The organism is Streptomyces sp. NPDC046831, assembly GCF_040645305.1.
In the GTDB taxonomy this organism is placed as follows: Bacteria; Actinomycetota; Actinomycetes; order Streptomycetales; family Streptomycetaceae; genus Streptomyces.
Genome location: NZ_JBEYXZ010000031.1, coordinates 1 through 87819, shown reverse-complemented (window position 1 = coordinate 87819; position 87819 = coordinate 1). Strand labels below are relative to the sequence as shown.

At 70.7% G+C, this 87819-nt stretch carries 87 protein-coding genes, 4 tRNA genes and 1 pseudogene; 78 read left to right on the top strand and 14 right to left on the bottom strand.

Annotation, left to right across the window (positions count from 1 at the left end):
• Window positions 1-454 precede the first annotated feature (454 nt).
• The 3 genes from ABZ920_RS23975 to ABZ920_RS23965 all read right to left on the bottom strand — a co-directional run bounded on the left by ABZ920_RS23975 (window position 455) and on the right by ABZ920_RS23965 (window position 4246).
• Window positions 455-1126 (bottom strand): response regulator transcription factor, encoded by a 672-nt coding sequence (locus ABZ920_RS23975; RefSeq protein WP_361508502.1) that lies wholly within the window; start codon window positions 1124-1126, stop codon window positions 455-457.
• 372 nt (window positions 1127-1498) lie between these two features.
• Entirely contained in the window at window positions 1499-2866 is a 1368-nt protein-coding gene (locus tag ABZ920_RS23970; RefSeq protein ID WP_361508492.1) for a sensor domain-containing protein, read from the bottom strand.
• A gap of 159 nt (window positions 2867-3025) precedes the next feature.
• Window positions 3026-4246, bottom strand: coding sequence for a sensor domain-containing protein (locus ABZ920_RS23965; protein ID WP_361508490.1), 1221 nt, complete (start codon window positions 4244-4246; stop codon window positions 3026-3028).
• A gap of 273 nt (window positions 4247-4519) precedes the next feature.
• On the opposite strand from ABZ920_RS23965, the gene ABZ920_RS23960 reads away from it, so the two are divergent.
• From ABZ920_RS23960 to htpX, 11 genes are all read left to right on the top strand, one after another.
• The gene (locus tag ABZ920_RS23960) at window positions 4520-4927 is read left to right on the top strand and encodes an NADH-quinone oxidoreductase subunit A (protein WP_361508487.1); all 408 of its coding nucleotides are present in this window, start codon (window positions 4520-4522) and stop codon (window positions 4925-4927) included.
• Complete coding sequence (locus ABZ920_RS23955) at window positions 4918-5622, top strand: NADH-quinone oxidoreductase subunit B family protein (protein ID WP_361508484.1); 705 nt, start codon at window positions 4918-4920, stop codon at window positions 5620-5622. The genes ABZ920_RS23960 and ABZ920_RS23955 overlap by 10 nt, the downstream gene beginning before the upstream one ends.
• Complete coding sequence (locus tag ABZ920_RS23950; RefSeq protein ID WP_361508482.1) at window positions 5619-7364, top strand: NADH-quinone oxidoreductase subunit C; 1746 nt, start codon at window positions 5619-5621, stop codon at window positions 7362-7364. The genes ABZ920_RS23955 and ABZ920_RS23950 overlap by 4 nt, the downstream gene beginning before the upstream one ends.
• Window positions 7361-8329, top strand: a complete 969-nt coding sequence (locus ABZ920_RS23945; protein WP_361508479.1) for a complex I subunit 1 family protein — start codon at window positions 7361-7363, stop codon at window positions 8327-8329. Before ABZ920_RS23950 ends, ABZ920_RS23945 begins: the two co-directional genes overlap by 4 nt.
• 113 nt (window positions 8330-8442) lie before the next feature.
• Complete coding sequence (locus ABZ920_RS23940; protein ID WP_361508499.1) at window positions 8443-9033, top strand: 4Fe-4S binding protein; 591 nt, start codon at window positions 8443-8445, stop codon at window positions 9031-9033.
• Window positions 9030-9686 carry an NADH-quinone oxidoreductase subunit J gene (locus tag ABZ920_RS23935; protein WP_361508476.1) on the top strand — a complete coding sequence of 219 codons (657 nt, stop codon included), beginning with the start codon at window positions 9030-9032 and terminating at the stop codon, window positions 9684-9686. The genes ABZ920_RS23940 and ABZ920_RS23935 overlap by 4 nt, the downstream gene beginning before the upstream one ends.
• Entirely contained in the window at window positions 9686-10075 is a 390-nt protein-coding gene (gene nuoK / locus ABZ920_RS23930) for an NADH-quinone oxidoreductase subunit NuoK (protein WP_361508473.1), read from the top strand. Before ABZ920_RS23935 ends, nuoK begins: the two co-directional genes overlap by 1 nt.
• Window positions 10072-12069: an NADH-quinone oxidoreductase subunit L gene (locus tag ABZ920_RS23925; protein WP_361508470.1), complete on the top strand. Its 1998-nt coding sequence runs from the start codon at window positions 10072-10074 to the stop codon at window positions 12067-12069. Before nuoK ends, ABZ920_RS23925 begins: the two co-directional genes overlap by 4 nt.
• A 6-nt stretch (window positions 12070-12075) precedes the next feature.
• Entirely contained in the window at window positions 12076-13674 is a 1599-nt protein-coding gene (locus tag ABZ920_RS23920) for an NADH-quinone oxidoreductase subunit M (RefSeq protein ID WP_361508467.1), read from the top strand.
• Window positions 13671-15194 carry an NADH-quinone oxidoreductase subunit N gene (locus ABZ920_RS23915; protein WP_361508464.1) on the top strand — a complete coding sequence of 508 codons (1524 nt, stop codon included), beginning with the start codon at window positions 13671-13673 and terminating at the stop codon, window positions 15192-15194. The genes ABZ920_RS23920 and ABZ920_RS23915 overlap by 4 nt, the downstream gene beginning before the upstream one ends.
• Before the next feature lie 381 nt (window positions 15195-15575).
• Entirely contained in the window at window positions 15576-16439 is an 864-nt protein-coding gene (htpX, locus tag ABZ920_RS23910) for a zinc metalloprotease HtpX (protein ID WP_361508461.1), read from the top strand.
• A 62-nt stretch (window positions 16440-16501) separates the two neighbouring features.
• On the opposite strand, the gene ABZ920_RS23905 is transcribed toward htpX, so the two are convergent.
• Window positions 16502-16912: a YccF domain-containing protein gene (locus ABZ920_RS23905; protein WP_361508458.1), complete on the bottom strand. Its 411-nt coding sequence runs from the start codon at window positions 16910-16912 to the stop codon at window positions 16502-16504.
• A gap of 140 nt (window positions 16913-17052) precedes the next feature.
• A complete protein-coding gene (locus ABZ920_RS23900) occupies window positions 17053-18387 on the bottom strand; it encodes a GAF domain-containing SpoIIE family protein phosphatase (RefSeq protein WP_361508456.1) in 1335 nt (444 codons plus the stop codon).
• 475 nt (window positions 18388-18862) lie between these two features.
• On the opposite strand from ABZ920_RS23900, the gene ABZ920_RS23895 reads away from it, so the two are divergent.
• Entirely contained in the window at window positions 18863-19129 is a 267-nt protein-coding gene (locus ABZ920_RS23895) for a GlsB/YeaQ/YmgE family stress response membrane protein (RefSeq protein ID WP_361508454.1), read from the top strand.
• A 308-nt stretch (window positions 19130-19437) separates the two neighbouring features.
• Here ABZ920_RS23895 and ABZ920_RS23890 read toward each other — a convergent pair whose 3' ends face one another.
• Window positions 19438-19926 (bottom strand): YajQ family cyclic di-GMP-binding protein, encoded by a 489-nt coding sequence (locus tag ABZ920_RS23890; protein ID WP_030174428.1) that lies wholly within the window; start codon window positions 19924-19926, stop codon window positions 19438-19440.
• 225 nt (window positions 19927-20151) lie between these two features.
• Here ABZ920_RS23890 and ABZ920_RS23885 point away from each other — a divergent pair.
• A tRNA-Tyr gene (locus ABZ920_RS23885) sits at window positions 20152-20233 on the top strand.
• A gap of 173 nt (window positions 20234-20406) precedes the next feature.
• On the opposite strand, the pseudogene ABZ920_RS23880 reads toward ABZ920_RS23885, so the two are convergent.
• Window positions 20407-20616, bottom strand: a pseudogene (locus ABZ920_RS23880) (site-specific integrase); the annotation flags it as partial.
• A gap of 183 nt (window positions 20617-20799) precedes the next feature.
• Here ABZ920_RS23880 and ABZ920_RS23875 point away from each other — a divergent pair.
• Window positions 20800-21747, top strand: coding sequence for a phosphotransferase (locus ABZ920_RS23875; RefSeq protein WP_361508451.1), 948 nt, complete (start codon window positions 20800-20802; stop codon window positions 21745-21747).
• 175 nt (window positions 21748-21922) lie between these two features.
• Here the strand turns inward: ABZ920_RS23875 and ABZ920_RS23870 are convergent, their stop codons facing one another.
• Window positions 21923-22303 carry an antibiotic biosynthesis monooxygenase gene (locus tag ABZ920_RS23870; protein ID WP_361508448.1) on the bottom strand — a complete coding sequence of 127 codons (381 nt, stop codon included), beginning with the start codon at window positions 22301-22303 and terminating at the stop codon, window positions 21923-21925.
• A gap of 88 nt (window positions 22304-22391) precedes the next feature.
• Between ABZ920_RS23870 and ABZ920_RS23865 the strand changes: the two genes are divergently transcribed.
• Window positions 22392-22616 carry a hypothetical protein gene (locus ABZ920_RS23865; protein ID WP_361508445.1) on the top strand — a complete coding sequence of 75 codons (225 nt, stop codon included), beginning with the start codon at window positions 22392-22394 and terminating at the stop codon, window positions 22614-22616.
• 333 nt (window positions 22617-22949) lie between these two features.
• On the opposite strand, the gene ABZ920_RS23860 is transcribed toward ABZ920_RS23865, so the two are convergent.
• Both ABZ920_RS23860 and ABZ920_RS23855 read right to left on the bottom strand, forming a co-directional pair.
• Entirely contained in the window at window positions 22950-23606 is a 657-nt protein-coding gene (locus ABZ920_RS23860) for an SDR family oxidoreductase (protein WP_361508443.1), read from the bottom strand.
• A 546-nt stretch (window positions 23607-24152) separates the two neighbouring features.
• The gene (locus ABZ920_RS23855; RefSeq protein ID WP_361508440.1) at window positions 24153-25571 is read right to left on the bottom strand and encodes an amidohydrolase family protein; all 1419 of its coding nucleotides are present in this window, start codon (window positions 25569-25571) and stop codon (window positions 24153-24155) included.
• A gap of 359 nt (window positions 25572-25930) precedes the next feature.
• Between ABZ920_RS23855 and ABZ920_RS23850 the strand changes: the two genes are divergently transcribed.
• The 6 genes from ABZ920_RS23850 (at window position 25931) to ABZ920_RS23825 (ending at window position 28609) form a co-directional block, all read left to right on the top strand.
• Window positions 25931-26003 (top strand) — tRNA-Thr (locus ABZ920_RS23850).
• A 46-nt stretch (window positions 26004-26049) separates the two neighbouring features.
• Window positions 26050-26122: transfer RNA gene (locus tag ABZ920_RS23845), tRNA-Met, on the top strand.
• A gap of 87 nt (window positions 26123-26209) precedes the next feature.
• Window positions 26210-26374 carry a 50S ribosomal protein L33 gene (gene rpmG / locus ABZ920_RS23840; protein WP_003948671.1) on the top strand — a complete coding sequence of 55 codons (165 nt, stop codon included), beginning with the start codon at window positions 26210-26212 and terminating at the stop codon, window positions 26372-26374.
• Between the two features lie 122 nt (window positions 26375-26496).
• Window positions 26497-26949: a MaoC family dehydratase N-terminal domain-containing protein gene (locus ABZ920_RS23835; RefSeq protein WP_361508437.1), complete on the top strand. Its 453-nt coding sequence runs from the start codon at window positions 26497-26499 to the stop codon at window positions 26947-26949.
• Between the two features lie 4 nt (window positions 26950-26953).
• The gene (locus tag ABZ920_RS23830; RefSeq protein ID WP_361508434.1) at window positions 26954-27382 is read left to right on the top strand and encodes a MaoC family dehydratase; all 429 of its coding nucleotides are present in this window, start codon (window positions 26954-26956) and stop codon (window positions 27380-27382) included.
• A gap of 171 nt (window positions 27383-27553) precedes the next feature.
• Window positions 27554-28609, top strand: a complete 1056-nt coding sequence (locus ABZ920_RS23825; RefSeq protein ID WP_361508431.1) for a UDP-N-acetylmuramate dehydrogenase — start codon at window positions 27554-27556, stop codon at window positions 28607-28609.
• Window positions 28610-28883: 274 nt separating this feature from the next.
• On the opposite strand, the gene ABZ920_RS23820 is transcribed toward ABZ920_RS23825, so the two are convergent.
• Window positions 28884-29924 (bottom strand): adenosine deaminase, encoded by a 1041-nt coding sequence (locus ABZ920_RS23820; protein ID WP_361508428.1) that lies wholly within the window; start codon window positions 29922-29924, stop codon window positions 28884-28886.
• 126 nt (window positions 29925-30050) lie between these two features.
• Window positions 30051-31277 carry a pyridoxal phosphate-dependent aminotransferase gene (locus ABZ920_RS23815; protein ID WP_361508426.1) on the bottom strand — a complete coding sequence of 409 codons (1227 nt, stop codon included), beginning with the start codon at window positions 31275-31277 and terminating at the stop codon, window positions 30051-30053.
• A gap of 262 nt (window positions 31278-31539) precedes the next feature.
• Here ABZ920_RS23815 and ABZ920_RS23810 point away from each other — a divergent pair.
• The 10 genes from ABZ920_RS23810 to ABZ920_RS23765 all read left to right on the top strand — a co-directional run bounded on the left by ABZ920_RS23810 (window position 31540) and on the right by ABZ920_RS23765 (window position 44883).
• Window positions 31540-31612, top strand: a tRNA-Trp gene (locus tag ABZ920_RS23810).
• Window positions 31613-31720: 108 nt separating this feature from the next.
• A complete protein-coding gene (gene secE / locus ABZ920_RS23805; protein WP_361508423.1) occupies window positions 31721-32008 on the top strand; it encodes a preprotein translocase subunit SecE in 288 nt (95 codons plus the stop codon).
• Between the two features lie 81 nt (window positions 32009-32089).
• Window positions 32090-32938, top strand: a complete 849-nt coding sequence (nusG, locus tag ABZ920_RS23800) for a transcription termination/antitermination protein NusG (RefSeq protein WP_361508420.1) — start codon at window positions 32090-32092, stop codon at window positions 32936-32938.
• A gap of 195 nt (window positions 32939-33133) precedes the next feature.
• Window positions 33134-33568, top strand: coding sequence for a 50S ribosomal protein L11 (gene rplK / locus ABZ920_RS23795; RefSeq protein ID WP_361508417.1), 435 nt, complete (start codon window positions 33134-33136; stop codon window positions 33566-33568).
• 100 nt (window positions 33569-33668) lie between these two features.
• A complete protein-coding gene (gene rplA, locus ABZ920_RS23790) occupies window positions 33669-34394 on the top strand; it encodes a 50S ribosomal protein L1 (protein WP_361508414.1) in 726 nt (241 codons plus the stop codon).
• 139 nt (window positions 34395-34533) lie between these two features.
• Entirely contained in the window at window positions 34534-35439 is a 906-nt protein-coding gene (locus ABZ920_RS23785; RefSeq protein ID WP_361508411.1) for a hypothetical protein, read from the top strand.
• Between the two features lie 295 nt (window positions 35440-35734).
• Window positions 35735-36265: a 50S ribosomal protein L10 gene (gene rplJ, locus ABZ920_RS23780; protein WP_361508408.1), complete on the top strand. Its 531-nt coding sequence runs from the start codon at window positions 35735-35737 to the stop codon at window positions 36263-36265.
• Between the two features lie 116 nt (window positions 36266-36381).
• Window positions 36382-36768: a 50S ribosomal protein L7/L12 gene (rplL, locus tag ABZ920_RS23775; RefSeq protein WP_361508405.1), complete on the top strand. Its 387-nt coding sequence runs from the start codon at window positions 36382-36384 to the stop codon at window positions 36766-36768.
• Window positions 36769-37385: 617 nt separating this feature from the next.
• Window positions 37386-40871 (top strand): DNA-directed RNA polymerase subunit beta, encoded by a 3486-nt coding sequence (gene rpoB / locus ABZ920_RS23770; RefSeq protein WP_361508402.1) that lies wholly within the window; start codon window positions 37386-37388, stop codon window positions 40869-40871.
• A gap of 97 nt (window positions 40872-40968) precedes the next feature.
• Window positions 40969-44883, top strand: coding sequence for a DNA-directed RNA polymerase subunit beta' (locus ABZ920_RS23765; protein ID WP_361508399.1), 3915 nt, complete (start codon window positions 40969-40971; stop codon window positions 44881-44883).
• Between the two features lie 340 nt (window positions 44884-45223).
• Here ABZ920_RS23765 and ABZ920_RS23760 read toward each other — a convergent pair whose 3' ends face one another.
• Window positions 45224-46498: a glycosyltransferase family 39 protein gene (locus ABZ920_RS23760; protein ID WP_361508396.1), complete on the bottom strand. Its 1275-nt coding sequence runs from the start codon at window positions 46496-46498 to the stop codon at window positions 45224-45226.
• 122 nt (window positions 46499-46620) lie between these two features.
• On the opposite strand from ABZ920_RS23760, the gene ABZ920_RS23755 reads away from it, so the two are divergent.
• From ABZ920_RS23755 to ABZ920_RS23540, 44 genes are all read left to right on the top strand, one after another.
• Window positions 46621-47706, top strand: a complete 1086-nt coding sequence (locus ABZ920_RS23755) for a glycosyltransferase family 2 protein (RefSeq protein WP_361508393.1) — start codon at window positions 46621-46623, stop codon at window positions 47704-47706.
• A gap of 670 nt (window positions 47707-48376) precedes the next feature.
• The gene (rpsL, locus tag ABZ920_RS23750; protein WP_003948652.1) at window positions 48377-48748 is read left to right on the top strand and encodes a 30S ribosomal protein S12; all 372 of its coding nucleotides are present in this window, start codon (window positions 48377-48379) and stop codon (window positions 48746-48748) included.
• 2 nt (window positions 48749-48750) lie between these two features.
• Window positions 48751-49221 (top strand): 30S ribosomal protein S7, encoded by a 471-nt coding sequence (gene rpsG / locus ABZ920_RS23745; RefSeq protein WP_009330725.1) that lies wholly within the window; start codon window positions 48751-48753, stop codon window positions 49219-49221.
• A gap of 39 nt (window positions 49222-49260) precedes the next feature.
• Window positions 49261-51387: an elongation factor G gene (fusA, locus tag ABZ920_RS23740; RefSeq protein ID WP_361508390.1), complete on the top strand. Its 2127-nt coding sequence runs from the start codon at window positions 49261-49263 to the stop codon at window positions 51385-51387.
• A 166-nt stretch (window positions 51388-51553) separates the two neighbouring features.
• Window positions 51554-52747 (top strand): elongation factor Tu, encoded by a 1194-nt coding sequence (gene tuf, locus ABZ920_RS23735; protein ID WP_361508387.1) that lies wholly within the window; start codon window positions 51554-51556, stop codon window positions 52745-52747.
• 320 nt (window positions 52748-53067) lie between these two features.
• A complete protein-coding gene (locus ABZ920_RS23730; RefSeq protein ID WP_361508384.1) occupies window positions 53068-53424 on the top strand; it encodes a hypothetical protein in 357 nt (118 codons plus the stop codon).
• Between the two features lie 261 nt (window positions 53425-53685).
• Window positions 53686-55731: a hypothetical protein gene (locus tag ABZ920_RS23725; protein WP_361508381.1), complete on the top strand. Its 2046-nt coding sequence runs from the start codon at window positions 53686-53688 to the stop codon at window positions 55729-55731.
• Between the two features lie 215 nt (window positions 55732-55946).
• Window positions 55947-56285 (top strand): hypothetical protein, encoded by a 339-nt coding sequence (locus tag ABZ920_RS23720; protein WP_361508378.1) that lies wholly within the window; start codon window positions 55947-55949, stop codon window positions 56283-56285.
• Window positions 56286-56615: 330 nt separating this feature from the next.
• On the top strand, window positions 56616-57161 hold the full coding sequence (locus tag ABZ920_RS23715) for a hypothetical protein (protein ID WP_361508375.1): 546 nt from the start codon (window positions 56616-56618) through the stop codon (window positions 57159-57161).
• Window positions 57162-58854: 1693 nt separating this feature from the next.
• Window positions 58855-60096, top strand: a complete 1242-nt coding sequence (gene mycP / locus ABZ920_RS23710) for a type VII secretion-associated serine protease mycosin (RefSeq protein ID WP_361508372.1) — start codon at window positions 58855-58857, stop codon at window positions 60094-60096.
• A 330-nt stretch (window positions 60097-60426) separates the two neighbouring features.
• The gene (locus ABZ920_RS23705; RefSeq protein ID WP_361508369.1) at window positions 60427-61596 is read left to right on the top strand and encodes a hypothetical protein; all 1170 of its coding nucleotides are present in this window, start codon (window positions 60427-60429) and stop codon (window positions 61594-61596) included.
• Window positions 61597-61974: 378 nt separating this feature from the next.
• Complete coding sequence (gdhA, locus tag ABZ920_RS23700; RefSeq protein WP_361508367.1) at window positions 61975-63336, top strand: NADP-specific glutamate dehydrogenase; 1362 nt, start codon at window positions 61975-61977, stop codon at window positions 63334-63336.
• A gap of 619 nt (window positions 63337-63955) precedes the next feature.
• Entirely contained in the window at window positions 63956-64264 is a 309-nt protein-coding gene (gene rpsJ / locus ABZ920_RS23695; protein ID WP_003948644.1) for a 30S ribosomal protein S10, read from the top strand.
• Between the two features lie 18 nt (window positions 64265-64282).
• Window positions 64283-64927 carry a 50S ribosomal protein L3 gene (gene rplC, locus ABZ920_RS23690; RefSeq protein WP_355741581.1) on the top strand — a complete coding sequence of 215 codons (645 nt, stop codon included), beginning with the start codon at window positions 64283-64285 and terminating at the stop codon, window positions 64925-64927.
• An 8-nt stretch (window positions 64928-64935) separates the two neighbouring features.
• Window positions 64936-65592: a 50S ribosomal protein L4 gene (gene rplD / locus ABZ920_RS23685; RefSeq protein ID WP_361508363.1), complete on the top strand. Its 657-nt coding sequence runs from the start codon at window positions 64936-64938 to the stop codon at window positions 65590-65592.
• Window positions 65592-66011 (top strand): 50S ribosomal protein L23, encoded by a 420-nt coding sequence (gene rplW, locus ABZ920_RS23680; protein WP_361508360.1) that lies wholly within the window; start codon window positions 65592-65594, stop codon window positions 66009-66011. The genes rplD and rplW overlap by 1 nt, the downstream gene beginning before the upstream one ends.
• Window positions 66012-66062: 51 nt before the next feature.
• Entirely contained in the window at window positions 66063-66899 is an 837-nt protein-coding gene (gene rplB / locus ABZ920_RS23675) for a 50S ribosomal protein L2 (protein ID WP_361508358.1), read from the top strand.
• A gap of 12 nt (window positions 66900-66911) precedes the next feature.
• The gene (gene rpsS, locus ABZ920_RS23670; RefSeq protein WP_041665437.1) at window positions 66912-67193 is read left to right on the top strand and encodes a 30S ribosomal protein S19; all 282 of its coding nucleotides are present in this window, start codon (window positions 66912-66914) and stop codon (window positions 67191-67193) included.
• Window positions 67194-67238: 45 nt separating this feature from the next.
• A complete protein-coding gene (rplV, locus tag ABZ920_RS23665) occupies window positions 67239-67586 on the top strand; it encodes a 50S ribosomal protein L22 (protein ID WP_361508356.1) in 348 nt (115 codons plus the stop codon).
• Complete coding sequence (gene rpsC / locus ABZ920_RS23660; RefSeq protein WP_361508353.1) at window positions 67586-68416, top strand: 30S ribosomal protein S3; 831 nt, start codon at window positions 67586-67588, stop codon at window positions 68414-68416. Before rplV ends, rpsC begins: the two co-directional genes overlap by 1 nt.
• A gap of 5 nt (window positions 68417-68421) precedes the next feature.
• The gene (gene rplP, locus ABZ920_RS23655; protein WP_361285559.1) at window positions 68422-68841 is read left to right on the top strand and encodes a 50S ribosomal protein L16; all 420 of its coding nucleotides are present in this window, start codon (window positions 68422-68424) and stop codon (window positions 68839-68841) included.
• The gene (gene rpmC / locus ABZ920_RS23650; protein WP_018564811.1) at window positions 68841-69065 is read left to right on the top strand and encodes a 50S ribosomal protein L29; all 225 of its coding nucleotides are present in this window, start codon (window positions 68841-68843) and stop codon (window positions 69063-69065) included. The genes rplP and rpmC overlap by 1 nt, the downstream gene beginning before the upstream one ends.
• On the top strand, window positions 69062-69346 hold the full coding sequence (gene rpsQ / locus ABZ920_RS23645) for a 30S ribosomal protein S17 (protein WP_361508351.1): 285 nt from the start codon (window positions 69062-69064) through the stop codon (window positions 69344-69346). The genes rpmC and rpsQ overlap by 4 nt, the downstream gene beginning before the upstream one ends.
• A 126-nt stretch (window positions 69347-69472) precedes the next feature.
• Entirely contained in the window at window positions 69473-69841 is a 369-nt protein-coding gene (gene rplN, locus ABZ920_RS23640; protein ID WP_003956455.1) for a 50S ribosomal protein L14, read from the top strand.
• A gap of 2 nt (window positions 69842-69843) precedes the next feature.
• On the top strand, window positions 69844-70167 hold the full coding sequence (gene rplX / locus ABZ920_RS23635) for a 50S ribosomal protein L24 (RefSeq protein WP_361508348.1): 324 nt from the start codon (window positions 69844-69846) through the stop codon (window positions 70165-70167).
• On the top strand, window positions 70167-70724 hold the full coding sequence (gene rplE, locus ABZ920_RS23630; RefSeq protein ID WP_361508345.1) for a 50S ribosomal protein L5: 558 nt from the start codon (window positions 70167-70169) through the stop codon (window positions 70722-70724). Before rplX ends, rplE begins: the two co-directional genes overlap by 1 nt.
• Before the next feature lie 5 nt (window positions 70725-70729).
• Complete coding sequence (locus ABZ920_RS23625) at window positions 70730-70915, top strand: type Z 30S ribosomal protein S14 (RefSeq protein WP_361508495.1); 186 nt, start codon at window positions 70730-70732, stop codon at window positions 70913-70915.
• Window positions 70916-71127: 212 nt separating this feature from the next.
• Window positions 71128-71526: a 30S ribosomal protein S8 gene (gene rpsH, locus ABZ920_RS23620; protein WP_276110731.1), complete on the top strand. Its 399-nt coding sequence runs from the start codon at window positions 71128-71130 to the stop codon at window positions 71524-71526.
• 24 nt (window positions 71527-71550) lie between these two features.
• Entirely contained in the window at window positions 71551-72090 is a 540-nt protein-coding gene (gene rplF / locus ABZ920_RS23615) for a 50S ribosomal protein L6 (RefSeq protein WP_361508341.1), read from the top strand.
• 3 nt (window positions 72091-72093) lie between these two features.
• On the top strand, window positions 72094-72477 hold the full coding sequence (gene rplR / locus ABZ920_RS23610) for a 50S ribosomal protein L18 (protein ID WP_361508338.1): 384 nt from the start codon (window positions 72094-72096) through the stop codon (window positions 72475-72477).
• Window positions 72478-72518: 41 nt separating this feature from the next.
• The gene (gene rpsE, locus ABZ920_RS23605) at window positions 72519-73124 is read left to right on the top strand and encodes a 30S ribosomal protein S5 (protein WP_009190144.1); all 606 of its coding nucleotides are present in this window, start codon (window positions 72519-72521) and stop codon (window positions 73122-73124) included.
• Between the two features lie 2 nt (window positions 73125-73126).
• Window positions 73127-73309, top strand: a complete 183-nt coding sequence (rpmD, locus tag ABZ920_RS23600) for a 50S ribosomal protein L30 (protein WP_361508336.1) — start codon at window positions 73127-73129, stop codon at window positions 73307-73309.
• A gap of 2 nt (window positions 73310-73311) precedes the next feature.
• Window positions 73312-73767: a 50S ribosomal protein L15 gene (gene rplO / locus ABZ920_RS23595; RefSeq protein ID WP_361508333.1), complete on the top strand. Its 456-nt coding sequence runs from the start codon at window positions 73312-73314 to the stop codon at window positions 73765-73767.
• Window positions 73768-74008: 241 nt separating this feature from the next.
• Window positions 74009-75322 carry a preprotein translocase subunit SecY gene (gene secY / locus ABZ920_RS23590; protein WP_361508330.1) on the top strand — a complete coding sequence of 438 codons (1314 nt, stop codon included), beginning with the start codon at window positions 74009-74011 and terminating at the stop codon, window positions 75320-75322.
• Window positions 75322-75984, top strand: coding sequence for an adenylate kinase (locus ABZ920_RS23585; protein ID WP_361508328.1), 663 nt, complete (start codon window positions 75322-75324; stop codon window positions 75982-75984). The genes secY and ABZ920_RS23585 overlap by 1 nt, the downstream gene beginning before the upstream one ends.
• A gap of 191 nt (window positions 75985-76175) precedes the next feature.
• A complete protein-coding gene (gene map, locus ABZ920_RS23580) occupies window positions 76176-77012 on the top strand; it encodes a type I methionyl aminopeptidase (RefSeq protein ID WP_361508325.1) in 837 nt (278 codons plus the stop codon).
• Window positions 77013-77289: 277 nt separating this feature from the next.
• Window positions 77290-77511 carry a translation initiation factor IF-1 gene (gene infA, locus ABZ920_RS23575; RefSeq protein WP_003948620.1) on the top strand — a complete coding sequence of 74 codons (222 nt, stop codon included), beginning with the start codon at window positions 77290-77292 and terminating at the stop codon, window positions 77509-77511.
• A 93-nt stretch (window positions 77512-77604) separates the two neighbouring features.
• Entirely contained in the window at window positions 77605-77718 is a 114-nt protein-coding gene (gene rpmJ, locus ABZ920_RS23570) for a 50S ribosomal protein L36 (RefSeq protein ID WP_003998809.1), read from the top strand.
• A 188-nt stretch (window positions 77719-77906) separates the two neighbouring features.
• Entirely contained in the window at window positions 77907-78287 is a 381-nt protein-coding gene (gene rpsM, locus ABZ920_RS23565) for a 30S ribosomal protein S13 (protein ID WP_030745266.1), read from the top strand.
• Window positions 78288-78352: 65 nt separating this feature from the next.
• Window positions 78353-78757 (top strand): 30S ribosomal protein S11, encoded by a 405-nt coding sequence (gene rpsK / locus ABZ920_RS23560; protein ID WP_003956432.1) that lies wholly within the window; start codon window positions 78353-78355, stop codon window positions 78755-78757.
• A gap of 143 nt (window positions 78758-78900) precedes the next feature.
• The gene (locus ABZ920_RS23555) at window positions 78901-79923 is read left to right on the top strand and encodes a DNA-directed RNA polymerase subunit alpha (protein ID WP_003966937.1); all 1023 of its coding nucleotides are present in this window, start codon (window positions 78901-78903) and stop codon (window positions 79921-79923) included.
• 211 nt (window positions 79924-80134) lie between these two features.
• Window positions 80135-80641, top strand: coding sequence for a 50S ribosomal protein L17 (gene rplQ, locus ABZ920_RS23550; protein WP_361508322.1), 507 nt, complete (start codon window positions 80135-80137; stop codon window positions 80639-80641).
• Between the two features lie 74 nt (window positions 80642-80715).
• Complete coding sequence (gene truA / locus ABZ920_RS23545; RefSeq protein WP_361508319.1) at window positions 80716-81573, top strand: tRNA pseudouridine(38-40) synthase TruA; 858 nt, start codon at window positions 80716-80718, stop codon at window positions 81571-81573.
• A 164-nt stretch (window positions 81574-81737) separates the two neighbouring features.
• Entirely contained in the window at window positions 81738-83060 is a 1323-nt protein-coding gene (locus ABZ920_RS23540; protein WP_361508316.1) for a UDP-glucose/GDP-mannose dehydrogenase family protein, read from the top strand.
• 725 nt (window positions 83061-83785) lie between these two features.
• Here ABZ920_RS23540 and ABZ920_RS23535 read toward each other — a convergent pair.
• On the bottom strand, window positions 83786-84661 hold the full coding sequence (locus tag ABZ920_RS23535; RefSeq protein ID WP_361508314.1) for a hypothetical protein: 876 nt from the start codon (window positions 84659-84661) through the stop codon (window positions 83786-83788).
• Between the two features lie 453 nt (window positions 84662-85114).
• Between ABZ920_RS23535 and rplM the strand changes: the two genes are divergently transcribed.
• The 3 genes from rplM (at window position 85115) to glmM (ending at window position 87730) form a co-directional block, all read left to right on the top strand.
• Window positions 85115-85558, top strand: a complete 444-nt coding sequence (rplM, locus tag ABZ920_RS23530) for a 50S ribosomal protein L13 (RefSeq protein WP_361508311.1) — start codon at window positions 85115-85117, stop codon at window positions 85556-85558.
• Between the two features lie 42 nt (window positions 85559-85600).
• Complete coding sequence (rpsI, locus tag ABZ920_RS23525; protein ID WP_030173946.1) at window positions 85601-86113, top strand: 30S ribosomal protein S9; 513 nt, start codon at window positions 85601-85603, stop codon at window positions 86111-86113.
• Between the two features lie 258 nt (window positions 86114-86371).
• On the top strand, window positions 86372-87730 hold the full coding sequence (gene glmM, locus ABZ920_RS23520; protein ID WP_361508307.1) for a phosphoglucosamine mutase: 1359 nt from the start codon (window positions 86372-86374) through the stop codon (window positions 87728-87730).
• The last annotated feature ends 89 nt before the right edge of the window (window positions 87731-87819 follow it).

Below are 87819 nucleotides of genomic sequence, written 5' to 3'. Positions count from 1 at the left end.
GTCTCCGACGTGAACCGGTCCCCCGTGAGCTGCATACCATCACCCGAGTCACCCGCGAACCGGATGATCACCCGGTCCAGACGACGGACGTCCTTCGTCCCGGCCGCCCTGCGCTGCTCTCCCACGACGGCTCCGTCGGCCTGCTCCGCTGGACTGCTGACCTGGCTGGTCACTGAACTGGACCTCCTTCGAGGCGGCTGTGTGGGAGCGGCCTTCCCGAAGACCTTTCCCAGGATCAACCCTACGACCGTCGGGGTCGCCTTCCTTGTGCCGTTCGCATCATGGACGCACGCATGAAACGCCGCGTTGCCCTCCTCCGGGCCGTTGCGTTCGCCACTGGAACCTCCTTCGAAGGCGGTGTGCGTCGCCGGCCGGTTCCGGTGTCCCGCCCATGCCTACCCGGTCGCGCTCGCGCACCGATCGATCGCGTCGTCCGTGCCCCAGTGTCGGCCCGTCAGGAGTTCAGATACGTGAGCACCGCGAGAACACGCCGGTGGTCCCCGTCGCTGGGGGACAGGCCCAGCTTGAGGAAGATGTTGCTGACGTGCTTCTCGACGGCCCCGTCGCTCACCACGAGCTGCCGCGCGATCGCGGAGTTGGTCCGTCCCTCGGCCATGAGGCCGAGGACCTCGCGCTCCCGCGGGGTCAGTCCGGCGAGCACGTCCTGCTTGCGGCTGCGCCCGAGGAGCTGCGCCACGACCTCGGGGTCGAGGGCCGTGCCGCCGCGCGCCACCCGCACCACCGCGTCCACGAACTCCCGCACCTCGGCCACGCGGTCCTTGAGCAGGTACCCGACGCCGCGACTCGACCCGGCCAGCAGCTCGGTGGCGTACCGCTCCTCCACGTACTGCGACAGCACGAGCACGCCGAGACCGGGATGCGCCCTGCGCAGCTGCACGGCCGCCCGCACACCCTCGTCGGTGTGCGTCGGCGGCATCCGGACGTCCGCCACGACCACGTCCGGCAACTCCTGCTCCGCGTGCAGCTCGGCGATGGTCTTGACCAGCGCCTCGGCGTCGCCGACACCCGCCACGACCTCATGCCCGCGGTCGGTCAGCAGCCGGGTCAGCCCCTCCCTCAGCAGCACCGAGTCCTCGGCGATGACCACCCGCACCCTGTCCTCCATGATCTTCGGTCCCCCCACAGCCTCGGCCACCTGCCGTCCGTACGACGGGTCCAGCATTCCAGCATCCGGACCCCGCCGCGCCCGGCCGGGGGAAGAGGGGGAGAGCGACGGGACGGAAGGATCCGGAAGACGGAACCCAGCCGGGGACAGGAGTGCCGGGCGCTCTGGGGAGGCGCACCCGCGGCGGCCGGCGCTCCACCCCGCACCCGCGCCGGCGCCCGGCACCGGTGGCTTCGGGCCCTGCGTGGCGTCCGGCCCCGGGCCCCGGGCGGTGCCCGGCACCGGGTGGCCTCGGGTTCCGAGCGGTGCCCGGCACCCGTCGCGCCGGTGCCGGGCACCCGCCCGGGCGCCCGGCATCGTTCGTCCGTGTGGTCAGCCGCGCCAGGGCAGCTCCGCGGTCACCCGGGTCGGACCGCCCGCCGGCGAGTCGACCAGCAGGATCCCGTCGACGGCGTCCAGCCGCTCGGTGAGGCCCGCCAGCCCCGAACCCTTCGTGACGTCGGCGCCCCCGGCCCCGTCGTCCACGACCTGGAGCATCAGCCGGTCGTCGGAGCGCCAGACGTCGACGGTGGCGGACGTCGCGCCGCTGTGCTTGCTGATGTTCTGGAGCAGCTCGGAGACCGTGAAGTAGGCGATGCCCTCGATCGCCGGGGCCGGCCGCTCCGCGAGGTCCACCTCCACCTGCACCGGCACGGTGCAGCGGGAGGCGACCGCGGACAGCGCGGCGTCCAGGCCGCGGTCCGTCAGCACCGCCGGGTGGATGCCCCGCGCCAGGTCACGCAGCTCCCGCAGCGCCGTCTTCACCTCGCCGTGCGCCTCGTCCACCATCCGTGCCGCGGCCCGCGGGTCCTCGGTGAGCTTCTCCTTGGCCAGGCCGAGTCCCATGGCCAGGTTGACCAGCCGGGCCTGCGCGCCGTCGTGCAGGTCACGCTCGATGCGCCGCAGGTCGGCGGCGGCCGTGTCGACCACGACCCCGCGGTCCGACTCCAGCTCCACCACGCGCGCCGACAGCCGGGACGGTCCGAGCAGTCCGTGGACCATCAGCCGGTCCACCGTCGTCAGCGCCCGCACGATCCACGGACTCGCCAGCGTGAACAGCAGCCCGACCAGCGCGGTCGTCGTGATCTCGAACGGGTTGTCGAGGTAGATCCGGTGGTGCTCGTCGCCGTAGAGCTGGATGCCGCCCTCGCCGGCGTACGCCGGGAAGACCCAGAACCACAGCGGATACGTCAGCAGCCCCCAGCCGAGCGTCCAGAAGGTCACGGCGACCGTGAAGGAGAACACCGCCCAGGGGAACTGCAGCACCGCGTACAGCAGGGCCCGCCACGAGGTGCCGCTCTTCAGGACCGCCCCCATCCAGGCCATCGGGCCCGGCTTGCGCATCCGCAGCGGCTGCGGTTCGGCCACCCGCAGGCCCAGCAGACCGCGCGCCCGCGCCCGCTCCAGCGCGCCCAGCCCGCGGCAGCCCGCCAGCGCCGCCGCCAGCACCGGCACGCCCAGGAACGTCACCAGCAGGCCGGCGCCCAGCGACACCATCGTGACGGCGTAGGTGAACAGCGCGATGCCGATCGGCAGGCCCAGCAGCACATAGCCGAACTCGCGCAGGCTGCGCGCCTCGAACGGCGCCCGCAGCCCGGCGGGCAGCCGGTGCCCTCCTCCCGCGGCCCCCGCGTCCCAGCCCGTGCCGCGGTGTCCGGCCCCGCTGTGGGGCCCGTAGCCCTGTCCGTACTCGGTGGCCATCGGCGTCGTCCCGTCCCTCGTCGCTCGTCCTGCGTCCTGCGTCCAGCGGCGGACGTCCGGTCGCCGCGCCGTACCCCCAGCCTGCTCGGCCGCAGGTCACCGGGCCATGGAGGCCGTCGGCGTCCCGGACGGGGGGTTTTCCCCACCCTCCGGGGCGGGTCAGCCCGCCCGGCAGTCGTCCGCCCGGTCCCGCCAGGGCAGCTCGGCCGTGACGGTGGTCGGGCCGCCTGGCGGCGACTCGACGACGAACAGTCCGTCCACGGCGTCCAGCCGTTCGGCCAGCCCGCGCAGGCCCGAGCCGCCGTCGAGGCGCGCGCCGCCGCGTCCGTCGTCCCACACCTGCAGGAGCAGCCGGTCGTCGGAGCGCCAGACCTCGACGGCGGCGGACGTCGCGCCGCTGTGCTTGCTGACGTTCTGGAGCAGTTCGGAGACGGTGAAGTAGGCGATGCCCTCGATGGCCGCCGCCGGCCGCGCGGCCAGGTCGGCCGTCACCTTCACCGGCACGGTGCAGCGGGAGGCCACGGCCGACAGCGCCGCGTCCAGGCCGCGGTCCGTCAGGACGGCCGGGTGGATGCCCCGGGCCAGGTCGCGCAGCTCCTGCAGCGCGAGCTTCACCTCGCCGTGCGCCTCCTCGACCATCGCCGCCACGTGCTCGTCCGCCCGGCCCTCCAGCAGCTTCTCCTTGGCCAGGCCGAGTCCCATGGCCAGGTTGACCAGCCGGGCCTGCGCGCCGTCGTGCAGGTCACGCTCGATGCGCCGCAGGTCGGCGGCGGCCGTGTCGACCACCACCCCGCGGTCCGACTCCAGCTCGGCGATCCGCCGCTCCAGCTCGTCGGAGGGCGACAGCAGCGCCCGCGCCATCGCCCGGTCCACGTTCGCCAGGCCCCGGGCCAGGTACGGCAGCACCGGCCACAGCACGAACAGCGAGACCAGTGTGAGGGTGAAGGTGAGGATGCCCCAGGGGAGCCGGACGAGGTCGTACAGGACCGTGCGCCAGGCCACCGGGTCCTTGAGCATCAGCCACAGCCGGTCGAACAGGCCCTTCGTCCGGCGCAGCGGCAGCGGGCTCGGCTCGTCGATCCGCAGCCCGAGCAGCGCCCGGGCGCGGGCCCGCTCCAGCCTGCCGAGCTGCCGCGAACCGGCCAGCCCGAGCGCGAGCACGGGGAAGCCGATCACGGTGAGCGTCAGCGCGGACCCGGTGAACAGCACCGCCATCACGTAGACGAAGCCGAGCAGGGCCATCGGCAGGTTCACCAGGAGATGCGTGATCTCCTTCCAGGTGGGCAGTTCGTAGGCGGGACGAGCCGGGGGCAGGCGGTCCTCGGATCCGGCCGCCGCCCGGCCGGCGGAGGTGACGAGTACGGTTTCAGGGGCGGTCATAGGGGTCAGCGTGCCGCGCCGCGTGCTGCGGCGCCATGAGGTCGGCCGCCCTGGCCCACGGGGGAAAACCCCACCACCGCGTCTCAAGGCGCGACGGGCCGCTTACCGTTTCTTTAGCAGGGCCTAGACTCCCGTGCGTACGAAGCGTCGAACACAGCATGCACGCTGGGCACGGGTGACCCGGCACCGCAGGGCCGCAGGACGGGCACCCGGTCCGCCCGCCCCGGCGGAACCGGGGCCCGTGAACACCAGGCCGAGGGAGAGGAACGGACGGTGCGGGAGACGTTGCCGGAGTCGACCGTCGTCGTCGCGGCGGACTACTTCCAGTCCTATTCCGTCGTCGGACTGCTCGCCGTCGTGGGTGTGCTCTTCGTCGCCGTGGCCTTCGGCGCGGGCCGCCTGCTGCGCCCCGTCGTCCCCACGCCCGAGAAACTCATGACGTACGAGTGCGGCGTCGACCCGGTCGGCGAGGGCTGGGCGCACACCCAGGTCCGCTACTACGTCTACGCGTTCCTCTACGTGATCTTCGCCGTCGACTCGATCTTCCTGTTCCCCTGGGCGACGGTCTTCGCCGCCCCCGGCTACGGGGCGGCGACGCTCGTGGAGATGTTCGTCTTCCTCGGCTTCCTGGCCGTGGGCCTGCTCTACGCATACAAGAAGGGCGTCCTGGCATGGACGTGAACCCCTCCACCCCCGAGACCGTCCAGGGCACGGTGCCGGCCCAGGTTCCGGGCCCGGTGGCGCTGCCGGAACCGAAGAGGCTCGGCGCGCTCGCGCGTCTCGCCCCCGAGCCGATGAAGGTCGTCCTGAACTGGGGCCGCCGCTACTCGCTCTGGGTGTTCAACTTCGGCCTCGCCTGCTGCGCGATCGAGTTCATCGCCGCGTCGATGGCCCGCCACGACTTCATCCGCTTGGGCGTGATCCCGTTCGCGCCGGGTCCGCGCCAGGCCGACCTGATGGTCGTCTCCGGCACGGTGACGGACAAGATGGCCCCGGCGGTGAAACGCCTGTACGAGCAGATGCCCGAGCCGAAGTACGTCATCTCCTTCGGCGCCTGCGCCAACTGCGGCGGCCCGTACTGGGACTCCTACGCCGTCACCAAGGGCGTCGACCAGGTCATCCCGGTGGACGTCTACGTCCCCGGCTGCCCGCCCCGGCCCGAGGCGCTGCTCCAGGGCATCCTCAAGCTCCAGGAGAAGATCGCCCGGGAGTCGCTGGGCGAGCGGTACGGCAGCGGCGCCGCGCGCCCCTCGGCCGCCGCGCTGCGGAGCGGGCTGGTGAAGCCGCCGGCGGCGGGTCCGCAGGGGAGCGGGCGTTCGGGTTCTGCCGGTGGTCCGGACGGGGCCGCGGACGGGGCCGCGGAGGAGGGGCGATGACCGCGGCCGGCTGGCTGCCCGCGCCCACCGAGGAGCTGTTCGGCGCGGAGGCCACGGCGCAGGAGTCGTACGAGGTCCTGACGGTGGACGTACCGGCCGCGGCCTGGCTCCCCGCCCTGCGGACCGCCCGCGACGAGCTGGGCTGCACCTACTTCGACTGGCTGAGCGCGGTCGACGAGCCGGGCACGGGCTTCCGCGTCTCGGCACACGTCGTCGCCCTGGCGCCGGTCCGGCGGCTGCTCGTGCGGACGACCGTCCCGCACGAGGCCCCGGCCCTGCCCAGTGCCGTGGACGTCTACGCGGGCGCCGCCTGGCACGAACGCGAGACGCACGAGATGTTCGGCGTGGTCTTCGAGGGCCACCCGGCCCTGGACCACCTGCTGCTCCCGGAGACCTTCGAGGGCCATCCGCTGCGCAAGGACTTCGTCCTCGCGGCCCGCGTGGCCAAGGCCTGGCCCGGCGCGAAGGAGCCGGGCGAGTCCGAGCACGGCGGCCCCAAGCGGCGCCAGATGCTGCCCCCGGGCGTGCCCGACCCCAACGAGTGGGGCCCGCTGAAGGGCCAGCTCCCGCCTGCCCCCGCCCGCCCCGCGCGGGCGGCCGGGCGTGCGGCGGCGGGAGGGACGGCCGGTGAGCGTCCGGTGCGCGCGGCGGGCGAGCGTCCGGTCCGCCGTACCCGTACGGCGGCGGAGGGCTCCGCCGGCCAGGCCACGCCTTCGGCTGCCTCCGCAGCGGCCGAGGGGGGCGCGGCGGTGTCGTCCGGCCCGGCGGCCCCGTCCGCCGGCGGTCCGGGCACGGGCCCCGCGGCCGGGCCGCCCCGCCGGACGCGCAGCGCGAGCGAGGGTTCGGCGAGCCAGGCCGCGGCCCGCCGCGAGGCGGCTGCGGCGAACGCCGCGGACGGCACGGCCACCGCGCCCGAACGGCAGGCGACGACCGGGGGGACGGCGCCCGAGGCATCGGCGCCCGAGGCACGAGCGGCCGAAGGAGCGGCGCCCGAGGCACGGGCCGCGACCGGGGGAGCGGCGCCCGAGGCATCGGCGGCCGAAGGAGCGGCGCCCGAGGTACAGGCGGCGGCCGAAGGGGCGGCCACGGAGAAGCAGGTGGCGTCCGAGGGTGTCAGCACGCCGATACCGCCGGTCGACGGCCCGGCCGGCGAGGCGTCGGTGGCCCATGAACCGGCCGGCCCGCCCGAGGGAGCGACCGGCAGGACGACCGCCCAGCCGGCGGCGTCCGGGGAACCGGCCGCGACGCACCCGGCGGACGCGGGCGCGGCGACCGCTCCGGCGAGGCCGGCCGGCCCGCGCCGCGCACGCAGCGCGTCCGAGGGCTCCGCCTCCCAGCGGCAGGAGCACCGGGACGAACAGCCGGAGCCGGCCGCCCCCGCCACCCCACCCGCCGGGCCGCGCCGCGCGCGCAGCGCGAGCGAGGGTTCGGCCTCCCAGCGTGTCCGCGCGTCGGCTGCCCGCTCTCCCAAGCCGCCCACGGCCCCGCGCAGCTCGGACGCCCCCTGGCACCACGCCCGGCCGGCCTTCGACGAACCCGAGTCCGACCAGCGGCGAGCGGAGCCGGACGAGAGGCGAGCGGAGCCGGACCAGCGGCGAGCGGAGCCGGACGAGAGGCGAGCGGAGCCGGACCAGCGGCGAGCGGAGCCGGACGAGAGGCCGTCCGGACCGGCCCCCGCACCCTCTCGCGACACCACCCCACCCCCGTCCCAGGACGACGACCCCGAAGGAGGCCCGCGGTGAACGACGTGGCAGACGTCGCTCTGCGACTCCTGATCGTCTTCGTCGTCTTCCTGACCTTCCCGCTGATCGTCGGCCAGACCGAGCACAAGGTGATGGCGCACATGCAGGGCCGTCTCGGCCCGATGTACGCCGGCGGCTTCCACGGCTGGGCCCAGCTCGTCGCGGACGGCGTGAAGTTCGCGCAGAAGGAGGACGTGGTGCCCGCGGGTGCGGACCGCCGTATCTTCCAGCTCGCGCCCGCCGTCGCCCTGCTGCCCTACCTGCTGGTGCTGCTCGCCATTCCGATCGGCCCCGGCGAGGGCGCGGTCGGCCAGGTGCTGGACGCGGGCGTGTTCTTCGTCCTCGCCGTCATGGGCGTCGGCGTCCTCGGCTCCCTCATGGCCGGCTGGGCCTCCGCGAACAAGTTCTCCCTCCTCGGCGGCCTGCGCACCGCCGCCCAGCTCCTCGCCTACGAACTGCCGATGCTGCTCGCCGCCGCCTCCGTGGCGATGGCGGCCGGCACCGTCTCGATCCCCGGCATCCTCGGCGCCTTCCACTGGTGGTGGGTGCCCTGGCAGATCGTCGGCGCGCTCGTCTTCTTCGTCGCCGGGCTCGCCGAGCTGCAGCGTCCGCCGTTCGACATGCCCGTCGCCGACTCGGAGATCATCTTCGGCGCGTACACCGAGTACACCGGTCTGCGCTTCGCCCTGTTCCTCCTCGCCGAGTACGCCGGGATCATCGTCCTGTGCGGCCTGACCACCGTCCTCTTCCTCGGCGGCTGGCACGGCCCGTGGGGCGCCGACGGCCTCGGCTGGGTGTGGACCCTGCTGAAGACCGCGATCCTCGCCTTCGTCGTGATCTGGCTGCGCGTGACCTACCCCCGGCTGCGCGAGGACCAGCTCCAGAAGCTCTCCTGGACCCTTCTCGTCCCCCTCTCCCTCGCCCAGATCGCCCTCACCGGCATCGTCAAGGTGGTGATCCGGTAGCCATGTCCAGCCCGTCCCCCGACCAGCGCGCCTCGACGGCGCCCTCCGGGCGGCCCCGCCGGTCCCTTCCCGGCAGCGGCCTCGCCAAGGGGCTGGCCGTCACCCTGCGCACGATGACGAGGAAGACCGTCACCGAGCAGTACCCCGACGTCCAGCCCGAGCTCCCGCCCCGCACCCGAGGCGTCATCGGCCTGTTCGAGGAGAACTGCACGGTCTGCATGCTGTGCGCCCGCGAGTGCCCGGACTGGTGCATCTACATCGACTCCCACAAGGAGACGGTCCCGGCGGCCGCCCCCGGCGGCCGTGAGCGCAGCCGCAACGTCCTCGACCGCTTCGCCATCGACTTCTCGCTGTGCATGTACTGCGGCATCTGCATCGAGGTCTGCCCGTTCGACGCGCTGTTCTGGTCCCCGGAGTTCGAGTACGCCGAGACCGACATCCGCGACCTCACCCACGAGCGGGACAAGCTCCGCGAGTGGATGTGGACGGTGCCGGCCCCGCCCGCGCTCGACCCCGGCGCGGAGGAACCGAAGGAGGTCGCCGCCGCCCGCAAGACCGCCGACAAGCTGGCGGCCGCACAGGCCACGGAGGCCACGGAGACGGCGCAGGCCACGGCGGCCACGGAGACCGCGCAGGCCGCACCGCCGACGCGGGCGCCGCACGCCACGCCCGCGGAGACGCCGGAGCAGGAGGGGAACGCGTGAGCCCCGCCGCCACCGCAGCGCACACCGCGACCGCCGCCGCGACGCCCGGCTTCCTCTCCCCGACCGGCGTGGAGATCGCCTTCCTCCTCGTCGGCCTGGTGACCTTCGGCGCCGCGCTCGTCACCGTCACCACCCGGCAGCTGGTGCACGCCGCCCTGTGGCTGGTGGTGACCCTCGGCGGCCTCGCCGTGGAGTACCTCCTGCTCACCGCCGAGTTCATCGCCTGGGTGCAGGTCCTCATCTACGTCGGGTCCGTCGTCGTGCTCCTCCTGTTCGGTCTGATGCTCACCAGGGCGCCCATCGGCCGCTCCCCGGACGCCGACTCCGGCAACCGCTGGGCCGCCGTCACCGTCGCCGTGGCCGCGGCGGCCGCCCTCGTCTGGGTCGTCGCCGACGCCTTCCGCACGACCTGGATCGACCTGGACGGACCCGCGGCCGGCTCGACCCGGGTCACCGGTGAGAGCCTCTTCCAGAACTGGGTCCTCCCCTTCGAGGCCCTCTCCGTCCTTCTCCTGGCCGCCCTGGTCGGCGCGATCGTCCTGTCCCGCAGGGTGCAGGCGGACGCCGCCGCCCCGGGCGCCCGGAGCGAACACGCCACCCGCAGCGGACAGGCCGCCCCGGGCGAGCAGGCCGCCGAGGAAGGTGTCCGCTGATGCACCTCGCCTATCCCGCCGTGCTCTCCGCCCTGCTGTTCTGCACGGGCCTGTACGGCGTCCTCGCCCGCCGCAACGCCATCCTGGTCCTGATGTCGGTCGAGCTGATGCTCAACGCCGTCAACCTCAACCTGGTCGCCTTCGACGTCTGGCTGAGCAAGGCCGCGCGGGAGACCCTGCACTCCGGCCAGGCCCTGACCCTGTTCACCATCGCCATCGCCGCCGCCGAGATCGGCATCGGCCTGGCGATCGTCCTCGCCGTCCACCGCAACCGCGGCACCTCGGACATCGACCGCCTCCGCGACGCCGCCGAGGGCCGCGACGACGGCACCGGCAGCGACGCCTCCGCGACCGCGACGGCCGCCGAGAAGGCTGAGGCCACCGCGTGACCACGACCACCCTCGCCGCCCTCGTCCCCCTCCTGCCGTTCCTGGGGGCCGCGGCCGGCCTGCTGCTCGGCCGCACGGCCCCCGGCTTCGTCCGCCCGCTCGCGATCCTGCCGACCCTCGTCTCCTTCCTGCTCGCCGTGCTCGTCGCCGCGCGCCAGGGCGGCGGCCGACCGATCGACGCGGCCACCGAGCTGGCGCCCACCGGCTCGGTCCCCGTCGACCTCGCCCTGCACATCGACGGCTTCGCCGCCCTCGTCGCCGTACTGGTCACCGTCGTCGCGACCTGCGTGCAGCTGTACTCGACGGGCTACCTGCGCGACGACCCGCGCTACCCCTCGTACGCCGCTCTGGTCTCCCTGTTCACCGCCGCGATGCTGCTCGTCGTCTACGCGGGCGACCTGATGGTGCTGCTGGTCGGCTGGGAGGTCATGGGCATCTGCTCGTACTTCCTCGTCGGCCACTACTGGCAGACCCCGGAGGCCCGCTCCGCCTCCCTGAAGGCCTTCCTGGTCACCAAGCTCGGCGACGTCCCCTTCCTGATCGGCCTGTTCGCCCTCGCCGTCGACACCGGCTCCTTCCGCATCACGCGGATCCTCGGCGCGGTCGCCGGCGGCGGCCTGGACCATCCGACGGTGATCGCCCTGCTGCTGCTCGCGGGCGTCGCAGGCAAGAGCGCGCAGTTCCCGCTGCACACCTGGCTCCCCGACGCGATGGCGGGCCCCACGCCCGTCTCCGCGCTCATCCACGCCGCGACGATGGTCGCCGCCGGTGTCTACTTCGTCGCCCGGCTCCTCCCCGTCTTCCAGGCCTCCTCGGCCGCGATGGTCGTCCTCGCCGTCATGGCCGCCGTGACGATGGCCGGCTCCGCCGTCGCCGCGCTCGCCCAGGACGACATCAAGCGCGTCCTCGCCTACTCGACGATCGGGCAGCTCGGCTACATGACCGGTGCCCTCGCCGTCGGCGACCGCGGCGCCGCCGTCTTCCACCTCCTGTCCCACGGCGCCTTCAAGGCGCTGCTGTTCCTCGCGGCCGGCGTGGTCATCCACGCCGCCGGCACCAACTCGCTGGCCGCCATGTCCCGCATGAACCATCTGCGCGACCGCGTCCCCGACGCCTACTGGACGATGACCGTGGCGCTCCTCGCGCTCGCCGCGATTCCGCCGTTCAGCGGGTTCTTCTCCAAGGAGTCCGTCCTCGGCGCCGCCGAGCACGTCGCGACCGGCCACACGGAGCACGCGCCCGGCGCGGCGGGCTGGCTCGTCCTCGTCGCCGGCCTGCTCACGGCTCTGCTCACCGCCGCGTACGCCATGCGCCTGTGGCTGCTGGCCTTCCGCGGCCGGGGCATCGAGGCCCCCGACCACGGCAGGCAGCCCGCGGTGATGAACGCCGTGCTGTGGGTCCTCGCCGTGCCCTCCCTGGCGTTCGGCGCCTTCACCTTCCGGCTGCTGCCCGGCTGGTTCGACGGCCGCAGCCTCAGCCCGACCCTGACGACCTCCGTGCTCGGCACGGGCGTGGCCCTGGTCGGCGGCATCGTCACCTACGCCGCCTGGCGGCACACCACCGCGCTGGCCGCCCGCGTCCCCCTGGGCGCGGTCGCCGCCCACCCGGAGGCGGACGCCGGACTCGTCGAGGCCGAGGCCATCGCCAGCCACGAGCCCGCCTACGGCGACATCGCCTACGCGTCCGACCCCTCCGACCCGGGACGGCTGCTGCTCGGCCCGCTGCACCGGCACGCGGCCGCCGGCTTCCACCTCGACGCCCTGTACGAGACCCTCTTCGTCCGCCCGGTCCTGGCCGGAGCGAGCCTGGTCCGCTTCCTCGACCGCGAGGTCGTGGAGACGTACGTACGCGGCGCCGGCGCCCTACCCCGCTGGATCGGCGCCGCCGTACGGCGCGCCCAGACCGGCAACGTGCAGACCTATGTGAGCGCTCTGCTCGCCGGCACCGTCGTCCTGACGGTCGCCGTCGTCGTCCTCGTCGCCACGGGAGCGTGAGCAGGCGTGATCGATATCAACGAGTCCGTGATGCAGTTCCTTCTGGCGTTCGTCGTCGCCGGCCCGCTCATCGGCGCGCTCGCCGCCCTCCTGCCCGCCCCGCCGGGGCTGAGGGGGAAGTCACCCGAGCAGGCCGTGCTGCGGCACGGCGTCACCGTGACCGGCGCCGTCCTCGTCGCCGCGGTCGTCCTCGCGCTCGGCTTCGACCACGACCACCCGTCGAGGATGCAGGCCACGACGGACATCAGCTGGATCCCCGCACTCCACGTGCGCATCCACCTCGGCATCGACGGCATCTCCCTCCCCCTCGTCGTCCTGACCGCGCTGCTGACCTTCCTCTGCGCGCTGTACAGCTACTTCAGGCAGCAGCACGAGCGGCCGGCCGCGCAGGCCGCGGCTCCGAGCCCGAAGGCGTTCGTCGCGCTGCTGCTCGTCCTCGAGTCCGGCACGCTCGCGTCCTTCGCCGTCCTCGACCTGCTGCTGTTCTTCCTCGCGTTCGAGACGGTGCTCGTCCCGATGTACTTCCTCATCGCCCGCTGGGGCGGCGAGGACCGCCGGGCCGCCGCCTGGCGGTTCATCCTCTACACGCTGCTCGGTTCGGTCGTCATGCTGCTCGGCCTGCTCCTGATCGGCCTCAAGGCGGGCACGTTCGACATGGTGGCACTCGCCACTGACAACGGCCGGTCGCTGACCGCGTCCGTGCAGGTCGTCGCCGTACTGGCGGTCGGGATCGGACTCGCGGTCAAGACCCCGATGTGGCCCCTGCACAGCTGGCTGCCGGACGCCCACACCGCCGCGCCGACCGTCGGCTCGGTCCTGCTGGCCGGCGTGCTGCTGAAGATGGGCACGTACGGGTTCGTCCGCATCCTGCTGCCCGTCGCGCCCGACGGCTTCCGCACCTTCGCGCCCTACCTCGCCGCGTTCGCCGTCGTCGGGATCATCTACGGGTCCCTGGCCTGCCTGGCCCTGGCCAAGCAGGGCGCCAAGGGGGATCTCAAGCGGCTCATCGCCTACTCCTCCGTCGGCCACATGGGCTTCGTCCTGCTCGGCATCGCCACCATGACCCCGACCGGCGTGAACGGCGCGCTGTTCGCCAACGTCGCCCACGGCCTCATCACCGGCCTGCTGTTCTTCCTGGTCGGCGGGCTGAAGGACCGCACCGGCACCACCGACCTCGACACGCTGTCCCAGAAGACGGGGGCCGCCCTGTACGGCAGGGCCCCCCGCCTGGGCGGCCTGCTCGCCTTCGGCGCCGTCGCCTCCCTGGGCCTGCCGGGCCTGGCCGGCTTCTGGGGCGAGATGCTGGCCCTGTTCGGCGCGTTCCGGCCCGCCGCCGGCCTCGCCCGCCCCGCGTTCCTCACCTTCACGGCGATCGGGGCGTTCGGCACCCTGCTGACCGCCGCGTACCTGCTCGTCGTGGTCCGCCGCGTCTGCATGGGCGCCGTACCGCAGGACGCCCCGCACCTCCCCGACGTGCGCGGCTACGAGTTCGCGGCCTGGACCCCGCTCGTCGCCCTCACCGTCGTCGCCGGACTGTGGCCCAAGACCCTGCTCGGGCTGACCGACCCGGCCGTGCAGCAGCTCCTCGCAGGAGGCACCCGATGAGCTCCCCGGCCCAGCCCCTGGCCGCCTCGGTGATCCAGTCCGTCGACTGGGTCGCCGTCGCGCCGCCCCTGATCACGGCCGTGGCCGCGCTCGCCGTGCTCGTCGCCGACCTCTTCCTGCCCGACGCGCGCAAGCCGCTGCTCGGCCGGGTCTCGGTCGCCGGCCTCGCCGCCTCCGCGCTGGCCCTGCTGCCGCTCCTGGACGGCGACCGTTCCACCTTCTGCGTCACCGGGCAGGCCGGCGTCTGCAGCTACACGGCCGACCGCTTCACCCTCGTCGTCCAGTTCCTGGTCCTCGGCGCAGCCCTGCTGGCCGCCCTGCTGTCCGTCACCGCCCTGAAGGACGAGCGCCGGGCACTTCCCGAGGGCGAGTACTGGTTCCTGCTGCTGTCCTCCGCCGCGGGCGCCGCGCTGCTGCCGGCCTCCCGCGACCTGGCGACCCTCGTCGTCGCCCTGGAGGTCGCCTCCCTGCCCGCCTTCGCGCTCGTCGGCATCCGGCACGGCGACCGCCGCTCCTCCGACGCGGCCCTGAAGTTCTTCCTGTCGTCGGTCACCGCCACCGCGGTCAGCCTGCTGGGCATCAGCTTCGTCTACGCGTCCACCGGCACCCTGTACCTCACCCAGGTCGCCGGCCGCCTCCAGCACGTCGACGGGCAGCTGAACACCCTCGCCCAGACCGGTGTCGTCCTCACCCTCGTCGGCTTCGCCTTCAAGACGGCCGCCGTGCCGTTCCACTTCTGGGTGCCCGACACCTACGTGGGCGCGCCCCTGCCGATCGCCGCCTACCTCTCCGTCGTCGGCAAGGCGGTCGGCTTCACCGGCCTGATCCTCGTCACCGTCGTCGCCTTCCCCTCGTACGCCGGTGTCTGGGGCCCGGCGCTCGCGGCGCTGGCCGCGCTCACCATGACGGTCGGCAACGTCGGTGCCCTGCGCCAGCAGGCCACCCGCGCGCACAGCGCGGTCCGGCTGCTGGCCTGGTCGTCCGTGGGGCAGGCCGGCTACCTGCTCGTGCCGATCGCCGCGGCGGCCTACTCGAAGGACCCCGGCAAGTCGATCGGCTCCACGGTCGCGTACGCCCTCATGTACGCCGCCGTCAACCTCGGCGCCTTCGCGGTCGCCGCGCTGGTCGGCCGTACACGGCCCGGCAACCGCGTCAGCGACTACCGGGGCCTGTACGCCACGAACCCGCTCACCGCCCTGCTTCTGGCCTTCTTCCTGCTGTGCCTCGCCGGGCTGCCGCCGGGCGTCATCGGCCTGTTCGCCAAGGTCACCGTGTTCTCGGCGGCCGTGGAGGCCGGACTCGGCTGGCTCGCCGTCGTCATGGCCGTCAACGTCGTGATCGCGCTGTTCTACTACCTCCAGTGGACGGCCCTGCTCTTCCGGGCCCCCGAGGGCGAGCCGGCCGCGCACCGCGTCCCGGCCCCGCTCACCGTCGCGCTCACCCTGACGGCCGTCCTCGGCATCGCCCTGTCGGGCGCGCCGCAGCTGGTCCTGCGGTTCGCGGGCACGGCTCTGTTCTGACGGGGCCGCGCCCCCTTCTCTGACGGGCCGCGCCCCCTTCGCGGCCGGGGGACCGGACGCACCGCCGCGGCGGGGGCCGGGCCCCCCCCCTCGGCGGTACGCCGGCCCGCGGCGTCGCCCGGGGCCGCCCCGACACCTGCCCCGTTTCCCATGCACAGGCATCGACCCGCGCGCGAGGGGCACCCGGCCTCCAGCGCCCGAGCAGGCCGGCGTACCGCTCACCCGGACGGCCCGCGCGCCGTCGCACGCACCAGGGAACCAGGGGTCTCCGCCCGGCGTTGACCAAGTACGGAAGGGTCCACTGGACGTGACACCACGGACCAGTGGCGTGGACATCGGCAAGCGAAGGGTTCCCCTGCCGCACCACTTGGAGGGCGTACCGTGCACCGCCGGCACAACGGGCTCAGGACCGCAGTACTCCTCGGGGGACTGTCCGCACTCATCATCGTCATCGGCAGTTTCTTCGGCCGCACGGGACTGGTCGTCGCGGTCCTCGTCGCCCTCGGCACCAACGCGTACGCGTACTGGAACAGCGACAAACTGGCCCTCCGGGCGATGCGCGCGCGGCCCGTCAGCGAGTTCGAGGCCCCGGGTCTGTACCGCATGGTCCGCGAGCTCTCCACCCAGGCCCGCCAGCCCATGCCGCGCCTGTACATCTCCCCGACGGAGGCGCCCAACGCCTTCGCCACCGGCCGCAACCCGCGCAACGCCGCCGTGTGCTGCACGGACGGCATCCTGCGTCTCCTCGACGAGCGCGAGCTGCGCGGCGTCATCGGCCATGAGCTGAGCCACGTCTACAACCGCGACATCCTCATCTCGTCGGTCGCCGGCGCCCTCGCCTCAGTGATCATGTTCCTGGTGAACTTCGCCTGGCTGATCCCCGTCGGCCGCTCCGACGACGACGAGGGCCCCGGCCTCTTGGGCATGCTGCTGATCCTGATCCTGGGCCCGCTCGCGGCCAGCCTGATCCAGCTGGCCATCAGCCGCTCCAGGGAGTACGAGGCGGACGCGTCCGGAGCCCAGCTCACCGGCGACCCCCTCGCGCTCGCGGGCGCCCTGCGCAAGCTGGAGGCCGGCACCAGGCGGCTGCCGCTTCCCCCGGAGCCGCGCATCGAGACGGTGAGCCACATGATGATCGCGAACCCGTTCCGGCCGGGCCAGGGCCTGTCGAAGATGTTCTCCACGCACCCGCCGATGGCGGAGCGCATCGCCCGGCTCGAACAGATGGCGGGCCGGCGGCGGTGACGGCGGTCCTCAGCGGCGTCCGGCGCCTCTGAGCGGCCCCCGCCCGTTCCCCGCGTCCGCCGTCACCACGCCGGACGCCGGCCGAAGGCCTGCTCGGTGGACACCACCTCGCGCCCCAGGGGCATCAGCGAGATCGGGATGAGCTTGAGGTTGGCCCATCCGAACGGGATGCCGATGATCGACAGGAACAGCGGGATGCTCGTGATCAGGTGGCCCAGGGCCAGCCACCACCCGGCGAAGACCACCCAGATCACGTTCCCGACGAAGGACGGCGCACCGGCGTCGGGCCGATCCACCGTGGTCCGGCCGAACGGCCACAGCACGTACCCCGCGATGCGCAGCGCCGCGATGCCGAACGGGATGGTGACGATCAGCACGAAGCACACCAGCGCCGCGACCAGGTAGCCGAGCGCCATCCAGATGCCGCAGAAGACCAGCCACAGAACATTGAGCACCAGGTTGAACACCTTCATGATCGGCACCTCGTTCCACCGGCACTGCCTGCTGATCCAAGTATCGGCGGGTCACGCCCATGCGTCACCGTGGCGCCCGCGGCGCCCGATCGGCAACGCCTCCCGCCAGGGCGACGCCGGGGACGCCGGGCGGGCGGCCCTCAGCCGGTGACACGGACGGCGAGTACGGCGACGTCGTCGTCGAAGGAGCCGGCGCGGTGGGCGAGGAGCGCATCGCACAACTGGCCGAGCGGAGCCGTGGCGTGGGCCGCGGCGATGCGGCCGACCTCGCCCATGCCCTCGTCGAGCGACTGGCCCCGGCACTCGACCAGCCCGTCGGTGTGCAGGACCAGCGTCGCACCGGGGAGCAGGAGCAGCTCGTGCTCGGGCCGCATCAGGCCGGGATCCACGCCGAGGGGGTGGCCGACGGACTCGGTGCGCACGTACCGGGCCCGGTCGTCGGCGGTGACCAGCAGAGGGGGCAGATGTCCCGCACTGGCCCAGCGCAGCAGGCGGCTGCCGTCGCGGGCGGGGGACTCCAGACGGGCGACGAGGACCGTGGCCATCGGACCGCCGTACAGACCGTGCAGGACCTCGTCGAGACGGTGGAGGATCCGGCTGAGCGTCTCCCGCTCGCCGAAGGCGATGACGCGCAGGGCGTTGCTGATCTGACTCATGAGGGTGGCGGCTTCCAGACCGTGGCCCATCACGTCGCCGACCATCAGACAGGGTGCCCGCCCGGGCAGGTGGAAGAGGTCGTACCAGTCCCCGCCGATGCGCGGCGTGCGGGTGGAAGGCTGGTAGCGGGCCGCCAGCTCCAGACCGGGCAGGCGGGGCAGGTCGGGCAGGAGACGGAGCTGGAACTCCTTGGTGGCCCGGCGGACGCGCTCGTAGAGATGCGCGTTCTCGATGGCGACGCCGGCCGCGCCGGCCAGGGCGGTGACGATCTCCTCGTCCTCGTCGCTGAAGGGGCCGTCCTGCTTGTCGGCGAGGTACAGGTTGCCGTAGATGGTGCCGCGGACCCGGATCGGCACCCCGAGCAGGGTGGTCATGACCGGATGCCCCTCGGGGAAGCCCGCCGCTCGCGGGTGACCGGCGAGGTCGGCCACCCGCAGCGGCTTGGGATTGCGGACCAGTTCGCCGAGCAGCCCGGTGCCGTGGGGCAGCTCGTCACCCGACCCGTGCCGGAACTGGTCCGCGCCGAATCCGGACGGGATCAGCTCGGTGAAGTGCCCGGACTCGTCCAGGACGCCGATCGCGGCGTACCGGGCGTCGACGAGCTTCCGGGACGACTCCACGACGGCGTGCAGCACGGTGTCCAGCTCCAGGGCGCTGCCGATGCTCATCACGGCGTCCAGAAGTGCGCGCAGACGCCCGTGGACGTGCGCCAGGTGCCGCAGCCCGGCCTGCAGACGGTCGAGGTCCTCGCCGCCCGTGGGTGGCGGCACCCGCCGTGCGCCGGGCCCGTGCGTGCCGGTGCCCGAGGGCTGGCTCACGAGCTCCTCACCTCCGCCCGCGCCCCGACTGTTCCCCGGTCCGGCACGGGTACCCGCGCAGCGCGGTACCGACATGCTGTTTTCCCCCGCGCAGCGGTGCACCGCCACTGCCTCCTCCCCTTGCGGCCGCCCCTGCCGGCGGGAGCCGGGCCGCCGCGGGTGACGCCCCCGCCGACCGGCCGGAACGCATCCGGGCCGTCCCCGGGCGCCCCGCCCCGCGGTCGGGCCCACCGGTCCCCTGAGCGGAGCTCGTCACGGTGCGCACCCCACTGATCGGTGCAACCGTCGGACGTGGTCAGGACGTCTTCACCGGCGACACGGCACGAACACCCGTGGTGCGAGCATCACGACGAGGGCCGGGGAGCGGCCTCCGGCACGACGAGCGGGGACGCGCGGCCGGCGGGCACGACCCGTCCGGACCGCGGCCACAGCGCGGGGACAGTGCGGGCACAGGGTGGAAGGGCAGGATCAGGACATGGGCATCATCGGTTGGATCATCCTGGGGCTGTTGGCCGGTGCCATCGCCAAGTTCCTGCTGCCCGGCCGTGACCCGGGCGGCCTCCTCGGCACCACCCTCATCGGCATCGCGGGCGCGTTCGTCGGCGGCTGGATCTCGGCCCGCTGGCTGGACCACCCCATCAACAAGGCGTTCTACGACGGCGCCACCTGGGCGGCGGCGATCGGCGGCTCACTCGTGCTGCTGATCGCCTACCGCATCCTCTTCGGCAACTCGCGCGACTGAGCGCGCGGCCGGGGCCGGCGCCGGGCGGACGACAAAGGTGGGCACCGAACGGGTGCCCACCCTTTTCTCGTCGTACGCACGACACGCGACGGCCGGCCGTCCGCCGCATGCGACCGCCGGACATCAGCCCGCCGCATGCGATCGCCGTACGACCGGGCATCGGGTGCGACGGCGGGACGCCGGACCCGGCGGCGGTGGGCGGATGCCCGCCGACGCCCCACGCCCATGTCCATGCCCGGGGGCCGGTCGTCCGCCGGACACACCAGCGGTAGCCGCGGCCGGACGGGCCAGCGGCAGTCGCGGCCGGACTAGCGGTAGTTCACGAACTGCAGCGCGAAGTCGAAGTCCTTGCCCTTCAGGAGGGCGATCACGGCCTGCAGGTCGTCGCGGCTCTTGGAGCTGACGCGCAGCTCGTCGCCCTGGACCTGTGCCTTGACGCCCTTGGGGCCCTCGTCACGGATGATCTTCGCCACCTTCTTGGCGTTCTCCTGGGAGATGCCCTCCTCGATGGACGCGAAGATCTTGTACTCCTTGCCGGACAGCTGCGGCTCGCCCGCGTCCAGGGCCTTCAGCGAGATGCCGCGCTTGATCAGCTTGGACTGGAAGACGTCGAGGACCGCCTTCACCCGGTCCTCGGAGTTGGCCTCCATGAGGATCTTCTCGCCGGACCATGAGATCGAGGCACCCACGCCCTTGAAGTCGTAGCGCTGTGAGATCTCCTTGGCGGCCTGGTTGAGGGCGTTGTCGACCTCCTGCCGCTCGACCTTCGAGACGATGTCGAAACTGGAGTCGGCCATGTCCTGTGGCTCCTTGTATCAGGGTGCTTATCGGGTGCGTGTCGGCGGGCGTGGGGTTCCGCCGAGCCCGGCACGGAGTCCCGGGCCGCATCCGCTCCAGCCTAGTCACCCCTTGTCCGCGGCGACGCGGATCAATCGGGTGGCGAAGCACCCCTCCCCATCAGGTATCGTTTACGTCGTTGCCACGGAGCACCGCCGAAAGACGGAACGCCGTGCAGCATCCCCGGCGGTGTGCCCGAGCGGCCAAAGGGAGCAGACTGTAAATCTGCCGGCTCAGCCTTCCCAGGTTCGAATCCTGGCGCCGCCACGCTGAGGGAAACCCTCTCTGATCAGCTTACTTACCTGGTCAGAGGGGGTTTCTTGTTGCTTCCCCTTTTCGATTCGCCATGGACGGGGCGTGAACGTGTCTCACCTCGTTCCGCCCGTATCCCACCGTTGATCAGTGCGTGTCTCCCAGGTGTCCCCCGGGGGTGAGCATGGTCACTCCGGTTCGTTCCACTCCCACAGGGCTGCGTCGATCCGGTTGTTCGCGTGCTCCCGCGTCCGGTCAAGAACCTTGGCGTACACCTTGTGCAGCACCGCGACGCTGTGGCCGGCCCGCCGGGGGCACTCCATCGCGTCCACGCCGGAACTGAGCCAGAACGACACTCCAGCATGCCGAAGGTCGTAGCAGCGACGGGCCGGCAACGAGGCTGTGGTCCGACCTGCTGCGGGAGTACGGCATCGGCCCCACGCGCCGGGGAGCGGCACGGCGCCCGGCAGCGCTCCGTCACCGGGTGTCGCGCGGGCGAGGGGCCTACCGTGGGAGATGGTCCCGGCGTCGGCCCCGCCGACCGGCCGGTCGTTCCCGCCGGGGGCGGAAGGAGGCACGAGATGTCCGATGCGATACGGGACACCACGGCCCGGCGCGTACGACATTTCGTCGACGCCGGATATCCCGACGCCGGGCCCGTCGAGGCGGCGGTGGAGGGAGCCGTCTACCGACTCGGGGACGGAACGGTGGCCAAGGTGTGGGAGCGCCGACGGGGATCCGAACTGCGGCGGATGCAGCGTTTCTACGCCGATGCCGCGGCGCACCTGCCGTTCGGCGCCCCGGAGATCCTCGCCGTCGAGGACATCGACGGTGTCCCGATGACCGTGGAGCGGGAGCTGACCGGCGAGCCCTTGGCGGGCAGGATCCGCACCGACGACCCGGACGAGGTGCTGCCCGAAGCGGTCGACTGCCTGGTCGGCGTGCTGCGCGCCCTCGCGGACGCCCATGACGTCGACGAGGTCAAGCACCTTCCTGTGCTGGACGAGGAACGCCCGCTGTGGGAAGGCCACACCACTTTCGGATCCGCCCTGGCGGACCTGGTGGACCGGCGGGTCAGCCGGTGCGCGGACCGGCTCTCCACGCATGTCCGCGACTTCGACGACACGCGCGCCCAGGTGCTTCGGAAGCTGCGCTCGCTGCCCCGTACCGACGAGGCGGTCGTCCACGGTGACGTCTTCCCGGAGACCGTGCTGGTGGACGACGACCTGCGGCCGCTCGCCCTCGTGGACTACGGCTTCCTGTCCACGGGCGGGGACCCCCGGTTCGACGCCGCCGTGGCCGCGGCCATCTTCCCGGCGGGCACCGAGCACGCCCCGGAGATCACCCGGCAGCTCACCACGCGGTTCGCCGACGAGTTCGGCTACGCGGTCGACGACCTCCTGCTGTACCGGGCCGCCTATGCGATGGCCACGAGCGACGCCTTCGCGCCGGGCGGCGGTGACGAGCACTTCGCCTGGTGCGTCACCGTGCTCGAGGACCCGGCCGTCGCCGAGTCCCTGCACCGGTGACGCACCGCGGGCAGCCGGGAAGTTCCGGTGACGGTGTGCGTTCTCGTTTTCCCGTGCCCTCCCTGCCCGGCGCTCTTCCCGCTGGTACGTCTGTGGCAGGTCACGGAGACCTTGAGCACTGGGCGGTCGGTCCCTGGGCCGGCGGGTGCTCCCTCAGTGACCTCGGTTGGTCGGGTCAGCCTTCCGTCGGCCTCTGCAGGTCCTCCGCTCGTACGAACCCGTGGCTCCGCTCCACCTTCGCCACGTGCAGCGTGTAGCTCTGGTACCACTCGGCCCGCCCGCGCTTCTGCGCCGCGCGGTGCTCGGCGTTGCCCCGCCACTCCGTGAGGGCGTCGGCGTCGCGGAAGTACCCGACGGTGATGCCCAGCCCGCCGGGGGTCTGCGCGTGGTCCATCCCCAGGAATCCGGGGATGTCCTTCACCAGGTCCTCCATGCGTGCGTTGGTCTCGCGGTAGCCGCTCTGGTCCTGGGTCCGCACCGTGGTGAAGACAGCCACGTAGTAGGGGGGCTCATAGGCCTGGACGGGCGCGACAGTTGCCTCCGGGTGATCGCTCATGCCGCCACCGTAGGGCGGGGTGCGCCGCACGATCCAGAGTGCGTCGCGGGGGATGGGGACTGTCAGTCGCCGGGGGCACACTGGCCCCATGTCCTCGTCCTCGTCCTCGCGTCGCAGATCGTGCCCCGTGTGCCGTCGTGAGATCGCCGTCGTCGCCGGGCGGTTCGCGCGGCACGACCCGCCCGGTGCTCGGGACAGCGGCGAGCTGACGTCCTGTCCGGGATCGCGCCGGGCGGCACAACTCGGCGCCGTGCAGCCGTCGTTGGACGGGTACGAGGTTCCCGAGTTCCCGGGGCAGCTGCCGCTGTTCTAGTGCCGCGGCAGGCAGTGTTCGCCCGTCGGGGAGCGGCGTCCGGTGCGTGCTCTCGGCGTGTCGGCCGGACACCCTCGTACTGGATGTACTTGGGCTTTCGGGTCCGGTGAGGCGAGAGGGCCGAGGGCGGCACGGCCGCGAACTGCCGTGCCCGGTACGCCCGGATCTCTTCCCGGCCGTGCTGGCGGACGCCGTCCGGCACGTTCGGCCGGTCGACGCCGGGCGCCGGCTACCGACCGGCGACCGCGCCCCGCCCGTCGGTCGGGAAGAGCTCCTGCATGCGGCGCAGCAGGGACTCCCGCGCGGCCGGGACGCCCGCTGCCGACGCCGTCCTCAGTTCCCCGCCACCGACTTCACCGCGACCGACACCGGTGTGGAGTCGCTGATCACCTCCAGGGTCAGACCGGTGGTCGCCGGGGTGTCCACCAGTTCGGCCAGGACGGCGGCCACGTCGTCGCGGGGGATCGTTCCCGGGCCGGTGTGGGCCTCCAGGCGGACGAGGCCGGTACCGGCGTCGTTGGTGAGGGTGCCGGGGCGCAGGATCGTCCAGTCCAGGGCCTCCTGGGCGCGGACGTGGTCGTCCGCCTCGCCCTTGGCGCGCAGGTACACGTCGAAGACGTCGTCGCCCTGGTGCCGCGCGTCCGCGCCCATCGACGACACGACCACATGGCGTCGCACGCCCGCGCGGACGGCCGCGTCCGCGAACAGGATCGCCGCGCCCTTGTCCACCGTTTCCTTGCGGGCCGCGCCGCTGCCCGGGCCCGCGCCCGCCGCGAAGACCGCCGCGTCCGCGCCGCGCAGCCGCTCCGCGACCTCCTCGACCGACGCGGACTCCAGGTCCAGCACGATCGGTTCGGCGCCGGCCTCGCGCAGGTCGTCGGCCTGTTCGGCGCGGCGGATGATCCCCGCCACCTCGTCTCCGCGCGCGGCGAGCAGGCGCTCCAGCCGCAGCGCGATCTGACCATGACCACCAGCGATGACAATGCGCATGTTTCCGACCGTACGCCTGTTTGCCCACGGGTGCCCGTACACCCGGACGGCCGCACCAGCCAGGCGACTTCACCCCCGCACCGCAGGCACCGGCGGGCCCCGTGCCACAGCGACCCCGTACGGCAGGCACCGGACCTCACACTGCGCCAGGCGACGTCATGTCGCGGGCTGTGGATCTCGTGCCCGAGGCCGCGGCCTCGTAGCGCGGTCGCCGGCCCGCGCCGCGTCTGCGTCGCCTCGTAAGCGCGGTCACCGGCCGGCGCCGTGCCTGCGCGTCTCGTAGCGGGGTCGCCGACCCGCGCCGTGCCTGCGCGCCTCGTAGCGGGGTCACCGACCCGCCCCGTGCCTGGGCGTCTCGGGGCGCAGTCACCGACCCGCCCCGCGTCGGCGCGCCTCGCAGCGTGGTGACCACCCCGCGCCGCACCTCCGTGGCCTTCCGGGCCCCACGGCCCCGCCGCGCCTTCGGAGTCACCACGCCGGAAGGCAGAGGCGCGCCACCCCCGCCGGGTGCCGGGCGCCGGGTGCCGGGGGTGCCCCGGGCGCCCCTCAGGACGGCTCCCAGCGCCCCTGCCGCGGCAGGCCCGGGTCCGCCTCGGCCGTCGCGTCGCGGAAGTCCCGTACCGCGCTCGTCCGCGCCACCACCCGCCCCCGGTGCACCACGACCCGGCTGTACGCGAGCGACAGCGCCCCCGCAAGGCGGTCACCGCGCACCGCGAGCAGCTCCGCCGGGAAACCGGCCTCCACCCGCACCTCGGGCAACCCCAGCACCGCGCGGGCCCGCGCGCTCACCGCGTCGTAGGCGTCCTCGGGCCGCAGCCCGTGGCGCGAGGCCAGCAGGTACGCCGCCTCCAGCGGGTCCCCGCGCCCCACCGGGTTCGACACGTCCCGCAGGGCGCCGCTGCCCGCGGCCACGCGCACCCCGGCCGCCCGCAGCAGCCGCACCGGTGCGGTCCCGCGGTCCTCGGAGCTTCCGCAGCCGCCCTGCGGCAGGCACACCACCGTCACGCCGGCGGCGGCCAGCTGGTCCGCGGTCCGCGAAGCCACCTCGACGGGGAGCCGCGCCAGGCCGCCGCACGGGCCCAGCGTGACCCCGGGGCGCAGTCCGCCCGCCATCGCCGCGATGCGCGTCAGCCGGGCCGGGTCGGCGCCGTCGGTGTGCAGGTCCACGGGGCAGCCGTGTTCGGAGGCGACCTCGAGGACCGCCTCGACGTATCCCGTGGGGTCGGGGTCCACGTCCGGACAGCCGCCCACCACGCCGGCGCCCATCTTCACCGCGTCCCGCAGCATCGCGAGCCCGTCCGTCCCGGCCGCGCCGGTCAGCACCCGCGGCACCGCCACCGTCGTGAGCTCCGTGAGGCCGCGCAAGGCCCGCCCGGACTGCAGCACGGCGTCCAGGGCACCGAGCCCCTGGACGCCGCCCACGCGTACGTGTGCGCGCAGCGCGGTCGCCCCGTGCCCGAGCTGCAGCAGCGCCGCCTCCGTCGCCCGGCGCCGGATGTCCTCCGCGTCGTAGGGGGCCGGTCCGCGGCTGTCAGCGGTCAGGGCCGTGTCGCCGTGCGCGTGGGGTTCGGCGGGCGCAGGCAGCAGCAGGTAGCCGCTGAGGTCCAGCCGCGTCACCGTGCCGCCGGGCCCGCCGGCCCCCAGGCTGCCGGCCGTGCCGACCGCCTCGATGCGTCCGGCGCCCAGCCGCACGTCCACGGTCCGCCCGTCCGTGAGCCGCGCCCCGCACAGCAGCAGTCGGCCGGGGCCGGGCTGCCCCGGCGTCCCCGCGCCCTCCGACCCGCCCGGGGAACCCGCCGGGCCCGACGCGCCCGGAGAACCCGGACAGCCGGACGCCCCGGGGTCCGGCGCCTCGGACGCCCCGGGGTCCGGCGCCTCGGACGCACCCGGGGTCCCGGTCGGCCCCGAGGCGCCGGAGGCAGCCGACGAGGGCGAGGGGGGAGGCTGCGGCTGGCTGTCGGGCATCGCGCTCCAGGGACGACGGGTGCTCCAGGTGCACGGACACGGACATGGGCACGGGTACGGACACGGACTCGCGGCTGCGCGGGAGGGCGCAAGATCACGCAGAGTGAGTCGAGCCTAGGGCGGCGGCCCGTCCCGGAGGGGGAGGAGCGCAATAGTCGTACCGGCGTGGCCCGCCCACAGGACCGCCCCGGTCGCCGCCCAGCCCCATACCCGGGGCGCCGGAGGCGTACGAGGCTCCCGGGGTCCGGCGAGGGGTGGGGCGGAAGGCGGCGCCGAGGAGCCGGGTCACCGGGCCGGCGGAGGACCGGCGGAACGGATTTGGGCGAACGGCGGCGGACCGTGTAATGTCTTCATCGCTCGCCCCAATAGCTCAGTCGGCAGAGCGTCTCCATGGTAAGGAGAAGGTCAACGGTTCGATTCCGTTTTGGGGCTCTGGTGTGTGAGGCTCCCGCCGCGAGGCGGGGTCCGACCACATCAAAGCGGTGTAGCTCAGTCGGTAGAGCAAGCGGCTCATAATCGCTGTGTCACCGGTTCAAGTCCGGTCACCGCTACCTTGGTAGCCGATTGCGGGCTCGGTCCTTCGATCGGCTACTCTTCTTGCGTTAAATCAGTCCATCCGTTCGTCAAGGAGCACTCACGTGGCTGCCACCGACGTCCGCCCGAAGATCACGCTGGCCTGCGTGGAGTGCAAGGAGCGGAACTACATCACCAAGAAGAACCGGCGTAACAACCCGGACCGTCTTGAGATGAAGAAGCACTGCCCGCGTTGCAATGCGCACACCGCGCACCGCGAGACGCGATAAAAAAGGCTCAGACATGAGGCCGCCCCCGCAACCGGGGGGCGGCCTCATGTTGTTTGCTCATGTCGTTCCCTCGTGCGGTCCGGCCGCACGTCAGCGCATGTGACACCAGGAGGTGCCGAGCCATGGCGCTCGACCAGTCCTTCGTGGGGCGGTCCTACCCGCCCACCGCCCCCTACGAGGTGGGCAGGGAGAAGATCCGTGAGTTCGCGGAGGCTGTGGGGGACGCCAACCCGGCGTACACGGACCCGGAGGCCGCCAAGGCCCTCGGCCACTCCGACGTGATCGCACCGCCGACGTTCGTGTTCGCGATCACCTTCAAGGCCGCCGGGCAGGTCATCCAGGACCCCCGGCTCGGCCTCGACTACAGCCGCGTCGTGCACGGCGACCAGAGGTTCGTGTACCGGCGGCCCGTGCGCGCCGGTGACCGGCTGACGGTCACCTCGACGATCGAGGCGATCAGGTCCCTGGCTGGCAACGACATCCTGGACATCCGCGGCGAGGTGCACGACGAGGCGGGCGAGCACGTCGTGACCGCCTGGACCAAGCTCGTGGCCCGCGCGGCCGAGGAGGCGTGAGGCGATGACCGCGAAGATCGCGTACGACGACGTCGAGGTCGGCACCGAGCTGCCGGCGCAGACCTTCACCGTGACCCGTGCCACCCTGGTGCAGTACGCGGGCGCCTCCGGCGACTTCAACCCGATCCACTGGAACGAGAAGTTCGCCCGGGAGGTCGGGCTGCCGGACGTGATCGCGCACGGCATGTTCACCATGGCCGAGGCGATCCGCGTCGTCACCGACTGGCTGGGCGACCCCGGCGCCGTCGTCGAGTACGGCGTGCGCTTCACCAAGCCGGTCGTCGTCCCGAACGACGACGACGGCGCCACGATCGAGGTCAGCGGCAAGGTCGCGGCCAAGCTCGACGACAACGCCGTCCGGGTCGACCTCACGGCGACGAGCGGCGGCCAGAAGGTCCTGGGCCTGTCCCGGGCGGTCGTGCGCCTGGCATGAACCCGCCGGCGGCGAGCCGTACGGGCCGTCCCGGAAAGCAGCAGGGGTGAGGGGCGTTCGCATCGTGCGGGCGCCCCTGACCGGTCCCGGCGACGGCCGCTGCTCGGCGGCAGCCGCACCGGGCACGTCTTGAGGGCGGTGCCGTCCGTGCCGTCTCGTAGTCTTGGGCGCGTGCAGGAACTCCACGACGCGCCCCTGGCCCCGCTGACCACCTTCCGGCTCGGCGGCCCCGCGACCCGGCTGATCACCGCGACCACCGACGCCGAGGTGATCGACGCCGTCCGCGAGGCCGACGCCGCCGGCACGCCGCTGCTGGTCATCGGCGGCGGCTCGAACCTGGTGATCGGCGACAAGGGCTTCGACGGCACCGCCCTGCGCATCGCCACCCGCGGCTTCGCCCTCACCGGCACGACGCTGGAACTGGCCGCCGGCGAGGTGTGGACCGACGCCGTCGCCCGCACGGTCGAGGCGGGCCTCGCCGGTGTCGAGTGCCTGTCCGGCATCCCCGGCTCCGCGGGCGCCACGCCGATCCAGAACGTCGGCGCGTACGGCCAGGAGGTCTCCTCGACCATCACCGAGGTCGTCGCCTACGACCGCCGGGCCGGCCGGACGGTGACGCTCACCAACGAGGAGTGCGCGTTCTCCTACCGCCACAGCCGCTTCAAGGCCGACCCCGAGCGGTACGTGGTCCTGCGGGTCCGCTTCCTGCTGGAGGACGCGGACGGCCTCTCCGCGCCGATCAAGTACGCCGAGACGGCCCGGGTCCTCGGCGTGGAGGCGGGCGACCGCGTGCCGCTCGCCACCGCCCGGGACACCGTGCTGAAGCTGCGCGCCGGCAAGGGCATGGTCCTCGACCCCGAGGACCACGACACCTGGTCGGCGGGGTCCTTCTTCACCAACCCGATCCTCACGGACGGGGAGTTCACCGCGTTCCGCACACGCGTGCGGGAGCGGCTCGGGGCCGGCGTCGAGCCGCCCGCGTACCCGGCGGGGGAGGGGCACACCAAGACCTCGGCGGCCTGGCTGATCGACAAGGCCGGGTTCACCAAGGGCTACGGAACCGGCCCGGCCCGCATCTCCACCAAGCACACCCTCGCGCTGACCAACCGGGGCGAGGCGACCACGGAGGACCTGCTGGCGCTGGCCCGGGAGGTCGTGGCGGGGGTCCGCGAGGCCTTCGGCATCACGCTGGTGAACGAGCCGGTGACGGTCGGGGTGAGCCTCTGACCACCGGCGTTCCGCCTGCCGGTCCTCCCGGTCCGCCCTGTCCGCGGCGGCGCCCCCGCCCGGGCCGTCAGGCGACCGCCCTGCCCCCGGTAGCGTCCCCGCCCGGCCGGTCAGGCCCCGCCCGTGGCAGCGCTCCGCCCCGGCCGTCAGGCGACCGCCCTGTCCGCGGCAGCGTCCCCGCCCGGGCCGTCAGGCGACCGTCCTGCCCCCGCTAGCCGCCCCCGCCCGGCCGTCAGGCGACCGCCCCGCCCGCGGCAGCGCTCCGCCCCGGCCGTCAGGCGACCGGCCCGGCCAGCCAGTCGTCGACTCCCGACAGGAGCTTCGTGCGCACGTCCTCCGGGGCGGCCGAGGCGCGGATCGACTGGCGGGCCAGTTCGGCCAGCTCCTCGTCCGTGAAGCCGTGGTGGCGGCGGGCGATCTCGTACTGGGCCGCCAGCCGGGAGCCGAACAGCAGGGGGTCGTCCGCGCCCAGGGCCATCGGCACCCCCGCCTCGAACAGCGTCCGCAGCGGGACGTCCTCCGGCTTCTCGTACACGCCGAGCGCCACGTTCGACGCCGGGCAGACCTCGCAGGTGACCCCCCGGTCCGCGAGGCGGCGCATCAGCCGCTCGTCCTCCGCCGCACGCACCCCGTGACCGACCCTGGTGGCGCGCAGGTCGTCCAGGCAGTCGCGGACCGAGGCCGGGCCCGTCAGCTCGCCCCCGTGCGGAGCCGCGAGGAGCCCGCCCTCCCGGGCGATGGCGAAGGCCCGGTCGAAGTCGCGGGCCATGCCGCGGCGCTCGTCGTTGGAGAGGCCGAACCCGACCACGCCGCGGTCCCGGTAGCGCACGGCGAGGCGGGCCAGCGTGCGGGCGTCCAGGGGGTGCTTCATGCGGTTGGCGGCGACCAGGACCCGCATGCCGAGGCCCGTCTCCCACGAGGCCTCGTCGACCGCGTCGAGGATGACCTCCATCGCCGGGATCAGCCCGCCCAGCCGGGGTGCGTACGACGTCGGGTCCACCTGGATCTCCAGCCAGCCCGAGCCGTCCTTCAGATCCTCCTCGGCCGCCTCCCGCACCAGCCGCCGGATGTCCTCCGGCTCCCTCAGGCACGAGCGCGCGGCGTCGTACAGGCGCTGGAAGCGGAACCAGCCCCGCTCGTCCGTCGCCCGCAGCCGCGGGGGCTCGCCGCCGACCAGCGCCTCGGTCAGGGCCTCGGGCAGCCGCACGCCGTACTTGTCGGCCAGTTCCAGCAGGGTGGCGGGCCGCATCGACCCGGTGAAGTGCAGGTGGAGATGGGCTTTCGGCAGCTCAGAGAGATCACGTACACGCTCCATCCAAGGATCCTGCCGCACGTCCCGGGTGTCCCGGTAGCCGTTTCCCCTTTCGTGGTCTTGCTCGCACACAGGAACGGGCCGCCTCCCCACGGGGAGGCGGCCCGTTCCTGTGTGCGGCCGGGAAACTCAGTCCCGGGCCTCCGCCAGCAGCTTCTGGATCCGGCTCACGCCCTCGACCAGGTCCTCGTCGCCGAGGGCGTAGGACAGCCGCAGGTAGCCCGGGGTGCCGAACGCCTCACCGGGGACGACGGCGACCTCGGCCTCCTCCAGGATGAGCGCGGCCAGCTCCACGGAGTTCTGCGGCCGCCTGCCGCGGATCTCCTTGCCGATCAGCGCCTTCACCGACGGGTACGCGTAGAAGGCGCCCTCCGGCTCCGGGCAGACCACGCCGTCGATCTCGTTGAGCATCCGCACGATGGTCCTGCGCCGCCGGTCGAAGGCCTCGCGCATCGTCGCGACCGCCTCCAGACCGCCGGAGACCGCGGCCAGGGCGGCCACCTGTGCGACGTTCGACACGTTGGACGTGGCGTGGGACTGCAGGTTCGTCGCGGCCTTCACCACGTCCTTCGGGCCGATGACCCAGCCCACGCGCCAGCCGGTCATGGCGTACGTCTTGGCGACGCCGTTGACCACGATGCACTTGTCGCGCAGCTCGGGCAGGACGGCCGGCAGGGACACCGAGACGGCGTCGCCGTAGACGAGGTGCTCGTAGATCTCGTCGGTGAGCACCCACAGGCCGTGCTCCAGGGCCCAGCGGCCGATGGCCTCCGTCTCGGCCACGGAGTAGACCGCGCCGGTCGGGTTGGACGGCGAGACGAAGAGCACCACCTTCGTCTTCTCCGTGCGGGCGGCCTCCAGCTGCTCCACGCTGACGCGGTAGCCGGTGGTCTCGTCGGCGACGACCTCCACTGGCACACCGCCGGCCAGGCGGATCGACTCCGGGTAGGTCGTCCAGTACGGCGCCGGCACGATGACCTCGTCACCGGGGTCGAGGATGGCGGCGAAGGCCTCGTAGATGGCCTGCTTGCCGCCGTTGGTGACCAGGATCTGCGCGGTGTCGGGCTCCCAGCCGGAGTCGCGCAGCGTCTTCGCGGCGATCGCGGACTTCAGCTCGGGCAGGCCGCCGGCCGGCGTGTAGCGGTGGTACTTGGGGTTCCTGCAGGCCTCGACCGCGGCCTCGACGATGTAGTCCGGGGTCGGGAAGTCGGGCTCACCGGCGCCGAAGCCGATCACCGGACGCCCGGCGGCCTTGAGGGCCTTGGCCTTGGCGTCCACGGCGAGGGTGGCGGACTCGGAGATCGCGCCGACTCGGGCGGAGACCCGGCGCTCGGTGGGAGGGGTTGCAGCGCTCATGCCGTCCATCGTTTCAGACCGGAAACGCATGCGGCACACGGGTTTCACGGAATGAACAGGAAGGGGCAGAACGTGGAACACCCGTCCGGATCGGGGCTCCCGCCAGGACGATCCGCGCCTCGCACGGTCCCGACGGGCACTTTCTGTTCGACGCCCGGCGTCGGAGCACGTACACTCACACCTCGTTGGCCTTCAGCAGCCGCCGCCGCAGCAGGTGCACGCCGAGCACCCGGGCGGATGCGGTACGTTGGGGGACACACAAAGGGTCGTAGCTCAATTGGTAGAGCACTGGTCTCCAAAACCAGCGGTTGGGGGTTCAAGTCCCTCCGGCCCTGCTACACACACCTTCACCAGGATGTGTGCGCGTGTACGTACAGCAATGCACCGCCGTGCGGCTCCGACCGGGCGCGGCACGGCCACGACCCGGGACCAGGTGAGGACGAATGACGGACGCCGTGGGCTCCATCGACACGCCTGATGCCCAGGACGAGGTGCCGGAGTCCAAGAGGAAGGGCCGCAAGGGTGGTAAGCGCGCCAAGAAGGGCCCGCTGAAGCGCCTTGCCCTCTTCTACCGTCAGATCATCGCGGAACTCCGCAAGGTCGTCTGGCCGACGCGTCAGCAGATGACGTCGTACACCACCGTGGTGATCTTCTTCGTTGTCATCATGATCGCTCTGGTGACCGTGATTGACTATGGGCTCGACCACGCGGCCAAGTACGTTTTCGGCTGAGCCAAGAGCGAAGGGCGCCGTGGATCCCGGCGCCCCTTTTCGCATGTTCCACCCCTATGTATCCAGGAAGAAGCAGCCACCGTGTCTGACCCGAACCTGAACGACGCCATCGAGCCGACCGAGTCCGTGGATGACGAGCTCGACATCGTCGAGGGCGCGGACGAGGTCGACGAGGCCGAGGCTGTCGAAGCCGCCGCGGGCGAGCCGGCCGAGCAGGCCGCCGTCCACGTCGAGGACGAGGCCGGCGAGGACGAAGCCGGCGAGGACGAGGCCGGCGAGGGCGAGGGCGCCGAGAGCGAGCCGGAGGCCGAGGTGGACCCGGTCACCAAGCTCCGCGAGGAACTGCGCACCCTGCCCGGCGAGTGGTACGTGATCCACACCTACGCCGGTTACGAGAAGCGCGTGAAGGCCAACCTGGAGCAGCGCGCCGTCTCGCTGAACGTCGAGGACTTCATCTACCAGGCCGAGGTGCCCGAGGAAGAGATCGTCCAGATCAAGAACGGCGAGCGCAAGACCGTCCGGCAGAACAAGCTGCCCGGTTACGTGCTCGTCCGCATGGACCTGACGAACGAGTCCTGGGGCGTCGTCCGCAACACGCCCGGCGTGACCGGCTTCGTCGGCAACGCCTACGACCCCTACCCGCTGTCCCTGGACGAGATCGTCAAGATGCTCGCCCCGGAGGCGGAGGAGAAGGCCGCCCGCGAGGCCGCCGAGGCCGAGGGCAAGCCGGCGCCGCAGCGCAAGGTCGAGGTCCAGGTGCTGGACTTCGAGGTCGGCGACTCGGTCACCGTCACCGACGGCCCGTTCGCCACGCTGCAGGCGACCATCAACGAGATCAACCCCGACTCGAAGAAGGTCAAGGGCCTGGTGGAGATCTTCGGCCGCGAGACGCCGGTCGAGCTCTCCTTCGACCAGATCCAGAAGAACTGAGGTTCTTCTCCACCGACCAGTTCCGAGCAGGTCAGTCCGGTTGTCGAAGCCGGTCTGACCTGCTCGGTTTTTGGCCGCGCAGGGATACCCGTTATCGTTGTGCGGTATGCCTCCATCCGGATGTTCCGTTCGATTGCGGACGGTCTGGCAGGTGGATGGGGGCGGATCACTCTCACTAGGACCCGGAGAGAGCACATGCCTCCCAAGAAGAAGAAGGTCACGGGGCTCATCAAGCTCCAGATCCAGGCCGGCGCCGCCAACCCGGCTCCGCCGGTCGGCCCGGCGCTGGGTCAGCACGGCGTCAACATCATGGAGTTCTGCAAGGCCTACAACGCCGCGACCGAGTCGCAGCGTGGTTGGGTCATCCCGGTGGAGATCACGGTCTACGAGGACCGCTCCTTCACCTTCATCACGAAGACGCCGCCGGCCGCGAAGATGATCCTCAAGGCCGCGGGCATCGAGAAGGGCTCCGGCGAGCCGCACAAGACCAAGGTCGCCAAGATCACTGAGGCGCAGGTCCGCGAGATCGCCCAGACCAAGCTGGCCGACCTCAACGCCAACGACCTGGACGCCGCCGCGAAGATCATCGCCGGTACCGCCCGGTCCATGGGCGTCACCGTCGAGGGCTGAACCCCACCTCCGTAGAACATCGCGGCAGCCGACGCTGCCGCCCGTGGAAGGGCCTGCTCGGCCCGTACCACGACTCCTTTCAGAACACACAGGAGCAGTTGTGAGCAAGCGCAGCAAGGCTCTCCGCGCTGCGGACGCCAAGGTCGACCGGGAGAAGCTGTACGCCCCGCTCGAGGCCGTCCGTCTCGCCAAGGAGACCTCCACGACCAAGTTCGACGGCACCGTCGAGGTCGCCTTCCGTCTGGGTGTCGACCCGCGCAAGGCCGACCAGATGGTCCGCGGCACCGTGAACCTCCCGCACGGCACCGGCAAGACCGCCCGGGTCCTGGTCTTCGCGACCGGCGACCGTGCCGAGGCCGCGCGTGCCGCGGGCGCCGACATCGTCGGCGCCGACGAGCTGATCGACGAGGTGTCGAAGGGCCGTCTGGACTTCGACGCCGTCGTCGCCACCCCGGACCTCATGGGCAAGGTCGGCCGCCTCGGCCGCGTCCTCGGCCCGCGTGGTCTGATGCCGAACCCGAAGACCGGGACCGTCACCCCGGACGTCGCCAAGGCCGTCACCGACATCAAGGGCGGCAAGATCGAGTTCCGCGTCGACAAGCACTCGAACCTGCACTTCATCATCGGCAAGACGTCGTTCGAGGACGACAAGCTGGTGGAGAACTACGGCGCCGCGCTGGAGGAGATCCTCCGTCTGAAGCCGTCCGCCGCCAAGGGCCGCTACATCAAGAAGGCCGCCATCAGCACCACGATGGGCCCCGGCGTCCCGGTCGACCCGAACCGCACCCGCAACCTCCTCGTCGAGGAGGACCCGGCCGCGGTCTGAGCCTGACGGCTCGCCCAGTCGGCGACGGGCCCCGCACCTGCTCCAGGTGCGGGGCCCGTCCCCTTTCCGCACTTCCCCACCCGCTGTCGGTGCGCCGCGCTAGCGTGCGGAACACGGCCGTCGCACAGGGGGATTCTCGATGACGAGCACGACCGCGCGCCGCGTGACGGCGCCGATCGCGGTGGTTGCCGCGCTGACGGGCGCGGCCGCGTGCGGGCCCGCCGGGCCCGGCGCGCACGCCGGCGGGGCCTCAGGGGGCGCCCAGCGCGTCAGCCCCGCCGACCTGGCGGCCCTGCGCTCCGCCGACCGGTCCACGGACCGGGCCGACTCCGCCAGGGTCGAGCTGACGACCGGCATCGGCACGCTGGTGTCCATGACGGCGGGCGGGACCGTGTCCTGGGGCCGGGGCCTGACCGGCGCGCTCACCATCACGTACACCGGCGGCAGCATGGCGGACACCATGCGCCGGGTCGGCAGCACGTCGATGCGGGCGCGGTACCTGCCGGACGCCTACTACGCGCGCCTCGGCGAACCGTTCGCCCGGCGGGCCGGCGGCAAGCACTGGCTCCGGTACGGGTACGCCGACCTCGCCGGCCTCGGCGGGGGCTCCGGCGCCTACCTGCAGGACCAGCTGCGCAACGCCACTCCGAACCAGTCGGTGAAGCTGCTGCTGGCCTCCGGGGACGTCAGGAAGGCCGGCGAGGCCACGGTGCGGGGCGAGCACACCACGCACTACGCGGGCACGGTGAAGGTCGCCGACCTGGTCACCCGGACCTCCCACCTGCCCGCGGGCCAGCTGAAGCGGCTGAAGGCGCAGCTCACCCAGGCCGGGGTCACCACCGAGACGGTCGACATCTGGGTCGACGACCGGGACCTGCTGGTCAAGCAGACCTGCACGGCGCGGACGGCCCTGGGCGTGACGACCCAGACCGCCCACTACACCGACTACGGGGTGAAGGTCTCCGTGCCCGCGCCGCCGGCGGAGGACACCGCCGACTTCGGGGACCTGCTGGAACAGGGGGGCGGGGCCGGCCTGCTGCCCTGAGCGGACCCGGGCCGGAGCGGATTTGCCTGCCCGCGCCCCGTTCGCGTACTCTCCTACCGAAGCCAAAGACCGCTGGTCGTTGCCGTGCGCTCGAACGAGGGCGCGGTGGCCGAAGGATCCGCTGAACTGCGGACGACCCGCGCAGGTGACTGTGGAAGAACTCCCGGAATCACGCGCCACGCCGCGCGTGCGGCCGGTCGAGTCCGCCCCGTGCGCCTGCGCCGGGGCGTTTCGTTTCCCCAGTCCTCCTTCGGGTCCGCGCGGTCAGAATCACCCGGAAGGAGGCCGAGGCTCTATGGCGAGGCCCGACAAGGCTGCCGCGGTGGCCGAGTTGACGGAGCAGTTCCGCAACTCCAGCGCTGCCGTGCTGACCGAGTACCGCGGTCTCACCGTGGCGCAGCTCAAGACGCTGCGCCGGTCGCTCGGTGAGAACGCCCAGTACGCCGTGGTGAAGAACACGCTGACCAAGATTGCGGCCAACGAGGCCGGGATCACGACGCTGGACGACCTGTTCAACGGTCCGACGGCTGTCGCCTTCGTCACCGGTGACCCGGTGGAGTCGGCGAAGGGTCTCCGTGACTTCGCCAAGGACAACCCGAATCTCGTCATCAAGGGCGGTGTCCTTGACGGCAAGGCGCTGTCCGCCGACGAGATCAAGAAGCTTGCGGACCTCGAGTCCCGCGAGGTTCTGCTCTCCAAGCTGGCCGGTGCCTTCAAGGCGAAGCAGTCCCAGGCTGCCTCCGTCTTCCAGGCGCTGCCGTCGAAGCTCGTCCGCACCGTGGACGCGCTGCGCGCCAAGCACGAAGAGCAGGGCGGTGCCGAGTAACTCGGCTCGCTTTCTGACCCTCGCCGTCTGACGCGGCAAGGGTCGCAGCGGGCCGACGTACGCCCGCCTCACCCAGTACATCCGGCACCTGCCGATTGAATGGAAGGACCGCCATCATGGCGAAGCTCACCCAGGACGAGCTGCTTGCCCAGTTCGAGGAGATGACCCTCATCGAGCTCTCCGAGTTCGTGAAGGCCTTCGAGGACAAGTTCGACGTCACCGCCGCCGCGGCCGCCCCGGTCGTCGTCGCCGGTGCCGCCGGTGGCGCGGCCGCCGAGGCCCCCGAGGAGAAGGACGAGTTCGACGTCGTCCTCACCGGCGCCGGCGACAAGAAGATCCAGGTCATCAAGGTCGTGCGCGAGCTGACCTCCCTGGGCCTGAAGGAGGCCAAGGACCTGGTCGACGGTGCGCCGAAGCCGGTTCTCGAGAAGGTCAACAAGGAGGCCGCGGACAAGGCCAGGGAGTCCCTCGAGGGCGCCGGCGCCTCCGTCGAGGTCAAGTAAGACCTTGCTCCGGAGGGCGGAGCCCCGGTGGCTCCGGCCTCGAGCTGAGCGCAGTCCTGCGGGGCTGTAACGCGAACGCACCGAAGAGCGATCATCCATCCGGGTGGTCGCTCTTCGGCGTTCTGAGGGGTCGGCGGTGGCTGCCTTGCGCCGGCGGCGGCGGCAGGTATGGTGATCATCGTCGTGCCTCGACGCCTCCGGTGGCGGGCCGCGAGTGACGAGCGCAGCAGCCGGTTGGGCAAGGGGGCCTTGACGAACCGCACGCAGCGCGCAATTCTCAGGACGCGTCGTCACGACGATCCGAATCCGAGGCATGGATCGACGACGAAGAGGGCAGTATTTCCGTGCGTTGAGGGCAGGCATGCCGCAGGCGTTGACAACAACAGGGGTCTCGAAGAACCCGCACTGGACATCAGTGTGCCAACTGGCTACACTGACCCTTTGCGCTGCCTGTTAGCTGTCCCCTGCCCGTCACCAGGGGCATGCCCTCACTTCAGCACCGTCGACCGGATCGGCTCTGATCTGGCATCTGGCCAGGTCACACGCAGTCTGTCGCAGTGCGGCGGTGGGGGAACGGTACGCGCGTAGTGAGTCCGAGCCCTCGGAAGGACCCCCTCTTGGCCGCCTCGCGCACTGCCTCGACCGCGAATACGAACAACGGCGCCAGCACCGCCCCGCTGCGCATTTCCTTTGCAAAGATCAAGGAGCCCCTCGAGGTTCCGAACCTTCTCGCGCTGCAAACCGAGAGCTTCGACTGGCTGCTCGGCAACGACGCGTGGAAGGCTCGCGTCGAGGAGGCTCTCGAGAACGGTCAGGACGTTCCCACCAAGTCCGGCCTCGAGGAGATCTTCGAGGAGATCTCCCCGATCGAGGACTTCTCCGGGTCGATGTCGCTGACCTTCCGCGACCACCGCTTCGAGCCCCCGAAGAACTCCATCGACGAGTGCAAGGAGCGCGACTTCACGTACGCCGCCCCGCTCTTCGTCACGGCCGAGTTCACCAACAACGAGACCGGCGAGATCAAGTCCCAGACGGTCTTCATGGGCGACTTCCCGCTCATGACGAACAAGGGCACCTTCGTCATCAACGGCACCGAGCGTGTCGTGGTGTCGCAGCTGGTCCGTTCGCCGGGTGTGTACTTCGACTCCAGCATCGACAAGACGTCCGACAAGGACATCTTCTCGGCCAAGATCATCCCGTCCCGGGGTGCCTGGCTGGAGATGGAGATCGACAAGCGCGACATGGTCGGTGTCCGCATCGACCGCAAGCGCAAGCAGTCCGTCACCGTCCTGCTGAAGGCGCTCGGCTGGACCAACGAGCAGATCCTCGAGGAGTTCGGCGAGTACGAGTCGATGCGCGCCACCCTGGAGAAGGACCACACCCAGGGCCAGGACGACGCGCTGCTCGACATCTACCGCAAGCTGCGCCCGGGCGAGCCCCCCACGCGTGAGGCCGCGCAGACGCTGCTGGAGAACCTCTACTTCAACCCCAAGCGCTACGACCTCGCCAAGGTCGGCCGCTACAAGGTCAACAAGAAGCTGGGTACGGACACCCCGCTGGACGCGGGCATCCTGACCGTCGAGGACATCATCGCGACGATCAAGTACCTGGTGAAGCTGCACGCCGGCGAGACCGAGACGGTCGGCGACAACGGCGAGCCGGTCGTCGTCGAGACCGACGACATCGACCACTTCGGCAACCGCCGCCTGCGCAGCGTCGGCGAGCTCATCCAGAACCAGGTCCGCACGGGTCTGGCGCGGATGGAGCGCGTCGTGCGCGAGCGCATGACCACCCAGGACGTCGAGGCGATCACGCCGCAGACCCTGATCAACATCCGGCCGGTCGTCGCCTCCATCAAGGAGTTCTTCGGCACCAGCCAGCTGTCCCAGTTCATGGACCAGAACAACCCGCTCTCCGGGCTGACGCACAAGCGGCGTCTGTCCGCGCTGGGCCCGGGTGGTCTGTCCCGTGAGCGGGCCGGCTTCGAGGTCCGTGACGTCCACCCGTCGCACTACGGCCGCATGTGCCCGATCGAGACGCCGGAAGGCCCGAACATCGGTCTGATCGGTTCGCTCGCCTCCTACGGCCGCGTCAACGCGTTCGGTTTCGTGGAGACGCCGTACCGCAAGGTCGACAACGGCCAGGTCACCGACGAGGTCGACTACCTGACGGCCGACGAGGAGGACCGCTTCGTCATCGCGCAGGCCAACGCCACGCTCAATGACGAACTGCGGTTCGCCGAGGCGCGTGTCCTGGTCCGCCGCCGTGGCGGCGAGGTCGACTACGTCAGCCCCGAGGACGTCGACTACATGGACGTCTCGCCGCGCCAGATGGTGTCGGTCGCGACCGCCATGATCCCGTTCCTCGAGCACGACGACGCCAACCGCGCCCTGATGGGCGCGAACATGATGCGGCAGGCCGTGCCGCTGATCAAGTCCGAGGCCCCGCTCGTCGGCACCGGCATGGAGTACCGCTCCGCCGTCGACGCCGGCGACGTGGTCAAGGCCGAGAAGGACGGTGTGGTCCAGGAGGTCTCCGCGGACTACATCACCACCGCCAACGACGACGGCACGTACATCACGTACCGCCTGGCCAAGTTCTCCCGGTCCAACCAGGGCACCTCGGTCAACCAGAAGGTCATCGTCAACGAGGGCGACCGCGTCATCACGGGCCAGGTGCTCGCCGACGGCCCGGCCACCCAGAACGGCGAGATGGCGCTCGGCAAGAACCTGCTCGTGGCGTTCATGCCGTGGGAGGGCCACAACTACGAGGACGCGATCATCCTGTCGCAGCGCCTCGTGCAGGACGACGTCCTCTCCTCGATCCACATCGAGGAGCACGAGGTCGACGCCCGTGACACCAAGCTCGGCCCCGAGGAGATCACCCGGGACATCCCGAACGTCTCCGAGGAGGTCCTCGCCGACCTCGACGAGCGCGGCATCATCCGCATCGGCGCCGAGGTCATCGCCGGCGACATCCTCGTCGGCAAGGTGACCCCGAAGGGCGAGACGGAGCTGACCCCGGAGGAGCGGCTGCTGCGCGCGATCTTCGGTGAGAAGGCCCGTGAGGTCCGTGACACCTCGCTGAAGGTGCCGCACGGCGAGACCGGCAAGGTCATCGGCGTGCGCGTCTTCGACCGCGAGGAGGGCGACGAGCTGCCGCCGGGCGTGAACCAGCTGGTCCGCGTCTACGTGGCGCAGAAGCGCAAGATCACCGACGGTGACAAGCTCGCCGGCCGCCACGGCAACAAGGGTGTCATCTCGAAGATCCTGCCGATCGAGGACATGCCGTTCCTGGAGGACGGCACCCCGGTCGACATCATCCTCAACCCGCTGGGTGTTCCGTCCCGAATGAACCCGGGACAGGTCCTGGAGATCCACCTCGGCTGGCTCGCCAGCCAGGGCTGGGACGTCTCCGGCCTGGCCGACGAGTGGGCCCAGCGCCTGCAGGCCATCGGCGCCGACCGGGTCGACCCGCGTACCAACGTGGCGACCCCGGTCTTCGACGGTGCCCGCGAGGACGAGCTGGCCGGTCTGCTGGAGCACACGGTCCCGAACCGCGACGGCGAGCGCATGGTCCTGCCCTCCGGCAAGGCCCGGCTGTTCGACGGCCGCTCGGGTGAGCCGTTCCCGGAGCCGATCTCGGTCGGCTACATGTACATCCTGAAGCTGCACCACCTGGTCGACGACAAGCTGCACGCCCGCTCGACCGGTCCGTACTCGATGATCACCCAGCAGCCGCTGGGTGGTAAGGCGCAGTTCGGTGGCCAGCGGTTCGGCGAGATGGAGGTGTGGGCCCTGGAGGCCTACGGCGCCGCCTACGCCCTCCAGGAGCTGCTGACCATCAAGTCCGACGACGTCACCGGCCGCGTGAAGGTCTACGAGGCCATCGTCAAGGGCGAGAACATCCCCGAGCCCGGCATCCCCGAGTCCTTCAAGGTGCTCATCAAGGAGATGCAGTCCCTCTGCCTGAACGTGGAGGTGCTGTCCAGCGACGGTATGTCCATCGAGATGCGCGACACCGACGAGGACGTCTTCCGCGCGGCGGAGGAGCTCGGCATCGACCTGTCCCGGCGCGAGCCGAGCAGCGTCGAAGAGGTCTGACGGGAGTCCGGCGGGCCCCAGACCCTTAGGGCCCGCCGACCCCCAGGCCCCCGTTTCAGACCACAGACTTAACAACCCTGAGAGGGATTGACGCATAGTGCTCGACGTCAACTTCTTCGACGAGCTCCGGATCGGCCTGGCCACCGCTGACGACATCCGTCAGTGGAGCCACGGCGAGGTCAAGAAGCCCGAGACCATCAACTACCGCACCCTCAAGCCCGAGAAGGACGGACTCTTCTGCGAGAAGATCTTCGGTCCGACCCGGGACTGGGAGTGCTACTGCGGCAAGTACAAGCGCGTCCGCTTCAAGGGCATCATCTGCGAGCGCTGTGGCGTCGAGGTCACGCGCGCCAAGGTGCGCCGTGAGCGGATGGGCCACATCGAGCTGGCCGCGCCCGTCACCCACATCTGGTACTTCAAGGGCGTTCCGTCGCGGCTGGGCTACCTGCTCGACCTCGCCCCGAAGGACCTGGAGAAGGTCATCTACTTCGCGGCGTACATGATCACGTACGTCGACGAGGAGCGCCGCACCCGCGACCTGCCCTCGCTGGAGGCCCACGTCTCCGTCGAGCGCCAGCAGATCGAGCAGCGCCGTGACGCCGACCTGGAGGCCCGCGCCAAGAAGCTCGAGGCCGACCTGGCCGAGCTGGAGGCCGAGGGCGCCAAGGCCGACGTGCGCCGCAAGGTGCGCGAGGGTGCCGAGCGTGAGATGAAGCAGCTGCGCGACCGCGCGCAGCGCGAGATCGACCGCCTCGACGAGGTGTGGACCCGGTTCAAGAACCTCAAGGTCCAGGACCTCGAGGGCGACGAGCTGCTCTACCGCGAGCTGCGTGACCGCTTCGGCACGTACTTCGACGGCTCGATGGGTGCCGCGGCGCTGCAGAAGCGCCTGGAGTCCTTCGACCTCGAGGAGGAGGCCGAGAGGCTCCGCGAGATCATCCGCACCGGCAAGGGCCAGAAGAAGACCCGTGCCCTCAAGCGGCTGAAGGTCGTCTCCGCGTTCCTGCAGACGTCCAACAGCCCCAAGGGCATGGTCCTGGACTGCGTGCCGGTCATCCCGCCGGACCTGCGTCCGATGGTGCAGCTGGACGGTGGCCGCTTCGCGACCTCCGACCTGAACGACCTGTACCGCCGTGTGATCAACCGCAACAACCGTCTGAAGAGGCTCCTGGACCTCGGTGCCCCGGAGATCATCGTCAACAACGAGAAGCGCATGCTTCAGGAGGCTGTTGACGCCCTCTTCGACAACGGCCGTCGCGGCCGCCCGGTCACCGGTCCCGGCAACCGCCCGCTGAAGTCCCTGAGCGACATGCTCAAGGGCAAGCAGGGCCGCTTCCGCCAGAACCTGCTCGGCAAGCGAGTCGACTACTCGGCGCGTTCCGTCATCGTCGTCGGCCCGCAGCTGAAGCTGCACCAGTGCGGTCTGCCCAAGGCCATGGCGCTGGAGCTCTTCAAGCCGTTCGTGATGAAGCGCCTGGTCGACCTGAACCACGCGCAGAACATCAAGAGCGCCAAGCGCATGGTCGAGCGCGGCCGCACGGTCGTGTACGACGTGCTGGAAGAGGTCATCGCGGAGCACCCGGTTCTGCTGAACCGTGCGCCCACGCTGCACCGCCTCGGCATCCAGGCCTTCGAGCCGCAGCTGGTCGAGGGCAAGGCCATCCAGATCCACCCGCTCGTCTGCACCGCGTTCAACGCGGACTTCGACGGTGACCAGATGGCCGTGCACCTGCCGCTGTCCGCGGAGGCGCAGGCCGAGGCCCGCATCCTGATGCTGTCCTCGAACAACATCCTCAAGCCGGCCGACGGCCGTCCGGTGACGATGCCGACCCAGGACATGGTCCTCGGGACGTTCTTCCTCACCACCGACGCCGAGGGCCGCGACGTCAGGGGTGAGGGCCGCTCCTTCGCGTCCGTCGCCGAGGCGATCATGGCGTTCGACGCCGGCGACCTCTCGCTCCAGGCGCCGGTCGACATCCGCTTCCCGGTGGGCACCATCCCGCCGCGCGGGTGGACTCCGCCGGCCCACGAGGACGGGGACGACGGCGTCGGTGAGCGGGCGTGGCAGCAGGGTGACAGCTTCCGTCTGAAGACCACGCTCGGCCGTGCGCTCTTCAACGAGCTGCTGCCCGAGGACTACCCGTTCGTCGACTACGAGGTCGGCAAGAAGCAGCTCTCCGAGATCGTCAACGACCTCGCCGAGCGCTACCCGAAGGTCATCGTGGCGGCGACGCTCGACAACCTGAAGGCGGCCGGCTTCTACTGGGCCACCCGTTCCGGCGTCACCGTCGCCATCTCCGACGTCGTCGTTCCCGAGGCGAAGAAGGAGATCGTCCGCGGGTACGAGGCGCAGGACGAGAAGGTCCAGAAGCAGTACGAGCGCGGTCTGATCACGAAGGACGAGCGGACCCAGGAGCTCATCGCGATCTGGACCAAGGCGACCAACGAGGTCGCCGAGGCGATGAACGACAACTTCCCGAAGACCAACCCGATCTTCATGATGGTGAACTCGGGTGCACGAGGCAACATGATGCAGATGCGTCAGATCGCCGGTATGCGTGGTCTTGTGTCGAACGCGAAGAACGAGACGATCCCGCGGCCCATCAAGGCCTCGTTCCGTGAGGGTCTGTCCGTGCTGGAGTACTTCATCTCCACGCACGGCGCCCGCAAGGGTCTGGCGGACACCGCTCTGCGTACCGCCGACTCGGGTTACCTCACCCGTCGTCTGGTCGACGTCTCCCAGGACGTCATCATTCGCGAGGAGGACTGCGGCACCGACCGCGGCCTGCGTCTGCACATCGCCGAGCGCGGCGCGGACGGCGTGCTGCGCAAGGCGGACGACGTCGAGACGTCCGTGTACGCGCGCTGCCTCGCCGAGGACATCGTGGTCGACGGCAAGGTGCTGGCCCCGGCCGGCACCGACCTCGGCGACGTACTCATCCAGGAGCTCGTCAGGCACGGCGTCGAGGAGGTCAAGACCCGCTCGGTCCTGACCTGCGAGTCCGCCGTGGGCACCTGCGCCATGTGCTACGGCCGCTCGCTGGCCACCGGCAAGCTGGTCGACATCGGTGAGGCGGTCGGCATCATCGCCGCCCAGTCCATCGGTGAGCCCGGTACCCAGCTGACGATGCGTACCTTCCACACCGGTGGTGTGGCCGGTGACGACATCACCCAGGGTCTGCCCCGTGTCGTCGAGCTCTTCGAGGCCCGTACCCCGAAGGGTGTCGCCCCGATCTCCGAGGCCTCCGGCCGCGTGCGGATCGAGGAGACCGAGAAGACCAAGAAGATCGTCATCACGCCGGACGACGGCAGCGACGAGACGGCCTACCCGATCTCGAAGCGTGCCCGGCTCCTGGTCGGCGAGGGCGACCACGTCGAGGTGGGCCAGAAGCTCACCGTGGGTGCCACCAACCCGCACGACGTGCTGCGCATCCTGGGTCAGCGTGCCGTCCAGGTCCACCTGGTCGGCGAGGTCCAGAAGGTGTACAACTCGCAGGGCGTGTCGATCCACGACAAGCACATCGAGATCATCATCCGGCAGATGCTCCGCCGCGTGACGATCATCGAGTCCGGCGACGCCGAGCTGCTGCCCGGCGAGCTGGTCGAGCGCTCCCGCTTCGAGCAGGAGAACCGTCGTGTGGTCCAGGAGGGCGGTCACCCGGCCTCCGGTCGTCCGCAGCTCATGGGTATCACCAAGGCCTCGCTGGCGACCGAGTCGTGGCTGTCGGCGGCGTCCTTCCAGGAGACGACCAGGGTCCTCACGGACGCGGCGATCAACGCCAAGTCCGACTCCCTGATCGGCCTCAAGGAGAACGTCATCATCGGTAAGCTCATCCCGGCCGGTACGGGTCTGTCCCGCTACCGCAACATCCGGGTCGAGCCGACCGAGGAGGCCAAGGCCGCGATGTACTCGGCCGTGGGCTACGACGACATCGACTACTCGCCGTTCGGCACGGGCTCCGGCCAGGCCGTTCCGCTGGAGGACTACGACTACGGTCCGTACAACCAGTAAGCGGGCAGTTCGAGACGAAGGGCGGTCACCCCGGTGGGGGTGGCCGCCCTTCGGCGTGTTCGGTGCGGGGAGTTCTCGCCGGCGGCGGGTGCGGGGTGCCCCATGCCGGGTCCGTGCGCCGGGCCGTTGCCGGGCGCCGTGTGGTGCGGGGCCTGTGGGTGGGGGCTGCGCGCGGGGCGTTCGCGGTCCGTCCGGGGGAGCCGGCTCCGGGCCCGTCCCTGGGACCGTTCGCGGGGCCGGCCGGGGAGCGGTCCCCGGGCATGTCGCTGGGGCCGTCCTCGAGTCCGTCCGCCGGAGCTGTTCGCGGTGGCCGTCGGCCGGGGACCGTCCCCGGGCCCGTCTACGGGATGCCCAGCTCGAAGATGACGTAGTGCGCGTACCAGCCGGAGGCGATCGCCGCGGTGGTGAAGAACACGGTCAGGGCCGGCCACCGCAGCCGGCTCATCGCCGCCGCCGGCGCGAGCAGGAGGGGGAAGGCGGGAAGCAGGTAGCGGGCGGTGTTGCCGAACATCTGCTGGGTGCCGAGCACGGTGACGACGGTCGCCAGCGTGTAGGCGACCAGCACCAGCGGCGGCCGCTTCCGCAGCATCAGGGTGATCAGCATCGGCAGGGCCAGCACCAGCAGGACGGCGAGCAGGTCGGGGACGGTGAAGGCGAAGAGGTAGTCGCGGCGGCCCACGGCGGTGTTCAGCAGCACGTCCAGCGTGTAGGCGCCGAAGTCGAAGTAGTGCGCCCACCCCTCGCGCTGGAGCGTGAAGTACGCGGTGGGCTCGCCCGTGCTGAGGCCGACCCAGGCGACGTACGCGAGCAGCCCCAGCGGCGCGACGACCATGGCGTACACCGGGCCCGCCACACCGTGCTCACGCCGGCTGTCGCGGCGGGCCACGGTCACCAGGGCGGCGAGCCCCACCGCACCGATCAGCACGGCGGACGTCGGCCGGTTGAGGCCGGCGAGGAAGGCGAGCAGGCCCGCGAGCAGCCAGCGGCGCCTCATCACGCAGTAGCAGCACCAGGACGCGATCGCGACGAAGACGGACTCCGAGTACACGGCCCACTCGACGCCCGCGCCGGGCGCCACGGCCCACAGGCCGGCGGCGATCGTGCCCGCCCGGGCGCCGGCGATCAGGGAGATCACCGCGTAGATCCCGGCGGCGGCGACGAACGACGCGAGGACCGAGACCAGGATCCCGGAGCCGTACAGGCCGAGCCCGGTGGCTTCGGACACCAGCCGGATCAGGGCCGGGTAGAGCGGGAAGAAGGCGACCGAGTTCTGCTGCACGGTGAACAGGCCGCCCCCGTCCAGCCGCTCCAGACGCGGCTGGTACCCGTGCTCGGCGACCTGGAGGTACCACCAGCCGTCCCACGTTCCGAGCACGTCCCACCAGTGGGCGCCGCCGCCGAAGCGCGGCTCCTTCCTGTGGTAGTCCCCGGCGTACTCCAGCAGGCCGGCGAAGACGGTGAGCCCGACCAGCTTCAGGACGCCGTAGAGGGCCAGCGGGGGCAGGTAGGGTCGTACGCCGGGCGGCAGGGTGAGGCGGCCGGCCGGGCGGGGGCGCTCCTCGCGCTCCTCGGGCCCCGGTGCCTCCGTCGCCGCGTCCGTGGAAGCCGTGCTCATCTGCGGGGTCCCCCCTCGGCCGATCCCGGGCTCACGGCATCCCCACCGGCCCGGACGATCGCAAACTGTCCATCATAAGATCGCAACAGCGTCGCACAGACGCGGCACAGGGGGAGGGGCGGGTGGCTGCAGCAGGGGACGGGACGATCGTCCTGTCGGTCGTCATACCCATGTACAACGAGGAAGAGGCCCTGCCCGCCCTGGTCGCCAGGCTGCGGCCGGTCCTCGACGGCGTGGCGGCGCCCTACGAACTCGTCGCCGTCGACGACGGCAGCACCGACCGCACGGCCGAGCTGCTCGCCGCCTTCCGGCTCGGCTGGCCGGAACTGCGCGTGATCCGGCTGCGCCGCAACTCCGGCCACCAGGCCGCCCTCACCGCGGGCCTGGACCGGGCCGTCGGCGCGTACGTCGTGAGCATCGACGCGGACCTGCAGGACCCGCCCGAGAAGATCCCGGAGATGCTGGAGCTGGCCCGCGGCGAGGACCTCGACATCGTCTACGGCATCCGCGCCGACCGCGCCAGCGACACCGGGTTCAAGCGGTGGACCGCAGGCCTGTACTACCGGCTGGTGCGCCGGCTCGCCGGTCCGCAGGTGCCCGCGCAGGGCGGCGACTTCCGGCTGCTCAGCCGTGCCGCCGTGGACGCCCTCAAGGCACTGCCGGACCAGCAGCGGGTCTACCGCCTGCTCGTCCCCTGGCTGGGCTTCCCCAGCGGCCGGGTCACCTACGAGCGCGCCCCGCGTGTCGCGGGCCGGAGCAAGTACCCGCTGGGGCGCATGATCCGGCTCGCGGTCGACAGCGTCACCGGCTTCTCGGCGGCGCCGCTGCGCCTGGCCACGTGGCTGGGCGGCTTCGCCTTCCTCGTCTGCCTGGGGCTGATGGTCTACACACTGTGCGCGCACGCCCTGGAGCACACCGTGCCCGGCTGGACCTCGCTGTTCACCGGTGTGCTGTTCATCGGCGCGGTCCAGCTGATCTGCGTGGGCCTGCTCGGCGAGTACGTGGCGCGGATCTACACGGCCGTGCAGAACCGGCCGACGTACTTCGTGGGCCACGACACGGCCTGCCCGGCCGAGCCGGCCGCGCACGGCGGCCCGGCGGCGAGGGTCCCGGGGGCGCGGACGCAGGAGGAGGCTGAGGGGCCGGCCGGAGCCGGGCGGGCAGTCGGGCTCACCGGACGACGGGCAGGGCCGCAGAGCGGCGGCTAGGGCCGCGGCAGGCAACGTTCGGCCGCCGAGGAGCGGCGTCCGGCGGGTGCTCCCGGCGTGCCGGCCGGACGCCCTCGTACTGGATGTACTGGGGCGTCCGGCGGGTGCTCCCGGCGTGCCGGCCGGACGCCCTCGTACTGGATGTACTGGGGCTTCCGGCCGGTGCGGCGAAGGGGGTCCCCCCGTCCGAGCCGTGCGAAGCCGGTTCGAGGACGGGGACGCGTGCCGGGCGTCGCGACGGGCCGGACGTTGTCTGGCGCGGTACCAGGCGTACTCGGCGTGTCCTGGGGCCGCGGGGCCCGGCTGTCGTGGCCGCCCGTCGGGGGCCCGGGCGGACGGGGTGCGCCGCGGCGGAAGCAGGCGTACAGTCCCCCGACGCAGGACAAGCACACAACCGCAGGTGGGACCTGTCCGGGCGCCCGGCGTGTCGGGTGCCCTGCTTTGGTTTTGACCGGAGTCAATGCACTAGGTACGCTCAGACCTTGTGCCTGGGGTGTGCCCTGGCTCGCGTGCGTGCCTTCGACCGCACGGAGAGCCGCTATCGGCCACCGTGATCTGCGCCTCTTTCTGCCTGGCGGTGGGAGTCCGCGGGATTCGACACACCCGACCGCGTGGGTCGGTGACGTTCCAGGTTAGCTGTACCCATCGGCACACAGAAACCGGAGAAGTAGTGCCTACGATCCAGCAGCTGGTCCGCAAGGGCCGGCAGGACAAGGTCGAGAAGAACAAGACGCCCGCACTCGAGGGTTCCCCTCAGCGCCGCGGCGTCTGCACGCGTGTGTTCACGACCACCCCGAAGAAGCCGAACTCGGCCCTCCGTAAGGTTGCGCGTGTGCGCCTGACCAGCGGCATCGAGGTCACGGCCTACATTCCGGGTGAGGGACACAACCTGCAGGAGCACTCCATCGTGCTCGTGCGCGGCGGCCGTGTGAAGGACCTGCCGGGTGTTCGCTACAAGATCATCCGCGGCTCGCTCGACACCCAGGGTGTCAAGAACCGCAAGCAGGCTCGCAGCCGTTACGGCGCCAAGAAGGAGAAGTAAGAATGCCTCGTAAGGGCCCCGCCCCGAAGCGTCCGGTCATCATCGACCCGGTCTACGGCTCCCCTCTGGTGACCTCCCTGATCAACAAGGTGCTGCTGAACGGCAAGCGCTCCACCGCCGAGCGCATCGTCTACGGCGCCATGGAGGGTCTGCGCGACAAGACCGGCAACGACCCGGTCATCACGCTCAAGCGCGCTCTCGAGAACATCAAGCCGACCCTCGAGGTCAAGTCCCGCCGTGTCGGTGGCGCCACCTACCAGGTTCCGGTCGAGGTCAAGCCCGGCCGTGCCAACACCCTGGCGCTGCGCTGGCTCGTCGGCTACTCCCGCGCCCGTCGCGAGAAGACCATGACCGAGCGTCTGCTCAACGAGCTCCTCGACGCGTCCAACGGCCTCGGCGCCGCTGTGAAGAAGCGCGAGGACACGCACAAGATGGCCGAGTCCAACAAGGCCTTCGCGCACTACCGCTGGTAGTCGCTACCCCGACGAGAACCGAGAGAAGACTGAAGCCTTATGGCTACCACTTCGCTTGACCTGGCCAAGGTGCGCAACATCGGCATCATGGCCCACATCGACGCGGGCAAGACGACCACCACCGAGCGGATCCTGTTCTACACCGGTGTGTCCTACAAGATCGGTGAGGTCCACGACGGCGCTGCCACCATGGACTGGATGGAGCAGGAGCAGGAGCGTGGCATCACGATCACCTCTGCTGCCACCACCTGCCACTGGCCGCTGGAGAACGTCGACCACACCATCAACATCATCGACACGCCGGGTCACGTCGACTTCACCGTCGAGGTGGAGCGCTCCCTGCGTGTGCTCGACGGTGCCGTGACGGTGTTCGACGGCGTCGCCGGCGTCGAGCCCCAGTCCGAGACGGTGTGGCGTCAGGCGGACCGCTACGGCGTGCCGCGTATCTGCTTCGTGAACAAGCTCGACCGCACCGGTGCCGAGTTCCACCGCTGTGTCGACATGATCGTCGACCGTCTGGGCGCTCAGCCGCTGGTCATGCAGCTGCCGATCGGCGCCGAGGCGGACTTCAAGGGCGTCGTCGACCTGGTGAGGATGAAGGCCCTGGTGTGGTCCGCCGAGGCCACCAAGGGCGAGATGTACGACACCGTCGACATCCCGGCCACGCACACCGAGGCCGCCGAGGAGTGGCGCGGCAAGCTGCTCGAGGCCGTCGCGGAGAACGACGAGGAGATGATGGAGCTGTACCTGGAGGGCGAGGAGCCCTCCGAGGAGCAGCTGTACGCGGCGATCCGCCGCATCACCATCGCCTCCGGCAAGGGTGAGGGCACCACCGTCACCCCCGTGTTCTGCGGCACCGCGTTCAAGAACAAGGGTGTCCAGCCGCTGCTCGACGCGGTCGTGCGCTACCTGCCGTCCCCGGTCGACATCGAGGCCATCGAGGGCCACGACGTCAAGGACCCGGAGACGGTCGTCCGGCGCAAGCCGTCCGACGAGGAGCCGCTGTCGGCGCTGGCGTTCAAGATCATGAGCGACCCGCACCTCGGCAAGCTGACCTTCGTCCGCGTGTACTCCGGCCGCCTGGAGTCCGGCACCTCGGTGCTGAACTCCGTCAAGGGCCGCAAGGAGCGCATCGGCAAGATCTACCGCATGCACGCCAACAAGCGTGAGGAGATCGAGTCGGTGGGCGCCGGCGACATCGTCGCCGTGATGGGTCTGAAGCAGACCACGACCGGTGAGACGCTGTGCGACGAGAAGTCGCCGGTGATCCTGGAGTCCATGGACTTCCCGGCGCCGGTGATCCAGGTCGCCATCGAGCCGAAGTCGAAGGGCGACCAGGAGAAGCTGGGCGTCGCGATCCAGCGCCTCGCGGAGGAGGACCCCTCCTTCCAGGTCCACTCCGACGAGGAGACCGGCCAGACCATCATCGGCGGCATGGGCGAGCTGCACCTCGAGGTGCTGGTCGACCGTATGCGCCGTGAGTTCAAGGTCGAGGCCAACGTCGGCAAGCCGCAGGTCGCGTACCGTGAGACGATCCGCAAGGCCGTCGAGAAGGTCGAGTACACCCACAAGAAGCAGACGGGTGGCACCGGCCAGTTCGCTCGCGTCATCATCGCGATCGAGCCGCTCGAGGGCGGCGACGCCTCGTACGAGTTCGTCAACCAGGTCACCGGTGGCCGCGTGCCGAAGGAGTACATCCCCTCGGTCGACGCCGGTGCGCAGGAGGCCATGCAGTTCGGCATCCTCGCCGGTTACGAGATGACCGGTGTGCGCGTGACGCTGCTCGACGGCGCCTACCACGAGGTGGACTCCTCGGAGCTCGCCTTCAAGATCGCCGGCTCGCAGGCCTTCAAGGAGGCCGCGCGCAAGGCCAGCCCCGTGCTGCTCGAGCCGATGATGGCCGTCGAGGTCACCACGCCCGAGGACTACATGGGCGAGGTCATCGGTGACATCAACTCCCGCCGTGGCCAGATCCAGGCCATGGAGGAGCGGGCGGGTGCCCGTGTCGTGAAGGGTCTCGTGCCCCTTTCGGAGATGTTCGGCTACGTCGGAGACCTCCGCAGCAAGACGTCGGGTCGCGCGAGCTACTCGATGCAGTTCGACTCCTACGCCGAGGTTCCGCGGAACGTCGCCGAGGAGATCATCGCGAAGGCCAAGGGCGAGTAACTCACCCGCGTTCCAGCCCTTAGGCTTGACTCCGGAGCCTCGTGGGGCATTCCGCCGGATTCCGCAGTGAAGACGGAGAAATGCCCCGAGGATCCGGGCCATCCAGCAAAGATCACCTGGCGCCGATGAAGTAAGGCGTACAGAACCACTCCACAGGAGGACCCCAGTGGCGAAGGCGAAGTTCGAGCGGACTAAGCCGCACGTCAACATCGGCACCATCGGTCACATCGACCACGGTAAGACGACCCTCACGGCCGCCATTACCAAGGTGCTGCACGACAAGTACCCGGACCTGAACGAGGCCTCGGCCTTCGACCAGATCGACAAGGCTCCTGAGGAGCGCCAGCGCGGTATCACCATCTCCATCGCGCACGTCGAGTACCAGACCGAGGCGCGTCACTACGCCCACGTCGACTGCCCGGGTCACGCGGACTACATCAAGAACATGATCACCGGTGCCGCCCAGATGGACGGTGCCATCCTCGTGGTCGCCGCCACCGACGGCCCGATGCCGCAGACCAAGGAGCACGTGCTCCTGGCCCGCCAGGTCGGCGTCCCGTACATCGTCGTCGCCCTGAACAAGGCCGACATGGTGGACGACGAGGAGATCCTGGAGCTCGTCGAGCTCGAGGTGCGTGAGCTCCTCACCGAGTACGAGTTCCCCGGCGACGACGTCCCGGTCGTCAAGGTCTCGGCGCTCAAGGCGCTCGAGGGCGACAAGGAGTGGGGCCAGTCGGTCCTGGAGCTGATGGACGCCGTCGACAGCGCGATTCCGGAGCCGGAGCGCGACGTCGACAAGCCGTTCCTCATGCCGATCGAGGACGTCTTCACCATCACCGGCCGCGGTACGGTCGTCACCGGCCGTATCGAGCGTGGTGTCCTCAAGGTCAACGAGACCGTGGACATCATCGGCATCAAGCCGGAGAAGACCTCCACCACGGTCACCGGCATCGAGATGTTCCGCAAGCTGCTCGACGAGGGCCAGGCCGGTGAGAACGTCGGTCTGCTCCTCCGCGGCATCAAGCGCGAGGACGTCGAGCGCGGCCAGGTCATCATCAAGCCGGGCTCGGTCACCCCGCACACCGAGTTCGAGGCGCAGGCCTACATCCTCTCCAAGGACGAGGGTGGCCGCCACACGCCGTTCTTCAACAACTACCGCCCGCAGTTCTACTTCCGCACGACGGACGTGACCGGCGTGGTGACCCTCCCCGAGGGCACCGAGATGGTCATGCCGGGTGACAACACCGAGATGAAGGTGGACCTCATCCAGCCCGTCGCCATGGAGGAGGGCCTGAAGTTCGCCATCCGTGAGGGTGGCCGGACCGTCGGCGCCGGCCAGGTCACCAAGATCGTCAAGTAAGTTCCGCTTGCTTGAGGGTCGGTTGACCCGGTAGCTCCGACTGCGAGCACCTGAAGGGGCCCGTACGACTTCGTGTCGTACGGGCCCTTTCGCGTGCGCGGAGTACGGGCGGCGCCGGCTGGCTGCTGGGCACGGGGCAGCGGGTCCGGCGTCCCGGCGGGATGACCACTCGGCAGTCGGGTGCCCGACGCGGGGGGCGCCCGGACGCGCAACGCCGTCCCCGTCAACGCCACGACGGCACAGCACACCGTGACGAAGCCGGGCGTGTGTCGGTTGAGCTTCTGGAGCGCCGAGGGGTGCGGGGAAGTGAGGGGTGGCCGGTGGGCGGCAGCGCAGGACCCGGAACGAAGGATCTGACCTCGTCCCCCGCCGAGAAGCGGGCCGCGGCTGGGGCCATCGAGAACCATCTGGAGCCCGGCACGCGCGCGGCCGGCGGCTGGGCGGACGAGGAGACGGCGGCCGCGGTCAGGGCCCTCGGCGCGAAGGACGGCGACGGCTGGCTGACGTCGGCGGCCCTGAAGAAGGCGCACCGCACCTGGGGCGAGCAGGTGAAGAACCTGATGGACCGGCTCGGCGCGGAGAAGGACGCGCTGCGGCAGAGCAACCGGGTGCTGACGGGCACGGACCTGGCGACCGGGTCGGCGCTGCGGCGGGCGTCCGCGCTGGACCGCTACTGAGGCGGTCGACCGGCGGGCGGTCGGGGGCGGGGGCCGGCGGGCGACCGCTGGGGGAACCGGCGGGCGGTCGACGGCAGGACCGGCGGGCCGAGGCGGCGGCGATCGGGGGATCGGGGGGACCGGCTCGCGAGGGTGGTTGGCCGGACGGCCGCGGGGCGCAGGGCGCGGTTTTGCGGGGCGCGGGGCGCGGGGGCGCGGGGGCGCGGGCCCCTTGGGGACACGGAAAGACGGGACACGGGGATGCCGACCTACCACGAGATCATGAGCACCGACCTCTCCGCACTCACCTGCGCGGCCGACCGCTGGGACGGCATGGCGGGCGAGTTCGAGAAGCAGGAGACGGCGTACCGGCGGGACGTCCACCGTGTCTCGATGGGCTCGTCGTGGACGGGGCTGAGCGCCGGCGCCGCCCACGCCCGCTTCGACACGACGCTCAGTGAGTACCGCTCCGCCCGGACGGAGGCCAAGGCGATCGCGTCGCTGCTGCGTGACGCGCACAGCCAGTTCACCGAGCTGAAGGGCAGGCTGAAGACCGCGTGCGCGGAAGCGGTGGAGGCCGGCATAAGGGTGTCGGAGCGGGGGGTGGTCAGCCCGGACCCCGAGCGCACGAAGGGGCGGGAGGACGACGACCAGCACGCCGAGGCCGCCCGGGCGGCACAGCGCGTCCAGGCCTGGCAGGACCGCATCGACAGGGCGGTCCGGGACGTGACGGACGCGGACACCGGCGTGCGGATCGCCCTGACGGCGGCCACGGCGTCGGACCGGCTCGCCGGCGGGGGCAGGGGCTTCAACGGCGAAGCGGTGGGGGACGTCGAGACGTACGAGGCGCGCCAGGCGGAGGGGGCGCTGGAGAAGCTGGCCCGGGGAGGGCACCTGTCGGCCGGGGAGCTCGCCGAACTGGAGCGCACGTTCCGGGACAACAGCGACGACGAGGCGTTCGCACGCACGCTCCTGGACGACCTCGGGGCGGCCGGCACGATCCGGCTGACGAACGAACTGAACGACCTCGTCCACGTCGACGGCGGTCCGCGCGCGGGCGCCTACGGGAGGATCGAGACGGGCCTCGCCGACAGCCTCGCCACCGCGACGAAGGACACGCAGTCGCAGTGGTACCGGGACTGGCGCGCCGAGATGCGGCACGCCGGAGTGCAGCAGTACGCCACCGACGCCCAGGGCGCCCGCCTGGACAAGGCCGTGGGCTACCAGTCACTGGTGACCTTGATGGGCAAGGGCCACGGGTACGCGCCCGGAATGCTCGAGGACCTGACCGACGACATGATCGCGGCGGAGAGGAGGGATCCCGGCATCTGGCGGCTGAAGGGGGAGTACGCCGGCCGGCGCGACGGGTGGTTCGCCAACGACCCCGTGGACGGCATGCTCGGCCTCATGAGCCGTGACCCGGCCACGGCGGCGCACTATCTCGGCTCGGAGGCGCACATGAGGTACCTGATGAAGGAGCGCGACTGGGACGTCACGCTGCACGAGCAGGACAACGGCAAGGCCGCGAGCTACACGGCCCGCACGGACGGTGACGACCGGACGGGCTTCGGCGCCGCTCTCCAGGCGGCCACGACGGGCATCGACCCGTCGGACCGGCACGCGCACTTCGCGGCCCACACGGAGAGGAACGAGGCGGTGCTGAGGTCGGCGCTGACCCACCTCTCCGACCAGGGCGACGACTTCCCACCGTCCCTGCGCGAGCCCATGGCGAAGATCCTGGTGAACCACGGCGCCACGGTGCACACCTCCATGAGCGAGATCGACATCGCCGGCTCCCCTCTGAAGCAGGACCAGCTCTTCGAGGTCGTCAAGCAGGTGTCCAAGGACAAGGATGCCTACGGCACGCTGAACGGCGGTCTGAACCAGGCGATGGTGACGGGCATCCACGGGGACCACTCGCACTCGACCGAGCCGTTGATCCGCGCCGGCCGGACGGTCGGCTTCCTGGAGGAGGCCCGCATCCAGGCCCAGGGTGACCCGAAGACGGCGGAATTCACGGCCAAGCCGCTCTTCGACCGGGCCATCGGCTACCTTCCGGTGGCCGGCGAGGACGTGAAGGAGGGATTCGACTTCGTCACGGAGAAGTGGTTGGAGGACGAGCAGAAGAGGCTGGATGAGAAGCAGGCGGATGACAACGTCAGGGCGTACTCCAGGAGGAACGGGCAGCTTATGGCACTCGCGGACGAGTGGAGTAAGCTGCGCCATCCAGCTGGCGGCTCGACGTTCACAGCGCAAACGCAGATCAATCGCTCTGCCGAGGATGGAATCGCGCATGCGACAGGCATGTCAGGGGAGCAGCCGAAGTGAATACACGCCTCCGGTCAGCGAGAATCGGCGCCTTACTGTCCCTTGTCCCTCTGTGCATGACCTCCTGCGTCGAGTCATCGTCTGACCACGCGATCCCGCGGGCCGTCTGCGGAACCTCTGTCGACGGTGACCTGGTGCGCCCGCTTCTGCAGTCCACCGCTGACTTGCACGAGTTCAACCGAGTCGATCGAAACCGAGCCCAGTCGGCTCCCTGCGTGCTTCTGTCGAAGCGGGATCCTGTTCTAGAATTCAACTTCTACTGGACCGCAGATGCTCCCAATGTCCAGGAAGTTGCAGAAGGCGGTCAATCACTTCTCAGAATCGTGGAACCTCGCAGGATCGAAGCCACCTACGAGACAGTCGTCGGCACCGATGGGGCGCTGTCGACCGGGCCTTGTAAGACCGGGAGTGGTGAATACTTCACCCTCACGATGCATCTGCCGCAGGTAAAGCTCATGGATCGCAGTCACCGCAAGGGCATTGAGGCGTTCATGCGCTCCTACTTCCCCGCCACTGTCCAGACACTGAGGTGCGGGCAGGCGTCCAGGGCCTGACCTATGAAGGTCACTGCGGGGGCAACGGCGGTCCCGGCGTGCGTCGTCGCGGACTCGTGTCGGCCGATTCAACGCGCCGTTCCACTGGGTGCTTCTCGGCCAGGCGATCCGCAGCGGGGGAGTCGTGGCGCTGGGTGTGGAACTGAGTAGGAGTGCTCATGTGGCTGACGGCGGGCGGGAGTTGGGTAGGGGTGGGGTACGGCCGGGCTGGTTCGGGCGGACCGGCCGATTCGTGACGCTGAGGGGCGCCCCGAGTCGGGACTGTCACCGGGCGTAGCTAGAGTTGTCGGTGAGTTTGCTTTGGCTGACTACACGGGGGAGGACGTTGTGTTGCCGAGCGACGCTGGGGCGGCCGCGCAGCCGTCGTCGTTGTTCTCCAACCTGCTCACAGGAACGCTCGACGCGGTCAAGGCCGCCGCTGATGTCGCCACCGAGCTGTCGTCGTTCACGAAGTTCCAGAAGCGGGTGGACGACCTGATCCGGGACCTCAAGGGGTCCGAGGCCGGCCCGGGCAAGGTCGGACACGCCCAGCTCGCGCGTCGGCAGTTCGGCGGCGGGGACGGAGCCTGGTCGGAGGCGACCGGCCTGCACACGGCGTACGAGACGGTGATCAGTGAGCTGGAGACGCTGTCGAAGCTGCTGTCCGACTCCATAGAGGGCATGGGCATCGCGGTGATGGCCTCGCACAAGGGCTACGAGAACGTCGACGTGGACGTCCGCAACCGCATGGCGGCGATCAGCGCCGAGACGACCGAGCACTACGGCGGGGCGTACAACCCCTCGCTGCCGAAGACGCAGGAGCACGCGGGGCAGGCCGCGGCGCAGCCCGAACAGCCCGCGGCTCCGCCGGCGGGCGACACGGGAGGCTCGATCTGATGGCGAGGGGGGAGTCCTGATGGCGGGCAAGGGAGCCGGCGGCGGAACGCCGTTCGAGAGCATGAGCCACGAGCAGATGCTGGCGTGGCTCGACCAGGCGAGCTCCGGCGAGGTGCAGGCCGCCGCCGACCGCCTGACCGCGGCGGCCAAGGAGATCCGCAAGATCGCGGATGAGCTCAAGGTCCGTCCGCAGTGGGTGGAGTGGAAGGGCGAGGGCGCGGACGCGTTCCGTACGTGGGCCGCCGACCTCGCCAACTCCACGCTGCGGCTGGGCGACTTCAGCGACGACGCCGCGAAGTGGCTCGGGCAGGCCTCCGGCGCCATCGCCACGGCCCAGGCGTCGATCCCGCGGGACACGAAGGGCGCGCAGGCGAACCTGGACGCGGCGCGCGCCGCGCACAACGACCCGGACGCGGCGGCGATCAGCGCCAAGTCGCGCAGCGAGCTGGCGGCCCTGGCGGCGGACCGGGAGAAGGTCCGCCAGGAGGCGGCGGCCCAGATGCGAAAGCTGGCGCAGTCGTACTCGCTGTCCGCGACGCAGATGAACCAACTGGAGAGACCGAAGTTCCCGCCCCCGCCGGAGGCCATCCGGCCGCCTGAAACAATGGACCTCCGCGAGGACATCCGTGATTTCGGTCCCCAGGACAGCGGTGTTGCGCATGCTTCGCCACCATCGGGAACGGCCTCCCGCACCATGGCGCGCGAAGCCGTGACAGCGCCCTCGCACGTCACCGAGGTGCGTCCGACTGAGGTGCGCTCCCACGGCACGGACCTCCCGGCGAGCCCCGCTCCGACGCCTCCCGGTCAGCCGGTTCACACGGGCGTGGACTCCGTGCAGATGCCTCAGGCGCCGCATGCGCCCGTCTCTCCGGCCACCGGCCCACCGGGCCCTGCTCGACCCGACGCAGTGCCTCCGTCGCAACCGGGCGTCGTCCCTCCGATGTTCTCGGGGAACTCGCGAGTTCCCGCCGGTCCGGTGGCCACGGGCCGGTCGACGACCCCCGCCGGGCCTGTAGCGCGACGCACGGGCCCCATGGGCCCTGTGACAGGCCGGACCGTGCCTACGGTGCCGGGCCCGGGCGGCACCGGCCCCGTTGCGACAGGACGGGCCGTGGGAGCGGGCCGGACCCCCGTTGTGCCTGGTCAGGGATCGACTGCCGGAGCCACCGGCCGAGGGCCCAGCGGCAACGGGATCGTCGGCGGACGCCCGGCCTCTCCCACTCCGGGACGGCCGAACGGGTCCGTTCCCCGGGGAACAGTGGTGGGCACCGAGACCCCGGCCGCGCGGGGCGCCCTGGGTCGTTCGCCGGCAGACAGAGGAACGACGTCACCAGCTGCCGGCCGAACGGGTGGGAGCCTCGGCGGCCATGCCCCCGCTGGGGGAGTCGTCGGCGGGAATCCGCAGCGAGCGGCCGGTTCGGTGGCTCGCCCGGCAGCGCCCGGAAACACCACGGGGGCCGTGAACTCCGGAGCCCCGACGCGCGGCGGTGTCAGCGGTGGCACACCGGACGCCAAGGGCTCGAGGGACAGTCGTCCGGCGGCTGAGCGTTCCTCGACGCCTACGACCCCCGCAAGCCGTACGCAGGCTGCGGAGCGCTCCCCGTCGCGAACCGGACAACAGGGGAACGGACGGGGGCGCGGTCGTGGGTCTCGCCCCACCACCGACTGACTGCTGAGAGGCGGAGTGGAGCTCATGCTCATCGGTAAGCGCCGGCCCGGTCGCCGCAAAGCCGCAGCAGCGGTGGTGCTGGGTCTGCTGATGGCGGGCGCTGTGGACGCGCCTGCGCGTGCGGAGGGCATGCGCGCGCAGCAGTGGTTCCTCGACGCCATGAAGGCCGAGCAGATGTGGCGGACCAGCACCGGCAAGGGCGTCACGGTCGCTGTGATCGACACCGGGGTGGACCCGGACATCCCCGATCTGAAGGGCCAAGTCCTGCAGGGCAGGGATTTTGCCGAGAGGCAGCCGGGAGATGAGCACACCGATCACGGAGGCCATGGAACCGGAATGGCCGCCCTCATCGCCGGGACGGGGGCAGCCAATGGCGGAAACGGCGCCTTCGGCCTGGCACCGGGTACGGAGATCCTGCCCATCCGGATGCCGCAGGCTGAATCGGCGGCCAATGAGGCAGAGGCCGTCAAGCAGTTCAATGAGCTGCTGCCGCAGGCGATTCGATATGCGGTGGACGCGGGCGCGAAGGTGATCAACATCTCGCTGGGGCAGGAGGAAGGTTCGCCGGAGCTGACCGCTTCGGTGAAGTACGCCCTGGACAAGGGAGCCTTGATATTCGCTGCTGTCGGGAACAAGGCCGAAAAGGGGAATCCTCTCGAATACCCCGCTTCGACTCCTGGTGTCGTCGGGGTCGCGGCCGTGGGGAAGAACCTCCGCAGAAGCTCGTTCTCGCAGTTCGGACCCAACGTCGACATCGCCGCACCGGGGGAGGACATGGTCGCCGCCTGTACGGGCAAGACCGGCTTCTGCCAGAGTGGCGGCACCAGCGACGCCACCGCCATCGCCTCCGCCAGTGCCGCTCTGATCTGGGCCGCGCATCCGGACTGGACCAACAACCAGGTCCTGCGCGTCATGCTCAACACGATCGGCGGGCCCACGAACGGCGCGAAGCGCAACGACTCCATCGGCTACGGCATCGTCCGGCCGCGCATCGCCCTGCGGGACCCGGGTGACCCGGGACCGGCCGACGTCTACCCCCTGCCCGACCTCGCCGCCGCCGCGTCGTCCTCTCCGTCGGAGAGCGCCCCCGCCGCGCACGGAGCCGGCGGTGCGGCGAAGGGGGGCGAGGCGGCGGCCGCCGGTTCGTCGTCCGAGGGGGACGGCAACAGCATGCTGTGGGTCGGACTGGGCGCCGGTGCCGTCCTGGTCCTGGGCGGGGGCGGCGCGGCCTACGCCGTGAGCAGACGGCGGCGTTCGCCCGTATAGCCGCAGGTCCGCCGAGCGTCGATCCACCGGCACCGGCGGCCGGGGTCCGGTCCGCCTCCTGTCCGGGGCCCGGCGCCGCGGGCGTCGGACGTCGATTCACCGGGCGTCGGACGTCGATGCACCGCGCGTCGGACGTCGATCCACCGGGCGTCGGACGTCGATGCACCGGGCGTCGCATCGAGCCGCCGGCGTCGCACGCCGGCCCACCCCGCGTCGAACGCCCACCCACCCGCGTCGGACGCCCGAGCAGCCCTTCCCCGCACCCGCTCTTCTCCGTAGGCTCACCCGAGCACACGCTCGCAGAGATCGAACGGCCAGGGGGAGGCCCGTATGCGGCAGCACAGGTCCACGCCGCCGGCCGTCGGACTCGGCGCCGCCGCGCTGCTGAGCGCGGCGGTGGCGCTGGCCGCCGCGATCGTGCGGCACCCCTTCGACGCACCGCCCCACGACGCCGGCGCGCAGCGGTGGGACGTGCTCGTGCCGCTCGCCCTCGCGGCCGTGCTGGCCTGCGGCTGGGTGGCCGCCGTGAAGGCCGCTCCGGTCTACGACACGCTGCCCGCCGTGGCCGCCCGCACGGGGATACCCGCCAGGCTCGGCCCGCTGCGGCGGGACTGGGGGCGGATCGCGGCCACCTACCTCGTGGTCTGGGCCCCGTACGCCGTCGCCCGCAGCGCCTACGGCACCGGTGGCTCGCGCCTCGGCGTCGCGCTGTGCGCGGTCACCTTCGTCTACGGGCTGGTCCCTTCCCTCTATGGCATCGGCCTCCTGACCAGGCAGCTCGAAGCCCCGCACCGGCTGTTGCGCAAGGACGCGGCGGCGGGACGCGTACACGCCCTGCGCGTACGGGTCGGTACGCCGGTGAGGCAGGACTACCGCACCCCCGCCAGGAAGGGCACGGGCAAGGTCGACACCCACACCACGTACGCGATCGACCTCGTGCCCGACACCGGCCCCGCCGGGCGCGTGCGGTTCGGGCCGATGCAGGGTGCCAACTTCCGTATTCCGAACGGGGAGCGGCACCTCGCCCACGCCGCCGCCCGGCTCGGGGGGCACACGGGTTGGCTGTGCTGGCCGGCCCTGTGGAAGGAGATCGCGGCCACCGACAGGCGACGCACCGTGCCGGCCGCGCTGGTCACCGACAGTGGACACGTCGTGTGGGGCGAGACCTACGAGGAGGACTGGGGGCCCTGGCTGCGCGGCGGAAACGTGCCGCTGCAGGCCACCGAGGCCGCGGCGCGGGCCCGTCCGCTCGCGCGACCCTCCCGTTACACGCCGGGCGTGCACTCCCGCACGCTGGTGCTCCTGCTGGCCGCGGCCCTCGTCGCCGCCCCGGCCCTGCTGGGTGTCGGCCCCAGAATCGTCGCCGTACTGCTCGGCGCGGTCGCCGAGGGCCTGATCGTCTTCACGTCCGTCCGGCTCGCCTGGCCGGACACCAGCCGCGCGATCATGCGCCCGGACCTGTGGAAACTGCGTACGGAGTCACACCCCTCCCTGCGTTGAGAGGCCACCACCCCGCGGCTCGAACCGGTCCCGGGGCGACGGCGGGGGAGCGGGCAGGCCGGGCTCGAACCGGTCCCGGCGCGACGGCGGGGGAGCGGGCAGGCCGGGCTCGAACCGGTCCCGGGGCGACGGCGGAGGAGCGGGCAGGCCGGGCTCGGGCGGGACGTGCCGTGCCTGCCTGGGAAACCGGCGGGTGCCTCGGTCATGCTGCTGGCATCGTGTTCACACCCGGAGGACACTGGGGAATCGGCCGTTCCCGGAGGACCGGGCCGTGGGTTGAGGACCGGCTTCCGGAGCGGCCCCGTCCTGCGCCCGGCGAAGGCGCCGAGCGCCCATCACCGGTCTCGTGCCGGTGGCAGCAGTGCCAGAAGGGGACCCATGACGACGACCCGACCCGACGCCCAGAGCCGGCTCGACACCCTGCGCGCCGAGATCGAGCGCCGCAATCCCGCCCAGCCCGAGTTCCACCAGGCCGTGCACGAGGTGCTGGACACGCTGGCGCCGGTGCTCGCGACGCGGCCGGAGTACGCGGAGCCGGGGCTCGTCGAGCGGCTGTGCGAGCCGGAGCGGCAGATCATCTTCCGGGTGCCGTGGCAGGACGACCGGGGCCGGGTGCACGTGAACCGGGGCTTCCGGGTGGAGTTCAACAGCGCGCTGGGTCCGTACAAGGGGGGTCTGCGTTTCCACCCGTCGGTGAACCTGGGCATCGTGAAGTTCCTCGGCTTCGAGCAGGTCTTCAAGAACGCGTTGACCGGGCTCGGCATCGGCGGCGGCAAGGGCGGCAGCGATTTCGACCCGCGCGGACGCAGCGACGCGGAGGTCATGCGGTTCTGCCAGTCGTTCATGACGGAGCTGCACCGGCACATCGGTGAGCACACCGACGTCCCGGCCGGCGACATCGGTGTGGGCGGCCGCGAGATCGGCTACCTGTTCGGCCAGTACCGGCGGATCACCAACCGCTGGGAGGCCGGCGTCCTCACCGGCAAGGGCTCGCTGTGGGGCGGTTCCCTGATCCGGCCGGAGGCGACCGGGTACGGCAGCGTGCTGTTCGCGGAGGCGATGCTGCGTGAGCGCGGTGAGGAGCTGGAGGGGCAGACGGCGGTCGTCTCCGGTTCCGGGAACGTGGCGATCTACACGATCGAGAAGCTGCTGGACCTCGGCGCGAACCCGTTGACCTGCTCGGACTCCAGCGGATACGTGGTCGACGACAAGGGCATCGACCTGGAGCTGCTCCAGCTGGTCAAGGAGGTCGAGCGCGGCCGGATCGGTGAGTACGCCGAGCGGCGGGGGGCCTCGGCCCGGTTCGTGCCCGGCGGCCGGGTCTGGGAGGTGCCGGCCGATGTGGCCCTGCCGTCCGCCACGCAGAACGAGCTGGACGAGGACGACGCGGCCGCCCTCGTCCGCAACGGGGTGAAGGCCGTGGCCGAGGGCGCGAACATGCCGACGACGCCGGCGGCCGTGCAGCTGTTCCGGCAGGCGGGGGTGGCCTTCGGCCCGGGCAAGGCGGCGAACGCGGGCGGGGTCGCCGTCAGCGCCCTGGAGATGGCGCAGAACGCCTCGCGCACCGCGTGGCCGGCCGCCCGCGTCGAGGAGGAGCTGGCGCGGATCATGACGGACATCCACGCCACGTGCAGCGAGACCGCCGACCGCTACGGCGCACCCGGCGACTACGTGACCGGCGCGAACATCGCCGGCTTCGAGCGTGTCGCCGACGCGATGCTGGCTCAGGGCGTCATCTGAGCCGTGGCACTCCCGGTCCGCTGCCGCCGCCGGCCAGGGCAGAGCGCAGGCAGCGGACCGGCCGGTGACCAGGGGGCGGGCAACCACGTAGTCAACGGTGGCCGGTCCGGGGCACGGGTTCGTGGCGGGCCGTGAGTGCGGACCGACCGGCATCGCCGGAGCGCACGTTCGGGGAACACGCGCGCACCCGGTTTGACCTACGTCACTCCCGGGGTAATCTCATCGGCTCGATTGGCCAGCCACCCGGCCGGTGTGGCAGACTGTCCGAGTTGCTCGGTCGAGCGTTGATGCTGCGCGCCTCCCGCCGGGAGGACCGGAAGCGAGTCCCACAGTACTCGTCGTCCTAACTGCCTCACGGCAGCGCTGGGGCGGACGTACGGGAATCTTCCGGGAAGCGTGGGCGCGGCGCCGGCCAGGCACCCGGTGGGTCGCGCGTCAGCACGTCGGACGCTGCACCTCCGGCCGCGGTTCCGGTAGGGCCGTGTGCAATCCCGCAGGGATGTTCGATCAAGGGACATCTGTGTCAGCGGGAGCGCGACACGCCCGACCGCGTGGGTCGGAGGAACGCAGAGATCACCGGGTTCCGGAGCGTATAGAGAGACAGGACTACGAAGTAGCCATGGCGGGACAGAAGATCCGCATCCGGCTCAAGGCCTACGACCACGAGGTCATCGACTCCTCGGCGAAGAAGATCGTCGAGACGGTGACGCGTACTGGTGCGTCGGTCGCGGGCCCGGTGCCGCTGCCCACTGAGAAGAACGTGTACTGCGTCATCAAGTCGCCGCACAAGTACAAGGACTCGCGCGAGCACTTCGAGATGCGCACGCACAAGCGCCTGATCGACATCCTCGACCCCACTCCCAAGACCGTTGACTCTCTGATGCGACTCGACCTCCCGGCCGGTGTCGACATCGAGATCAAGCTCTGAGGCGCGGTGATCTGAGAGATGGCTAAGCAGATCAAGGGCATCCTGGGCGAGAAGCTCGGCATGACGCAGGTGTGGGACGAGAACAACCGTGTCGTCCCGGTCACCGTCGTCAAGGCCGGACCCAACGTCGTCACCCAGGTCCGTACGAACGACGTCGACGGCTACGAGTCCGTCCAGATCGCCTTCGGCGAGATCGACCCGCGCAAGGTGAACAAGCCCCTCAAGGGCCACTTCGCGAAGGCCGACGTCACCCCCCGTCGTCACCTCGTCGAGATCCGCACCGCGGACGCCGCCGAGTACACCCTCGGCCAGGAAGTCACCGCCGAGGTGTTCGAGGCCGGCGTGAAGGTCGACGTGACCGGCAAGAGCAAGGGCAAGGGCTTCGCCGGTGTCATGAAGCGCCACAACTTCCGTGGTCTCGGCGCCGGTCACGGCACCCAGCGCAAGCACCGCTCGCCCGGTTCCATCGGTGGCTGCGCCACCCCGGGCCGTGTGTTCAAGGGCCTCCGCATGGCGGGTCGCATGGGCAACGAGCGGGTCACCACCCAGAACCTGACCGTCCACGCCGTTGACGCGGAGAAGGGTCTGCTGCTCATCAAGGGCGCGGTTCCCGGTCCGAACGGCGGCCTCGTCCTGGTCCGCACCGCGGCCAAGGGGGCCTGAGGTAACCGATGAGCACTGTTGACATCCTTTCGCCGGCGGGCGACAAGGCCGGTTCCGTCGAGCTCCCCGCGGAGATCTTCGGCGTTGAGAAGGTCAGCATCCCGCTGATCCACCAGGTCGTCGTCGCGCAGCTGGCCGCGGCCCGTCAGGGCACGCACAAGACCAAGACCCGTGGCGAGGTCCGCGGCGGTGGCAAGAAGCCGTACCGCCAGAAGGGCACCGGTCGCGCCCGTCAGGGCTCGACCCGCGCGCCGCAGTTCGCCGGTGGTGGCGTCGTGCACGGTCCCGTGCCGCGCGACTACTCGCAGCGGACCCCGAAGAAGATGAAGGCCGCGGCCCTGCGCCACGCCCTCACCGACCGGGCCCGCCACGACCGCATCCACGTCGTCTCCGGCGTGGTCGAGGGCGACGTCTCCACCAAGGCCGCCAAGAGCCTGTTCGGCAAGATCAGCGAGCGCAAGAACCTGCTGCTCGTCGCCGAGCGCTCGGACGAGGCCGCGTGGCTGTCCGCCCGCAACCTGCCCCAGGTCCACATCCTGGAGCCGGGCCAGCTGAACACGTACGACGTTCTCGTCTCGGACGACGTGGTCTTCACCAAGGCCGCTTTCGAGTCCTTCGTCGCCGGCCCGAACACGGCCAACGACACCGAAGGGAGCGAGGCCTGATGGCTACGCGTCACCCCTCCATCGCCTCGAAGGCCGCCAAGGCCGCCAAGGCCGCGCGCGTCGCCAAGGCGCGCCGCCACGCCACCGAGGGCAAGAACACCGTCGAGACCCCGCTGAGCAAGTCGTACACGGACCCCCGTGACGTCCTGATCAAGCCGGTCGTCTCGGAGAAGAGCTACGCGCTCCTCGACGAGAACAAGTACACGTTCATCGTGGACACGAACGCCAACAAGACCCAGATCAAGCAGGCCGTCCAGGCGGTCTTCGAGGTCAAGGTCACCGGGGTCAACACGATCAACCGCCAGGGCAAGCGCAAGCGGACCCGCACCGGTTTCGGCCAGCGCGCCGCCACCAAGCGCGCGATCGTGACCCTCGCAGAGGGCGACCGTATCGACATCTTCGGCGGTCCGACCGCCTGACGGCGGTCCGGAACGTCCAGATAATCGGAACTTTCCGAGGACTGAGAGACAATGGGTATCCGCAAGTACAAGCCGACGACTCCTGGCCGTCGTGGCGCCAGCGTCGCCGACTTCGTCGAGGTCACGCGGTCCACGCCGGAGAAGTCGCTGGTCCGTCCCCTGCACAGCAAGGGCGGCCGTAACAATTCCGGTCGTGTGACCGTGCGCCACCAGGGTGGCGGACACAAGCGCGCCTACCGCGTGATCGACTTCCGTCGTCACGACAAGGACGGCGTGCCGGCGAAGGTCGCGCACATCGAGTACGACCCCAACCGCACCGCGCGCATCGCGCTGCTGCACTACGCCGACGGCGAGAAGCGCTACATCCTCGCGCCGCGCAACCTGCAGCAGGGCGACCGCGTCGAGAACGGTCCCGGGGCCGACATCAAGCCGGGCAACAACCTGGCGCTCCGCAACATCCCGGTGGGTACGACGCTGCACGCGATCGAGCTCCGTCCGGGTGGCGGCGCCAAGTTCGCCCGCTCCGCCGGTGCCTCCGTGCAGCTGCTCGCGAAGGAGGGCTCGATGGCCCACCTCCGCATGCCCTCCGGCGAGATCCGCCTGGTCGACGTGCGCTGCCGCGCCACCGTCGGCGAGGTCGGCAACGCCGAGCAGAGCAACATCAACTGGGGCAAGGCCGGCCGCAAGCGCTGGCTGGGCGTCCGCCCGACCGTTCGCGGTGTGGCGATGAACCCGGTTGACCACCCCCACGGTGGTGGTGAGGGCAAGACCTCGGGTGGCCGCCACCCGGTCAGCCCCTGGGGTCAGAAGGAAGGTCGTACTCGTTCTCCCAAGAAGGCGAGCAACAAGTACATCGTCCGCCGCCGCAAGACGAACAAGAAGCGCTAAGGACGGGTTGAGATGCCTCGTAGCTTGAAGAAGGGGCCTTTCGTCGACGACCACCTCATCAAGAAGGTGGACTCGCAGAACGAAGCCGGCACCAAGAACGTCATCAAGACCTGGTCCCGCCGCTCGATGATCGTCCCGGCGATGCTGGGCCACACGATCGCGGTGCACAACGGCAAGACCCACATCCCGGTGTTTGTCACCGAGTCGATGGTCGGCCACAAGCTCGGCGAGTTCTCGCCGACGCGCACCTTCCGGGGTCACGTCAAGGAAGACCGGAAGTCGAAGCGCCGCTAGTTGGCGGGGTGCAAACGACCAATGACAAACACTGAAGGGACAACCATGGAAGCCAGGGCCCAGGCGCGGTACATCCGCGTCACGCCCATGAAGGCCCGCCGCGTGGTGGACCTCATCCGTGGCATGGCCGCCACGGAGGCTCAGGCGGTCCTGCGTTTCGCCCCGCAGGCCGCGAGCGTGCCGGTCGGCAAGGTGCTGGACAGCGCCATCGCCAACGCCGCGCACAACTACGACCACACCGATGTCGACAGCCTCTTCGTTTCCGAGGCCTACGTCGACGAGGGCCCGACCCTGAAGCGGTTCCGTCCGCGTGCCCAGGGCCGTGCCTACCGGATCCGCAAGCGGACCAGCCACATCACCGTGGTCGTCAGCAGCAAGGAAGGAACCCGGTAATGGGCCAGAAGGTAAACCCGCACGGGTTCCGGCTCGGTATCACCACCGACTTCAAGTCGCGGTGGTACGCCGACAAGCTCTACAAGGACTACGTCAAGGAAGACGTCGCCATCCGCCGGATGATGACGTCCGGCATGGAGCGCGCGGGCATCTCCAAGGTGGAGATCGAGCGCACCCGTGACCGCGTCCGCGTCGACATCCACACCGCGCGTCCGGGCATCGTCATCGGCCGCCGTGGCGCCGAGGCCGACCGCATCCGCGGTGACCTCGAGAAGCTCACGGGCAAGCAGGTCCAGCTGAACATCCTCGAGGTCAAGAACCCCGAGACCGACGCTCAGCTCGTGGCCCAGGCCGTCGCCGAGCAGCTGTCCTCCCGCGTCTCCTTCCGCCGTGCCATGCGCAAGAGCATGCAGTCGGCGATGAAGGCCGGCGCCAAGGGCATCAAGATCCAGTGCGGTGGCCGCCTCGGTGGCGCCGAGATGTCCCGCTCGGAGTTCTACCGCGAGGGCCGTGTGCCCCTGCACACGCTCCGTGCGAACGTGGACTACGGCTTCTTCGAGGCCAAGACGACCTTCGGCCGCATCGGTGTGAAGGTCTGGATCTACAAGGGCGACGTCAAGAACATCGCCGAGGTCCGCGCCGAGAACGCTGCCGCCCGTGCGGGTAACCGCCCGGCCCGCGGTGGCGCCGACCGCCCGGCCCGTGGTGGCCGCGGTGGCGAGCGGCGCGGTCGCAAGCCGCAGCAGCAGTCGGCTCCCGCCGCCGAGGCCCCCAAGGCCGAGGCTCCGGCGGCTGCCGCTCCGGCTGAGAGCACCGGAACGGAGGCCTGACCGAAATGCTGATCCCCCGTAGGGTCAAGCACCGCAAGCAGCACCACCCGAAGCGCAGCGGTATGTCCAAGGGTGGGACGCAGGTTGCGTTCGGCGAGTACGGCATCCAGGCGCTGACCCCGGCCTACGTCACGAACCGCCAGATCGAGGCGGCTCGTATCGCCATGACCCGTCACATCAAGCGTGGCGGCAAGGTCTGGATCAACATCTACCCGGACCGCCCGCTGACCAAGAAGCCGGCCGAGACCCGCATGGGTTCCGGTAAGGGTTCGCCGGAGTGGTGGGTGGCCAACGTCAAGCCCGGACGCGTGATGTTCGAGCTGTCGTACCCCAACGAGAAGATCGCCCGTGAGGCGCTCCTTCGTGCGGCCCACAAGCTGCCGATGAAGTGCCGGATCGTCAAGCGCGAGGCAGGTGAAGCGTGATGTCGGCCGGTACCAAGGCGTCCGAGCTGCGCGAGCTGGGCAACGAGGAGCTTCTGGGTAAGCTCCGCGAGGCCAAGGAAGAGCTGTTCAACCTCCGCTTCCAGGCGGCGACCGGTCAGCTCGAGAACCACGGCCGTCTCAAGGCGGTCCGCAAGGACATCGCGCGGATCTACACCCTGATGCGCGAGCGTGAGCTGGGCATCGAAACGGTGGAGAACGCATGAGCGAGAGCAACGTGACTGAGAACAAGGAAGCGCGCGGCTTCCGCAAGACCCGTGAGGGTCTGGTCGTCAGCGACAAGATGGACAAGACCGTCGTCGTCGCCGTCGAGGACCGCGTCAAGCACGCGCTGTACGGCAAGGTCATCCGCCGTACCAGCAAGCTCAAGGCACACGACGAGCAGAACGCCGCGGGTGTCGGCGACCGCGTCCTCCTGATGGAGACCCGGCCGCTGTCCGCGACCAAGCGCTGGCGCGTCGTCGAGATCCTCGAGAAGGCCAAGTAGGTAATTCGCGCAAGCGAATTCCACCAGATACGCCTGTGGGGCAGACCCCGCAGGTCAGTTCCGCCAGGCTCCGGGGGCCGCTGAGATGCGGCCCCCGGGGAACCGGCAGACGATCAGGAGATAGACGTGATCCAGCAGGAGTCGCGACTGCGTGTCGCCGACAACACTGGTGCGAAGGAAATCCTTTGCATCCGTGTGCTCGGTGGCTCCGGTCGCCGCTACGCGGGTATCGGTGACGTCATCGTCGCCACCGTCAAGGACGCGATCCCCGGTGGCAACGTGAAGAAGGGTGACGTCGTCAAGGCGGTCATCGTTCGCACCGTCAAGGAGCGCCGCCGTCAGGACGGCTCGTACATCCGCTTCGACGAGAACGCCGCCGTCATTCTGAAGAACGACGGCGACCCTCGCGGCACCCGTATCTTCGGCCCGGTGGGCCGTGAGCTGCGCGAGAAGAAGTTCATGAAGATCATCTCCCTCGCGCCGGAGGTGCTGTGAGCATGAAGATCAAGAAGGGCGACCTGGTTCAGGTCATCACCGGCAAGGACAAGGGCAAGCAGGGCAAGGTCATCGCGGCCTTCCCCCGCGAGGACCGCGTCCTGGTCGAGGGTGTCAACCGGGTCAAGAAGCACACCAAGGCCGGTCCGACCGCTGGCGGTTCGCAGGCCGGCGGGATCGTGACCACCGAGGCCCCGATCCACGTGAGCAACGTTCAGCTCGTCGTGGAGAAGGACGGCCAGAAGGTCGTGACCCGCGTCGGTTACCGCTTCGACGACGAGGGCAACAAGATCCGCGTTGCCAAGCGGACGGGTGAGGACATCTGATGGCTACCACCACCACTCCGCGTCTGAAGCAGAAGTACCGGGACGAGATCGCCCCGAAGATGCGTGACGAGTTCAAGTACGAGAACGTCATGCAGATTCCGGGTCTCGTCAAGATCGTGGTCAACATGGGTGTGGGCGACGCCGCCCGCGACTCCAAGCTGATCGAGGGCGCCATCCGCGACCTCACCACGATCACCGGCCAGAAGCCGGCGGTCACCAAGGCCCGCAAGTCCATCGCGCAGTTCAAGCTGCGCGAGGGCCAGCCGATCGGTGCCCACGTCACGCTCCGTGGCGACCGCATGTGGGAGTTCCTGGACCGCACCCTGTCGCTCGCGCTGCCGCGCATCCGCGACTTCCGCGGCCTGTCCCCCAAGCAGTTCGACGGCCGTGGCAACTACACCTTCGGTCTCACGGAGCAGGTCATGTTCCACGAGATCGACCAGGACAAGATCGACCGCGTCCGGGGTATGGACATCACCGTGGTCACCACGGCGACCAACGACGCTGAGGGCCGCGCGCTCCTTCGTCACCTCGGCTTCCCGTTCAAGGAGGCGTGAGCGAGATGGCGAAGAAGGCTCTGATTGCCAAGGCTGCTCGCAAGCCCAAGTTCGGTGTGCGCGCGTACACCCGCTGCCAGCGCTGCGGCCGTCCGCACTCCGTTTTCCGCAAGTTCGGCCTGTGCCGCGTGTGCCTTCGTGAGATGGCTCACCGTGGCGAGCTGCCGGGCGTGACCAAGAGCTCCTGGTAATCCCGGCAGTTCGGGATCCAAGAGTCTCTCGGTAAGCAACTGGGACGGCAGGGAGCCCAGCCCGCATGCCTTAGGCTTGTGGGGTTGGGCACCTGCCGTGCCCGTACGACTTACTACGCCGTAGGTCCACCGCGCCGCACCCGTCCCGTCTCGGATCGGGGAGAGGGATGGCGCACCAGGAAACCCCGGCGAGAGAGGCCGAAGGCCAATTCATGACCATGACTGATCCGATCGCAGACATGCTTACGCGTCTGCGGAACGCGAACTCGGCATACCACGACACCGTGGCGATGCCGCACTCGAAGATCAAGTCGCACATCGCGGAGATCCTCCAGCAGGAGGGCTTCATCACGGGCTGGAAGGTCGAGGACGCCCAGGTGGGCAAGAACCTCGTCCTGGAGCTGAAGTTCGGCCCCAACCGTGAGCGCTCCATCGCGGGCATCAAGCGGATCTCCAAGCCCGGTCTCCGGGTGTACGCGAAGTCCACCAACCTGCCGAAGGTGCTCGGCGGCCTCGGCGTGGCGATCATCTCCACGTCGCACGGGCTCCTCACCGACAAGCAGGCCGGCAAGAAGGGCGTGGGTGGGGAAGTCCTCGCCTACGTCTGGTAACGGAAGGGAACGGAGGAAACAGCTATGTCGCGCATCGGCAAGCTCCCCATCGCGGTTCCCGCCGGCGTGGACGTCACCATCGACGGCCGTACGGTCAAGGTCAAGGGCCCCAAGGGCGAACTGACCCACACCGTCGTGGCGCCGATCGAGATCGTCAAGGGCGAGGACGGCACCCTGCAGGTGACCCGCCCCAACGACGAGCGTCAGAACAAGGCTCTCCACGGCCTGTCCCGCACGCTGGTGGCGAACATGATCACCGGCGTGACCCAGGGTTACGTGAAGAAGCTCGAGATCAGCGGTGTCGGTTACCGCGTGGCCGCCAAGGGCTCGAACCTCGAGTTCGCGCTCGGCTACAGCCACCCGATCACCGTCGAGGCGCCCGAGGGCATCACCTTCAAGGTGGAGACCCCGACCCGCTTCTCGGTCGAGGGCATCGACAAGCAGAAGGTCGGCGAGGTTGCGGCCAACATCCGCAAGCTGCGCAAGCCCGACCCGTACAAGGCCAAGGGCGTCAAGTACGAGGGCGAAGTCATCCGCCGCAAGGTCGGAAAGGCGGGTAAGTAAGCCATGGCATACGGGCAGAAGATCCTCAAGGGCGACGCCTACAAGCGCGCCGCGATCAAGCGCCGTCACCTCCGGATCCGCAAGCGGATCGCCGGTACGGCGGAGCGTCCCCGTCTGGTCGTGACCCGCTCCAACCGTCACATCGTGGCGCAGGTGATCGACGACCTCAAGGGCCACACCCTGGCGTCGGCGTCCACCCTGGACACGTCGATCCGCGGTGGCGAGGGCGACAAGTCCGCGCAGGCCAAGCAGGTCGGCGCCCTGGTCGCCGAGCGTGCCAAGGCCGCCGGTGTCGAGGCCGTCGTGTTCGACCGTGGTGGTAACCAGTACGCCGGGCGCATCGCCGCCCTGGCGGACGCCGCCCGCGAAGCCGGACTCAAGTTCTGAGTCGGTTCCGTAGCTAGCGGAGACAGAGAGAGGTAATTCCAATGGCTGGACCCCAGCGCCGCGGTGGCGGTGCCGGTGGCGGCGAGCGGCGGGACCGGAAGGGCCGTGACGGCGGCGCAGCTGCCGCCGAGAAGACCGCGTACGTTGAGCGCGTCGTCGCGATCAACCGCGTCGCCAAGGTTGTGAAGGGTGGTCGTCGCTTCAGCTTCACCGCGCTGGTCGTGGTGGGCGACGGTGACGGCACCGTGGGTGTCGGATACGGCAAGGCCAAGGAGGTGCCGGCCGCCATCGCCAAGGGTGTGGAGGAGGCCAAGAAGCACTTCTTCAAGGTCCCCCGGATCCAGGGCACCATCCCGCACCCGATCCAGGGTGAGAAGGCTGCCGGCGTCGTGCTGCTCAAGCCCGCGTCGCCCGGTACCGGTGTGATCGCCGGTGGCCCGGTGCGTGCCGTGCTCGAGTGCGCCGGTATCCACGACGTGCTGTCGAAGTCGCTCGGCTCCGACAACGCGATCAACATCGTGCACGCGACCGTGGAGGCCCTGAAGGGCCTGCAGCGTCCCGAGGAGATCGCGGCCCGCCGCGGTCTGCCCCTCGAGGACGTCGCCCCCGCGGCTCTCCTTCGTGCACGTGCCGGGGCGGGTGCGTAATCATGCCGCAGCTCAAGATCACGCAGGTCAAGTCCTACATCGGCAGCAAGCAGAACCACCGCGACACCCTGCGTTCCCTGGGCCTGAAGCGCCTGGGTGACGTGGTCGTCAAGGAGGACCGCCCCGAGTTCCGCGGCATGGTGCACACCGTCCGCCACCTCGTGACGGTCGAGGAGGTCGACTGATCATGGCGGAGCAGAAGCCGCTCAAGATCCACAACCTCCGTCCCGCCCCCGGCGCCAAGACCGCGAAGACCCGTGTCGGTCGTGGTGAGGCGTCGAAGGGTAAGACGGCCGGTCGTGGTACGAAGGGCACGAAGGCCCGTTACCAGGTTCCGGAGAGCTTCGAGGGTGGCCAGATGCCGCTCCACATGCGTCTCCCGAAGCTGAAGGGCTTCAAGAACCCGTTCAAGACCGAGTACCAGGTCGTGAACCTCGACAAGCTGGCCGCGCTCTACCCCGAGGGTGGCGAGGTCACCGTCGAGGGCCTGGTGGCCAAGGGTGCCGTTCGCAAGAACAGCCTCGTCAAGGTCCTCGGCCAGGGCGAGGTCTCCGTGGCGCTGCAGGTGACGGTGGACGCCGTCTCCGGCTCCGCCAAGGAGAAGATCACCGCCGCCGGCGGTACCGTCACCGAGCTCGTCTGATCGTCCCGGACGTCTCGATGACCTGAACGATCCCGACCGGGGATACCCACATATGGGGTATCCCCGGTTGGTCGTTCCAAGGGGGGCGGTGTCGCCGGTAAGGTGGCCTGCACTGTCCTCTCACAGCGGGCGCCGCACCACGGGCACTCCCGGCGGCAGTGAACCGTTGTAAAAGTCGTTGTTCTGTTGGACCTCAAGACCGTCACCCTTGACGCATTGCGCGGGGGTCGCAGGAGGCACCGTGCTCACCGCGTTCGCCCGGGCGTTCAGGACGCCCGACCTGCGCAAGAAGCTGCTCTTCACGCTCGGCATCATCGTGGTGTACCGGGTCGGTACCCACATCCCGATCCCGGGTGTCAACTACAAGGCCGTCCAGCAGTGCGTGACCGAGGCCTCCGGCAACCAGGGCCTCTTCGGCCTGGTCAACATGTTCAGTGGCGGTGCGCTGCTGCAGATCACGGTCTTCGCGCTGGGCATCATGCCGTACATCACGGCGAGCATCATTCTGCAGCTGCTGACCGTGGTGATCCCGCGTCTGGAAGCCCTTAAGAAGGAGGGGCAGACCGGCACCGCGAAGATCACGCAGTACACCCGCTACCTGACGGTGGCGCTGGCCATCCTGCAGGGCACGGGCCTGGTGGCCACCGCCCGCAGCGGCGCCCTGTTCTCCGGCTGCACCGTCGCCGGCAGCATCGTGCCGGACCGCGCGATCTTCACCACCATCACGATGGTCATCTGCATGACCGCCGGTACGGCGGTCGTCATGTGGCTCGGTGAGCTGGTCACCGACCGCGGCATCGGCAACGGCATGTCGATCCTGATGTTCATCTCGATCGCCGCGACGTTCCCGTCCGCGCTGTGGGCCATCAAGAAGCAGGGCACGCTCGCCGGCGGCTGGATCGAGTTCGGCACCGTCATCCTCGTCGGCCTGGTCATGGTCGGCCTGGTCGTCTTCGTCGAGCAGGCCCAGCGCCGCATCCCGGTGCAGTACGCCAAGCGCATGATCGGCCGGCGCTCCTACGGCGGCACGTCCACGTACATCCCGCTGAAGGTCAACCAGGCCGGTGTGATCCCGGTCATCTTCGCGTCGTCGCTGCTCTACATCCCGGCACTGATCGCCCAGTTCTCCGGAGGGAACTCGGGCTGGAAGGCCTGGGTGCAGCAGAACCTGACCAAGGGCGACCACCCGATCTACATCACCGCGTACTTCCTGCTGATCGTTTTCTTCGCGTTCTTCTACGTGGCGATCTCCTTCAACCCCGAGGAAGTCGCCGACAACATGAAGAAGTATGGTGGCTTCATCCCGGGCATCCGGGCTGGCCGACCGACCGCTGAGTACCTGTCCTACGTGCTCAACCGGATCACCTGGCCGGGTTCGCTGTACCTGGGTCTGATTGCTCTCGTGCCAACAATGGCGTTGGTCGGGTTCGGCGCGAGCCAGAACTTCCCCTTCGGCGGCACCAGCATCCTGATCATCGTGGGTGTGGGCCTCGAGACGGTGAAGCAGATCGAGAGCCAGCTCCAGCAGCGCAATTACGAAGGGTTCCTCCGCTGATGCGAATCGTCCTCGTCGGGCCGCCGGGTGCCGGTAAGGGAACGCAGGCCACGCGCCTTGCCGAGAAGCTCCGTATCCCCCACATCTCCACGGGTGATCTGTTCCGGGCGAACATCAGCCGGCAGACGGAGCTGGGCAAGCTCGCGAAGTCCTACATGGACGCCGGCAACCTGGTTCCCGACGAGGTGACCATCGCCATGGCCAAGGACCGCATGGAGCAGCCCGACGCCGAGGGGGGCTTCCTGCTGGACGGTTTCCCGCGCAACGTCTCGCAGGCCGAGGCGCTGGACGAGCTGCTGCGGTCCGAGGGCATCTCGCTGGACGCGGTGCTGGACCTGGAGGTCCCCGAGGAAGAGGTCGTCAAGCGGATCGCCGGCCGGCGGATCTGCCGCAACGACTCCAGCCACGTGTTCCACGACGAGTACCGCCGCCCGCAGCAGGAGGGCGCCTGCGACGTGTGCGGCGGTGAGCTGTACCAGCGGGACGACGACTCCGAGGACACCGTGCGGAAGCGGCTGGAGGTCTACCACACGCAGACCGAGCCGATCATCGACTACTACAAGGGGCAGGGTCTCGTGGTGACGATCCCGGCGATGGGCGCCGTGGACGACGTCACGCGGCGGGCGCTGGAGGCGCTGAAGCGTGAGGGCGCCGACGCCTAGTCCCTCCCGCCGATCGCAGCCGCGGTTCCTCCTGAGAGGGCCGCGGCTGTGCTGTGGGGCGGGGGGTGGTGCGCGGCCCGGTTCCGCGCGGGCGCGGGCCGGCCGCGGCGGTCCGCAGATCAGCATGTTCCCGTGCACGTATCGTTGAAGACGTCGGCCGTGTCTTCCGCTTCAGAAAGGTCCCCGCTCCCATGGTCCAGATCAAGAGCCCCGAGCAGATCGCCAAGATGCGTGCGGCGGGGCTGGTCGTCGCCGCCATCCACGCGGCGACGCGTGAGGCGGCCGTGCCCGGGGCGACGACGAAGGACCTGGACGAGGTGGCGCGCAAGGTGCTCGCGGAGCACAACGCGACGCCGAACTTCCTCGGCTACGGGGGCTTCCCCGCGACGATCTGCACATCCGTGAACGAGGTGGTCGTCCACGGCATCCCGTCCGAGGACGTCGTCCTCAAGGACGGGGACGTCATCTCCGTCGACTGCGGGGCGATCGTCGACGGCTGGCACGGCGACGCCGCCTACACCGCCTTCGTGGGGTCCGGTCACGCGCCGGAGCTGATCGAGCTCTCCCGGGTGACCGAGGAGTCGATGTGGGCCGGCATCGCGGCGATGAAGGTCGGCAACCGCCTGCTCGACATCTCCCGCGCCATCGAGACCTACATCCGCCGTCAGCCCAAGCCGGGCGGCGGCCGGTACGGGATCATCGAGGACTACGGCGGCCACGGCATCGGTACCGAGATGCACATGGACCCGCACCTGCTGAACTACGTCGACCGGCGGCGCGGCAAGGGCCCCAAGCTGGTGCCCGGGTTCTGCCTGGCCATCGAGCCCATGGTCTCCCTGGGCACGCCGAAGACGCGGGTGCTCGAGGACGACTGGACCGTCATCACCACGGACGGGACCTGGTCCTCGCACTGGGAGCACTCCGTCGCCCTGACCGAGCAGGGCCCGCTGGTGCTCACCGCGCCCGACGGCGGCCGGGCGAAGCTCGCCCAGTACGGCGTCACGGCGGCCCCCGACCCGCTGGCCTGACCCGCGCCCTGCGGCGGGACCCGCGCCCTGCGGCGGCCGCCGGGCGTGCGCCGGCGCGGCGGCCCGCGGCCTCGCCGCGCCGGGGCGCCGGGCCGGCGGGAGGGCCGTCCGGTCCGGGCCGGTCCCGCCCGCATAATGATCTCCGGCGTGGGGCAGACTTCCCCGATTCGTTTTTCCGGGTGCGCTGACGTAGACTGACTCGTCGGCTCTTGTGCACCCGCATGTCTGCATGCGCTCGCACTGAGTCGATCAAGGTAGTCGATTCGAAGGGCGAAGCGTGGCCAAGAAGCAAGGTGCCATCGAGATCGAGGGCACTGTCGTCGAGTCTCTGCCGAACGCCATGTTCAAGGTCGAGCTCCAGAACGGCCACCAGGTCCTGGCACACATCAGCGGCAAGATGCGTATGCACTACATCCGCATCCTCCCTGACGACCGGGTCGTGGTGGAGCTGTCTCCGTACGACCTGACGCGTGGCCGGATCGTCTACCGCTACAAGTAGATCTTGCCCGCACCCGGCGTTCGTCCCGCGAGCGCAGGGTACGCATCCCGCTTCGGCGGGATGGTGGCACTGACCCGGAGAACCTCACATCCCATGAAGGTCAAGCCGAGCGTCAAGAAGATCTGCGACAAGTGCAGGGTGATCCGCCGTCACGGCCGGGTCATGGTCATCTGCGAGAACCCGCGCCACAAGCAGCGCCAGGGCTGACGCACGACCGTTCCCTCTGCGATTCGCAGGACTTCGCGCGACGCGAGCTGAATTTGTTCATACGCAGGGCCCGAGCCTCATCCGGCTCGACACCCCCGGTTCGGAGGCCGGGGACCCAGTTCGTACCTGATACGGCGGCTGGGAGCCGGCCCTGTGGAAGACCTCCGACAATCAACTGGAGCCATTGAATGGCACGCGTTTCCGGTGTTGACATCCCGCGCGAAAAGCGCGTGGAGATCGCCCTCACCTACGTGTTCGGCATCGGCCGGACCCTCTCGAAGGAGACGCTGGCTGCGACCGGCGTCGACCCGAACACCCGCGTCCGCGACCTCTCCGAGGAGCAGCTCGTCGCGATCCGCGAGTACGTCGACAACAACATCAAGACCGAGGGTGACCTCCGTCGCGAGATCCAGGCCGACATCCGCCGCAAGGTCGAGATCGGTACCTACCAGGGTCTCCGTCACCGCCGCGGTCTGCCCGTCCGCGGTCAGCGCACCAGCACCAACGCCCGCACCCGCAAGGGGCCGCGTCGCGCCATCGCCGGCAAGAAGAAGCCGGGCAAGAAGTAGTCCGCAGCGGACGCCTGTCCACGGTCTTCGCTGTAGGACCGACCACCTCCCGTAGGAGATAAGAGATGCCCCCCAAGGGTCGTCAGGGCGCTGCCAAGAAGGTGCGCCGCAAGGAAAAGAAGAACGTCGCTCACGGCCACGCGCACATCAAGAGCACGTTCAACAACACCATCGTGTCGATCACGGACCCGTCCGGCAACGTGATCTCCTGGGCCTCCGCCGGCCACGTCGGCTTCAAGGGCTCCCGGAAGTCCACGCCGTTCGCCGCGCAGATGGCCGCCGAGTCGGCCGCCCGCCGCGCCCAGGAGCACGGCATGCGCAAGGTCGACGTCTTCGTCAAGGGCCCGGGCTCCGGTCGTGAGACCGCGATCCGCTCCCTGCAGGCGACCGGCCTCGAGGTCGGCTCCATCCAGGACGTCACGCCGACCCCGCACAACGGCTGCCGTCCGCCGAAGCGCCGCCGCGTCTGACGCGCACGGCTCGGGGATTGCCGGGCGGTACGCCTCCTGCGGAGGTCGTGCCGCCCGTACCCTTGCACTACCCGCACCCTTCCGGTGCGGTCCGGTCGGGCGTCATATAGCGGGCGCCCACGACTGAAGGATCTGATCCACACATGCTGATCGCTCAGCGTCCCTCGTTGACCGAAGAGGTCGTCGACGAGTTCCGCTCCCGGTTCGTGATCGAGCCGCTGGAGCCGGGCTTCGGCTACACCCTCGGCAACTCCCTCCGCCGTACCCTCCTGTCGTCGATCCCCGGTGCCGCTGTCACCAGCATTCGCATCGACGGCGTCCTGCACGAGTTCACCACCGTGCCGGGCGTCAAGGAGGACGTCACCGACCTGATCCTCAACATCAAGCAGCTGGTCGTCTCCTCGGAGCACGACGAGCCGGTCGTGATGTACCTGCGCAAGCAGGGCCCGGGTCTGGTCACCGCCGCCGACATCGCGCCCCCGGCCGGTGTCGAGGTGCACAACCCCGACCTCGTCCTCGCCACGCTCAACGGCAAGGGCAAGCTGGAGATGGAGCTGACCGTCGAGCGCGGTCGCGGTTACGTCTCCGCCGTGCAGAACAAGCAGGTGGGCCAGGAGATCGGCCGGATCCCGGTCGACTCGATCTACTCGCCGGTTCTCAAGGTCACGTACAAGGTCGAGGCCACGCGTGTCGAGCAGCGGACCGACTTCGACAAGCTGATCGTCGACGTCGAGACGAAGCAGGCCATGCGTCCGCGCGACGCCATGGCGTCGGCCGGCAAGACGCTGGTCGAGCTGTTCGGTCTCGCCCGCGAGCTGAACATCGACGCCGAGGGCATCGACATGGGTCCGTCCCCGACGGACGCCGCCCTGGCCGCCGACCTGGCGCTGCCGATCGAGGAGCTGGAGCTCACGGTCCGCTCCTACAACTGCCTCAAGCGCGAGGGCATCCACTCCGTGGGTGAGCTCGTCGCCCGCTCCGAGGCCGACCTGCTGGACATCCGCAACTTCGGTGCGAAGTCCATCGACGAGGTCAAGGCGAAGCTGGCCGGCATGGGCCTGGCCCTGAAGGACAGCCCGCCCGGATTCGACCCGACCGCCGCCGCCGACGCCTTCGGCGCGGACGACGACGCGGACGCCGGGTTCGTCGAGACCGAGCAGTACTAAGGGCTCGGACTCGACGGTCCGATCCCGGGTGCGGGTGCGCTGTGGCTCGTCGCGCCCACGCGACGGAGTCGCACATCGACACCGCCCCCGCGCCCCTTCCGGACGACATGCCCCTTCGGGGCTGTCGTCCGGATCTCCGACGGACAACCGTCTGCTCGGATACTGACCCCGGTACCTGACACGGCCGGGGCAGACACACAGGAGAATGAACATGCCGAAGCCCACCAAGGGTGCCCGTCTGGGCGGCAGCGCCGCGCACGAGAAGCTGCTCCTCGCGAACCTCGCGAAGTCGCTGTTCGAGCACGGCCGCATCACCACCACCGAGGCGAAGGCCCGCCGCCTGCGCCCGTACGCCGAGCGTCTGATCACCAAGGCGAAGAAGGGCGACCTTCACAACCGCCGCCAGGTGCTCCAGGTCATCACGGACAAGGGCGTCGTCCACACGCTCTTCACCGAGATCGGCCCGCGGTACGAGAACCGTCCGGGTGGCTACACCCGCATCACCAAGATCGGCAACCGCCGTGGCGACAACGCGCCCATGGCTGTCATCGAGCTGGTCGAGGCGCTGACGGTGCAGCAGAACGCCGTGGGTGAGGCCGAGGCCGCCACCAAGCGCGCGGTCAAGGAGTCCGAGGCCGCCGAGGCCCAGGAGACCAAGGCGGACGAGGCTCCGGCCGAGGCCACCGAGGCTCCGGCCGAGGAGTCGAAGGACGCCTGAGGCTCTGCCTGACGTCGACAGCGGGTCCGTCCCTCGGGGCGGGCCCGCTTTCGCGTACCTGAGAGGATTCCCGTGTGAGTGACGAAGTACAGCCCGGCCACGTCCGGGTCCGCCTCGACCTGTCCTACGACGGCACCGCCTTCCACGGCTGGGCCAAGCAGGCCGGCGGGAAGCGGACCGTGCAGGCCGAGATCGAGGACGCGCTGCGGACGGTCACGCGGTCCGGGGAGACCACGTACGAGCTGACCGTCGCCGGGCGGACCGACGCCGGGGTGCACGCGCGCGGGCAGGTCGCGCACGTCGACCTGCCGGCGGACCTGTGGGCCGGGCACCGGGAGAAGCTGCTCAAGCGGCTCGCCGGACGGCTGCCCAAGGACGTGCGGATCTGGTCGCTCACCGAGGCCCCGCCCGGCTTCGACGCCCGTTTCTCGGCGATCTGGCGCCGCTACGCCTACCGCGTCACCGACCACCCGGGCGGTGTCGACCCGCTGCTGCGCGGCCACGTCCTGTGGCACGACTGGCCCCTCGACGTCGACGCCATGAACGAGGCCGCCCGGCTGCTGCTGGGCGAGCACGACTTCGCCGCCTACTGCAAGAAGCGGGAGGGCGCCACGACCATCCGCACGCTCCAGGAGCTGAGTCTGGTGCGCGGTGCGGACGGCGTGATCACCGCCACCGTCCGCGCCGACGCCTTCTGCCACAACATGGTCCGCTCGCTGATCGGGGCGCTGCTGTTCGTCGGCGACGGCCACCGGACGCCCGACTGGCCGGGCAAGGTGCTGGCCGCGGGGGTGCGGGACTCCGCCGTGCACGTGGTCCGGCCGCACGGGCTGACGCTGGAGGAGGTCGGCTACCCCGCCGACGAGCTGCTGGCGGCCCGGAACCGGGAGGCGCGCAACAGGCGCTCGCTGCCGGTGGCCGGCTGCTGCTGAGCGGGCCGCCCACCGGACCACGCGCCGCCGGGGGTCACCGTCGGTGACGGTACGGTTCCCGCGGTCACGGGAACTCGGCCGGGCGGCTTGTCGACGCCGTGCGCCGCGCCGGTCGTGGCGGGCGCGCGCCGTCGTCACCGGCTCCGGCGAGGAGGGCGTAGGCGATGCGGCTCACCGTCATCGGCACCGGCTACCTCGGTGCCACGCACGCCGCCTGCATGGCGGAACTCGGACACGAGGTGCTCGGGCTCGACGTCGACGCGGGCAAGGCCGCCGCGCTGGGCGCGGGCCGGGTGCCGTTCCACGAGCCGGGTCTGGCCGCGCTGATCGCCCGGCACACGGCGAGTGGACGGCTCCGCTTCACCACGTCCTACGAGGAGGCCGGCGCCTTCGGACAGGTGCACTTCGTGTGCGTGGGCACCCCGCAGCGCACGGACGGCGACGCCGCCGACCTGACGCACCTGGAGGAGGCGTTCGCCCGGATCGCCCGGCACGCGCGCAAGGGCGCCCTGCTGGTCGGGAAGTCCACCGTGCCGGTGGGCACGGCGGCGCGCCTCGCGGACGCCACCGCCGTGGAGGTCGCCTGGAACCCGGAGTTCCTGCGGGAGGGCTTCGCGGTCGAGGACACGCTGCGCCCGGACCGGCTGGTCTTCGGGGTGCGGACGCGGCGGGCCGAGCGGCTGCTGCGCGGTGTGTACGCCGGTGTGCTCCAGGCGGGCACCCCCCTGGTCGTCACCGGGTTCGCGACCGCCGAGCTGGTCAAGACGGCCGCCAATGCCTTCCTCGCCACGAAGATCTCCTTCATCAACGCGATGGCGGAGGTGTGCGAGGCGGCGGGCGGTGACGTGGGGAAGCTGTCCGAGGCGCTCGGCCACGACGACCGGATCGGCGGCAAGCACCTGCGCGCCGGGGTCGGCTTCGGCGGCGGCTGTCTGCCCAAGGACATCCGCGCCTTCGCGCACCGGGCCGCCGAGCTCGGCGTCGACCTCGGCTTCCTGCGCGAGGTCGACGCGATCAACATGCGCCGCCGGGACCGGGTGGTCGCACTGGCCCGGGAGCTGTGCCGGGGCCGGATCCTGGGCGCCCGCGTGGCCATGCTGGGGGCGGCGTTCAAGCCGGACTCGGACGACATCCGCGACTCGCCCGCGCTGAACGTGGCCGCCCGCCTCGGCCTCGACGGCGCCGACGTCACGGTGTACGACCCCGAGGCCATGGACAACGCCCGCAAGGCGTTCCCGCTGCTCGGCTACGCCGTGTCCGCCGGGGACGCCCTGCGCGGGGCCGACCTCGTGCTGCACCTGACCGAGTGGCCCGAGTTCAGGGACATCGACCCCGCGTGGGCGGCGTCGCTGGTGGCGTGCCCGCGGATCGTCGACGGCCGGGGTGTGCTCGACGCCGACCGGTGGAGCGGGGCGGGCTGGTGGTTCCGTTCCCTGGGCAGGCCGGCGCCGCGGTGGGAGGGGGAGGATGCGGAGATCCGCTGGTGAGGGGGCTGCCCCGCGGAGCCGAGACCCCGCGCCCGGCCGCCGGGCGCGGGGCGGTTGCCTCACGAGGCGCCGTGGCGGATACGGGGGGCTGCTCGGGGGGACGGTCGCACGGGCCAAGGGACCGCCGGGTGTCCGGGCGGGCGTCGCAGGCCGGTCGGCGGGGGCTCCGGGGGCCGCGCGGGCCCGCCGTGCACCGGTTGCGGCCGGGCGCGTGGCCTCGGCTCTGTGAGGTGTCTCGGCGGGTGCCGGGGGCGCTCGGGTGGACGGTCGCATGGGCCAAGGGGCCGCTGGGTGTCCGGGCGGGCGTCGCGGGCCGGTCGGACCTGCCCGCCGCCCTGCTCGTCTCCTGCCCGGACGTCGGCGGGAGCCTGGCGGTCCGCACGCGGGCGCCCCGAGGGCCCCGGCCCGCGGGCCCGCGCGCGGCGGGCCTGCGCCGGTGGGCAGGTGCCGGTGGGGCGCCCCGGTGAGGTGCCCCGAGGGCGTCAGCCGGCGGCCGCGGCCGGGTGCGTGGCCTCGGCTCCGCGAGGTGCCCCGGCGGGAACCGGGCCGCTCAGGGGAACGGCCGCACGGGCCAAGGGACCGCCGGGTGCTCCGGCGGGCGTCACAGGCCGGTCGGCGGGGGCTCCGGGGGGCCCGGGCGCAGGCCAGCGCGCGGCGGGCGTGCGCCCGGGCGTGCGCGGTCGGCAGGGGCCACCGGGGCGCCCCGGTGGGGCACCCCGAGGGCGTCAGCCGGCGGCCGCGGCCGACGCCTGGGCCTCGCCGCGCCGGCGGATCTGCTGGAAGGTGAACTCGGCGAGGTCGTCACCGGTGCGGAACGCGGCGGTGTCCTTGGTCGTGACGTCCTTGCCGCTGGTGAAGCCGGTGAGGGTGAAGTAGGCGTAGCGGCCGTAGGAGTTCGTCGTGGAGCGGCATACGGCGCCGGTGCAGAAGCTCTTGACGCCCTTGCCGGGCAGCGGCTCGACGATGCTCTTCTTGTCCGCCTGGCCCTTGGCCTTGACCGCCTGTGCCTCGGAGTCGAAGACGGCTACACCCACGGTGACCGCGATGCCGTCCTTGACGTAGCTGACCCGTATCAGACGGGTGCAGCCGCCCGCGGCGAGGGCCTGGGGGAGCGTGCCCTGGGCGGCCGTGGCGCAGTTCTCGGTGTCGTCCGTCGGGCCTTTCTTGTACACGGTCGAGCCCATGGTCAGCTGGGTGCCCGGGAACAGCGTCTCCGGGCCGAGCGGCGCGGTGTCCTTGGCGACGCTGGAGACGAAGTCCTTCGGGTCCAGCGGCGGCGGGGCGCTGGTGGGGTCGAAGGACGGGGCCGCGGACGAGTCGCTCGGCAGGGCCGCCGTGCCGGGCAGCCCGGAGGGGCCCGCGGCGCGGCTGTCGCCGTTCGCCGACACCACGGCCACCGCGACGGCGGCGCCGATCGCGACGGTGGCCAGCGCGCCGCCGCCGATGAACAGCAGCCTGCGCCGTTTGTTGCGCGTCTCGGAGGCCTCGGCGAGCGCGGCCCAGTCCGGAGTCCGGTCGGCGCCGCCGTCCCACGGCTGCTGGGAATTCGGTTTCCAGGGATCCCACTGGGACTGCGAGCCGCCCCCCTGCCCATAACTCATGGGGCGCATCTTAGACGGGTGTTGGGAGGTTGCCACGCGCCCGAGGAGGCTGCCGGGGGCAGGACGGTACAAAGCGGTGGCCACCGGTCCCGGCGTGTGCCGCCCGGCCCGTCCGGCGACGCGCGGACGGACCCGCGGCGGGCCGCGGGCGCGCGCGGTGGCGGGGCGCAGGTGCGGCCGCCCCCGGGCGGCGCCCGTACAATGGGAGCGGAACACGCGGGACCGGCACCGGCGCCCCCGTTTTGACCCGGGAACGGCGCCGAAGGTATCCTGCATGTTCGTTGTGTATTGGCTTGCTCATTCTCACGGGACGGGCCCTTACACCGGCCACCGGGCCGATGACCAGCGACCCCACGTACGCGGTATGCGTCGCCGCCGTGCGGTCAAGGCTGTCGTGATCGTCTTCGGTGACCTTGTCAGGACCATTCACTGAAGAAGCGAAGGCTACGAACCGTGCGTACGTACAGCCCCAAGCCCGGCGACATCACGCGCCAGTGGCACGTCATCGACGCTCAGGACGTCGTCCTGGGTCGCCTGGCGTCCACCGCTGCCACCCTTCTGCGGGGCAAGCACAAGCCGATCTACGCGCCGCACGTCGACGCTGGTGACTTCGTCATCATCATCAACGCCGAAAAGGTGCACCTCTCCGGCAACAAGCGGACCCAGAAGCTGGCCTACCGCCACTCCGGCTACCCGGGTGGTCTGCGCTCCGTCCGCTACGACGACCTGCTGGCCAACAACCCCGAGAAGGCCATCGAGAAGGCCGTCAAGGGCATGCTCCCGAAGAACTCCCTGGGCCGTCAGATGCTCTCGAAGCTGAAGGTCTACAAGGGTGACCAGCACCCGCACGGCGCCCAGCAGCCGGTGCCGTTCGAGATCACCCAGGTCGCGCAGTAAGTCCGGCCACCCCCTAAGACTGAAGAGAATCTGAGGAGAATCGTGGCCGAGACCACTGCCGAGCAGCCGCTCGAAGAGCTTGACATCGACAGCTACACCACCGAGTCCGAGGTCCCCGTCGAGGGCGAGTACACCTCGGAGTCCCTGGCCTCCCGCTTCGGCGAGCCGCAGCCGGCCGCCGGCCTGGGCCGCCGCAAGAACGCCATCGCCCGCGTCCGGATCGTTCCGGGCTCCGGCAAGTGGAAGATCAACGGTCGCACCCTCGAGGACTACTTCCCGAACAAGGTGCACCAGCAGGAAGTCAACGAGCCCTTCAAGGTGCTGGAGCTCGAGGGCCGTTACGACGTCATCGCCCGCATCGCCGGTGGCGGTGTCTCCGGTCAGGCCGGTGCGCTCCGTCTCGGTGTCGCCCGCGCCCTGAACGAGGCCGACGTCGACAACAACCGCGGCCCGCTCAAGAAGGCCGGCTTCCTGCGCCGCGACGACCGCGCGGTCGAGCGGAAGAAGGCCGGTCTGAAGAAGGCCCGCAAGGCTCCGCAGTACAGCAAGCGCTGATCCAGCGCTGCCCGCGGACAGGCCCTACTCCGAACGCCCCGGCGGCACGCCACCGTGCCGCCGGGGCGTTCGTATATCGCAGGGCTTGGGCGTATAACGGCACAAGGCGCTCAAAGGCTTGTGTGATCGGATGTTCAGGCGTCGAATGCCTGGGACGCGGGAGCCGCAGGCGCATCCGGAACATCAGACTCAGTGAAGTGAACACGCGCTGAACGCATCGGCACGTCTTTTCGAACTGACGCTTCCTCAGGAGGACAAGTGGGACGACTCTTCGGCACGGACGGCGTGCGCGGTGTCGCCAACGCGGACCTGACGGCCGAGATGGCTCTCGGCCTCTCCGTCGCCGCGGCGCACGTGCTGGCCGAGGCGGGCACCTTCGAGGGCCACAGGCCGACGGCGGTGGTCGGTCGGGACCCGCGCGCGTCCGGGGAGTTCCTGGAGGCGGCCGTGGTCGCCGGTCTGGCGAGCGCGGGCGTGGACGTGCTGCGTGTCGGCGTCCTCCCGACGCCCGCGGTGGCGTACCTCACCGGCGCGCTCGGCGCCGACCTCGGCGTGATGCTCTCCGCCAGCCACAACGCCATGCCCGACAACGGCATCAAGTTCTTCGCCCGCGGCGGCCACAAGCTCGCCGACGAGCTGGAGCACCGGATCGAGACCGTCTACGAGGAGCACCGCACCGGCGCTCCGTGGGACCGTCCGACCGGCGCGGGTGTCGGCCGGGTGCGGGACTACGAGGAGGGCTTCGACCGGTACGTGGGCCACCTCCTCGACGTCCTGCCGAACCGGTTGGAGGGCCTCACCATCGTCCTCGACGAGGCGCACGGCGCGGCCGCCGGCGTCTCGCCCGCGGCGTTCGCGCGGGCCGGGGCCGAGGTCGTCACCATCGGCGCCGAGCCGGACGGGCTCAACATCAACGACGGGTACGGCTCCACGCACCTGGACAAGCTGAAGGCGGCCGTGATCGAGCACGGCGCCGACCTCGGCATCGCGCACGACGGCGACGCCGACCGCTGCCTGGCCGTGGACCACACCGGCGAGGAGATCGACGGCGACCAGATCCTGTCGGTGCTGGCGCTGGCGATGCGGGAGCGGTCCGCGCTGCGCTCCGACACCGTCGTCGCGACGGTGATGTCGAACCTGGGCTTCAAGCTGGCCATGGAGCGCGAGGGTATCCGCCTGGTGCAGACCGCGGTCGGCGACCGCTACGTCCTGGAGGAGATGAAGCGGCACGGCTTCGCCCTCGGCGGCGAGCAGTCCGGCCACGTCATCGTCCTCGACCACGCCACCACCGGCGACGGCACCCTGACCGGCCTGCTGCTGGCCGCCCGGGTCGCCGAGAGCGGCCGTACGCTGCGGGACCTGGCGTCGGTGATGGAGCGGCTGCCGCAGGTGCTCGTCAACGTCCCCGACGTGGACAAGTCGCGCGTGAAGACCTCCGCGGACCTGGCCGCCGCCGTGGCGGAGGCGGAGCGGGAGCTCGGCACCACGGGCCGGGTGCTGCTGCGCCCGTCCGGCACGGAGCCGCTGGTGCGGGTGATGGTCGAGGCCGCGGACATCGACCAGGCGCGCACCGTGGCGGGCCGGCTGGCCGACGCGGTGAAGTCGGCGCTGGGCTAGGCCCTGTCTGACCATGCGCGTCTGCCGCGCGACGCCCTGCACGCTCCCCCAGGCTCTCGGCTTCGCTCGAGCAAGGGGTATACCCCCAC

Excerpts from the sequence above, each read along its gene's own strand:
- rplX (WP_361508348.1), top strand. The coding sequence starts at position 69,844 with ATGAAGATCAAGAAGGGCGACCTGGTTCAGGTCATCACCGGCAAGGAC.
- ABZ920_RS23950 (WP_361508482.1), top strand. The coding sequence starts at position 5,619 with ATGACCGCGGCCGGCTGGCTGCCCGCGCCCACCGAGGAGCTGTTCGGC.
- ABZ920_RS23860 (WP_361508443.1), bottom strand. The coding sequence starts at position 23,606 with ATGCGCATTGTCATCGCTGGTGGTCATGGTCAGATCGCGCTGCGGCTG.
- ABZ920_RS23870 (WP_361508448.1), bottom strand. The coding sequence starts at position 22,303 with ATGAGCGATCACCCGGAGGCAACTGTCGCGCCCGTCCAGGCCTATGAG.
- map (WP_361508325.1), top strand. The coding sequence starts at position 76,176 with ATGGTCCAGATCAAGAGCCCCGAGCAGATCGCCAAGATGCGTGCGGCG.
- rplK (WP_361508417.1), top strand. The coding sequence starts at position 33,134 with ATGCCTCCCAAGAAGAAGAAGGTCACGGGGCTCATCAAGCTCCAGATC.
- rplO (WP_361508333.1), top strand. The coding sequence starts at position 73,312 with ATGGCGGAGCAGAAGCCGCTCAAGATCCACAACCTCCGTCCCGCCCCC.
- rplE (WP_361508345.1), top strand. The coding sequence starts at position 70,167 with ATGGCTACCACCACCACTCCGCGTCTGAAGCAGAAGTACCGGGACGAG.
- ABZ920_RS23540 (WP_361508316.1), top strand. The coding sequence starts at position 81,738 with ATGCGGCTCACCGTCATCGGCACCGGCTACCTCGGTGCCACGCACGCC.
- gdhA (WP_361508367.1), top strand. The coding sequence starts at position 61,975 with ATGACGACGACCCGACCCGACGCCCAGAGCCGGCTCGACACCCTGCGC.
- ABZ920_RS23555 (WP_003966937.1), top strand. The coding sequence starts at position 78,901 with ATGCTGATCGCTCAGCGTCCCTCGTTGACCGAAGAGGTCGTCGACGAG.
- rpsC (WP_361508353.1), top strand. The coding sequence starts at position 67,586 with ATGGGCCAGAAGGTAAACCCGCACGGGTTCCGGCTCGGTATCACCACC.
- rplF (WP_361508341.1), top strand. The coding sequence starts at position 71,551 with ATGTCGCGCATCGGCAAGCTCCCCATCGCGGTTCCCGCCGGCGTGGAC.
- ABZ920_RS23965 (WP_361508490.1), bottom strand. The coding sequence starts at position 4,246 with ATGACCGCCCCTGAAACCGTACTCGTCACCTCCGCCGGCCGGGCGGCG.
- rpsQ (WP_361508351.1), top strand. The coding sequence starts at position 69,062 with ATGAGCGAGAGCAACGTGACTGAGAACAAGGAAGCGCGCGGCTTCCGC.
- rplB (WP_361508358.1), top strand. The coding sequence starts at position 66,063 with ATGGGTATCCGCAAGTACAAGCCGACGACTCCTGGCCGTCGTGGCGCC.
- mycP (WP_361508372.1), top strand. The coding sequence starts at position 58,855 with ATGCTCATCGGTAAGCGCCGGCCCGGTCGCCGCAAAGCCGCAGCAGCG.
- ABZ920_RS23820 (WP_361508428.1), bottom strand. The coding sequence starts at position 29,924 with ATGGAGCGTGTACGTGATCTCTCTGAGCTGCCGAAAGCCCATCTCCAC.
- ABZ920_RS23760 (WP_361508396.1), bottom strand. The coding sequence starts at position 46,498 with ATGAGCACGGCTTCCACGGACGCGGCGACGGAGGCACCGGGGCCCGAG.
- rpmD (WP_361508336.1), top strand. The coding sequence starts at position 73,127 with ATGCCGCAGCTCAAGATCACGCAGGTCAAGTCCTACATCGGCAGCAAG.
- secE (WP_361508423.1), top strand. The coding sequence starts at position 31,721 with ATGACGGACGCCGTGGGCTCCATCGACACGCCTGATGCCCAGGACGAG.
- ABZ920_RS23705 (WP_361508369.1), top strand. The coding sequence starts at position 60,427 with ATGCGGCAGCACAGGTCCACGCCGCCGGCCGTCGGACTCGGCGCCGCC.
- ABZ920_RS23875 (WP_361508451.1), top strand. The coding sequence starts at position 20,800 with ATGTCCGATGCGATACGGGACACCACGGCCCGGCGCGTACGACATTTC.
- rplC (WP_355741581.1), top strand. The coding sequence starts at position 64,283 with ATGGCTAAGCAGATCAAGGGCATCCTGGGCGAGAAGCTCGGCATGACG.
- rpsH (WP_276110731.1), top strand. The coding sequence starts at position 71,128 with ATGACCATGACTGATCCGATCGCAGACATGCTTACGCGTCTGCGGAAC.
- ABZ920_RS23855 (WP_361508440.1), bottom strand. The coding sequence starts at position 25,571 with ATGCCCGACAGCCAGCCGCAGCCTCCCCCCTCGCCCTCGTCGGCTGCC.
- rpsM (WP_030745266.1), top strand. The coding sequence starts at position 77,907 with ATGGCACGCGTTTCCGGTGTTGACATCCCGCGCGAAAAGCGCGTGGAG.
- rplD (WP_361508363.1), top strand. The coding sequence starts at position 64,936 with ATGAGCACTGTTGACATCCTTTCGCCGGCGGGCGACAAGGCCGGTTCC.
- ABZ920_RS23955 (WP_361508484.1), top strand. The coding sequence starts at position 4,918 with ATGGACGTGAACCCCTCCACCCCCGAGACCGTCCAGGGCACGGTGCCG.
- ABZ920_RS23970 (WP_361508492.1), bottom strand. The coding sequence starts at position 2,866 with ATGGCCACCGAGTACGGACAGGGCTACGGGCCCCACAGCGGGGCCGGA.
- ABZ920_RS23535 (WP_361508314.1), bottom strand. The coding sequence starts at position 84,661 with ATGAGTTATGGGCAGGGGGGCGGCTCGCAGTCCCAGTGGGATCCCTGG.
- rpsS (WP_041665437.1), top strand. The coding sequence starts at position 66,912 with ATGCCTCGTAGCTTGAAGAAGGGGCCTTTCGTCGACGACCACCTCATC.
- ABZ920_RS23890 (WP_030174428.1), bottom strand. The coding sequence starts at position 19,926 with ATGGCCGACTCCAGTTTCGACATCGTCTCGAAGGTCGAGCGGCAGGAG.
- ABZ920_RS23915 (WP_361508464.1), top strand. The coding sequence starts at position 13,671 with ATGAGCTCCCCGGCCCAGCCCCTGGCCGCCTCGGTGATCCAGTCCGTC.
- rplW (WP_361508360.1), top strand. The coding sequence starts at position 65,592 with ATGGCTACGCGTCACCCCTCCATCGCCTCGAAGGCCGCCAAGGCCGCC.
- nuoK (WP_361508473.1), top strand. The coding sequence starts at position 9,686 with ATGCACCTCGCCTATCCCGCCGTGCTCTCCGCCCTGCTGTTCTGCACG.
- rpsG (WP_009330725.1), top strand. The coding sequence starts at position 48,751 with ATGCCTCGTAAGGGCCCCGCCCCGAAGCGTCCGGTCATCATCGACCCG.
- rpmC (WP_018564811.1), top strand. The coding sequence starts at position 68,841 with ATGTCGGCCGGTACCAAGGCGTCCGAGCTGCGCGAGCTGGGCAACGAG.
- ABZ920_RS23725 (WP_361508381.1), top strand. The coding sequence starts at position 53,686 with ATGAGCACCGACCTCTCCGCACTCACCTGCGCGGCCGACCGCTGGGAC.
- rplV (WP_361508356.1), top strand. The coding sequence starts at position 67,239 with ATGGAAGCCAGGGCCCAGGCGCGGTACATCCGCGTCACGCCCATGAAG.
- ABZ920_RS23905 (WP_361508458.1), bottom strand. The coding sequence starts at position 16,912 with ATGAAGGTGTTCAACCTGGTGCTCAATGTTCTGTGGCTGGTCTTCTGC.
- ABZ920_RS23815 (WP_361508426.1), bottom strand. The coding sequence starts at position 31,277 with ATGAGCGCTGCAACCCCTCCCACCGAGCGCCGGGTCTCCGCCCGAGTC.
- ABZ920_RS23940 (WP_361508499.1), top strand. The coding sequence starts at position 8,443 with ATGACGAGGAAGACCGTCACCGAGCAGTACCCCGACGTCCAGCCCGAG.
- rplR (WP_361508338.1), top strand. The coding sequence starts at position 72,094 with ATGGCATACGGGCAGAAGATCCTCAAGGGCGACGCCTACAAGCGCGCC.
- ABZ920_RS23830 (WP_361508434.1), top strand. The coding sequence starts at position 26,954 with ATGACCGCGAAGATCGCGTACGACGACGTCGAGGTCGGCACCGAGCTG.
- rpmJ (WP_003998809.1), top strand. The coding sequence starts at position 77,605 with ATGAAGGTCAAGCCGAGCGTCAAGAAGATCTGCGACAAGTGCAGGGTG.
- ABZ920_RS23625 (WP_361508495.1), top strand. The coding sequence starts at position 70,730 with ATGGCGAAGAAGGCTCTGATTGCCAAGGCTGCTCGCAAGCCCAAGTTC.
- rplJ (WP_361508408.1), top strand. The coding sequence starts at position 35,735 with ATGGCGAGGCCCGACAAGGCTGCCGCGGTGGCCGAGTTGACGGAGCAG.
- rpsK (WP_003956432.1), top strand. The coding sequence starts at position 78,353 with ATGCCCCCCAAGGGTCGTCAGGGCGCTGCCAAGAAGGTGCGCCGCAAG.
- ABZ920_RS23585 (WP_361508328.1), top strand. The coding sequence starts at position 75,322 with ATGCGAATCGTCCTCGTCGGGCCGCCGGGTGCCGGTAAGGGAACGCAG.
- rpsE (WP_009190144.1), top strand. The coding sequence starts at position 72,519 with ATGGCTGGACCCCAGCGCCGCGGTGGCGGTGCCGGTGGCGGCGAGCGG.
- ABZ920_RS23785 (WP_361508411.1), top strand. The coding sequence starts at position 34,534 with ATGACGAGCACGACCGCGCGCCGCGTGACGGCGCCGATCGCGGTGGTT.
- ABZ920_RS23865 (WP_361508445.1), top strand. The coding sequence starts at position 22,392 with ATGTCCTCGTCCTCGTCCTCGCGTCGCAGATCGTGCCCCGTGTGCCGT.
- ABZ920_RS23835 (WP_361508437.1), top strand. The coding sequence starts at position 26,497 with ATGGCGCTCGACCAGTCCTTCGTGGGGCGGTCCTACCCGCCCACCGCC.
- rplL (WP_361508405.1), top strand. The coding sequence starts at position 36,382 with ATGGCGAAGCTCACCCAGGACGAGCTGCTTGCCCAGTTCGAGGAGATG.
- fusA (WP_361508390.1), top strand. The coding sequence starts at position 49,261 with ATGGCTACCACTTCGCTTGACCTGGCCAAGGTGCGCAACATCGGCATC.
- rpsJ (WP_003948644.1), top strand. The coding sequence starts at position 63,956 with ATGGCGGGACAGAAGATCCGCATCCGGCTCAAGGCCTACGACCACGAG.
- rplP (WP_361285559.1), top strand. The coding sequence starts at position 68,422 with ATGCTGATCCCCCGTAGGGTCAAGCACCGCAAGCAGCACCACCCGAAG.
- rplQ (WP_361508322.1), top strand. The coding sequence starts at position 80,135 with ATGCCGAAGCCCACCAAGGGTGCCCGTCTGGGCGGCAGCGCCGCGCAC.
- ABZ920_RS23975 (WP_361508502.1), bottom strand. The coding sequence starts at position 1,126 with ATGGAGGACAGGGTGCGGGTGGTCATCGCCGAGGACTCGGTGCTGCTG.
- ABZ920_RS23895 (WP_361508454.1), top strand. The coding sequence starts at position 18,863 with ATGGGCATCATCGGTTGGATCATCCTGGGGCTGTTGGCCGGTGCCATC.